Annotated in this window: 108 protein-coding genes and 1 tRNA gene (2 of these 109 running past the window's edge); 47 read left to right on the top strand and 62 right to left on the bottom strand. The window is 66.0% G+C overall.

The genetic code is table 11. From position 1 onward, the window contains the following. The 4 genes from Q0316_RS12575 to Q0316_RS12560 form a co-directional block, all read left to right on the top strand. A protein-coding gene (locus tag Q0316_RS12575) for a carboxymuconolactone decarboxylase family protein (protein ID WP_298672949.1) crosses the window boundary here: on the top strand, positions 1 to 330 show its 3' portion. Its footprint begins 141 nt before the window's first position; the window shows 330 of its 471 coding nt (coding positions 142–471); its start codon lies off the left edge, out of view; it ends in the stop codon at positions 328 to 330. After that, positions 330 to 1,187: a sigma-70 family RNA polymerase sigma factor gene (locus tag Q0316_RS12570; protein WP_298672947.1), complete on the top strand. Its 858-nt coding sequence runs from the start codon at positions 330 to 332 to the stop codon at positions 1,185 to 1,187. The genes Q0316_RS12575 and Q0316_RS12570 overlap by 1 nt, the downstream gene beginning before the upstream one ends. Positions 1,188 to 1,239: 52 nt before the next feature. Beyond that, positions 1,240 to 1,950, top strand: coding sequence for an NRDE family protein (locus Q0316_RS12565; protein ID WP_298672945.1), 711 nt, complete (start codon positions 1,240 to 1,242; stop codon positions 1,948 to 1,950). Between the two features lie 87 nt (positions 1,951 to 2,037). Then, a complete protein-coding gene (locus Q0316_RS12560; RefSeq protein ID WP_298672943.1) occupies positions 2,038 to 2,979 on the top strand; it encodes a rhodanese-related sulfurtransferase in 942 nt (313 codons plus the stop codon). Between the two features lie 142 nt (positions 2,980 to 3,121). Here Q0316_RS12560 and Q0316_RS12555 read toward each other — a convergent pair whose 3' ends face one another. The 3 genes from Q0316_RS12555 to Q0316_RS12545 form a co-directional block, all read right to left on the bottom strand. Then, positions 3,122 to 3,772, bottom strand: a complete 651-nt coding sequence (locus tag Q0316_RS12555) for a cell wall hydrolase (protein WP_298672941.1) — start codon at positions 3,770 to 3,772, stop codon at positions 3,122 to 3,124. Positions 3,773 to 3,823: 51 nt separating this feature from the next. Continuing rightward, complete coding sequence (locus tag Q0316_RS12550; protein WP_298672939.1) at positions 3,824 to 5,419, bottom strand: peptidase S10; 1,596 nt, start codon at positions 5,417 to 5,419, stop codon at positions 3,824 to 3,826. Between the two features lie 72 nt (positions 5,420 to 5,491). After that, the gene (locus tag Q0316_RS12545) at positions 5,492 to 7,012 is read right to left on the bottom strand and encodes an acetyl-CoA hydrolase/transferase family protein (RefSeq protein ID WP_298672935.1); all 1,521 of its coding nucleotides are present in this window, start codon (positions 7,010 to 7,012) and stop codon (positions 5,492 to 5,494) included. 275 nt (positions 7,013 to 7,287) lie between these two features. Between Q0316_RS12545 and Q0316_RS12540 the strand changes: the two genes are divergently transcribed. Next, positions 7,288 to 8,037, top strand: coding sequence for an isocitrate lyase/phosphoenolpyruvate mutase family protein (locus Q0316_RS12540; protein ID WP_298672932.1), 750 nt, complete (start codon positions 7,288 to 7,290; stop codon positions 8,035 to 8,037). 180 nt (positions 8,038 to 8,217) lie between these two features. Here the strand turns inward: Q0316_RS12540 and Q0316_RS12535 are convergent, their stop codons facing one another. The 4 genes from Q0316_RS12535 to Q0316_RS12520 form a co-directional block, all read right to left on the bottom strand. Continuing rightward, positions 8,218 to 8,484: a hypothetical protein gene (locus Q0316_RS12535; protein WP_298672929.1), complete on the bottom strand. Its 267-nt coding sequence runs from the start codon at positions 8,482 to 8,484 to the stop codon at positions 8,218 to 8,220. A gap of 72 nt (positions 8,485 to 8,556) precedes the next feature. Next, the gene (locus tag Q0316_RS12530) at positions 8,557 to 9,978 is read right to left on the bottom strand and encodes an efflux transporter outer membrane subunit (RefSeq protein WP_298672927.1); all 1,422 of its coding nucleotides are present in this window, start codon (positions 9,976 to 9,978) and stop codon (positions 8,557 to 8,559) included. Next, entirely contained in the window at positions 9,975 to 13,130 is a 3,156-nt protein-coding gene (locus tag Q0316_RS12525) for an efflux RND transporter permease subunit (protein WP_298672924.1), read from the bottom strand. Before Q0316_RS12525 ends, Q0316_RS12530 begins: the two co-directional genes overlap by 4 nt. Before the next feature lie 6 nt (positions 13,131 to 13,136). Beyond that, positions 13,137 to 14,300 (bottom strand): efflux RND transporter periplasmic adaptor subunit, encoded by a 1,164-nt coding sequence (locus Q0316_RS12520; protein ID WP_298672922.1) that lies wholly within the window; start codon positions 14,298 to 14,300, stop codon positions 13,137 to 13,139. 151 nt (positions 14,301 to 14,451) lie between these two features. Between Q0316_RS12520 and Q0316_RS12515 the strand changes: the two genes are divergently transcribed. Continuing rightward, entirely contained in the window at positions 14,452 to 15,111 is a 660-nt protein-coding gene (locus Q0316_RS12515; RefSeq protein WP_298672920.1) for a TetR/AcrR family transcriptional regulator, read from the top strand. 138 nt (positions 15,112 to 15,249) lie between these two features. On the opposite strand, the gene Q0316_RS12510 is transcribed toward Q0316_RS12515, so the two are convergent. The 4 genes from Q0316_RS12510 to Q0316_RS12495 form a co-directional block, all read right to left on the bottom strand. Next, a complete protein-coding gene (locus Q0316_RS12510) occupies positions 15,250 to 16,566 on the bottom strand; it encodes an amidohydrolase family protein (protein WP_298672919.1) in 1,317 nt (438 codons plus the stop codon). Further along, on the bottom strand, positions 16,563 to 17,876 hold the full coding sequence (locus Q0316_RS12505) for an amidohydrolase family protein (RefSeq protein ID WP_298672917.1): 1,314 nt from the start codon (positions 17,874 to 17,876) through the stop codon (positions 16,563 to 16,565). The genes Q0316_RS12510 and Q0316_RS12505 overlap by 4 nt, the downstream gene beginning before the upstream one ends. Positions 17,877 to 17,898: 22 nt before the next feature. Further along, positions 17,899 to 20,463, bottom strand: coding sequence for a TonB-dependent receptor (locus tag Q0316_RS12500; RefSeq protein WP_298672915.1), 2,565 nt, complete (start codon positions 20,461 to 20,463; stop codon positions 17,899 to 17,901). Positions 20,464 to 20,810: 347 nt separating this feature from the next. Further along, positions 20,811 to 21,497: a GNAT family N-acetyltransferase gene (locus tag Q0316_RS12495; RefSeq protein WP_298672913.1), complete on the bottom strand. Its 687-nt coding sequence runs from the start codon at positions 21,495 to 21,497 to the stop codon at positions 20,811 to 20,813. Between the two features lie 109 nt (positions 21,498 to 21,606). On the opposite strand from Q0316_RS12495, the gene Q0316_RS12490 reads away from it, so the two are divergent. Both Q0316_RS12490 and Q0316_RS12485 read left to right on the top strand, forming a co-directional pair. After that, entirely contained in the window at positions 21,607 to 21,990 is a 384-nt protein-coding gene (locus tag Q0316_RS12490) for a hypothetical protein (RefSeq protein WP_298672910.1), read from the top strand. An 82-nt stretch (positions 21,991 to 22,072) separates the two neighbouring features. Further along, positions 22,073 to 22,948: a DUF2520 domain-containing protein gene (locus Q0316_RS12485; protein WP_298672908.1), complete on the top strand. Its 876-nt coding sequence runs from the start codon at positions 22,073 to 22,075 to the stop codon at positions 22,946 to 22,948. A gap of 31 nt (positions 22,949 to 22,979) precedes the next feature. Here Q0316_RS12485 and pip read toward each other — a convergent pair whose 3' ends face one another. From pip to Q0316_RS12455, 6 genes are all read right to left on the bottom strand, one after another. Further along, positions 22,980 to 24,068, bottom strand: coding sequence for a prolyl aminopeptidase (gene pip, locus Q0316_RS12480; protein ID WP_298672906.1), 1,089 nt, complete (start codon positions 24,066 to 24,068; stop codon positions 22,980 to 22,982). Between the two features lie 71 nt (positions 24,069 to 24,139). Continuing rightward, a complete protein-coding gene (locus tag Q0316_RS12475; protein WP_298672904.1) occupies positions 24,140 to 25,042 on the bottom strand; it encodes an ROK family protein in 903 nt (300 codons plus the stop codon). 94 nt (positions 25,043 to 25,136) lie between these two features. Further along, on the bottom strand, positions 25,137 to 26,258 hold the full coding sequence (nagA, locus tag Q0316_RS12470; RefSeq protein WP_298672900.1) for an N-acetylglucosamine-6-phosphate deacetylase: 1,122 nt from the start codon (positions 26,256 to 26,258) through the stop codon (positions 25,137 to 25,139). Then, positions 26,255 to 27,310: an SIS domain-containing protein gene (locus Q0316_RS12465; RefSeq protein WP_298672897.1), complete on the bottom strand. Its 1,056-nt coding sequence runs from the start codon at positions 27,308 to 27,310 to the stop codon at positions 26,255 to 26,257. The genes nagA and Q0316_RS12465 overlap by 4 nt, the downstream gene beginning before the upstream one ends. 44 nt (positions 27,311 to 27,354) lie before the next feature. Beyond that, positions 27,355 to 28,074, bottom strand: a complete 720-nt coding sequence (locus tag Q0316_RS12460) for a copper homeostasis protein CutC (RefSeq protein WP_298672895.1) — start codon at positions 28,072 to 28,074, stop codon at positions 27,355 to 27,357. Continuing rightward, positions 28,071 to 29,360 (bottom strand): sugar MFS transporter, encoded by a 1,290-nt coding sequence (locus Q0316_RS12455; protein WP_298672893.1) that lies wholly within the window; start codon positions 29,358 to 29,360, stop codon positions 28,071 to 28,073. The genes Q0316_RS12460 and Q0316_RS12455 overlap by 4 nt, the downstream gene beginning before the upstream one ends. 198 nt (positions 29,361 to 29,558) lie before the next feature. Between Q0316_RS12455 and Q0316_RS12450 the strand changes: the two genes are divergently transcribed. From Q0316_RS12450 to Q0316_RS12440, 3 genes are all read left to right on the top strand, one after another. After that, positions 29,559 to 30,698 (top strand): ROK family transcriptional regulator, encoded by a 1,140-nt coding sequence (locus Q0316_RS12450; RefSeq protein WP_298673086.1) that lies wholly within the window; start codon positions 29,559 to 29,561, stop codon positions 30,696 to 30,698. Between the two features lie 98 nt (positions 30,699 to 30,796). Then, positions 30,797 to 33,175, top strand: coding sequence for a TonB-dependent receptor (locus Q0316_RS12445; RefSeq protein WP_298672890.1), 2,379 nt, complete (start codon positions 30,797 to 30,799; stop codon positions 33,173 to 33,175). Between the two features lie 114 nt (positions 33,176 to 33,289). After that, positions 33,290 to 34,846, top strand: coding sequence for a M81 family metallopeptidase (locus tag Q0316_RS12440; protein WP_298672888.1), 1,557 nt, complete (start codon positions 33,290 to 33,292; stop codon positions 34,844 to 34,846). A gap of 58 nt (positions 34,847 to 34,904) precedes the next feature. Here Q0316_RS12440 and Q0316_RS12435 read toward each other — a convergent pair whose 3' ends face one another. Next, positions 34,905 to 36,935, bottom strand: a complete 2,031-nt coding sequence (locus Q0316_RS12435) for an elongation factor G (protein WP_298672885.1) — start codon at positions 36,933 to 36,935, stop codon at positions 34,905 to 34,907. A gap of 270 nt (positions 36,936 to 37,205) precedes the next feature. Between Q0316_RS12435 and Q0316_RS12430 the strand changes: the two genes are divergently transcribed. Next, positions 37,206 to 38,030, top strand: coding sequence for a phosphate/phosphite/phosphonate ABC transporter substrate-binding protein (locus tag Q0316_RS12430; RefSeq protein WP_298672882.1), 825 nt, complete (start codon positions 37,206 to 37,208; stop codon positions 38,028 to 38,030). A 100-nt stretch (positions 38,031 to 38,130) separates the two neighbouring features. On the opposite strand, the gene Q0316_RS12425 is transcribed toward Q0316_RS12430, so the two are convergent. The 4 genes from Q0316_RS12425 to Q0316_RS12410 form a co-directional block, all read right to left on the bottom strand. Further along, positions 38,131 to 38,206: transfer RNA gene (locus Q0316_RS12425), tRNA-Glu, on the bottom strand. A gap of 45 nt (positions 38,207 to 38,251) precedes the next feature. Further along, on the bottom strand, positions 38,252 to 39,625 hold the full coding sequence (locus tag Q0316_RS12420) for a class II 3-deoxy-7-phosphoheptulonate synthase (RefSeq protein WP_298672879.1): 1,374 nt from the start codon (positions 39,623 to 39,625) through the stop codon (positions 38,252 to 38,254). A 96-nt stretch (positions 39,626 to 39,721) separates the two neighbouring features. Next, a complete protein-coding gene (locus Q0316_RS12415; protein WP_298672877.1) occupies positions 39,722 to 40,501 on the bottom strand; it encodes an SDR family oxidoreductase in 780 nt (259 codons plus the stop codon). A gap of 205 nt (positions 40,502 to 40,706) precedes the next feature. Further along, a complete protein-coding gene (locus Q0316_RS12410) occupies positions 40,707 to 42,146 on the bottom strand; it encodes a carotenoid oxygenase family protein (protein ID WP_298672874.1) in 1,440 nt (479 codons plus the stop codon). A 98-nt stretch (positions 42,147 to 42,244) separates the two neighbouring features. Between Q0316_RS12410 and Q0316_RS12405 the strand changes: the two genes are divergently transcribed. Next, a complete protein-coding gene (locus Q0316_RS12405) occupies positions 42,245 to 42,796 on the top strand; it encodes a TetR/AcrR family transcriptional regulator (RefSeq protein ID WP_298672871.1) in 552 nt (183 codons plus the stop codon). Here Q0316_RS12405 and rfbA read toward each other — a convergent pair. The 5 genes from rfbA to Q0316_RS12380 are packed head-to-tail and all read right to left on the bottom strand — an operon-like array spanning position 42,793 to position 47,173. Further along, on the bottom strand, positions 42,793 to 43,668 hold the full coding sequence (gene rfbA, locus Q0316_RS12400) for a glucose-1-phosphate thymidylyltransferase RfbA (RefSeq protein ID WP_298672869.1): 876 nt from the start codon (positions 43,666 to 43,668) through the stop codon (positions 42,793 to 42,795). The two genes, Q0316_RS12405 and rfbA, sit on opposite strands and share 4 nt — an antisense overlap. Continuing rightward, a complete protein-coding gene (rfbD, locus tag Q0316_RS12395; protein ID WP_298672867.1) occupies positions 43,665 to 44,552 on the bottom strand; it encodes a dTDP-4-dehydrorhamnose reductase in 888 nt (295 codons plus the stop codon). Before rfbD ends, rfbA begins: the two co-directional genes overlap by 4 nt. Next, the gene (gene rfbB, locus Q0316_RS12390) at positions 44,549 to 45,601 is read right to left on the bottom strand and encodes a dTDP-glucose 4,6-dehydratase (RefSeq protein ID WP_298672865.1); all 1,053 of its coding nucleotides are present in this window, start codon (positions 45,599 to 45,601) and stop codon (positions 44,549 to 44,551) included. Before rfbB ends, rfbD begins: the two co-directional genes overlap by 4 nt. A 9-nt stretch (positions 45,602 to 45,610) precedes the next feature. Next, entirely contained in the window at positions 45,611 to 46,177 is a 567-nt protein-coding gene (gene rfbC / locus Q0316_RS12385) for a dTDP-4-dehydrorhamnose 3,5-epimerase (protein ID WP_298672861.1), read from the bottom strand. 54 nt (positions 46,178 to 46,231) lie between these two features. Further along, positions 46,232 to 47,173 (bottom strand): D-2-hydroxyacid dehydrogenase, encoded by a 942-nt coding sequence (locus Q0316_RS12380; RefSeq protein WP_298672860.1) that lies wholly within the window; start codon positions 47,171 to 47,173, stop codon positions 46,232 to 46,234. Positions 47,174 to 47,220: 47 nt separating this feature from the next. Here Q0316_RS12380 and Q0316_RS12375 point away from each other — a divergent pair, with 47 nt between their 5' ends. Continuing rightward, positions 47,221 to 48,195 carry a M48 family metallopeptidase gene (locus tag Q0316_RS12375; RefSeq protein ID WP_298672858.1) on the top strand — a complete coding sequence of 325 codons (975 nt, stop codon included), beginning with the start codon at positions 47,221 to 47,223 and terminating at the stop codon, positions 48,193 to 48,195. Here Q0316_RS12375 and Q0316_RS12370 read toward each other — a convergent pair whose 3' ends face one another. The 4 genes from Q0316_RS12370 to Q0316_RS12355 form a co-directional block, all read right to left on the bottom strand. Then, on the bottom strand, positions 48,196 to 48,888 hold the full coding sequence (locus tag Q0316_RS12370; RefSeq protein WP_298672854.1) for a M24 family metallopeptidase: 693 nt from the start codon (positions 48,886 to 48,888) through the stop codon (positions 48,196 to 48,198). It lies immediately after the preceding gene. A 14-nt stretch (positions 48,889 to 48,902) separates the two neighbouring features. Then, a complete protein-coding gene (gene cysS / locus Q0316_RS12365; protein WP_298672852.1) occupies positions 48,903 to 50,333 on the bottom strand; it encodes a cysteine--tRNA ligase in 1,431 nt (476 codons plus the stop codon). 178 nt (positions 50,334 to 50,511) lie between these two features. Next, positions 50,512 to 51,804, bottom strand: coding sequence for an ATP-binding protein (locus Q0316_RS12360; RefSeq protein WP_298672850.1), 1,293 nt, complete (start codon positions 51,802 to 51,804; stop codon positions 50,512 to 50,514). Then, positions 51,788 to 52,501: a response regulator gene (locus tag Q0316_RS12355; protein ID WP_298672849.1), complete on the bottom strand. Its 714-nt coding sequence runs from the start codon at positions 52,499 to 52,501 to the stop codon at positions 51,788 to 51,790. Before Q0316_RS12355 ends, Q0316_RS12360 begins: the two co-directional genes overlap by 17 nt. Before the next feature lie 249 nt (positions 52,502 to 52,750). Here Q0316_RS12355 and rpsU point away from each other — a divergent pair, with 249 nt between their 5' ends. Both rpsU and Q0316_RS12345 read left to right on the top strand, forming a co-directional pair. Next, entirely contained in the window at positions 52,751 to 52,957 is a 207-nt protein-coding gene (gene rpsU / locus Q0316_RS12350; RefSeq protein ID WP_007404630.1) for a 30S ribosomal protein S21, read from the top strand. A gap of 99 nt (positions 52,958 to 53,056) precedes the next feature. Then, a complete protein-coding gene (locus tag Q0316_RS12345; protein WP_298672846.1) occupies positions 53,057 to 53,620 on the top strand; it encodes an FKBP-type peptidyl-prolyl cis-trans isomerase in 564 nt (187 codons plus the stop codon). A gap of 109 nt (positions 53,621 to 53,729) precedes the next feature. On the opposite strand, the gene Q0316_RS12340 is transcribed toward Q0316_RS12345, so the two are convergent. The 3 genes from Q0316_RS12340 to wecB form a co-directional block, all read right to left on the bottom strand. Next, positions 53,730 to 54,452, bottom strand: a complete 723-nt coding sequence (locus Q0316_RS12340; RefSeq protein WP_298672844.1) for a metallophosphoesterase family protein — start codon at positions 54,450 to 54,452, stop codon at positions 53,730 to 53,732. 170 nt (positions 54,453 to 54,622) lie between these two features. Then, complete coding sequence (gene wecC / locus Q0316_RS12335; protein WP_298672842.1) at positions 54,623 to 55,921, bottom strand: UDP-N-acetyl-D-mannosamine dehydrogenase; 1,299 nt, start codon at positions 55,919 to 55,921, stop codon at positions 54,623 to 54,625. Beyond that, positions 55,908 to 57,023, bottom strand: coding sequence for a non-hydrolyzing UDP-N-acetylglucosamine 2-epimerase (wecB, locus tag Q0316_RS12330; protein ID WP_298672839.1), 1,116 nt, complete (start codon positions 57,021 to 57,023; stop codon positions 55,908 to 55,910). The genes wecC and wecB overlap by 14 nt, the downstream gene beginning before the upstream one ends. 119 nt (positions 57,024 to 57,142) lie before the next feature. On the opposite strand from wecB, the gene galU reads away from it, so the two are divergent. Both galU and Q0316_RS12320 read left to right on the top strand, forming a co-directional pair. Continuing rightward, complete coding sequence (galU, locus tag Q0316_RS12325; protein ID WP_298672837.1) at positions 57,143 to 58,012, top strand: UTP--glucose-1-phosphate uridylyltransferase GalU; 870 nt, start codon at positions 57,143 to 57,145, stop codon at positions 58,010 to 58,012. Beyond that, on the top strand, positions 58,009 to 59,007 hold the full coding sequence (locus Q0316_RS12320) for an SDR family NAD(P)-dependent oxidoreductase (protein WP_298672834.1): 999 nt from the start codon (positions 58,009 to 58,011) through the stop codon (positions 59,005 to 59,007). Before galU ends, Q0316_RS12320 begins: the two co-directional genes overlap by 4 nt. A gap of 205 nt (positions 59,008 to 59,212) precedes the next feature. Here the strand turns inward: Q0316_RS12320 and Q0316_RS12315 are convergent, their stop codons facing one another. The 8 genes from Q0316_RS12315 to Q0316_RS12280 form a co-directional block, all read right to left on the bottom strand. Beyond that, entirely contained in the window at positions 59,213 to 59,455 is a 243-nt protein-coding gene (locus Q0316_RS12315) for a hypothetical protein (protein ID WP_298672832.1), read from the bottom strand. Between the two features lie 98 nt (positions 59,456 to 59,553). Further along, the gene (locus Q0316_RS12310) at positions 59,554 to 60,315 is read right to left on the bottom strand and encodes a molybdopterin-synthase adenylyltransferase MoeB (protein ID WP_298672829.1); all 762 of its coding nucleotides are present in this window, start codon (positions 60,313 to 60,315) and stop codon (positions 59,554 to 59,556) included. Then, entirely contained in the window at positions 60,312 to 60,716 is a 405-nt protein-coding gene (locus tag Q0316_RS12305; RefSeq protein WP_298672827.1) for a hypothetical protein, read from the bottom strand. Before Q0316_RS12305 ends, Q0316_RS12310 begins: the two co-directional genes overlap by 4 nt. After that, on the bottom strand, positions 60,713 to 61,159 hold the full coding sequence (gene dut, locus Q0316_RS12300) for a dUTP diphosphatase (RefSeq protein ID WP_298672825.1): 447 nt from the start codon (positions 61,157 to 61,159) through the stop codon (positions 60,713 to 60,715). The genes Q0316_RS12305 and dut overlap by 4 nt, the downstream gene beginning before the upstream one ends. A gap of 58 nt (positions 61,160 to 61,217) precedes the next feature. Continuing rightward, positions 61,218 to 62,408: a bifunctional phosphopantothenoylcysteine decarboxylase/phosphopantothenate--cysteine ligase CoaBC gene (gene coaBC / locus Q0316_RS12295; RefSeq protein ID WP_298672823.1), complete on the bottom strand. Its 1,191-nt coding sequence runs from the start codon at positions 62,406 to 62,408 to the stop codon at positions 61,218 to 61,220. Positions 62,409 to 62,417: 9 nt separating this feature from the next. Then, positions 62,418 to 63,542 (bottom strand): hypothetical protein, encoded by a 1,125-nt coding sequence (locus tag Q0316_RS12290; protein WP_298672822.1) that lies wholly within the window; start codon positions 63,540 to 63,542, stop codon positions 62,418 to 62,420. Continuing rightward, positions 63,539 to 65,077 (bottom strand): 2-polyprenylphenol 6-hydroxylase, encoded by a 1,539-nt coding sequence (gene ubiB / locus Q0316_RS12285; protein WP_298672821.1) that lies wholly within the window; start codon positions 65,075 to 65,077, stop codon positions 63,539 to 63,541. Before ubiB ends, Q0316_RS12290 begins: the two co-directional genes overlap by 4 nt. A 49-nt stretch (positions 65,078 to 65,126) precedes the next feature. After that, positions 65,127 to 65,858 carry a class I SAM-dependent methyltransferase gene (locus Q0316_RS12280; RefSeq protein WP_298672819.1) on the bottom strand — a complete coding sequence of 244 codons (732 nt, stop codon included), beginning with the start codon at positions 65,856 to 65,858 and terminating at the stop codon, positions 65,127 to 65,129. 50 nt (positions 65,859 to 65,908) lie between these two features. Here Q0316_RS12280 and mutM point away from each other — a divergent pair, with 50 nt between their 5' ends. The 3 genes from mutM to dnaA all read left to right on the top strand — a co-directional run bounded on the left by mutM (position 65,909) and on the right by dnaA (position 68,884). Continuing rightward, the gene (gene mutM / locus Q0316_RS12275) at positions 65,909 to 66,724 is read left to right on the top strand and encodes a bifunctional DNA-formamidopyrimidine glycosylase/DNA-(apurinic or apyrimidinic site) lyase (protein ID WP_298672818.1); all 816 of its coding nucleotides are present in this window, start codon (positions 65,909 to 65,911) and stop codon (positions 66,722 to 66,724) included. Positions 66,725 to 66,814: 90 nt separating this feature from the next. Beyond that, complete coding sequence (rpsT, locus tag Q0316_RS12270) at positions 66,815 to 67,078, top strand: 30S ribosomal protein S20 (RefSeq protein WP_298672817.1); 264 nt, start codon at positions 66,815 to 66,817, stop codon at positions 67,076 to 67,078. Between the two features lie 393 nt (positions 67,079 to 67,471). Next, positions 67,472 to 68,884 (top strand): chromosomal replication initiator protein DnaA, encoded by a 1,413-nt coding sequence (gene dnaA / locus Q0316_RS12265; protein WP_298673085.1) that lies wholly within the window; start codon positions 67,472 to 67,474, stop codon positions 68,882 to 68,884. 21 nt (positions 68,885 to 68,905) lie between these two features. Here the strand turns inward: dnaA and Q0316_RS12260 are convergent, their stop codons facing one another. The 4 genes from Q0316_RS12260 to secB form a co-directional block, all read right to left on the bottom strand. After that, positions 68,906 to 69,211 carry a PspC domain-containing protein gene (locus Q0316_RS12260; RefSeq protein WP_298672815.1) on the bottom strand — a complete coding sequence of 102 codons (306 nt, stop codon included), beginning with the start codon at positions 69,209 to 69,211 and terminating at the stop codon, positions 68,906 to 68,908. 222 nt (positions 69,212 to 69,433) lie between these two features. Beyond that, positions 69,434 to 70,441, bottom strand: a complete 1,008-nt coding sequence (trpS, locus tag Q0316_RS12255) for a tryptophan--tRNA ligase (protein ID WP_298672813.1) — start codon at positions 70,439 to 70,441, stop codon at positions 69,434 to 69,436. Between the two features lie 17 nt (positions 70,442 to 70,458). After that, positions 70,459 to 72,018 (bottom strand): murein biosynthesis integral membrane protein MurJ, encoded by a 1,560-nt coding sequence (gene murJ / locus Q0316_RS12250; protein ID WP_298672811.1) that lies wholly within the window; start codon positions 72,016 to 72,018, stop codon positions 70,459 to 70,461. Between the two features lie 25 nt (positions 72,019 to 72,043). Further along, positions 72,044 to 72,556: a protein-export chaperone SecB gene (gene secB, locus Q0316_RS12245; RefSeq protein ID WP_298672809.1), complete on the bottom strand. Its 513-nt coding sequence runs from the start codon at positions 72,554 to 72,556 to the stop codon at positions 72,044 to 72,046. 160 nt (positions 72,557 to 72,716) lie between these two features. Here secB and Q0316_RS12240 point away from each other — a divergent pair, with 160 nt between their 5' ends. From Q0316_RS12240 to Q0316_RS12225, 4 genes are all read left to right on the top strand, one after another. Next, entirely contained in the window at positions 72,717 to 73,361 is a 645-nt protein-coding gene (locus Q0316_RS12240; RefSeq protein ID WP_298672807.1) for a Tim44/TimA family putative adaptor protein, read from the top strand. 13 nt (positions 73,362 to 73,374) lie between these two features. Beyond that, a complete protein-coding gene (locus Q0316_RS12235; RefSeq protein ID WP_298672805.1) occupies positions 73,375 to 74,640 on the top strand; it encodes an MltA domain-containing protein in 1,266 nt (421 codons plus the stop codon). Then, positions 74,615 to 75,196 (top strand): Smr/MutS family protein, encoded by a 582-nt coding sequence (locus Q0316_RS12230; RefSeq protein ID WP_298672803.1) that lies wholly within the window; start codon positions 74,615 to 74,617, stop codon positions 75,194 to 75,196. Before Q0316_RS12235 ends, Q0316_RS12230 begins: the two co-directional genes overlap by 26 nt. A gap of 75 nt (positions 75,197 to 75,271) precedes the next feature. Next, a complete protein-coding gene (locus tag Q0316_RS12225) occupies positions 75,272 to 76,963 on the top strand; it encodes an EAL domain-containing protein (protein ID WP_298673083.1) in 1,692 nt (563 codons plus the stop codon). Here Q0316_RS12225 and dapE read toward each other — a convergent pair. The 9 genes from dapE to Q0316_RS12180 form a co-directional block, all read right to left on the bottom strand. After that, positions 76,938 to 78,065: a succinyl-diaminopimelate desuccinylase gene (gene dapE, locus Q0316_RS12220; RefSeq protein ID WP_298672801.1), complete on the bottom strand. Its 1,128-nt coding sequence runs from the start codon at positions 78,063 to 78,065 to the stop codon at positions 76,938 to 76,940. The two genes, Q0316_RS12225 and dapE, sit on opposite strands and share 26 nt — an antisense overlap. After that, positions 78,062 to 78,730 (bottom strand): glutathione S-transferase, encoded by a 669-nt coding sequence (locus tag Q0316_RS12215; protein WP_298672798.1) that lies wholly within the window; start codon positions 78,728 to 78,730, stop codon positions 78,062 to 78,064. Before Q0316_RS12215 ends, dapE begins: the two co-directional genes overlap by 4 nt. 123 nt (positions 78,731 to 78,853) lie before the next feature. Beyond that, entirely contained in the window at positions 78,854 to 79,297 is a 444-nt protein-coding gene (locus tag Q0316_RS12210) for a PaaI family thioesterase (RefSeq protein WP_298672796.1), read from the bottom strand. 38 nt (positions 79,298 to 79,335) lie between these two features. Beyond that, positions 79,336 to 79,971 (bottom strand): ribosome biogenesis GTP-binding protein YihA/YsxC, encoded by a 636-nt coding sequence (yihA, locus tag Q0316_RS12205; RefSeq protein ID WP_298672794.1) that lies wholly within the window; start codon positions 79,969 to 79,971, stop codon positions 79,336 to 79,338. Further along, on the bottom strand, positions 79,968 to 81,668 hold the full coding sequence (yidC, locus tag Q0316_RS12200; protein WP_298672792.1) for a membrane protein insertase YidC: 1,701 nt from the start codon (positions 81,666 to 81,668) through the stop codon (positions 79,968 to 79,970). The genes yihA and yidC overlap by 4 nt, the downstream gene beginning before the upstream one ends. Before the next feature lie 27 nt (positions 81,669 to 81,695). Next, positions 81,696 to 81,908: a membrane protein insertion efficiency factor YidD gene (yidD, locus tag Q0316_RS12195; RefSeq protein WP_298672790.1), complete on the bottom strand. Its 213-nt coding sequence runs from the start codon at positions 81,906 to 81,908 to the stop codon at positions 81,696 to 81,698. Continuing rightward, positions 81,905 to 82,225, bottom strand: coding sequence for a ribonuclease P protein component (rnpA, locus tag Q0316_RS12190; protein ID WP_298673081.1), 321 nt, complete (start codon positions 82,223 to 82,225; stop codon positions 81,905 to 81,907). Before rnpA ends, yidD begins: the two co-directional genes overlap by 4 nt. A 20-nt stretch (positions 82,226 to 82,245) precedes the next feature. After that, positions 82,246 to 82,380: a 50S ribosomal protein L34 gene (gene rpmH / locus Q0316_RS12185; RefSeq protein WP_017978410.1), complete on the bottom strand. Its 135-nt coding sequence runs from the start codon at positions 82,378 to 82,380 to the stop codon at positions 82,246 to 82,248. Positions 82,381 to 82,466: 86 nt separating this feature from the next. Continuing rightward, the gene (locus Q0316_RS12180) at positions 82,467 to 82,754 is read right to left on the bottom strand and encodes a hypothetical protein (RefSeq protein ID WP_298672787.1); all 288 of its coding nucleotides are present in this window, start codon (positions 82,752 to 82,754) and stop codon (positions 82,467 to 82,469) included. Positions 82,755 to 82,899: 145 nt separating this feature from the next. Between Q0316_RS12180 and Q0316_RS12175 the strand changes: the two genes are divergently transcribed. After that, on the top strand, positions 82,900 to 84,408 hold the full coding sequence (locus tag Q0316_RS12175) for a YifB family Mg chelatase-like AAA ATPase (protein WP_298672785.1): 1,509 nt from the start codon (positions 82,900 to 82,902) through the stop codon (positions 84,406 to 84,408). Between the two features lie 22 nt (positions 84,409 to 84,430). Here Q0316_RS12175 and Q0316_RS12170 read toward each other — a convergent pair whose 3' ends face one another. After that, on the bottom strand, positions 84,431 to 84,790 hold the full coding sequence (locus Q0316_RS12170; protein WP_298672783.1) for a RidA family protein: 360 nt from the start codon (positions 84,788 to 84,790) through the stop codon (positions 84,431 to 84,433). Positions 84,791 to 85,108: 318 nt separating this feature from the next. Here Q0316_RS12170 and Q0316_RS12165 point away from each other — a divergent pair, with 318 nt between their 5' ends. From Q0316_RS12165 to ggt, 6 genes are all read left to right on the top strand, one after another. Continuing rightward, positions 85,109 to 88,036, top strand: coding sequence for a TonB-dependent receptor (locus Q0316_RS12165; RefSeq protein ID WP_298672780.1), 2,928 nt, complete (start codon positions 85,109 to 85,111; stop codon positions 88,034 to 88,036). Positions 88,037 to 88,125: 89 nt separating this feature from the next. Beyond that, complete coding sequence (locus Q0316_RS12160; RefSeq protein WP_298672777.1) at positions 88,126 to 89,031, top strand: LysR family transcriptional regulator; 906 nt, start codon at positions 88,126 to 88,128, stop codon at positions 89,029 to 89,031. A 101-nt stretch (positions 89,032 to 89,132) separates the two neighbouring features. Beyond that, positions 89,133 to 90,401: an FAD-dependent oxidoreductase gene (locus tag Q0316_RS12155; protein WP_298672774.1), complete on the top strand. Its 1,269-nt coding sequence runs from the start codon at positions 89,133 to 89,135 to the stop codon at positions 90,399 to 90,401. After that, positions 90,398 to 92,023 carry an amidohydrolase family protein gene (locus Q0316_RS12150; protein ID WP_298672771.1) on the top strand — a complete coding sequence of 542 codons (1,626 nt, stop codon included), beginning with the start codon at positions 90,398 to 90,400 and terminating at the stop codon, positions 92,021 to 92,023. Before Q0316_RS12155 ends, Q0316_RS12150 begins: the two co-directional genes overlap by 4 nt. Positions 92,024 to 92,046: 23 nt before the next feature. Then, positions 92,047 to 93,303 (top strand): dicarboxylate/amino acid:cation symporter, encoded by a 1,257-nt coding sequence (locus tag Q0316_RS12145; RefSeq protein WP_298672769.1) that lies wholly within the window; start codon positions 92,047 to 92,049, stop codon positions 93,301 to 93,303. Next, complete coding sequence (gene ggt / locus Q0316_RS12140; protein WP_298672766.1) at positions 93,300 to 95,021, top strand: gamma-glutamyltransferase; 1,722 nt, start codon at positions 93,300 to 93,302, stop codon at positions 95,019 to 95,021. Before Q0316_RS12145 ends, ggt begins: the two co-directional genes overlap by 4 nt. A gap of 37 nt (positions 95,022 to 95,058) precedes the next feature. Here the strand turns inward: ggt and Q0316_RS12135 are convergent, their stop codons facing one another. From Q0316_RS12135 to Q0316_RS12120, 4 genes are read right to left on the bottom strand one after another with little or no spacing between them, the layout of a single operon-like run. Beyond that, a complete protein-coding gene (locus tag Q0316_RS12135; protein ID WP_298672764.1) occupies positions 95,059 to 95,688 on the bottom strand; it encodes a L,D-transpeptidase family protein in 630 nt (209 codons plus the stop codon). A 55-nt stretch (positions 95,689 to 95,743) separates the two neighbouring features. After that, a complete protein-coding gene (locus tag Q0316_RS12130) occupies positions 95,744 to 96,691 on the bottom strand; it encodes an aldo/keto reductase (protein ID WP_298672761.1) in 948 nt (315 codons plus the stop codon). Next, positions 96,688 to 96,870, bottom strand: a complete 183-nt coding sequence (locus Q0316_RS12125) for a hypothetical protein (RefSeq protein ID WP_298672759.1) — start codon at positions 96,868 to 96,870, stop codon at positions 96,688 to 96,690. The genes Q0316_RS12130 and Q0316_RS12125 overlap by 4 nt, the downstream gene beginning before the upstream one ends. Beyond that, positions 96,867 to 97,226, bottom strand: a complete 360-nt coding sequence (locus tag Q0316_RS12120; protein ID WP_298672757.1) for a hypothetical protein — start codon at positions 97,224 to 97,226, stop codon at positions 96,867 to 96,869. Before Q0316_RS12120 ends, Q0316_RS12125 begins: the two co-directional genes overlap by 4 nt. A 138-nt stretch (positions 97,227 to 97,364) precedes the next feature. Between Q0316_RS12120 and Q0316_RS12115 the strand changes: the two genes are divergently transcribed. From Q0316_RS12115 to metH, 4 genes are read left to right on the top strand one after another with little or no spacing between them, the layout of a single operon-like run. Beyond that, positions 97,365 to 98,324 (top strand): metalloregulator ArsR/SmtB family transcription factor, encoded by a 960-nt coding sequence (locus tag Q0316_RS12115; RefSeq protein ID WP_298672754.1) that lies wholly within the window; start codon positions 97,365 to 97,367, stop codon positions 98,322 to 98,324. Further along, on the top strand, positions 98,321 to 99,262 hold the full coding sequence (metF, locus tag Q0316_RS12110; protein ID WP_298672752.1) for a methylenetetrahydrofolate reductase [NAD(P)H]: 942 nt from the start codon (positions 98,321 to 98,323) through the stop codon (positions 99,260 to 99,262). Before Q0316_RS12115 ends, metF begins: the two co-directional genes overlap by 4 nt. A gap of 37 nt (positions 99,263 to 99,299) precedes the next feature. Further along, positions 99,300 to 100,346, top strand: a complete 1,047-nt coding sequence (locus Q0316_RS12105) for a homocysteine S-methyltransferase family protein (protein ID WP_298672750.1) — start codon at positions 99,300 to 99,302, stop codon at positions 100,344 to 100,346. Positions 100,347 to 100,384: 38 nt separating this feature from the next. After that, complete coding sequence (metH, locus tag Q0316_RS12100) at positions 100,385 to 103,039, top strand: methionine synthase (protein ID WP_298672747.1); 2,655 nt, start codon at positions 100,385 to 100,387, stop codon at positions 103,037 to 103,039. 4 nt (positions 103,040 to 103,043) lie between these two features. On the opposite strand, the gene radC is transcribed toward metH, so the two are convergent. Then, positions 103,044 to 103,739, bottom strand: a complete 696-nt coding sequence (radC, locus tag Q0316_RS12095) for a DNA repair protein RadC (protein ID WP_298673080.1) — start codon at positions 103,737 to 103,739, stop codon at positions 103,044 to 103,046. 61 nt (positions 103,740 to 103,800) lie between these two features. Between radC and Q0316_RS12090 the strand changes: the two genes are divergently transcribed. From Q0316_RS12090 to Q0316_RS12055, 8 genes are all read left to right on the top strand, one after another. Next, entirely contained in the window at positions 103,801 to 106,953 is a 3,153-nt protein-coding gene (locus Q0316_RS12090) for a YdbH domain-containing protein (protein ID WP_298672745.1), read from the top strand. Between the two features lie 47 nt (positions 106,954 to 107,000). Then, positions 107,001 to 107,174 (top strand): YnbE family lipoprotein, encoded by a 174-nt coding sequence (locus tag Q0316_RS12085; protein WP_298672743.1) that lies wholly within the window; start codon positions 107,001 to 107,003, stop codon positions 107,172 to 107,174. 5 nt (positions 107,175 to 107,179) lie between these two features. Next, positions 107,180 to 107,557, top strand: coding sequence for a YdbL family protein (locus tag Q0316_RS12080; protein ID WP_298673078.1), 378 nt, complete (start codon positions 107,180 to 107,182; stop codon positions 107,555 to 107,557). Between the two features lie 194 nt (positions 107,558 to 107,751). Continuing rightward, positions 107,752 to 108,066 carry an AtpZ/AtpI family protein gene (locus Q0316_RS12075; RefSeq protein WP_298672741.1) on the top strand — a complete coding sequence of 105 codons (315 nt, stop codon included), beginning with the start codon at positions 107,752 to 107,754 and terminating at the stop codon, positions 108,064 to 108,066. 58 nt (positions 108,067 to 108,124) lie between these two features. Next, the gene (locus Q0316_RS12070; RefSeq protein ID WP_298673077.1) at positions 108,125 to 108,883 is read left to right on the top strand and encodes a F0F1 ATP synthase subunit A; all 759 of its coding nucleotides are present in this window, start codon (positions 108,125 to 108,127) and stop codon (positions 108,881 to 108,883) included. A gap of 44 nt (positions 108,884 to 108,927) precedes the next feature. Further along, on the top strand, positions 108,928 to 109,155 hold the full coding sequence (locus Q0316_RS12065) for a F0F1 ATP synthase subunit C (RefSeq protein ID WP_137785819.1): 228 nt from the start codon (positions 108,928 to 108,930) through the stop codon (positions 109,153 to 109,155). Between the two features lie 71 nt (positions 109,156 to 109,226). Further along, positions 109,227 to 109,721: an ATPase gene (locus Q0316_RS12060; RefSeq protein ID WP_298672737.1), complete on the top strand. Its 495-nt coding sequence runs from the start codon at positions 109,227 to 109,229 to the stop codon at positions 109,719 to 109,721. Continuing rightward, the gene (locus tag Q0316_RS12055; RefSeq protein WP_298672735.1) at positions 109,714 to 110,268 is read left to right on the top strand and encodes a F0F1 ATP synthase subunit B; all 555 of its coding nucleotides are present in this window, start codon (positions 109,714 to 109,716) and stop codon (positions 110,266 to 110,268) included. Before Q0316_RS12060 ends, Q0316_RS12055 begins: the two co-directional genes overlap by 8 nt. Before the next feature lie 150 nt (positions 110,269 to 110,418). On the opposite strand, the gene Q0316_RS12050 is transcribed toward Q0316_RS12055, so the two are convergent. Next, positions 110,419 to 110,661: a hypothetical protein gene (locus Q0316_RS12050; protein WP_298672733.1), complete on the bottom strand. Its 243-nt coding sequence runs from the start codon at positions 110,659 to 110,661 to the stop codon at positions 110,419 to 110,421. A gap of 50 nt (positions 110,662 to 110,711) precedes the next feature. Here Q0316_RS12050 and hisI point away from each other — a divergent pair, with 50 nt between their 5' ends. The 3 genes in view from hisI to Q0316_RS12035 are tightly spaced (at most 46 nt apart) and all read left to right on the top strand, a layout consistent with a single transcriptional unit that may run on beyond the window. Beyond that, positions 110,712 to 111,074: a phosphoribosyl-AMP cyclohydrolase gene (hisI, locus tag Q0316_RS12045; protein ID WP_298672731.1), complete on the top strand. Its 363-nt coding sequence runs from the start codon at positions 110,712 to 110,714 to the stop codon at positions 111,072 to 111,074. Beyond that, positions 111,071 to 111,577, top strand: a complete 507-nt coding sequence (locus tag Q0316_RS12040; protein ID WP_298672728.1) for a hypothetical protein — start codon at positions 111,071 to 111,073, stop codon at positions 111,575 to 111,577. The genes hisI and Q0316_RS12040 overlap by 4 nt, the downstream gene beginning before the upstream one ends. 46 nt (positions 111,578 to 111,623) lie before the next feature. Then, a protein-coding gene (locus Q0316_RS12035) for a MerR family DNA-binding transcriptional regulator (protein ID WP_298672724.1) crosses the window boundary here: on the top strand, positions 111,624 to 111,893 show its 5' portion. 150 nt of this gene lie beyond the right edge of the window; 270 of the gene's 420 nt are visible here — the first part of the coding sequence; the start codon lies at positions 111,624 to 111,626; its stop codon lies beyond the right edge, outside the window.

Here is a 111,893-nt window from a genome sequence, read left to right as displayed (position 1 = left end):
GCCAATTGCCTCAACATGCACACGATCGAGGCGCGCGAGCAGGGCGAGAGCGAGCAGCGCATCTATCTTCTGTCCGCATGGCGCGAGGCGCCGTGCTACAGCGAGCGCGAACGCGCGGCGCTGGGCTGGACCGATGCGCTCACACGGCTTTCGGAAGGGCATATGCACGAGGCGGCACATGCGGCGCTCGACGCGCATTTCACCAAGGAGGAGCAGGTGAAGCTGACGCTGATGATAAATGTCATCAACGGCTGGAACCGGCTTGCGGTCGGCTTCGGGCTGTGGTTCGAGCCGAGCGCGGCCAAGCCGCTTCAGCAGGCGGCGGGCTGATGGAGCAGGGGCACGGCGATGACGCGGCGGCGAGCTTCGATCCGCTGCGTCCCCGGCTCGTCCGGGTCGCCTATCGTATGCTCGGCTCGGTCGCCGATGCCGAGGATGCGGTGCAGGATGCCTTCATCCGCTGGATGGCGGTCGATCGCGCCGAGGTGCGCGAGCCGGAGGCGTTCCTGCGCCGCACGGTGACGCGGCTGTGCCTCGATCAGCTCAAATCGGCGCGCCATCAGCGTGAAACCTATATCGGCCCATGGCTACCCGATCCGATCGTCGAGGAGGACGAGGATGCGGATGTCACGCTGCCGCTGATGCTCGCGCTGGAACGCCTCTCGCCGCTCGAACGCGCGGCGTTCCTGCTGCACGATGTGTTCGGGCTGGGGTTCGAGGAGGTCGCCGCGACGATCGGGCGCGATCCGGCGGCCTGTCGCCAGCTTGCGGCGCGCGCGCGCGGCCATGTTCGCGAGGCGCGCCCGCGCTTCGCGGTCGAGAAGCAATATGGCCTGGAAATCGCCGCCGCCTTCTTCGCGGCATCGCGCAACGGCGATCTCGCCGGGCTTGGCGCGATGCTGGCGGACGGCGTGAGCCTCCATGCCGATGGCGGCGGGAAGCGCCCGGCGGCGGCGCGGCTGATCGTCGGCGTCGCGGAGGTGATGCAGGTGCACAAGGCGCTGGCGGCGCTGTTCCGCCGGCACCGTTCCGATCTGGTGCGCCTCACGCTCATCAACGGGCTGCCGGGGTTCATCACGCGGGAAGCCGATGGCGAGCTACAAACCACCGCGCTGGAGATCGAGGACGGAAAGATCGCCGCGATCTATGTGATGCGCAACCCGGACAAGTTGAAGCACCTGCATTAAATGGCATCGTCTCGGGATTGCGGCCCGGCGAGCGAACTGGAACAAGCATGGCATGTGTGTGCTGGCGATCGCGTGGCGGTTTCATCCGCGCTGGAAACTGGTGGTGGCCGCGAACCGCGACGAATTTCACGATCGCCCCGCCGAGGCGCTGCATCGCTGGAAGGATGGGAATATCATCGCCGGGCGCGACATCAGGGCCGGGGGCACCTGGCTTGCGGTGTCGGATGGCGGGCGGTTCGCGGCTGTTACGAACCTTCGCGGGCATGGCGATCCCGATCCGGCGCTTGCCTCGCGCGGCGCACTCGTCACCGGGCTGGCGGCGGGCGACGTGCCGGCGGCGGACCAACTCGCCGGGTTCAATCCGTTCAACGCCGTGCTGATCGACAAAGATGATGCGCGTTTCCTGTCCAACCGGCCCGTGCCGGTCTCGCAGCCGCTGGCGCCGGGATTGCACGCAATGTCCAATGGGCCGCTCGACCCGCCGTGGCGCAAGACGATCCGGCTGAGCGACGCCATCGCGCGCTGGCTCGCCGATGCCGCGCATGATCGCGAGGCGTTGTTCGCGGGCCTGCGCGATACCAGCCCGCCGACGGGCGATCCGGACGATCCCGCGCCGATCTTCATCGACAATCCGGTTTATGGCACGCGGTGCAGCACGATCGTGCTGGTCGATGCGGAAAACGAGGGCGTGATCGTGGAACGCCGCTTCGATCGCCAGGGCCGGGCGATCGGCGATACCGCGATCGCGTTCAATTGGGGATAGGCCCGCCGCGCGCGCGACGATGGCGCAAGCGCATCGCGATCGCTATGGCGCCTCAACATAATGCGCGTACCAGACCGGGTTTCCCACATGGCCGATACCAACCTGCCGATATGCGTCGCGGCGCTATATCGCTTCACCTCGTTCGATGACTGCGCGGGCATTCGCGGCCCGCTGCACGACCTTTGCCGCTCTTTTGGGGTGAAGGGCACGCTGCTGCTCGCGCGTGAGGGGATCAACGGCACGATCGCGGGCAGCGATGAGGGAATCGCCGCGGTGCTCGGCCATATTCGCGCCTTGCCGGGGTGCGCCGGGCTGGAACCGAAATTCTCGCGCGCGGCGACGCTGCCGTTTCACCGCATGAAGGTGCGGATCAAGCGGGAGATCGTGACGATGGGGGAGCCGGACATTGATCCGCTTGCCGGGGTTGGCCATTATGTTCCGCCGGAGGAGTGGAATGCGCTGATCTCGGCGCCGGGCACGATCCTGATCGACACGCGCAATGATTATGAGGTGGCGGTCGGCACCTTCGCCGGCGCGATTGATCCGCGCACGGCGGCCTTCAGCGATTTCCCCGCATGGTTCCGCGCGCAACGCGAGACGCTGCTCGGCGATGCCGCGCCGCCCAAGGTCGCGATGTTCTGTACCGGCGGTATCCGCTGCGAAAAGGCCACGGCCTTCCTGAAGGCCGAAGGGGTGGAGGAGGTTTATCACCTCGACGGCGGAATCCTGAAATATCTCGAAACGGTGCCGCCGGCGGAAAGCCTGTGGGAAGGCGAATGCTTCGTCTTCGACGAGCGGGTGACGGTGGTTCACGGCCTGGCGAAGGGCGGCCATGAACTCTGCCGCGCGTGTCGCCGCCCGGTGAACGAGGCGGGTCGCGCGTCGCCACTCTATGTCGAGGGGGTAAGCTGCGCCGCCTGCCACGCCGAGCGCGACGATCGCCAGCGCGCCGGCTATGCGGAACGGATGCGGCAGACGCGCCTCGCCGATGCGCGCGGCGTGCCGCATGTCGGCGCGTCACACGGCTAGGACAGATCGGCATTCAATCCATGCCGGCCTGCAAATGGCGGTTTCCCGCGCTTCCGGTGCTCACGTACCTTTAGTACGCTGCGCTTGCGGGTCACGGGAAACCACCATTTTCGGCTCGACCTGACCTGAATGTCGATCGGCCCTAGCGACGCGGGCGATAGAAGATATGGCTTTCGACGCGGGCGATCTTGTCCAGCGATCCGATCCAATAGGGCACGATCCAGTCGGCATGATAATGCGTCGAGGTGCCCACCGCGCGGAACACATAGCCCGATAAGGCGCGCCGCGCGGCATGGCGCGCGACGGCCCAGCCCGCCCGCTCCGGCCGGCGGGTGCGCGAGCCGTCGCAGGTGAAGGAGAATTGGCAGCCGGTCGCCCGTGACGCGCCCTGATACACCACGCCGCACACCGTTTTCGGATAGCCCGCGCGACGCACGCGATTGAGCACCACCTGCATCACCGCTTTCTGCCCCGGCCTGTCGCCGCCCGCCTCGTAAAGCGCGGCGGTGGCGAGGCATTGGATCGCCTGTTCGCGCGCGGCGGGGCCGCCGGTGAAATGGAACGGGCGCGCCGGTGCCGGCTTGCCGGGCAGGAACGGGATTGCGGCATTCGCGGCGCGCGCCTGCGCCATCGTCAAGGTGCGCGGTGTGGGCTTTTCAGGCGCGACCGTCCCCAGATCGCGTATCGCCAGCCATGCGATGAAGCCGAGCGCGGCGAGGCTGCACAGGATCGCCAGGCGGGGAGGGGGACCGGCCTTCGCCTTTCCGCGCCTGTGGGTTTTCCGCCGTGCCATGCCGCGCCGATATCGCCCGAACGGCGGGGCGGCCAGCCCCGCGCGATTCTGTCAGCGGATATTATCGGTGCGGCGGATGAAATCGGCGACATCGGCATGAAACGTCTTGAGCGCGGCGCGATTGACGTAAACCATATGGCCGGATTCATAATGCCGATATTCGATATTGGCCTGGATATCCGCCGGCACCGGCAGGTGGCGCAATTCATACACGCCCGCGAAATAGGGCGTCGAAACATCGAAATAGCCGCCTGTCACCAGGAGCTTCATGCGCGGATTCTGCTTCATCGCCACGGCGAGATCGGGCAGCACATTGGGCAGCGCGGTCAACGCCCGCTCCGCGCCGGGCGGCTGATGCTTGTAATCCCAGCTTTCATAGATGCCGATGCCGGGCTTGAACTCGATCCCCTCGCCGTAGCGCAGGGTGCCGCGCGCATAATCGTTGAACGCGGCGACATAGGCAGCGCCAATCGCGGTGCTTTGCGGATCGTAGCCGGCGATCTTGCTCAAGGGATCGAGCGTCGCGCCGGTGAAGCGCGTATCCAGCGTGCCGGTGGTGAGCGCCTCACCGGCCAGCAATTCCTTCTGGAACGCCCCATATTCGATGCGCAGGTTGCTCTGGAGCAGATAGGCGACCGGCAGCCCGGTATAGCCCGAAAGCCGCGCGGCGATCGCCTGACGCTTCTCCGCCGGCAGCGCATTCCCCTGCATGAGCGCGAGGGCATAATCGCCGGTGGCGAATTGCTCTACCTCGGCCAGAAATGCGCTGAGATCGGCCGGGCGGTTTGCGAGCTTTCGGTGATACCAGGCGGTGGCGGCATAGGTTGGCAGGCTGACGATATAGGGCAGGTCAACCCCCGGATTGGTTTGCGGATCATCCGGGATCAGATCCCAGTTGAGGATATCCGACAGCAGGATCACGCCGTTGAGGTCGATGCTCTCTTTTTGCAGCGCCAGCGTCATCCCCGCCGCGCGCATCGTGCCATAGCTTTCGCCGAACAGATATTTGGGCGAATTCCAGCGTTGATATTTCGACAGGAACCGGACGATGAATTTCGAGAAAGCGTGGATATCCTGATCCACGCCATAGAAAGCCGCTTCCTTGTCAGGCCCCGCGATCCGGCTGAAGCCCGTGCCCGGCGCGTCGATGAAGACGAGATCGGAAACGTCGAGCAGGCTCTCGTCGTTGTTGACGGTGGCATAAGGCGCGCCGGGCGAATGGGCGCGATCGGGGGTTTCGACGCGAACCGGGCCGAAGGCGCCCATATGCAGCCAGATGCTGGACGAGCCGGGGCCGCCGTTGAACAGGAAGGTGATCGGGCGGTTCGCCGCGGGTGCGCCGCTCTTGAAATAAGCGGTGTAGAATATCGACGCTTCGGCCTTGGGCTTCTTCGCGCCCTTTTCGCCATTGTTCTCAAGAGAATCCGTGTCGCTCCATCCTTTCGGGTGGACGATCATCGTGCCGGCCACCGCGTGATAGGGAATGCGCGTGCCGGCAATCGTCACCGATCCGGTGGTGGCAATTTCGCCCGGCTGGAAAGTGGCGGGCGCCGGGGCGATAGCGTCCGCCTTGGCGGTAGTTTCGGCGCCATGCGCGCTTGTCGCCACGGCAAGCGCCGCGAGGATCGTGAGCAGAGCGGTTTTCATGGCGGGCTTTCGTCGATCGGAACGGATTGGAATCGAAGCAATCTGCCGACGCGGGTGCCCAGTGTAAACCGGCTAGAAGCGCATCGTGCCGGTTTCGATATAGCGCTGATGCCACGACAGCGCCTCACCCGGCAGCGACGGCGCGTGACGACCGAAAGCGGTTTGCGAGGCACGGGCGAAATAATCGCGCAGCGCATCGCGATAGGCCGGGTGCGCGCAATTCTCGATCACCAGCGCGGCGCGCTTCCGGGGGCTTAGCCCGCGCAGATCGGCGAGGCCCTGTTCGGTCACCAGCACCGCGACATCCTGCATGATATGATCGACGTGCGCCGCCTGCGGCACGATCGCGGAAATCGCGCCGCCCTTTGCGGTGGAGGGCGTCATGAACACCGAGACATAAGCGTTGCGCGCGAAATCGCCCGAGCCGCCGATCCCGTTCTGGATCCGCGATCCCATGACGCAGGTGGAATTCACGTTGCCGTATATATCGGCCTCGATCAGCCCGTTCATCGCGATGCAGCCCAGCCGCCGCACCAACTCGGGATGGTTGCTGATCTCCTGCGGGCGCAGGATCATGCGGTTGCGATAGCGATCCATATCCGCGTTGAGCCGCGCCGCCGCATCCGGGCTGAGCGAGAAGGAAGTGGCCGATGCCATGCGCAGCCGCCCGCAATCGAGCAGATCGAGCAGATCGAGCATCCCATCCTGAATCACTTCGGTATAGGCGGTGAGATCGTGGAACGGGCCGTCGACCAGCCCGGTCAGCACCGCATTGGCGATATTGCCGACGCCCGACTGGAGCGGCAGCAGCGCGGCGGGGAGGCGGCCCTTCGCCACTTCATGTCCAAGGAATTCGAGCAGATGCCCGGCGATCGCCCGCGCCGTCTCGTCCGGCGGGGAAAAGGGCAGGTTGCGATCGGGCGCATCGGTTTCGACGATCGCGACGATCTTGTCGGGATCGCAGCGCAGCACCGGCTCGCCGATCCGGTCATCGGGGCGAACGAGCGGGATCGGCACGCGATGCGGCGGCAGCGCGGTGCCGTAATAGATGTCGTGCATCCCCTCCAGCGCGGCATTTTGCCATGAATTCACCTCGAGGATCACCGCCCTGGCGCGATCGAGCCAGGTCTTGTTGTTGCCCACCGACGACGACGGGACCAGCGACCCATCGGCGCGGATCGCGGTCACCTCGATCACCGCGACATCGAGCGGGCCGAGGAAGCCCTGCCACGCCATCGGCGCGACCTGGCTCAAGTGCATATCCAGATAATCCATCTCGCCGCGATTGATCCGTTCGCGTGCGATCGGATCGGAATTGTAGGGCAGCCGCAATTCGATGCCGTCAGCCTTGGCCAACGCCCCGTCCAGTTCCGGCCCGGTCGATGCCCCGGTCCACACCTTTACCCGCATCGGGCGCCCGGCGGCATGTTCCGCCTCGATCCGCCGCGCGAGCGCCATCGGCACCGCCTTGGGATAGCCCGAGCCGGTAAAGCCGCTCATGCCGATGGTTTGCCCGTTGTCGATCAGCGCGGCGGCGGCTTCGGCGGACATGACGCGACCGAGAAGGCGTGGATCGGCAATACGATTGGGCATGAGGCTTTTTCAGCTATGTGGCATCGAACTGGCCTGCCCAATGGAACGCGATCGCCGGGCGATCAAATTCAAAGCGGCAAACCGAGCCGATTACTTCAGAAATGTCCTGCCTTCGCGCTGGCCCGTGGCATCTTTTTCGCGACCATTCGCGGACGGATAACGAGCGGTGGCCAAGCGCGTTCCTGGCGCGTTCCTGATATTCCGCCCCTCTCGGTCACGGGAATTTTGCGCTAAGCTCGCGCGAGCAATTTTTCCGGCACGAGGAGAGACAAGATATGCCGACGGTCGCCGAGAAGCGCGCCACGTTTCGCGGATTGCACGAAAGCGGCTTTTTCATCATCCCCAATGCGTGGGACGCGGGCAGCGCGATCCGGCTGGCCGCGCTTGGCTTCAGGGCGATCGCGTCGACCAGCGCGGGGGCGGCATGGGCGGCGGGCAAGAGCGATGGCGAGCTGGGCCGCGATGCCGTGCTCGCGCACCTGCGGATGCTCGTCGATGCCACCGATCTGCCGGTCAACGCCGATTTCGAAAATGGCTTCGCGGATGGCCCGGCGGATGTCGCGGCCAATGTCGGCATGGCGGTGGCGACGGGCGTTGCGGGCATTTCGATCGAGGACTGGTCGGGCCAGGCGATGTATGACCTGCCGCTCGCGGTGGAGCGGATCGCGGCGGCGCGCGCGGCGATAGATGCGGCTGATCCCGGCGTGATGCTGATCGGGCGCAATGAAAATTTCCGCGTGCCCGGCATGTCCGCGGCGCAGAGCATCGCGCGCGCGGTCGCTTATGCCGATGCCGGGGCCGATTGCCTGTTCGTGCCGTTCATCCTCGATCCGGGCGTGGTGGCGGAACTGGTCGCGGCGGTGGCGCCGAAGCCGGTGAGCGTTGTCGTCACCCAATATGACGAGGGCATTCGCGCATTCGCGGCACTTGGCGTCCGGCGATGCAGCGTCGGCGGCAGCCTCGCGCATCGCGCCTGGGCGGCGTTCGACGATGCCGCAAGAACGCTGAAGGATTGCGAGCCGTAAACGCGCGGGGAAGGGGCGCCACCCATGGATGGCGCGCGCATTCCGTTCAACGCGGTGTTTTGCGCCGAATGCGCACGACAATCGCAGTCGCATCCGCTGCCGATATGATGAGGCGGGGCATCACCACCGTGCCCGGTCGATGCCCGTAGCCGCATTCATCCCGGACCGTCATGCCCGCATTCAGATGCGGCGATGTTTCCCGCCGTAGCGATTGCCGATATATTTGCCGAGCCGCTCCATCTCGCTGGCGGCGGCGGCGGCGCCCTCCACGCAGCACGGCAGCGGATCCTGCGCATGTGCGCTCGCGCGGGTTTGCACCTTGTCGCACAAATCTTCGATATCTGCCCGTGTCAGCAGGTTTTTTTCACGCAACAGGCAAAGCAGGCTTTGTAAAATAACCATAGTCTTATCGCTGGATTCGTTCGCGATAAGTTCAATCCTCTCCATTTCTGCCTCTCCTTTCTATTGAGAGACAGGATATGCCTGTTGCGCGAAAAGGCAAGCGACCGAACTAATCTTTCAATCCAGCCCGCCGCCGAGCGCGCGATATAGTTCCACAAGATTGCTCGCGCGCGCCAGCCGCGTGGTCTGAAGCTGCTGCTGCGCGGCATAAGCGGTGCGTTGCGCATCGAGCGTGGTGAGGAAGGAATCGACCCCCGCGCGATAACGCGCGTCAGACAGCCGCGCCGCGACCTGTGCCGCCGTGACGCGGGCATCCTGCGCCGCGATCTGCTCCCCGATCGTGCCGCGTGTCGCCAGCGCGTCGGCCACCTCGCGGAACGCGGTCTGGATTGATTTCTCATAGGTGGCGACGGCGGCCTGTTGCGATGCCTTGGCGTAAGCGAGGTTCCCCGCGTTGCGCCCGCCGTCGAACAACGGGAGCGCCGCCGCTGGCGCGCCGGTGTAGGTGAAGCTGCCGCCAGCGAACAGGCCGGATAGCGCGGTGGAGATCGTTCCGATCGTCGCGGTGAGCGAGATGCGCGGGAAGAAGGCCGCGCGCGCGGCGCCGATATTGGCGTTCTGCGCGATCAACTGATGCTCCGCCTGCAACACATCGGGGCGGCGCAGCAGCACTTGCGACGAAACGCCGGCGGGCAGGGCATCGAGCGTGACCTGCCCTTGATTGAGCCCGGCGGGCAATTGCGCGGCGGGCACCGTAGTGCCGACGAGCAGATTGAGCGCATTTTCGTCCTGCGCGATCCGGGTGCGCAGCACCGCGATATCGTTGCGCGCGCTCTCATAGCTCGTCTCCGCCTGACGCGCGGCGAGTTCGGAGGCGACGCCGATGCGGAATTGCGCGCGCGTCAGTTCCAGCGTCTGCGCGAATGTCTTGAGCGTTTCCTCGGCCAGCGCGAGTTGATCGCGATCCGAGCCGAGCGTCAGCCAGGCGGTGGCGATTTCCGCGATCAGGCTGATGCGCGTCGAACGCTGCGCCTCCTCGCTCGCGAAAAAGCGTTCCTGCGCCGCGCGATTGAGGTTGCGGACGCGGCCGAACAGATCAAGCTCGAACGAGGAGAAGCCGGCCGACATCGTATAAGCCGAAATATCGGGCGATACGCCCGCCGCTGCGCCGCCGCCGAAGCTGCCGATATTGTTGGTATAGGTCGCCCCGGTGTTCAGCCCGGTCGAAGGAACCAGATCGGCGCGCTGCACATGATATTGCGCGCGGGCCTGTAGCACATTGGCCGCCGCGACGCGCAGATCGCGGTTGTTCGTCAGCCCCGTCTCGATCACCTGCCGCAACCGCGCGTCGGTGAAGAAATCGCGCCAGCCGACCCTGGTGATATCCGGCGCGTCGCTGGCCGCCGGTGGATAGGGGCCGCCCTGCGGCAGTTCCGCCGGCACCGCGCCCACGGGCCGCACATATTTCGGCGCGAAGTTGCACGCCGACAGCGCGGTCGCGCAGGCGAGGATGGCGATGGTATTATAGCGGCGGTTCACGCGGAAACTCCCTGCGGCGCGGTGCCGGTATCCGGCTCGGCGGAATCGTCGCGGTGGCCGAACAGCCGCAGGACGACGACGAAGAACATCGGCACGAAGAAGATCGCCAGCACGGTTGCGGAGAGCATCCCGCCGACCACGGACCGGCCGATCGCATTCTGCCCGCCCGCGCCCGCGCCGGTGGTGATCGCCAGCGGCAACACGCCGAACACGAAGGCGAAACTGGTCATCAGGATCGGGCGCAGCCGCAGCTTCGCCGCTTCTACCGCGGCATCGAACGGACGCATCCCCTCCGCGATCCGCTCCTCGGCGAATTCGACGATCAGGATCGCGTTCTTCGCCGACACGCCGATCGTGGTGATCAGGCCGACCTGCAGGTAGATATCGTTGTTCAGCCCGGTCAGCGTCGCGGCAAGCAATGCCCCGACGACGCCTAGCGGCACCACCAGAATGACCGAGACCGGCACCGACCAGCTTTCGTAAAGCGCCGCGAGGCACAAGAACACGATCAACAGCGAGAGCGCGTAAAGCGCCGGGGCCTGCCCGCTCGACAGGCGTTCCTCATAGGAAAGTCCGGTCCATTCGAGCGACGTGCCGGGCGGCAATTTCGCCTGCATCTCCTCCATCGCCTGCATCGCCGTGCCGGTGCTCAGCCCCGGCCCCGCATCGCCCTGTATCTCCATGGCGGACTGGCCGTTGTAGCGCGTGAGCTGGACCGGCCCCTTGCTCCATTCGAGCGTCGAGAAGGCGCTGAACGGCACCATCTGCCCCGCCGCGCCGCGGACATAGAAACTGGCGAGATCCTCAGGCCTCAGGCGATAGGGTTCGTCGGCCTGGATATAGACGCGCTTCACCCGCCCGCGATCAATGAAATCGTTGATGTAGCTGCCGCCCCAGGCGGTCGAGATCGTCGAGTTGATCGACGCGAGATCGAGTCCGAGCGCGCGCGCCTTGTCCTGATCCACGTTGACGTTGAGCTGCGGCGCATCCTCCAGGCTGACCGGGCGGACCTGCGCGACGCGCTTGTCCTGCGCCGCCATGCCGAGCAGCATGTTGCGCGCCTGCGTCAGTCTTTCATGGCCGATATTGCCGGTGTCGACCAGTTCCATGTCGAAGCCGGTGGCATTGCCGAGTTCAGACACCGCCGGGGGGACGACCGCGAAGATCATGCCGTCCTTATATTGCGAGAATGCCTGCATCGCGCGGGCGGCAACCGCCTGCACCCTGTTTTCCGCGCCGGGGCGCTCGTCCCACGGCTTCATGTTGATGAAGGCGAGGCCGGCATTCTGCCCTTGCCCTGCGAAACTGAAGCCGTTGATGGTGAACACCGCCTCGACCGATTTCTCGCTCAGGAAATGATTGCGGACCAGTTCCAGCCCCTTTTCGGTGCGCGCGCTGGTCGCTCCCGACGGCCCCTGCACCAGCGCGATCAGCGCGCCCTGATCCTCCTCGGGCAGAAAGGCGCTAGGCAGGCGCACGAACAGCAACGCCATGCCGAGGACGATCAGCAGATAGACCAGGATCGAGCGCTTCCAGTTGCGCGTCGCGCCGCGCACGCTCTTTTCATAGCGAGCGCGCCCGTTGTCGAACGTGCGGTTGAACCAGCGGAAGAAGCGCGCCAGCGGCCCGTTGCCCTCATGCTTGGTCGGATCATGCGGCCTGAGCAGCGTGGAGCACAACGCGGGCGTGAGGATCAGCGCCACCATCACGGAGAGCACCATCGCCGAGACGATGGTGATCGAGAACTGGCGATAGATCACGCCCGTGGAGCCGCCGAAGAACGCCATCGGCAAGAACACTGCCGACAGCACCAGCCCGATCCCGATCAGCGCGCCGCTGATCTCGTCCATCGACTTGCGCGCGGCGTCTTTCGGGGCCAGCCCCTCGGTGACGATCAGGCGCTCGACATTCTCCACCACCACGATCGCGTCATCCACCAGCAGGCCGATCGCCAGCACCATGCCGAACAAGGTGAGCGTGTTGATGGTGAACCCCGCCACCGCCATCACCGCGAAGGTGCCGAGCAGCACCACCGGCACCGCGATCGTCGGGATCAGCGTCGCGCGCCAGTTCTGCAGGAACAGGAACATGACGAGGAAGACGAGGATCACCGCCTCGAACAGCGTGTGGACGACCTGCTTCACCGAAAGCCGCACGAACGGCGTGGTATCGTAAGGATAGACGACCTGAACATCCGCCGGCAGCCCCTTCGCGATCTCCGCGACGCGCGCTTTCACCGCGTCCACCGTGGCAAGCGCGTTGGCGCCGGACGCGAGTTTCACGCCGAAGCCCGATGCCGGCTGGCCGTTATAGCGCGTGTCGAAGCCGTAGTTTTCCGCGCCCAATTCGGTGCGCGCCACGTCGGACAGGCGCACGACCGAACCATCCGCGCCGTTCTTCAGGCGGATCGCGCCGAACTGCTCTGGCGTCTGGAGCCGCGATTGCACCGACACCGTGGCGTTGAGCATCTGCTCCTTGGGGGCTGGCTGCGCGCCGATCTGCCCGGCGGAAACCTGGGCGTTCTGCGCGCGCACCGCCGCCACCACATCGGCGATGGTAAGCTGATAGGCGTTGAGCTTGAGCGGATCGACCCAGATGCGCATCGCATATTGCGCGCCGAACACCTGGATTTCGCCGACCCCGCTGACCCGGCTGACCGGATCCTGCAGCTTCGACGCCACCATATCGGCCAGGTCGGTCGCGCTGTGCGAGCCGTCCTTTGAATACAGGCCGACGATGACGAGGAAGCTCGCCGAAGATTTCTGCACCTGCAAGCCCTGCTGCTGCACCTCCTGCGGCAGGAGCGGGGTGGCGGCCTGCAATTTGTTCTGAACCTGCACCTGCGCGATATCGGGATCGGTGCCCTGTTCGAACGTCAGCGTGATCGTCACCCTCCCCGCCGACGAGGACGAGGACGAGAAGTAGCGCAGGTGGTCGATGCCCTTGAGCTGCTGCTCGATGACCTGTGTGGTTGTTCGTTCCAGCGTCTCGGCATCGGCGCCGGGATACATGGCGGAGATTGACACCGTCGGCGGCGCGATCTCCGGAAACTGCGCGACCGGCAGCGATCGGATCGCCATCGCGCCGGCGAGCATCAGGATGATCGCGATGACCCATGCGAAAATGGGCCGGTCGATAAAATAGCGGGCCATCTGGGCTTACTTCGCCTGTGCCGCGGCGGCGGGCTTCGCGGGGGCCGCGTCGTCTTTCGGCGAATAGGCCACGGCCTTCACGGGCATTCCGGGTCGCAACATCATGCCGCCTTCGACCACGATTTTCTCGCCATCCTTCAGGCCGCCCGTAACCAGCCATGAATCGCCGATCGTCCGCGTCGTCTGGATCACGCGCTGTTCGACCTTGCCGTCCTTGCCGACGAGCATGACGGTGGGATGACCGCGCTCATCGCGGCTGACGGTACGTTGCGGCACGAGCATCCCGCGCGCCTGCGTTCCCTCGACCAGTTCAGCGCGGACATACATGCCCGGCAGCAACAAGCCGTTGGGATTGGCGAAGCGGATGCGGATCGCCTGGCTGCCCGTGGCGGGATCGACCGAAACATCGGTGAACTTCAATTCGCCCTCGATCGGATAGGTCGTGCCGTCCTCCAGCTTCAGCCGGACGCGGGCGGCGCCGCCTTCGCGGGACAGGTGGCCGGCCATGATCTGCTGGCGCAGCTTGAGCACGTCGGCGCTCGATTGCTGCACGTCGACATAGATCGGATCGAGCCGCTGGATCGTGGTGAGCGCGTTCGCCTGCGACGCGGTGACCAGCGCGCCGGTGGTGAAATCAGAACGCCCGATCCGCCCCGAAATCGGTGCGCGGATGATCGTGCGGCCAAGGTCTATCCGCGCCGAGTTCAGCGCCGCTTCCTGCGCGGACACATCGGCGCGCGCCTGCGCCGCCTGCGTCACCGCATTGTCGTAATCCTGCCGCGCGACCGCGTTGATCTTGACCAGTTCGTCATAACGCCGCGCGAGCGCGCTGGTGGACGCGATCGCCGCCTTGGCCCGCGCGAGCGCCGCTGCCGCGCTCGCCTCGCTCGCTTTATACGGCTGCGGGTCGATCCGGTAGAGCGGCTGCCCCTGGCGAACGGAATCCCCCTCCTCGAACAGGCGCGCGAGGATCAGGCCGTTGACCTGTGGGCGGACCTCGGAGGTTTCATAAGCCACGGTGCGGCCCGGCAACTCGGTCGTCAGGGTGACCGGCTGCGATCGCACGGTCACCACGCTGACCTGCGCCGGCCCCTGCTGCGCGGGGGGAGAGCCCGCGCCACAGGCCGACAGCAGCAGAGCGACCGCGATTGCCGACGCAAACTTTGTCATGAAAGTCCCCAGATTTTGTGCTACTACGTGAGTGAGCGTTCACTCACGGTTTTACGCGACCTACGCCTGCTCAAAACCATGAGCAAGCCAGAAAGGTTCTTGTCGGAGAGTTTTTTTGCAGTGCAGCATCTCGGATCGTGCCGCCAAAGCGATGAAACGGCGGGATCATATCCTTGAAATATCGCGTGATTTGTTCGTCAAACATGGCTTTCACGGCACTGGCGTCGCGCAGATCGCGGCTGCGACGGGCGTGAAGGTGGGCCAGATCTATCGCGATTTCTCGTGCAAGGAAGACATTATCGCCGCGCTTGCACGACGTGATTTTTCGCAATTTCTCGATGAGGTGAACCTGAACGAAGCGATTGCCGCCGGTGATCGGGCGGCGATACGCGAGTGGATATTATCCTTCACCCGTTATGATGAGGACGTGGACGGCTATCGCCTGATGCCTGAAATCATGGCGGAATCGGCGCGCAACCCCAGGATCGCGCTGTTGCAGGAGGAAATGCGCGCGCAGGTGCGCGGCGCACTGATCGCGGCGCTTGCCGCCTGCGCGCCCGACGACAGGCTTGCGCCGCTTTTGGGCGATCTGGCGGATCTCATCGCCACATTGGGCAGCGGCCTGTGCCAATGGATCGTGATGGCCGAAAGGAACGGGCGAGGGCACCAGATATTGTGCGCGCAATTGCGCTCGATCGTGGAGCGGGAACTGGATGCGCTGGAGGGACGCTGCGCGCCCGTCGCGCTATCGCGGAGCCTGCGACCGATCGAGCCGGTTGCGGAGCCGGCTGGCTTCGTCATCCATCAATAAGCGTGGGTTTTGGCCGGCGGGCGTGGAGTGGGCACCCGCTCCAGGCCAGTGCGCGGTTCGGCGGGAGGAGGCCGTGAGCGGCAGCGCGATCAGATGACTGCGCCTACTCACGACCTCAATCTCCCATTCCGGTCAGCCTCAATCCGGCAGTTTTACCTTGCCGTCCTTCTTCAGCACATCGCCGCCCTTCATCACGAAGGCGACATGCTGCAGCCGGGTGATATCGGCGAGTGGATCGCCGTCCACCGCGACGATATCGGCATAACGCCCCGCTTGGACCGAGCCGATATCCTGCGGCGCCCCGATCAGTTCGGCGGCGTTGCGCGTGCCGGCGAGGATCGCGTCCATCGGGGTCAGCCCCGCTTTCACCAGCAGCGCGAACTCCTCGGCCTTGTTGCGATCGCCAAGCCCGGTGAAATCGGTGCCAAGCGCGATCTTTACCCCGGCCTTATAGGCGCGGCCCGCGTTGCCGATCATCGTCGGCGTCACCGCGATCGCCTTTTCGGCCACCGTCGGCGGCAGATTCTGCGGCGTTTTCACCGCCGTCTGGTAGATCCAGTCGGCGACGAGCAGGGTGGGGACGAGGAACGTGCCACGCTCCTTCATCAGCTTGTAGCTGGTGGCATCCGCATAGGTGCCGTGCTCGATCGAATCGACCCCGGCCTGGACGGCATGGTTGATCGCCTTGTTGCCGTGAACGTGCGCGGCGACCTTGATGCCCAGCGCATGTGCCGTTTCGGTGACCGCGCGCATTTCCTCATCGGTCATCGTCATATGGTTGGGATCGTCGCCGATCGAGCCGACCCCGCCCGACGGCATGATCTTGATGAGATTGGCGCCGTCGCGGCGGTGCTGGCGCACCTTGACGCGGGCATCCTCCGCCCCGTCGACGATCGACAGATCACGGCCATCGAAATGCACGCCGGGCTGCATCCCGTTCTGCGGATCGGAATGGCCGCCGGTGGCGGACAGCGGCTGCATCGCGGTCCAGATGCGTGGGCCGATCACCTGCTTGGCGGCGATCGCGCGCTGGAGCGCCGGCCCTTCGATACGGCCCGAGCCGCAATCGCGCACCGCGGTGAAGCCCTGGTCGATATCGCGTTCGGCGTTGCGCATCGCGGTGATGACGCCATCCGCCTCGTTGCGCGTGAAGCGCCCGAGCACGGACCAGTCGGCATCCATCGAGATATGATCGTGGGTGTCGATGAAGCCGGGCAGCACCGTCTTGGTCGAAAGATCAATCACTTCGGCACCCGCCGGCGTCACGAAGCCGCTCTGCACGCCGGTGATGCGATCATCGCGGATGATGATCGACACCTGGCGCTTGGGTGTGGCCGATACGCCGTCGATCAGCGTGCCGGCGTGAACCACCACGTCTTTCGCGAGAGCCGGAGAAACCGCCAGCAGCGAGCACGCGCCGAGCAGGATGCCGAGCGTTTTCCTTGCGCCGCTCATCGTACCATTTTCCCGCCGGTTTTCAGCACTTCGCCGCCCTTCATGACGAAATCGACGCGCTGGAGCGTGGCGATATCGGCGAGCGGATCGCCATCGACCGCGACGATATCGGCATAACGCCCGGCCTGAACCGAGCCGATATCCTGCGGCGTGCCGATCAGTTCGGCGGCGTTGCGCGTGGCGGTGAAGATCGCGTCCATCGGCGTCAGCCCGGCCTTGACCAGCAGCGCGAATTCCTCGGCCTTGTTGCGATCGGACGTGGCGCCCTGATCGGTGCCGAAGGCGATCTTGACCCCCGCCTTATAGGCGCGGCCGGCGTTGCCGATCATCACCGGCGTCACCGCGATCGCCTTGTCCGCCACGGTTGGCGGCAGCGTTTCGGGATGCTTCACCGCATTTTGGTAGATCGCATCGGCGACGAGCAGCGTCGGCACTAGGAAGGTGCCATGCTCCTTCATCAGCTTGTAGCTTTCCGCGTCCGAATAAGTGCCGTGCTCGATCGAATCGACGCCGGCGCGGATCGCGTGATCTATCGCCTGCTTGCCATGCGCGTGCGCGGCGACCTTCATCCCGAGTTCGTGCGCGGTATCGACCACCGCCTTCATCTCGGCATCCGTCATCGTCATATGGTTGGGATCGTCACCGATCGAGCCAACCCCGCCCGAAGGCATGATCTTGATGACCGTCGCGCCATCGCGGCGATGCTGACGCACCTTGGCCACGGCGTCTTCCGCGCCGTCGATGATCGCCGCGTCACGGCCCTCGATCGAAACGGCGGGGCTGAGCCCGTTCTGGCGATCGGAATGGCCGCCGGTCGGGCCGAGCGCCTGAAGCGCCGTCCAGTAACGGGGGCCGACGATCTCCTTCGCGTTGATCGCGCGGATCACCGCCGGGGCGGAAATCCCGTCGGAGCCGAGATCGCGCACCGTGGTGAACCCCTCCTCGATCAGCCGCCGCGCGTTGGCGACGGCGGCGATCGTGGCGTCGCCGGTCGTCAGCGTGAAGCGGTTGAGCGGGCGGCGATCGCCGTTCGACGAGATATGATCGTGGCTTTCGATGAAGCCGGGCAACACCGTCTTCGTCGAAAGGTCGATCACCTCGGCCCCGGCGGGCGTGACGAAGCCGCTTTGCACGCCCGTGACGCGATCATCACGGATGAGGATCGAAACCTGCGTCCTGGGCGTTGCCGAAACGCCGTCGATCAGCTTGCCGGCATGGATAACGACATCCTTGGCGGAGGCTGTGCCCCCGACAAAGACGCCGCCGATCAGCGCGGCCACTGCACAGCCGCGCAAGATACGAGACTTCATGGTGGATTACTCCCCGTGCGAATTAGCGGAACTTGGCCATGAACTGCACGCCGACGACGCGCGGCGCGGTGGTGACGGCGAAATTCGGCTTCACGATCGTGCCGTTATACCGCCACGGCAATTGCGTGGCGCTGCCCTGGCCGTTCGTCAGGCCGGTCAACCCGATCGAGTTGAACAGGTTGTTGGCGAACAGATAGATGCCCCAGCGGCCCTGATCCTTCTCCAGCCCCAGCCGCGCGCCGACCGTGGCGAAGCCCGGCAGCGTATAGAGCGCCTCACCACCCGGCGTTCCGGCCGGGCCGGTCGGGTATTTGCCGGCATAGAGCGGCAGGTTGTAGGTGGTCAGCGCGCTGCTGCGATAGCTGAGATCGGCGTGGTAGATCACCTCCAGATCGTCGCCCACCGGCGTGCTGTAATCCGCGCTGCCCTGCAGGGTCCATTTCGGCGAATAGGGGATCGGATCGCCCGCCTTGCCCGCGCTGATCGTCGCGCAGCCCGTGGTGCCCGGAACGAACGGGACAGGGCATTGCGTGATGCCGTTCGGCAGCGCCTGATCGCCGCGCAGCTTGGCGTCGATATAGCTGCCCGATAGCTTCAGCGAGAGGCGATCGACCGGATAGAAAGCGGTATCGAATTCGATACCCTGAATCCGCGCCGGGCTGGAACTGTTGGTGATGAAGCCGAAGGCGTTGTTGTAGCTCGCCGAAATCTGCATGTTCGTCCAGTCCATGCGGAACGCATCGACGTTCAGAACCACCTTGCGATCGAACCACGCCGTTTTCAGGCCGGCTTCATAGTTCCACACCGAATCCGAGCTGTAGATCGCGGCATAGCTCGGCAGCCCGAGCGTCTGGTTCACGCCGCCGGGGCGATAGCCCTGCGTTGCCGAGGCATAGAACATCACGTCGCGGGTGAATTTGTAGTTGGCGCTGAATTTCCACAGCGTGCCATTCTCGTCGCCGCCGGTGGTCAGCGGCGCCTGGCGGACGTTGCCCGCGATATAGCTCGGGATGATAACGGTGGACGTGGTGTTCTTCTTGTATTTGAAATAGCGCCCGCCCACCGTCAGGCTCAGCTTGTTGGTAACGTCCCAGGTGCCTTCCGCGAAGCCCGCGAACTGCTCAAGCCGATCGTCGATCGTGCGATCGAGGCCCACGGTGTCAACGCCGACGGTATAGACGTTGCCCGCCGGGTAGCCGATCGGGAAAAGCTGGATGCCGGTCACCGGATCGGCCGGGCTCAGGATCGAGCGCGTGAAGTTCTTGCGATAGCTGTGATAGAAGCCGACCGTCCATTTGAAGGCGTTGCGATCGTCGGCAAGGCGGATTTCCTCGGTCGACGTCTTGTTCGACTGCGGCTGATAGGTCGTGCTGTTGCCGTAACCGTTGACGAGTTGCTGGTAGCCGGCCCCGTCGCAGGTCGTGCCGCGGATGGCGCCCGCGAGACAATCGTTCACAAAGTTGTTGTAACCGGGGATGTTCGCGCCGGATTTCGTGTTGCCGACAAGCCCGCCGGTCAGGTTAGGCGTCTGATATTGCGCGAAATATGGCGTGTAATCAAACTTGTACTGCAAAAGACGGTCGGTATAGGACGCGGCCACCGTCAGCGTGGCGAAATCCATATCCCAGTTCATCGTGCCGGAGAACAGCTTCATCCGGTCTTCCTGCGGCTGCTGCATCAGCAACGGCTGGTCGTAACGCTTCCCGGTCAACTGATATTCGGTATAGTTCCAGCTCGTGCCGGCGCCCTTGCGGTTCTGATAGACCGCCATCAGATCGATGGTGATATTGTCCGCCGGCTTGACGCGCACGGTCGCGCGACCGCCATAGCTCTTATTGGAATTGATATTGCGCAGGCCGAGCAGGCTGTTGTCGATATAGCCCGCGGTGCGATCGTAATAGCCGGTCGCGCGGACGCCCAGCACCCCGTCGATGATCGGCACGTTCACCATGCCGTTCACCTGCCGACCGAGCGCGCCATGGCTGTCGGCGGAGGTGTTCAACTGGCCGTCGATCGCGCCTTCGTAGCGGTCGAGCTTGGGCTTGTTGAAGATGATGCGCATCGTGCCGCCCATCGAGCTTGCGCCATAGAGCGTGCCCTGCGGGCCGCGCAGCACTTCGGCGCGCTCCACGTCGAACAGGCGCAGGCTCGGCTGCGTGCCGCCCGCGTCGTTCGAAACGCCGCCGGTGCCGCTCAGCGGAACATCGTCGTAATAGATGCCGACCAGCGCTTCGCCGGTTGCATAAAGGTTACGGATGATGACGCGGCTGCCGCCATTGGCGTTTTCGTTGATCTGAAGGCCGGGCGAAACGCGGCTCAGCGCCAGCGAATCGGTGATGTTCTGCTTGGTAAGCGTTTCCGCGCTCACCGCCGAAATCGCCAGCGGCGTCTGCTGGATGCTGGTTGCGCGCTTCAGCGCGGTGACAACGATTTCGGTATCGTTTCCGGGAGCGGAAGCCGGGGCCGATTGCGCCGAAGCTTCCTGAATGTCGGTCGTCTGGGCGTGCAGCGCCGTGGAGGTGGCGAGCGACGAAGCGCCTACCAGAATCCCGGCCACCAACGCGCGCCGCGTTCCGCGAATAGTCATGCTTTATCCCCCCTTTGCGTGCGGGCGACCATGTCCCCGCGTCTCAATTCACCGCCCGAGCAAGGTTTGCACCCACTCGGGAATTCCCTTTGCGTCCGCACGATCTTCGTCGCGCGGATCGCGTAAATTTGAAACCGAAACGCCCGTCAACGCAATTTTAAATTACCGCACTGATATTGAAATAATTGGTCTTTTTTTCATTAGATTGTGAAACTAATGATGCAAATGGACGGTGCCGATCCGGCGCGGCTCCCCGGCGGGGGCGGACTCGCGGCTTGAGCAGGGCTGCCGGATCGGGCCGGGCGGATCATTGCGATCTGGCGGGCGGGAGCGCCGGCGGATTTTCGCTATCCCCGCGTAAGCCTCGTCATCAGCACCTCACGCCGCACCGCGAAGCCAAGCGTTTCATACAGCGCGATTGCGCCGCGATTGCTGGCATAAGCGTGCAGAAACGGCATTTCGCCGCGATCCAGAATGCGTTTCGCCACCAGCCGCATCAGTGCGGCGGCAAACCCGCGACCGCGATAATCCGGATGCGTGCAGACTCCGCTCACCTCGGTGAAGCCATCGGGTTTCATGCGCTCGCCCGCCATGGCGACGAGGCGCCCGTCCGCCTTTATGCCGAAAAAATCGCCCAGTTGATGCGTGCGGCCAAAGAACGGGCCGGGTTCGGTGAGCGTCGCGAGCGCCAGCATCTCCGCCGCGTCGCTTTCACCAAGGGGCACAAGCTGGACGGGCGGGGTTGGGCCAGGCGTGAGGCGGCTCGTCGTCATCTGAACGCCGAGATCCTGTGATGCGACGATCACGCCCGGCGCCTCGCCGGGCGGATCGGCCTCGAGCAACGCCACGTCGCCATGTTCGGCCACGAGCGCGGCGAGATTGGCGAGGCTGGCGTCGGAACGGTCTTCAACGGCGGCGAAGACTCCATAAGCCGGATCGTACCGCCGCGCGCCACCCCGCACGAGCGCGAACCGCGCGTGACGACCGTTGAGTGCCAGCCAGATCGGGCGGTCGAGCGGGTGGGGAAGGGGCATGGGCGCCCCATAGCGTGGTTCCCGGCGCGGGGTCGAGATCGGTTGTGGACGCGGGCGGCCAGCGCATTGTTCACTTTGTGGTCAGGCTTGCCGGGTCCATAAGAAGCGCATGACCAGCCCGATGTCGCCGAACGCCCGCGCCCTGTCGATCGCATTCGCTCTTGCGCTGGGATGGTCGTGCGGGGCGACAGCGGCGGTCGCGCAATCGGCAACGTCGCAGCCCGCGCCCGCCACCGATGGCGATATCCGGCGGCTGACGGACGAGCAGCGCGATGCCATTCTGAACGCCAATACCGTAGAGAGCGCGGCGCGCGCGCGCGGCGAACAACCGGGGCCGACAGGGCCGGATCGCCGGGTTCACGGTGAAGTCGGCTTCATGATCGGGACGAATGGCGCGCGAGGCGCTTACGGGGCGGCGGAGATTCCGCTTGGTGACAGGGGCGCCGCCGCGGTGTCGTTCGAAAGCAGCCGCTTCGGTGGCCCGCGTCGCTAATCTACGGTTCCTCCACGTGACGGGGGTGCGGAGTTGATCGCCGTCTATGGCTGGATTCGGCCAGCCACGTTAAACGCGCGGTATGACGGACGGGATGGCATATCGGCAGATCGGGGTGGTCGGCTCGGGGCGGGTCGCGCGCGCGCTCGCGCTCGGCCTTGGCGCGCATTCGGCGGCACCACCGTTGCTATACGGTCGCTCACCCGCCGGGCGGGATGCCGCAGTGGCGCAGGTGGCGCGCGCGACAGCCGTGGCGCGCTACGACATTCTTGCCGAGGCGTGTGACCTGATCGTCATCGCGGTGTCCGACGATGCGATCGAACCCGTCGTTGCGGAACTCTGTCGCGCGCTGCCCGAGGGGCGGTCGCCGTTCATTTTCCACGTGAGCGGGCGCAGCGGCGTGGCGATCCTGGAACCGCTCAGGGCGCGGGGCGCGATAACCGCCGCGATCCATCCGGTGATGACCTTCACCGGCGATCCATCGAACGAAGTGTCGCGCATGGCGGGCGCGCGCTTCGCGGTTACGGGATCGAGCGCGGAGGCCGATGCGCGCGCGGGGCAGGTGGTGCGGCTGCTGGGTGGCGTCGCGATCGCGATATCGGAAGGTCATCGCTCGCTCTATCACGCTGCTTTGTGCCACGCCGCGAACCATCTGGTGACGTTGCTGAGCGGATCATCCCGCGCGCTGGCGGTGGCGGGCGTGGAGGAGCCGCGGGCGTTGCTCGCGCCGCTGGTTCGCGCGGCGCTGGAGAACAGCCTGGCACACGGGTTCGCGGCCTTGTCCGGCCCGCTGCTGCGTGGCGATAGCGAAACGATCCGCAACCATCTGGACGCGCTGGATGATTACTGCCCCGAAACCCTGCCGGCATATCGCGCGATGGCGATCGCCACGCTTGATGAACTGGAGCGCATGGGCGAGCGCGAACCCGTGGCCGGGCTGCGCGAAAGCCTGGCGTGATCGCGCATTGTTCGCCGCGCTTCGGGTGTGTTCAGGCGAGCGCGGGCAGGCCATCCATGATCGCGGTCAGCGCGAGGGCGTTCTCACGCTCCATCGCGCTGTGCCCGGCGTTGGTCACGACGAAGGTTGCGGGCGTCGCACCGGCATCGGCAAGGGCCGCGACAAGGCGCGACGCCTGGGTCAACGGGCAGACGAGATCGAACCGCCCGTGGACGATATGGATCGGGATGCGCGCCAGCGTGGCGGCGCTGCGGATGATGTGATCCGGCGCCATGAACAGCGCATTGGCGAAGAAATGCGCCTCGATCTGCGCGAAGCACAAGGCGAATGTCTCGTCGCCGAACTTTCCGCTGTCGCCGGTATCGGGGATCGCATTGGAAATTGTCCCCTCCCACACCGACCAGGCGAGCGCCGCCGCGAGCTGGCGCTCGCGCTCGTCTTGCGTCACCGGGACCATGTCGAAGATCGCTTTATAGGCGCGCATCACGTCCCCGCGATCGGCGGGGGCGATCGGCGTCAGAAACGCGCGCCACGCCTCGGGATAGCTGACATAGGCGCCCGGCGCGGTGAGCGCGAACGGGGCAGCAGCGAACGTCGCAGCATTGCCCTGATACATGAAATGGAGGTCTTCCGCCGCGCCGAGGAAGATGCCGCGCAGGATCAGGCTCGCGCAATGCTCGGGGTGCGCGATCGCATAGGCCATCGCCAGCGTGCTGCCCCAGCTTCCCCCGAATACGTGCATCCGCCCGGTGATGCCGAGCGCGTCACGCAGCCGGTTGATATCCGCGACGAGATGCGGCGTGGTGTTGTTGGTGAGCGCGATCGCGGCGCCCGCCGATGCCACCGTCGGCTCGCTTTTGCCGCAGCCGCGCTGATCGAACAGGATCACGCGATAGCGCGCGGGATCGAAATAGCGCGCCATCGCCGGGGAACACGCCCCGCCGGGGCCGCCGTGCAGCACCATGACCGGCTCGCCCGCCGGATTGCCATATTCTTCCCAGTAGAGGCGATGGTCGGGATCGGAATCGACGTGCAGCAACCCATTGCGTCGCGCTTCCGCTTCGGGATAGCGCCATGCGTCGCCGATCTTGCTGGTCTGTTGCAGCGCCGAGAAATCCATATCCGCCCGCCTGTGTCTGGGATGCCGTTCCGCAATAGCCGGTGGCTGCCGCCGGGGACAGCCCGGCCCGATCACTCCGCCGCGAAATAGGCGCCCAGCAAGCCCGCGTTTCCGCCGAGAATCGTCGTCGCCAGAATGGGTTGGGCAGGCGCGGACAGCATGTTTGCACGAACCTTGCGGTCGATATGGGCGATCAACTCGCCGGAATTGGAAAGCCCGCCGCCCACCGGCACGATGCTCGCCGGAAAAGTATTGAGGATGGCCGACAGGGCGCCCGCCAACAGGTCGGTGAAATATTCAACCGTGGTGATGGTTTTCGGATCGCCCGCGCTGAAGCCGTGCGTGATCTCCTTGCTGGTCAGCGTCTCGCCGCTCAGGAAAAGATGAAGCCGTTCGATGCCGCGCGCGCTGCCCAGCGTATCGAGGCACCCCGTCCGCCCGCAGCCGCATTTGAACACCGGGATCGCGCCCGGCATATTGGGGGCGGGGATCATCATCTGGCCGTGGCCCCATTCGCCGCCAACGCCAAGCGCGCTGGTGACGACGCGGCCATTCTCGATGATGCCGCCGCCGACGCCAGTGCCCAGGATCAGGCCGAAAACCCGATCGTGCCCGACGGCCACGCCCAGCCGGGCCTCCCCCAGCACGAAGGCGTCGGCATCGTTGATGACGAAAACGGGGCGACCGAGCGCCGATGCGAGATCATGCGCGAGCGGGCGACCGTGCGTGCAACTCACATTGGCGGAAATGATCCTGCCGCCATCACGCGCGACAAGCCCGGCGATCGCGATCGAGATCGCATCATCCGGCGCCATGCTGCCGGCATGGGCGGCCTGAAACTGGCGGAAGATATCGACAAAGGCATCCCAGTCATCAACCGGGGTCGGAAATTTGGCGCGATGATGGATCGACGCGTTCTCGTCGACCAGCGCCATATCCACGAAAGAGCCGCCAACGTCGGCGCAGATCCTCACTTCTTGCCTCCTATCGACCTTGTGCAGAGGTCTCGCGCGGTCGCGGCTCGATGCCGGCAACCGCCGTAATCATGAATTTCGCAAAGCAACAGATTCAGGCGGCGGGCGGGACGCGTTCGCCCGCCTGCCAGACGGCGCGCAGGCGAAGCTCCGCGTCCAGCCAGACCAGATCGGCGCGCTGGCCGGGGATAAGCGACCCGCGATCGCGCAGCCCGAGGAACGCCGCCGGCGCGCCGGATGCCATGAACGATGCTTCATCCACCGACAGGCCGATCATCGCCACCGCGTTGCGCAGCGCGGTTTCCATATCGAGATCGGAGCCGGCGAGCGTGCCGTTCTCCTCCATGCACACGCCGTTATTCGCGCGGATCGTCTTGCCTTGCAGGCTGAACGTCTTGGTCGCGCTGCCGACCGTTGGCATGGCATCGGTCACCAGCATGAAGCGATCGCGCGGGCGTGAGCGGATCGCGATCCGCAGCGCGGCGGGTGACACGTGATGGCCGTCCACGATGATACCGGCATAAGCCTGCTCATCCTCCAGCGTCGCGCCGACGACGCCAGGCGCGCGATGGCTGAGCGGGGACATGGCGTTGAACAGGTGCGTCACACCAGACACGCCCGCCGCGAAGGCCGATTTCATCCGCTCATACGAGGCGTCGGTATGCCCGGCCGCAACGACCACGCTGGCCGAAGCCAGCCGGCGGATGTCGTCATCGGTGCAGGTTTCGGGCGCGAGCGTAACCAGTGTGCGGCCAGCCTTCAGGCTGGAGAGCAACGCGATCGCATCATCATCGAGCGTGCGGAATTTCGCAGGGTCATGCGTTCCCTTGCGCGCGGCGTTCAGAAACGGCCCTTCCAGGTGGATGCCGATTACGCCGGGGACGCCCGCGTCGATCGCCTGCTCCACCGCGCGCATCGCGGCATCCACCTTGTCGAGATCGTCGGAGATCAGCGTGGGCAGAAAGCTCGTCGTGCCATAGCGGCGGTGCGCGGCGCCGATCCGCGCGATCGCTTCCACCGTGGGGCTGTCGTTCAGCAGCACATCGCCGCCGCCGTTCACCTGCGTGTCGATGAAGCCCGGCAGCAGATAGCCGCCGGCAAGGTCGACCGTCGCATCGGTGGGCGACGCGGGGCGGCTGGCGATCGCCGCGCCTTCGATGACGAGGCTGTCGAGGCCGCCGGCGATCGCGCCGTTGATGAAGCGGGTGCCGCTCATAGCGTCTGCGTCACCTTGCGCAGATGCGGTGGCGCATCGGGATCGAGCCCGCGTGCCGCCGCGAGCAGGTTCACGAAGCGATAGAAGCTCTGGATCATCAGGATCGGCTCGACGATGGGGTTCGCCGCGATCGTGGGCAGGTGCGCCGCCGGATCGCTCGCATCGGCGATCGCCACCGTCGCCCCGCGCGCCTCGAACTCGCCCGCGGCGGTGCGGACATCGTCACCCACCTTGTCCGAAGTGGCGAAGGCGAGGATCGGGAAGCCTTCGCCAACGATCGCCATCGGCCCGTGGCGCACCTCGGCGGAGGAGAATGCCTCGGCATGGAGCGCGCAGGTCTCCTTCAGTTTCAGCGCGGCTTCCTGCGCCACGGCAAGGCTGTATCCACGGCCCATCACGAACAGGTTGGTCGCGCCCGACAGCGCGGTCAATGCCGCGCCCCAGTCGAGATCGAACGCATGGGCCAGATCGCCCGGCAGCCGCGCGAGCGCGTCGAGCAATGCCCGGTCGTCCGCCCAATGCGCGGCGAGCGCGGCAAGGGCGACGAGCGAGGTAATATAGGATTTGGTTGCCGCCACCGATCGTTCCGGGCCGGCGTGCAGCAGCAGCGTCTCGTCGGTCAGCGAGGCGAGGGGGGAGGCTGCATCGTTGACCACCGCGACGGTGAACGCGCCGGCAGTCTTATAGGCCTCCACCGTCCGCAACAGATCGGGGCTGCGCCCGGATTGCGAAATCGCGATGCACAATGCGCCGCGCGCGCGGAGCGGCGCGGTGAAGATCGAGGCGACCGATGGCGCGGCGGACGCGGTTGGGATGCCGATCAGCGTTTCGAACAGATATTTCCCGTAGGTCGCCGCATGGTCGGATGATCCGCGCGCGCAGGTGGCGACGAACGCCGGCGGCGTGGCGCGCAGGCGCGCGGCGATCCGCGCCAGCGTTTCCGCATTGCCGGTGAGGAAGCGCGCGGCGGCGTTTGCGGCGTCGCCCGCTTCCGCGTGCATCAGAGTCTGTTCGGGGTGCGTGGCGCGGCCTTCCGCGAGGGTGCTGGGCATAAGGTTCGGTGTTGCTCTGGTCATCTGTTGGCGGTGCCGGGGATTTACGCTCCGCGCATCGCATGGCGGAGCGCGGCGACGAGCGCGCCATCGGTTTCGAAGCGGCCGGGAGTCTCGAACCCCAGATCGAGCAGGCGCGCGTCCGTGGCGGTGACGGGGCGGCTGCACGAGGCATGAAGCGCGCTGATGCCCGTCGCGGCAAGGATCGCCTGCGCATTGCCCGCGTTGACGCCGCTGCCGGCGAGTATCTCGATGCCGCCGTGCGCGCGCTCGTGCATCGCGGCGATCACCTCCACGCCGTCCACCGCCTTGCGGGCGCCGCCCGAGGTGAGGATCGTGGACATGCCGAGCGCGATCGCCGGATCGACCGCCTCGACCGGATCGGCCAGCAGATCGACCGCGCGATGCAGCGTGATCTTCAGGCCCTGTGCGTGGCGCATCAGCCGTTCGAGCAACGCGTGATCGAGCAGGCCGTCGCGGGTCATCGCGCCGATCACGATGCCCTCAAGCCCGGCGGCGCGCGCCGCGTCGATATCACGAAGCATCACATCGCATTCGGCGGCATCGAAAACGAACGAGCCGCCGCGCGGGCGGATCATCGCGCGCGTCGGGATCGAAAGCGCGGCGGCGAGCGCCATCAGACCGGCGGTGGGGGTGAGCCCGCCCGTCGCCAGCGCCGAACACAGCTCGATCCGATCCGCGCCGTTCTCCGCCGCCGCCAGCAGCCCGGCGGGCGTGTCGACGCAGACTTCGAGCAGGGTCATTCGGCGGCCTCAGCCTGATTCACGCGGCTGCCCCAGATGCCGAAGAAGAAGATGTAGCAATATGCCGGCACCATGATGAGCAGGAAGACGAGCTGGAAGTCGAAATAATCTTTCATATGGGCGAAAATCTGCGGCAGGATCGCGCCGCCGCAAATCGCCATGATGAGGATCGCCGAGCCGGTTTCGGTGAACCGGCCAAGATCGCGGATCGCGAGCGGGAAGATCGCCGGCCACATCATCGCATTGGCAAAGCCGAGCGCCGCGACGCACGCGACCGAGATATAGCCGGTGGTCATGTAAGCGCCGATCACCAGCACCACGCCCATGACAGCGGAGATCGCCAGATAGCGTTCCTGCGAGATGAACCGCGGAATGAGGACGAGGCCGGCGAGATAGCCGAGCAACATCGCGGCGAGCGTGAACGAGGTGTAGAAGGCGGTTTCCTCAAGCGGCAGGCCGAAGCTGTGGCCGTATGATCCGATCGCGTCGCCGGCCATCACCTCCACGCCGACATAGAGGAACAGGCACAATGCGCCGAGCCAGAGATGCGGGAAGGCGAGCAGCCCGCGATCGCCGCCCGATTGCGCGCGGGGTGATGGTTCGGGCCTGATATCTGGCAGGGGGGAGCGCAGCACGACAAGGCCGAGCAACGCCAGCAGCCCGGCCATTATCATATAGGGCGTGTGGATATTGGCGGCGAAGGCATCGAGCAGCGCCTCGCGCTCGGCATGGTTCGCGGCGGCCTTCACCTGCACGTCCAGCGCGCCCACGCCATGCAGCACGAGCGTGCCGATCACCACCGGCGCGAGGATGCCGGCCAGCTTGTTGAATATCCCCATCACCGCGATGCGCTGCGCGGCGCTTTCGATCGGGCCGAGAATCGAAACATAGGGGTTGGCCGCCGTCTGCAGGATGGCGAGGCCGCCGCCGATGATGAACAGGCCGGAAAGCGCGCCGGAGAAGATGCGGGTCGTAGCCATCTGGCCGAAGACGATCGCGCCGAGCGCCATGATGAACAGGCCGAGCGTCATGCCCTTTTTCATCCCCGTCCGCCGCAGGATCATCGCGGAGGGCAGCGCGAGGAAGAAATAGGACATGTAGAACACCATCGGCACCATGAAGGCCGATACGTCATCGAGCGTGAAGGCGAGCTTCACGAACGTAATCAGCGGGCCGTTGAGCCACGTCACGAATCCGAAGATGAAGAACATCACCCCGACGATCGCGGCGGTTCCCAGCGAGCCGGTGCCCGCGCCTTGGGTTTGTGTCGCGCTCCGCGCCGTCATTGCATTTCCTCCCGCGCGTTGTCGCGCGCACCGATTCCGCGCGGCGCTACGCCACTGTCCGGGCTGAAAATCACGCCTGTGTTGGCGCCAAATCTGGCGGGATATGCGGCGATTGTCAAACTATCGCGGGCATCTTAATTCATAATGTGAAATAAATATTGCACTTAGGTTCGATTTTGATTTTAATGCGCGCCAGTGATGAGGAGCAACGCGCCCGTGCTGACGGAAATGCACGCCCATGTCCTGCGTTTGATTAACCAGTCGGGGCCGCTCAGCCGGACCGAGCTGGGGCGGGAGCTTGGCGTCAGCAAAGGCTCCATATCGGCGCTGGCGGCCGATCTCATCGAAAGCGGAATGCTGGCGGAGGGTGAGATCGTTTACGGCGCCGGTCGTCCGTCGATCAGGCTCGAGCTTGCCGCTTCCTCTACCTTCTTCGTCGGCGTCTCGCTGGCATCGGTGCCGTTCGTCATGCGGCTGACCGATCTGCACGGTCGCGTGGTCGGCGAGGCGACGGTCGCGAGCGGCGGCCAGCCGCAGGACGTGGCCGCCGCCGTGGCGCAGGCGCTCGATCAGGTGCTGGCGGATCATGGCGGCGCGCGGGAGCGGCTGGCCGGCATCGGCGTCGCGATCCCCGGCCTTGTCGATCCGTCGAGCGGCGCCTGCGTCCGATCCACGCTGCTTGGATGGCGCGACGTTCCGATCGGCCCGATGATCGCCGAGGCCACCGGCTTCGCCACCTTCGTGGAGAATGATGCCAATGCGCTGGCGCTCGGGCAGCATCTGTTCGGCAGCCTGCGCGGTGCCAATGCCTGCGCGGTCGTCTCGGTCGGCGATGGCATCGGCTGCGGCCTGATCCTCGGCGGCGAATTGCATCGCGGCGCGCGCGGCGGCGCGGGCGAGATCGCCCATGCGACGATCGAGCTGAACGGTTTGCCGTGCAAATGCGGCAAGCGCGGTTGCCTGGACACGCTGGCGTCCGCCAGAAGCATCGCCAATGCGGCGCGCAATGCCGGCCTGCCCGAAGGCCTCGCGGCGCTTGGCGATGCCGCCGATCACGGCGATCAGGCGGCGGTGGCGATCCTGCACAAGGCGGGCGAGGCGCTTGGCCTTGCCGTGTCGCAGCTTATTCAGGCGCTCGATCCGGATCATATCCTGATCGCGCTATCCGATGGGCCGCTCGACGGCTCTTACGCCCATGTCATTCGCCAGACGATCAACGCGAATGTGATGGGCAGCGAGGCGCATCCGATCGACATCGCCATGATGCACCTCGGCCCCGAAGCCTGGGCGATCGGCGCGGCCAGCGTCGCGGCGGGGCGAGGTCTGTTCCGGATCTGACCGCATTTCGAACCCGCGAGCATCGCTCGCACGTGGAGGAGGCCCGGCGAGCCTGATTGGCCGCCGCGGCTCATACAATAATCATCGAAGGGGAAATCATGACGTTGAAATACCAGGTTGGCCGACTTTTTCTCACGACGGCACTGATCGCGATCGTCGGCGGCAACGCCGCTTATGCGCAGGAAAGCGCGAAGGAAGATGCCCGGCCGCAAGCCGAACGCTTCAACGGCACGTCGGATCAGAACACGCAGGACATCGTCGTCACGGGCCGCGCGTCTTCCGCGAACGGCGTGACCAATACGACGCCGGGCGGCGGCCTGATGGCGGTGCAGACCGGCACGAAGCTGCGCAGCACCATCACGCGCGATTATATCGACAAGCTCGCCGGCACCACCACCGCCTTCGCCGCGATCAAGAGCCTGCCGGGCGTGGTGGTAGGCTCGGGTGACCCGTTCGGCACCAGCACGAACCTGTCGATCCGTGGCCTCAGCCAGACGTCGCTCGGCTTCAACTTCGAAGGTATGCCGATCGGCGACCAGCTTTCGTACAGCGCGTTTCCGAGCGAATGGGCGGATTCGGAGAACATCGGCCTCATCAACCTGACGCGCGGCTCGACCGACATCACCGCGCCGGTTTACAATTCGGTCGGCGCGTTGATGCAGGAAGAACTGCGCGCGCCATCGCGGCAGGCCGGCGGCTATGCCTCGGTCGCGTTCGGCAACTACAATCTCAACCGCCAGTTCCTGCGCCTCGAAACCGGCGAAATCGGTTCGAGCGGCATTCGCGGCTTCGTTTCCGGTTCGCGCACCTACAATTCAAGCTGGCGTGGGCCGGGCCGCACCGAGCGCCACCACATCGACAGCAAGTTCGTGAAGGATTGGGGGCAGGACAGCTATGTCTCGCTCGTCGCGACCTATAACGAGGAAAAGTCGGATCGCTCGCGCAATCCCACGATGGCGCAGTGGAAGTCCGATGGCCGGAATTTCAACTTCGACGCGACCTACACGCCCGGCAACGCGAACTACTATCGCCTCCGCGTGGCTGACCGGCAGAGTCTCTATGTCAGCGCGCCGTCGAACATCCGCCTGACCGACAACCTCGAACTGGCGGTGACGCCTTATTACCTCTACACCCACGGCATCATCAACGGCGCGAGCAACCTCGGCCTGGTGACCGCCTATCAGGGCAGCGTGCCGGCGGGTCCGTTGCAGGCGCCGGGCGCCGCGCCGGGCGCGACCACCGCGACGGTGATGAACGTCGATCGCTATGACCAGAAGACGATCGGCCAGAACAGCTATCTGAAGTGGGATTTCGGATCGAGCCAGGTCCGTGCCGGTTACTGGTATTCGCACTTCGTCCATGACGAACGCTCGGCCTATCAGGTGGCGGATGCCAAGGGCAACGTCACCGATCCTTATGGCAATCGCGGCTCGGTGCTGACCAACAAGGGCGAAATCCTGCGCGGCTTCGCCTCGCACATCACCCAGAACGTCCACGGCGTCTATGCCGACATCACCTCCAAGGCGATGGACGACAAGCTGCTCATCAACGCCGGGTTCAAATATGTGTGGGTCGATCGCGTCGGGACCAGCCCGCTCGTCGGCACCGCGATGCACGTCACCAGCGTCAGCCGCAAGCCGCTGCCGCAGGCGTCGATCCGCTACAGCTTCGACGATCAGAACCAGGTGTTCGCCGACGTGACGACCGCGTTCCGCGCGCCGTCCGCCGTGTCGTCCTATGCCAACATCTATTCGGTGGCGACCGGCAAGCCTTCGAGCACGCCGTCGGGCAACTTCAAGCCGGAATATTCGATCGGCGAGGAAATCGGCTTCCGCCATCATGGCGATGTCGTCCACTTCACGATCGCGGCGTTCAACTATGATCTGCGTGACCGGCTGGTGCAGGGCAGCCAGATCGTCGACGGGACGAGCGTTGGCTTCGCCGTCAACGTCGGCAAGCAGAACGCGCGCGGCGTCGAGTTCGAAATCGGCCTGGTGCCCTATCATGGCTTCAGCCCGTATTTCTCGGCGCAGTATCTCGATGCGAGCACCAAGGACGATTATCCGGTGCGCGGCGAATATCTGCCGACCGCGGGCAAGAAGGCCGTGCTCAGCCCCGAGTTCATCGCATCGGGCGGCATCAGCTATGATAACGGCAGCTTCTTCGCCTCGATCGACGGCAATTATGTCGGCAAGCAATTCTCGACGTTCATGAATGACGAGATCCTGCCGGCTTTCCTGACGGGCAACATCAGCGCGGGCTACCGCTTCTCCAATGTCGCCTTCCTCAAGAAGCCGCAGATGCAGTTCAACCTCACCAACTTCACCGACAAGAAATATCTGTCGGGGATGCAGGGGGTGACATCGAACGCGCTGCCGACGATCAGCCGTGGCGGCACGACCATCGCCGGCTCGGCGCCGACCTATCTGATCGGGGGCGGCATCGGCGCCACCTTCTCGATCAGCTCGGCGTTCTGATGAAAGGCCGCTGCCGGTGATATGCCGGCAGCGGCTTTTTTCGGACCCGGACAAAGGCGCGCTCCGCTGGCGCACGCATCCTGAATTTCGCGTAAGTCGAAGGGACAATTTGCCATGCAACGTCGTTCTTTTCTGAAATCGGCATCCGCCATCGCGCTGACTTCGTTCGCGGCCAGTGCCGCGGGCGCGAAGGGGCTGATCCCCGTGTTCAAGCGTTCGCCGCGCATCGCCGTCGGCGGGATCGCATCGGAATGCAGCACCTATAGCCGCATCCGCGCGAAGATGGCCGATATCAATGTCCTTCGCGGCGATGAGATCACCGAGAATGATCGGTTCGCGTTCCTCAAACGCTATGACGTGGATTTCCTGCCGACGCTGGTGGCGAATGCCGGATCGGGCGGCCCGATGGACCATCAGGCCTATCAGGCGCTGAAGGCCGAATATCTCCAGCGCCTCACCGCGCTGCTGCCGCTCGATGGCGTCTATTGCGCGATGCACGGCGCGCTGTTCGTCGAAGGGCTGCAGGATGCCGAGGGCGACTGGTATGAGGCCACCCGCAAGGTCGTCGGCCCGGATTGCCTGATTTCCGCGAGCTACGATCTGCACGGCAATGTCAGCCAGCGCATCGTCGACAATCTCGATTGCATCACCGCCTATCGCACCGCGCCGCACGTCGATCGCGTGGAAAACACGATGCGTGCGACAGATATGCTCACGCATTGCCTGCGCTACGGCATCCGCCCCTATATCACCTGGGCGACGATCCCGGTTCTGCTGGCGGGCGAGCAGAGCAGCACCGAATGGCAGCCGGGCCGCCGGCTGTGGTCCGATCTCAGCGAGTATAACCGGCAACCGGGCATCCTCGATGTGTCCCAGCTTGTCGGCTATGTCTGGGCGGATGAGCCGCGCTCGGCGGCGTCGGTGGTGGTGACCGGCACCGCACCCGCCATGCAGGCGCAGATCGCGACCGAACTGGCGCAGCGTTACTGGGATGCGCGCCGCGAATTCACGTTCGGCAGCCCCACAGGCACCGTCGAGGAAACGATCGCGCAGGCGATGGCGTCCAAAACCCACCCGGTGGTGATTTCGGATTCCGGCGACAATCCCGGCGGCGGCGGCAATGCCGATCAGAGCAACTTCCTCCAGGCGCTGCTGAAGGCCGGCGCGACCAGCGTGCTGCTGGGCGGGATGACCGATCGCCCGGCGACCGACGCCTGCTACAAGGCCGGGGTAGGGGCGACGATCCCGCTGTCGATCGGCGGCTCGCTCGATCCGATCCAGAGCCAGCCGGTGAAGGTGAATGCCACCGTCAAATCGCTGACCAAGGTGAGCAAGCCGGAGGATGGCGAGGCCGTGGTTGAGTTCAACGGTATCACCGTCACGCTTTCCGCGCGCCGCCGGGCGTATCATGCGGCGGAAGCGTTCCGCGACATCGGGTTGGAGCCGACCGCGTTCAAGATCGTCGTGCTCAAGTGCGGCTATCTCAACCCGACGATGAAGCCGCTGGCGAACCCGCATCTGATGGCCTTGTCGCCGGGCGCGATCGACCAGGATATCCCGAACATCGCGAACAAGCACCGCGTGCCGAGCTTCCCGTGGGTGCAGAACCTGACCTACACGCCGAAGCCCTATCTTTCGAAGCGCGCGGCGCTGGCGAAAAAGACGGCGTGATAATCGGCGCGGGCTCGCGCCGCCGCGATGGCGGCGCGAGCCTTGCATCACATGCTTATCAGGCCGGCTCGGGCGCTCGCTGGATTATCGTGCTGGCGAGCTTTTCGTTCAGTTCCGCGAGATGATCGAAGCGCGCCTCGTAATGCGCCATGCCCTGGCTCAGCGAGCGGAGTTCGGGCTCCAGCCCGGAAAGCTCGGCCTCGGGCAGCAGCAGCTCGATCACGTCCCAGCGGGACCAGCCTTCGAGCGGCGCTATCCCTAGCATCTGGCCGCGCCGGCTGGTCGCGGCGGAGGTGATCCGCGAAACCGCGCTGCCCGGCGCCCGGATCGTCACATGCGAGACCGGCTCCAGCAGATAGGGCGTGGCCGCCGCCAGCGCCTCGGCCATCGCGATCCGGCCGGCGGTGCGAAAGGCGAGTTCAGAACTGTCGACGCTGTGATAGGAACCATCGACCAGCGCGACCGCGACATCGACGACCGGAAAGCCGCACGGCCCGCGCGTCATCGCATCGAGCACGCCACGCTCGACCGCCGGAATCCACTGGCGGGGAACCGCGCCCCCGGTGATCCTTTCCTCGAAACGAAAGCCTTCGCCGCGCTCCAGCGGGCGTAATTCGATGATAACGTCGCCGAACTGGCCATGCCCGCCGGATTGCTTCTTGTGCCTGCCGTGCTTCGTCACCGCCTTGCGGATCGTTTCCTTATAGGCGATCGCGGGCGGGCGCACCTTTATGGCAACGCCGTAGCGCCGGCTCAGCCGCGCCTGGACGACAGCCAGATGCTCGTCGTTCAGCCCGTGGAGCAGCGTTTCCTGCGTCGCCTCGTCGAGGCCCCAGCGCAGGCCGGGGTCTTCCTCGGCCAGCCGGTTGAGCGCGGTGGATAGCCGCACTTCGTCCTTATGATCGGTAACGGTGATCGCAAGCGCGCAATTGCCTGCCGGGCGTGGCGGCGCATGGGCGGTGCCCTGTGGCTGCCGCACCGCGCCGAGCCGGTCACCGGCCTGGATCGTATCCACCTTGGCGATGCCTACAATGTCGCCCGGCTGGGCGCGATCAATCTTCGTCGTCGCCGCGCCCTGCACCGCGAACAGCGATCCGATGCGCATCGCGCTTCCATCGGGGGCGAACAGTTCGGCCCCCTCGGCGAGCGGCGCGCCGAAGACGCGCGCCAGCGCCAGCCGGCCGACCGCGCTGCCGTGGGTTATCTTGAACACCTGTGCCCCGGCGCCGGCGATATCGAGCCGGTCCGCCGCCAGCGCGGCGGCGGGCGTATCGTGGCGCAGCATCTTGAGCAGGCGGCGGATGCCGAAACCGCCCAGCGCTGAGCCGAACAGGATCGGCACGATCAGGCCCGCCGCGGTTTCACGCGCGAGATCGCCGAAGATGGTGTCCGCATCCGGCGTTTCGTCGTTCAGCAATTGTTCGAGCAGCGCGTCGTCATGGTCGGCCAGTTGTTCGAGCATGTGGAAGCGGGCTTCGCTCTCGTCGCTTCGCAGATGCGCGGCGAGCGGCACCTGTTCCGAACGGCGGCCCGGCTGATAATGATATGCGCGCTCCAGCGCGAGATCGACAAAGCCCGCCACGCGTTCGCCGGCCCGGATCGGTATTTGCCGCGCGACGAGCGCCGCGGCGCTCAGCGGCTGGAGCGCGGCAAGCAGATCCTCGATGCTGCCGCGCGCCTGATCTATCTTGTTGACGAAAAGCGCGTGCGGCAGGCGCAGCGCTTCGAGGCGGCGCAACGTCGGCTCGACCAGTGGCGCGCGCGCCGGATCGGGATCAATCACCACCAGAGCGAGATCGGCCACCGCCAGCGCGGTCTCCGCATCCGCCGCGAAGCCCGCCGAGCCGGGGGCGTCGATCAGCGCATAGCCGTCCTTCATCCATTCGAAGCGCATCAGGTTAAGCTCGGTGGAGCCGCATCGCGCGCGGGCTTCCGGGCTGGCGTCGCCCACGCTGCTGCCGCTATCGACCGCGCCCAGCCGCGCGCTGGCGCCGGCTGCGAACAATATCGCTTCGGCGAGGCTCGTCTTGCCTGTGCCGGCTGGTCCGACGATCGCGATGGCTCTGGTGCCGTGGACGGTCGCATCCATATCGCTCTCCTGCTGCCTGCCTATTTCCCGTGCCGGAAATCGCCCGCTGGAAATGCGAGGATCGGCTTCCCGGCGCGCGAACGCAAGATCGTTCGAAGGTCCAAATGCTTTGCGGCGCGGGTTGGCTCCCAAAACGGGATTCGTGCTGCTTCTACGTGTCAGATGGCGGGCTTCTCCGCACAATGCGCGCGCGGGCGGATGAGGAAAGCGCTGGACATGTGCCCCGTCGCCGCGCTTGTTCGGCAGGTTTAATGAGGGGAGCATGAAGATTTGATCGCCCTGTCAGCATTACTGGCGGCTGCCGCGCCGCTGCATGTCGCGACCTATGCCTATCCCGCTTATGACCGGACGCAGGCGCTCGCCCCGCTCGCGCAACTGGTCGAGCGCGTCACGGGGCAGGCGGCTGACATCACCTTATATCCCTCGCCCGAGGCATTGGCCGCCGCCGTGCGCGAAGGCCATGTGGATGTGGCGGTGACCAACCTCGCCGCCTTCATCGAGGCTTCGCGCACGCGCGCTGTCCGGGCGATCGCTGTCCCCGACGTGCCTGCCGCCACGCTCGATCGTTATCGGGGTGTCCTGCTCGCACGGCGGGAAACCGGGGCCAGAACCCCCGCCGATCTGCGCGATCGCGTGACGACGCTGCGCTATGCCGAGGTTCTGCCCGGCTCCACCTCGGGCGCGCTGGTGCAGGCGGCGGCATTGCGCCACGCCGGGATTGACCGCGCGGCCTTCCGCTCGATCGAACAGGCGGGCACGCATGATGCGGCGCTCGCGCGCCTGTTGACCGGGGAAAGCGATGTCGCGGCGCTCGCGGAAACGCCCTGGCGAACGCTGCGGGCTGAAAAGGCGGATCAGGCGGCGCGGGTGGTGGAACTATGGCGTTCCGAGCCGTTGCCGCCCGGCCCGGTGCTATGTGTCCGCTCTCCCCGCATCAGCTGCAACCGGGTCGCAGCCGCGCTGGTCCGATATAATGCCGAGAGCCGCGATGTTGCGATCGCCCTTTCGAAAGGCTGGTCGGAAACGGCAGGTACCACGCGCTTCCTGCCCGTGAACCAGCGCACCTACGCGCCGTTCATATCCCCACCGCGCTGAGGGGCGGCAATGGCGGCGACGGAGCTGGGAAAGGTGGGAGGCAGCCTGCCGAACCGCGATACGTTGAAAGGGCTTGAGGGTTCCCGCGCCTGCAATCCCATGGTGACCCCTACGGGACTCGAACCCGTGTTTTCGCCGTGAGAGGGCGACGTCCTAGACCGCTAGACGAAGGGGCCATCTTGCAGGTGGAGGCGGGCGCTTAAGGCCCGCCGCCGCCCGCGTCAAGCTGCTGCTTTGCGTCGCTCCGCCATTTCCTCGTTCAGCATCTCCGCCAGCAGGAACGCGAGTTCGAGGCTCTGGCCGGCGTTCAGGCGCGGATCGCAATGCGTGTGATAGCGATCGGCCAGCGTCTGCTCCGTCACGTCGATCGCGCCGCCGGTGCATTCGGTGACATTCTGCCCGGTCATTTCCGCATGGATGCCGCCGGCGTGCGTGCCCTCTGCGCGGTGGACGGCGAAGAAGCCGCGCACTTCGGCGAGGATGCGCTCGAACGGGCGCGTCTTGTAGCCGTTGGCGGCCTTCACGACGTTGCCGTGCATCGGATCGCAGCTCCACACCACCGGATGCCCCTCACGCGTGACTGCGCGGAGCAGACGGGGGAAGGCGGCTTCGATCTTGTCATGGCCATAGCGGGTGATGAGCGTGATCCGCCCCGCCGTCCGCGCGGGATTGAGCAGATCAAGCAGCCGCAGCAGCTCATCCGGCTCAAGGCTCGGGCCGCATTTCACGCCGATCGGATTGCCCACGCCGCGCAGGAATTCGACATGCGCCGATCCCTCGAAACGCGTCCGATCGCCGATCCACAGCATGTGCGCGCTGGTGTCATACCAGTCGCCGGTCAGCGAATCCTGCCGCGTCAGCGCCTGCTCATAAGGGAGCAGCAGCGCCTCATGGCTGGTGTAGAATTGCGTCTGGGCGAGCTGCGGCACGGTTTCCGGGTCGATCCCGCACGCCGCCATGAACTCCAGCGCCTCGCCGATGCGATCCGCCGTCTCGGCATATTTCGCGGCCCAGGGCGAACGGCCCATGAAATCATGCGTCCAGCGATGCACCTGGTGCAGATTGGCATAGCCGCCGCTGGCGAAGGCGCGCAGCAGATTGAGCGTCGCGGCGGACTGATTGTAGCCGCGCACCATGCGCGCCGGATCGGGAATGCGCGCTTCGGGGGTGAAGGCGATATCGTTGACGTTGTCGCCGCGGTAGCTCGGCAGTTCCACGCCGCCGATCGTCTCGGTCGCCGCCGAGCGCGGCTTGGCGAACTGGCCGGCCATGCGCCCGACCTTCACCACCGGCAGCTTGGAGGCGAAGGTGAGCACCACCGCCATCTGCAGGATCACGCGGAACGTGTCGCGGATGTTGTTCGGGTGAAACTCCGCGAAGCTTTCGGCGCAATCGCCGCCTTGCAGCAAAAAGGCCTTGCCCGCCGCGACATGCGCCAGATCGGCGGTGAGATTGCGCGCCTCGCCCGCAAACACCAGCGGCGGATAGCTGCCGAGCTGGTCGGTCGCCGCGTTCAGCGCGGCGGCGTCCGGATAGTCGGGAAGCTGGCGCGCCTCATGCGCGGTCCAGCTATCGGGGGCCCAATTGGCGGCCATGGCACACTTTCCGTCGATACTAGGAGCAATCAAGCTGGGGGCGATAGCGCCGCGATGCAACGAAGGAAAGCTTTGGGTGCGCCAGCGCCGCCCGGTTTACATGATGCCGGCGTAGCTGCCGCCGTCGATCAACAGGCTTTGCCCGGTGATATATCCCGCCTGTTGCGAGCAGAGGAAGGCGCAGGCCGCGCCGAATTCCGCCGGATCGCCAAAGCGGCGTGCGGGAATGCGCTCGCGGTTGCGGCGCTCGGCTTCGTCCGTCTCGATCCCGGCGGCCTGCGCGGCGAAGCGGTGGACGCCTTCCAGCCGGCGTGTCGCGAACAGGCCGGGGAGCAGGAAGTTGATCGTCACGCCCGAGGCGGCGACCTGCCTCGCCACCCCGGCGAGGAAGCCCGTGAGCCCGATCCGCGCGCCGCTCGACAGATCGAGGCCGGGGGTGGGGGCCTTCACCGAGGCGGAGGTGATGCACACGATCCGCCCGAACCCGCGCTCGACCATGCCGTCGATCACCTGCTGCACCATGCGGATCGGGGTGACCATATTGGCATCCAGCCCGGCGTGGATCGCTTCGCCGTCCAACTGGCGGAAATCGCGCAGCGGCGGGCCGCCGTTGTTGTTGATGAGGATGTCGACGGTCGGCGCGGCGGAGATCAGCGCGCGCTGCACCCCGGCGTCCGCGATATCGCCCGCGATCGCCGCTACCTGAGCGCCGGTTTCATCGCGGATCGCCTGCGCGGCAGCCTCCAGCGCTGCCGCCTCGCGCCCGTTGAGCACCAGCCCACACCCGGCGCGCGCCAGTTCTGTCGCACAGGCGCGGCCAAGGCCGTGGCTGGAGGCGCAGACGATCGCCGTCCTGCCGTTGAGTCCGAGATCCATGCGCGTTCCTCCTCGTGCGAGGAAACGCGCATGGACCGGATCAACCGCGCTGTGAAGCTCATGAGTGGGGGATGCTTCCTTCGCGATCCCATTCCTCCGTCATTCCCGCGCAGGCGGGAATCCATTCGCACCGGCCATTTCGATAGCGTCGGAACGGTAGCGCATCTGGATTCCCGCCTGCGCGGGAATGACGGGGTCTTTGGATTTAGCCCCGCTGCTCGGGTAGCCAGTTGCCGTGGAAGCCCGGTGGGATGCGGTGTGGCACGCGCACGCTGGCGATCGGCGCGCCCGCGAAATCGCGCGCGTCGATGATCGCAAGATCGGTCGTCTCATTGGGCAGATCAATCACCAGCCCGATCAGCCAGCCCTCGTCCTCCGCCGCATCGGCATGGGCGGGAACGAAGACGAACTCGCCAGGATAGCGCCCGGCACCGAACTCATGCGTCTCGCGCGCGCCGGTTGCGAGATCATGCTTGTATAGCCGCGTCGCGCCGAGGAACTGCTCACCATCACTTTCGGGCAGCGCGATCGTATAGGCATAGCGATAGGGCTGGCCGAACCGGCGCTCGTCCGGGCGGGGGAATTCCTGCGGGCTGGCGTCGATCGTGCGGCGCCTCACCGTTCCGGCGATCGGGTCGATAGTCCAGCGTTCCAGGCCCATATTGCGCCCGTTCGGCCCGCCCGTCCCCTCCGCGAACATCGTCTGATAGGCGCAGACATCCATCACCACGCTGCCGTCCGGCGCGTCATACGCATTGGCGACGTGGAAAACATATGCCGGGTCCACAGCACACCAGATGACATCTTCCGCCGCGCCATTTCGCGGCAACAGGCCGACGCGGGCGTGATGCTCCGGGTTCCAGGCGTAGGGGAAACGGTGCCCGCCGATCAGCGCCTTCATCGAGAAGGTGACGGGCAGATCGAGGATCACGGCATAACGCGCGGTGATCGCGCAATCATGGATCGACGGGCCGTGTTTCACCGCGATCGGCAGTTCGCGGATCACCTTGCCCTCAGGCGAGAGCACGATGTGGCGGATCGTGTTCGGATCGGTCGCTTCATAGGCGATGGCGTGATGCTCGCCGGTCAGTGGATCGCGATGCGGGTGGGCGGTGAACGATCCCTCCAGCGTGCCGTCGAAGGGGTTATAGGTCTGTTCGTCCAGCGTTTCGTTCAGTTCCACCGGATAGCTGCCGGCTTCGACCAGCGCCCAGGTGCGGCCCGCGATGTCGATGACATTGGTGTTCACCGTGTCGAAGCCGCCGTTGCGCGGGCCGGGGGCGGGGGTTTCACCCAGCGCCTCGGCCACCGCGCGGGAGCGTATCCAGCGATTGCGATACCATAGCGCCTTGCCGTCGCCCAGCGCGATGCCGTGAACCATGCCGTCACCCGTGAACCAGTGATAGCCCGCCGGATCGGGCGCCACCGGGTTAGGCCCGATGCGCAGATAGCGCCCGTCCAGCGCGGTGGGGATCGTGCCGGTCACCGGCAGATCAACCAACGTCATTTCGCCGGTCAGCGGCTGGTGGATGCCGGTCAGGAATGGGTGATCGGTTTGCGGCAGATGCTTGCGATTGAAGTCCGCAACGATCCCGACGCCTTTGGCGACGACCGAGCGGATCGCGGTTTCGACGGTTCCGGCCATGACGAGTCTCCAATGTGTTCGGCGTAAACATAACCTTTATGTGATCGCTGTCAACATGGGTCTTGCGGGCGGCGGATCGGGCGGGCTATCTGCCGGAGGTGGCAAGGACATATCATCACGGGGATTTGCGCGCGGCGCTGATAACCGCCGGGCTGGGGCTGATCGAGGAACAGGGCGCAGACGATCTTTCGTTGCGCGAACTCGCGCGCCGAGTGGGGGTGAGCGCAACGGCGGTCTATCGCCATTTTCCGGACAAGGCGGCGTTGATGGCCGCGCTGGCGCGCGAGGCGTTGGAGCGGCTGGCGGCGGCGCAGCGCGCGGCCTCCGAACGGGCTGGCGGCGGCGCGGCGGGGTTCGGGGCGACGGGCGCCGCCTATGTCCGTTTCGCGCGCGATAATCCGGGGTTGTTCCGGCTCGTCTTCGCGCATCCCGCATCGCAGGGGATGGACGAGAAGGAGGATGACGCGATGGCGATGCTTCGTGCCGCCGCCGTCGCGTTGGCGCCCGAGGGAACCGACCCGACGGCCTTCGCGCTGCGCGCCTGGTCGCTGGCGCATGGCCTCGCGATGCTGATGCTCGATGGTCAGGTGGAGGTGGACGACGCCATGATCGACCGGGTGATCGACGTTGGCGGGTGGGTCAGCCGTTAGGTGGCGCGTTCCCGCACGGCATTGATGATCGCGCGACCGTAGTTGGTTTTGGCGAGGGCTTCGCCGCGTGCGAGCGCCTGATCGGCGGAGATGAAGCCTTGGGTGAACGCGATTTCCTCCAGGCAGGCGATCTGGATGCCCTGGCGGTGCTGGATGGTGCGAACGAACTCGGATGCTTCGAGCAGGCTGTCGTGGGTGCCGGTGTCGAGCCAGGCATAGCCGCGGCCCATCTGTTCGACGTAAAGGTCGCCCGCCTCCATATAGAGCCGGTTGAGATCGGTGATCTCCAGTTCGCCGCGCGCCGATGGTTTCAGATCACGCGCGAGATCGAGCACGCGATTGTCGTAGAAGTATAGCCCGGTGACCGCGCAGTTCGATTTCGGCGCGGCGGGCTTTTCCTCCAGGCTGATCGCGCGGCCATCGCCGTCCAGCTCGACCACGCCATAGCGTTCGGGGTCTTCGACGCGATAGCTGAACACCGTCGCGCCCTCGGTGCGCGCCACCGCGCTCGCCAGCAGGTTGGTGAGGTGCGCGCCGAAGAAGATATTGTCGCCCAGCACCAGCGCGACCCGATCATCGCCGACGAACTCGCGCCCGATCGTGAATGCCTGTGCGAGCCCCTCGGGGCGCGGCTGCTCGGCATAGGAGATGGCGATCCCCCATTCGTCGCCGGTGCCGAACATGCGGCGATAATTGTCGATGAACTCGGGGCTGGAGATGATGAGGATATCGCGGATGCCGGCCATCATCAGCACCGACAGCGGATAATAGATCATCGGCTTGTCATAAACCGGCAGCAACTGCTTGTTGATCGCCAGCGTCGCCGGATGCAGCCGCGTGCCGGAACCGCCGGCGAGGATGATGCCCTTCACTTCTGCGTTCCCATCAGTTCGTCGATAATGTCGTCGAGCGCGTCCTGCCATGGGCGCGGTTCGATGCCGTAAGCCGTGCGGATCGCGGCGTGGTCGAGCCGCGAGTTGGCCGGGCGGCGCGCGGGCGTGGGGTAATCGCTGGTCGCGATCGCCTCGACCAGGGGCGAGGGGCCGCCGCGCTGTGCGGCGCGCGCGAAGATCGCGCGGGCGAAGCCGCACCACGTCGTCTCGCCGGCGTTGCTGAAGTGGAACGTGCCGGTGGGCGCTGAACGGTCATCGGCCATGGCGAGCGCGATCTTCGCGACCACGGCGGCGAGATCGGCGGCGGCGGTCGGCGCGCCATGCTGGTCGTCCACCACGCGCAACGTGTCGCGCTCGGCGCCGACGCGCAGCATCGTCTTGACGAAGTTGTTGCCATGCGCGCTCACCACCCATGAGGTGCGGACGATCGCATGGCGCGGACAGCCGCTCGCCACCGCGAGATCGCCGCCGAGCTTCGATGCGCCATAGACGCCGAGCGGCCCGGTCGGGTCGCCGGGCGCCCAGCGGCCCTCTTTCGATCCGTCGAACACATAATCGGTCGAGACATGGATAAGCGGGATATCCGCCGTGCGGCAGGCTTGCGCGAACGCCGCCGGCGCGAGCGCGTTGACCGCCCAGGCGGTGACCGCATCCTCCTCCGCCTTGTCGACCGCGGTATAGGCCCCGCCCGAGATCACCGCCGCCCATGGCCGCGACGCGACCATCGCGGCGATCGCGGCGGTATCGGTGAGATCGAGTTCGTCGATATCGACCGCGACGACGCGCCAGCCCGCCGGCCACGGATAACGCTTCAGCTCGGTGCCGAGCTGGCCGTTGCCGCCGGTGACGAGGATTTCCCTCATGCCGCCAGGCCCCGCCGCTCGGCGGCCTTCGCCTCCACCAGCGCGCGCCACCACGGCTCATTGGCGAGATACCAGCGCACCGTTTTCGCGATCCCGCTCTCGAACGTCTCGGCGGGTTCCCAGCCGAGTTCGTCGCGGATGCGGCGCGCGTCGATCGCATAGCGCGCGTCATGCCCCGGCCGGTCGGCGACGAAGCCGATCTGCGCGGCATAGGATTTGCCGTCGGCGCGCGGGCGCTCGGCATCGAGGATCGCGCACACCGTCTCGACCACCGCGAGGTTGGTCTTCTCGTTATTGCCGCCGACATTATAGGTCCGCCCCGGCGCCCCGCGCTCGAACACCGCCTGCAACGCGCGGACGTGATCCTCGACATAGAGCCAGTCGCGCACGTTGGTGCCCGTGCCGTAGATCGGCAGCGTTTCGCCCGCCAGCGCCTTCACGATCATCAGCGGGATCAGCTTTTCCGGGAAGTGATACGGCCCGTAATTGTTGGAGCAATTGGTGACGAGCACCGGCAGCCCGAACGTATGCCCCCAGGCGCTGACGAGATGGTCGCTCCCCGCCTTCGACGCGGAATAGGGCGAGCGCGGATCGTAGGAGGTGTCCTCGGTGAACAGCCCGCTCGGCCCAAGCGAGCCATAAACCTCGTCGGTGGAGATATGGTGGAAGCGGAACGCTGCCTTCGCCTTGTCGTCCAGCCCCTGCCAATAGCCGCGCGCCTCGGCGAGCATCACATAGGTGCCGACAAGGTTGGTCTGGATGAAGGCATCGGGCGCGTCGATCGAGCGATCGACATGGCTCTCGGCAGCGAGATGGGTGATGACATCGGGGCGGAAATCCGCGATCGCCGCGCGCACCGCATCGGCATCGCAGATATCGCCGCGCACGAAGCGATAGCGGCTGCTCGTCGCCACCTCCTCAACGGTGGAGAGCGTGCCGGCATAGGTCAGCTTGTCGAAGTTCAACACCTCATGCGCGGTGTTGGCGATCAGATGGCGGACCAGCGCCGAGCCGATGAACCCGGCCCCGCCGGTAACGAAGATGCGCATCAAACTACCTCAGGCAAGCGGCGCCAGCGGGCGACCATCGTAAGGAAAGGGGCTGTCGAACCCGGCGAGCGTCGGCAGCACAGCGTCCTTGGCCGAAAGCTCGGGCAGCGCGCCCGCCGGCAGCGGCCAGGCGATGCCCGCGCTGTCCCAGCGGATACCGCCATCGCATTCCGGCGCGTAATAACCGGAAACCTTGTAGGTCACCTCGCAATCGTCGGTCAGCGTCAGGAAGCCGTGCGCGAAGCCGATTGGCACGAATAGCTGCCGTCCGTTCTCCGCCGACAATTCCACCGCGACATGCTCGCCATAGGTCGGCGAGCCGCGCCGCACGTCCACCGCGACATCGAGGATGCGCCCGCGGATGCAGCGCACCAATTTGTCCTGCCCGTGCGGCGGCGTCTGGAAATGCAGCCCCCGCAAGGTGAGCGCGGGCACCGACAGCGAATGATTGTCCTGCACGAACCGGCAGGCGATCCCGCGCTCGGCAAAGCGGCGCTCGGTATAATATTCGGTGAACCAGCCACGCGCATCGCCATGCCGCACCGGCTCGATCAACTGGACAGGATTATCGTTCATCAACCGGGGCATAGCCACGCGATGGTTTACGGACAATCAAGACGCGGCGGGCGATCAATATCCGGCGTCCAGATCCGCGACATTTTCCATCGCGGTTCCGGCTGCGAAGGCGGAAAGGTTGCGCAGGAACAGCGCGGCGGCGCGCTGGAACATTTTCGCGCGCCCGCTCCGCCCCGAAAGGTGCATCGTAATCATGCAGTTCGGCGCGGACCATAATGGGTGGCCGGGGGGCAGCGGCTCCGGGTTGGTCGGATCGAGGAAGGCGCCGCCGATCGTGCCGCCGTGGAGTGCGGCGAGCAGCGCATCGTCGTCGATCATGTCGCCGCGCGCGATGTTGATGATCCAGGCATTGTTCTTCATCGCGGCCAATTCGCTCGTGCCGATCAATGCCTTGGTATCCGGGGTGGAGGGAGCGGCGAGCACCACCCAGTCGAACTCGCCCAGCCGATCGCGCCATTGATCCGGCGTCAGCGTGCCGTCGCGCCCCGATCGCGTCACGCCCGTCACCTCGATGCCGAGCGCCGTCAGCCGTTCGCCGATCAGCCGCCCGATCGCGCCGAGGCCGACGATCAGCGCTTTCGTCCCGAACAATTCGGTCATCCCTGGCGCTTCGAGCAGCCACTTTTGGGCGTCGGCGGCGCGGACGATCTGATCGTAGCGTTTGGCCGCGACCAGCACGCCCATCACCGCATATTCGGCCACCGCCAGCGCGTTGATCCCGACGCCGTTGGTTACGATCGCACCCCGCGCGCGCAGCACGTCGAGCGGAAAGGCATCAAGCCCGGCGTAGATGGTCGACACCCATTTGAGGTTCGATCCCGATGCGCGGATCGTCTCCGCGACGTTCGCGGGCTTCTCCATATCCACCCAGGCGATATCGGCATCGGCGATCATCGCCTTGGCCTCGTCAACGCTTTTCCACCATGAAGCGGAGATGCCCGCCGGCAAATGCGGTTCGAGAAGCGGGCGGGCCAGCGCGGGCAAAACTGCTTTCATGGCATGGACGATAGCGTCTCGATCTGTCTGCGCCTATCGTTGAAATCGTGAGCAAGTTTCGTGTCGCCGCCGCCTTCCTGCCCATCGCGCTGACCGCCGCCGCCCCGGCGGGCCTGTCGGTCGACAGCCTTGAGGCGTTGCGCGCGATCGACCTGAGGCTCGGCACGATCGGCTATCGGCTGGCTACGGCCAATGCCGCATTGTGCGATCGGCAGGCCCCGATAACCGGCGCGCTGTTCCACGCGATCGCGCAATATGATCGGGCGAGCGAAGCGGCGGCGCGGCAGGCGTTCGGCTTCGCCACGCCGGTGGCGGTGGAGGCGGTGGTGGCCGGGTCGCCCGCCGCGCGCGCCGGTCTCCAGCCGAACGACGGGATTGTCGCGGTGGATGGCACGAACGTCGCTTCGGTGGGCGCGCCGTCATCGGTCGCGGATCGCGATGCCGTGCTGGCGGCGATCGCGCGGGGCGGGATGCGGGTGCGGCTCGATGTGGTTCGCGGCGGTGCCGGGCGGACGGTGGATGTCGCCGGCGTGGCGGGGTGCGCGGCGACGTTCGAGGTGGTGCTCGGCCCGGCGATGACCGCCCAGTCGGATGGCAAGGTGGTGCAATTGGGGGTGCGCTTCTTCGAACGCTATCGTGATGATGAGGTGGCGGTGATCGCGGCGCACGAACTGGCGCATATCGTCCTGAAGCATCGCGCGCGGCTGGAGGCGGCGGGGGTGAAGGGGGGGCTGTTCGGCGAACTCGGTCGCAACGCGCGTCTGTCGCAACGCGCCGAGGATGAGGCGGATCGGCTGAGCGTCCATCTGCTCTATAACGCCGGCTATGATCCGGCATCGGCGGCGCGCTTCTGGCGCGCGCACGGCGGCGATATCGACGGTGGCCTGTTCCGCAGCCGCACCCACCCGGCAACCAAGACGCGGGCGGCGGCGATGGAGGCGGAAGCCGCGACGCTGGCGGGGGAACCGGCGCGACCGTCGATTCCCGCGCTGGTGGTGGAGCGCGATCGGCCGATACGATAATCAGGGATTGTCGAGCAGCAGCCGCTCGTAAAAACCCCCGAACTGATTGGCGTGGTCGATGAGGTGGATTTCCAGAATCCAGTAGCGCCGCCGCCCTTCCAGATCGGGCGCGCGCAGCGGCTCGGGATTGCCGGGCGCGATACGATTGCGCTCCTTCGGCCCCGGCATCCGCACGTGCGGAAATTCGCCGACGACATGCCCGGCGATGCGCCCGCCAAACCGCCACCCCGCTTCCTCGGCGGATCGGCAGGCATAATCATAAAGCGCCGTGCCGCTGATATCCGGATCGCGCAGGAAGCGTTCGCGCACCTTCTTGAATTGTATCGGCAATTCGCGGCACAGCGCATGTTTTCGGGGATCGGCGCCGATCGCGTAGCTGCGCCCGACATCCGCCTCCCATTCTTCGAACACCGGGCCGAGATCGAGATAGACGATATCGTCCGGCGCGATCGTGCGGACCGGCGGATTATCCCCGGCGACGCACAGCGTGTTGATGCCGGCGCGCGCGATCCGCTTGTGCCAATGCTTCTCGACGCCGAATTCGCGTTGTGCCAGCGCGTAGATATCCTGCTCGACCGCGCGCTCGGTTCGTCCGGCGGCGACGATGCCCGATGTTTCGATGAGCCCGAGCAACGCGAACGCCTTGTGCTCGGCATCCAGAAGCCGTTCTAGCCTGACCCGCTCGGAATCCACGATTGCGCCCCGCGTCAGACGGTCACCCGCCAGTCCCATGCCAGCGCGTCGCCATCCATCACTTCCACCCCGGCTGCGATCAGTTCGTCGCGGATCGCGTCGGAGCGCGCGAAATCCTTTGCCGCGCGCGCCTCACGCCGCTCGGCGAGGCGGGCGGCGATGGCGGGTTCGTCGATCGTCGCGCTCGCCGGGCGAACGCGCAGATCCTCGCGGCGCAGGCGGGAGAGGTCGAGCCCGAGCAGCGCATCGAAATCGGCCAGCGCCAGCAGCCGTTCTTGCGGGGCGATCCTGCGATCGGCGAGCATCGCATCGAGCACCGGCAGCGCCTTGGGCGTATTGAGATCGTCCGACAAGGCCGCGTCGAGCTGCTCGCGATAGCCGTCCGCCGTTTGCGCGGATGGCGCCGCCGGGCGCGCGCGCAGCCCCTCCACCGCCTGCACCAGCCGCTTCAAGCGCACCTGCGCGGCGGCCAGATTCTCCCACGAAAATTCCAGTTCGCTGCGATAATGCGCCTGAAGGCACAGCATCCGATAGGCCAGCGGATGGAATCCGCGATCGACGAGCGCGGCGAGCGTCAGGAACTCGCCCGACGATTTGCTCATCTTGCCCGCGCGCTCGACGAGGAAATTGTTGTGCATCCACATGTTCGCGCCGGTGTCCGCGCAATCGCAATGCGCCTGATTCTGCGCGATCTCGTTGGGATGATGAATCTCGCGATGGTCGATCCCGCCGGTATGGATATCGAACTGGCCCCCGAGATATTTCTTGCTCATCACCGAGCATTCGAGATGCCAGCCCGGCGCGCCGCGCCCCCAGGGCGAATCCCATTCCATCTGGCGGTTCTCGCCCGGCGGGGAGGTGCGCCAGATCGCGAAATCCTGCGGGTGGCGCTTGCCGGAGACGGGATCAATCCGCCCTTCGCCCTCGTCATCGCGCGCGCGCGCGAGACGGCCATATTCCGGCACGGTGGAAACGTCGAAATAAAGCCCGCTCTCAAGTAGATAACAATGCTTCGCCTCGATCGCCTTCGCGAAGTCGATCATCTCGGCGATATGATCGGTGGCGAGCGGAAAGCGCGTCGGATCGCCGATATTGAGATCACGCAGATTCTGCTTGAACGCCTGCGTATAATGCGCGGCGATCGCCCAGATATCCTGCCCGGATTTCTTCGCCGCCGCCTCCATCTTGTCATCGCCGGCGTCCGCGTCCGATGTCAGGTGGCCGACATCGGTGATGTTGATGATATGGGTGAGGGCATAGCCTTTCCAGCGCAGCGCGCGCGCCAGCGTGTCGGTGAAGACATAGGCGCGCAGATTGCCGACATGGGCGTAATTGTAAACGGTCGGCCCGCACGAATAGACGCCCACCTGCGGCGCGGCGATCGGCGCGAACGCCTCAAGATTGCGGGTGAGGCTGTTGTACAGGGAGAGGGGGGCGCCATGCATGGCGGCACTCCTAGCGGGCAATCAAAGCCCCCGCCAGCCGGGAGTCTGGCGGGGGCGGGCGTGGCGCGAGCGCCATGCCGTTCGTGGTGGCGGAAACCGCCGGAAGCTGTCGCCGGCTTATTCGGGCGGCGATATCACCGGCATATTTCAGTGGACCGTCGAAATGTTTCAGCGCGTTTCAGCGCGCGAGCGGCAGCGTTACGGTCGCGATCGCGCCGCCGCATTCGCGATTGGCGAGCGAGACATGGCCCTCGTGCCGGATGACGATCGCGCGGGCGATCGCCAGCCCCAATCCGGTGCCGCCGGTCGCCCGGTTGCGGGATGGATCGCCGCGCACGAACGGATCGAACAGTCGCTCGGCCTGCGCGGGATCTATGCCGGGGCCGTCATCCTCGATGTGGATGGTCGCCGCCGCATCCGCCACCGCCCAGTTCAGCCGCGCGGTGCCGCCATAGCGAATCGCGTTGCCGATCAGGTTCGCGAACACCCGGCGCAGCGCGCGCGGATCGCCGCGCACCACCGCGCGCGGCCCCGGCGAAAGCGAGACTGCCGCGCCGCCGATGCTCATATCCTCCACCACGCTGTCCAGCAGGCTGCCCAGTTCGACGAGGGTTGCGTCGCGCTCCCCGGCTTCATCGCGCGCGAAGCCCAATGTATCGGAGATCATCGCGCGCATTTCGTCGATATCGGCGGATGCGCGATCGCGCGCAGTGTCCGGCAGTTGCTCTATCCAGAAGGCGAGGCGCGACAGCGGCGTGCCCATGTCATGCGCGATCGCCGCCAGCATCGCGGTGCGCTGTTCGGCGTGGTGCGCGAGGCGATCGTGCATGTCGGCGACGGCGGTGGTCAACGCGCGTACCTCCGCCGGGCCGCCCGCGGGAAACACTGGCGGCGCGGCGCCCGCGCGGGCCTGATCGGCGGCATTGGCGAGGCGGCGGAGCGGCCCGGAGATGACGCGCGCGATCCACCATGCCGGAATCGACAGCAACAGCACCGTGATCGACATCGCCACCAATGTGCGGCTGTGCCAGTTGCTGAAGCGCGGGCCGGGCCGCCCTTCCACGATCCGCCAGCCGCCAGGCGTGCGCCAGCCAAAGGCGAAGCCGCCGACGAACGCGCTGGGGATGCCGCGCGGCGTGCGCACGATCAGCGCCACGACATCCTCCTGCGGCACGTGCAGCGCGTGGGAGAGGCGCCGGGCGGCATCCGCGTCCAGATGCTGCGGCCCCATCGGGATCGGCGCGCGATCGGCGGTGTAGATGCGCAGCGGCAGGCCGGGATCACCCGGCTGGCGCCCGGTACGCAGGGCGAAAGCGATGCTGGCGATGCCGCGCGGCGGATCCTTCGGCGGCGGCCCGTTGAAGGTGACCGCGAACAGCACCACCGCCGTCAGCATCACCGCGCCGAGCACCAGGACGACGATGGGCGCGGCGATCGAGCGCACCCGGCGGCGCTCAGCGAGGCTCGACATCGACCGTGAACATATAGCCTTCGTTGCGCACGGTGCGGATCAGTTCGTCGTCGTCATCGCGCGAGAGCTTGCGCCGCAGCCGGCTGATCTGCACGTCGATCGCGCGATCGAAATGTTCCGCGTTCACCCCGCGCGAGAGATCGAGCAATTGATCCCGCGTCAGCACGCGCCGGGGATGTTCGACGAAGGCGAGCAACAGGCGGAATTCGCCATCCGAAAGGTTTATGACGACATCTTCCGGGTCGATCAATTGCCGCCCTACCGGATCGAGTCGCCAGCCGGCGAAGCGCAGGTGCGCGCGCTCGCCGGGCACCGTCCGCGCGCCGCCCTGATTGCGGCGCAGCACCGATCGGATGCGCGCGAGCAGTTCGCGCGGGTTGGCGGGCTTCGCGACATAATCGTCGGCGCCCATTTCCAGCCCGACGATCCGGTCGATCTCCTCGCCGATCACCGACAGGATGATTACCGCCGGCGAGTCGTTGCGATCGAGCGAGCGCAGGATGGAAAGGCCGTCCTCGCCCGGCATCATCACGTCGAGCACGATCAACGCATAGCCTTTGGCGGCGAGCAGCCGGCGCATTTCCGTGCCGTCCGCGGCGGTGTCGACGACATAGCCATGCGAAGTCAGAAACCCGGCGACAAGCTCGCGGATGCCGGGATCGTCGTCAACGATCAGCAGGCGGGTTTCCAGATCCATCTCGGCGGCGGCATTTAGCATGAGCTGACGATTAGGCGAGCCGTGTCTCGCCAAGGTTTCAGCATTGTAATATTCGGGCGATCGCGCGCCGCCGGTGGCGAAGGCGCAACAGGCGGCGGCAATATCCCGCCGTTCAACTTGCCTTCGTGGCGCCGCGCTGATAGTGGGCCACCGTTCACGGCGCGAACCATGTTCGACGCCGGCTTGGCTATTTGGCGTATGCCAACGAATTCGGAGAAGTGCGGGTTTATGCAAATCATCGTTCGCGACAATAACGTCGATCAGGCGCTGCGGGCGCTCAAGAAGAAGCTGCAGCGTGAGGGCGTCTATCGCGAGATGAAGCTGCGCCGGCATTATGAAAAGCCGTCGGAAAAGCGCGCGCGTGAGCGTGCCGCCGCCGTCCGTCGCGCGCGCAAGCTGGAGCGCAAGCGCGCTGAGCGCGACGGCGCACGGTAAGTTGATTTCGGCGCCGTCCGTTATCGGCTCGGCGCTGATTTTTCCGAATCGCGACGGGGGCGTGCCCGGCACGGCCCCGCTTCATGCCTGAGGGTTTTCATGTCGACCGTCACCGCCGTCCCGATTCCGCCCGTCAAGCGCAGCTATGTGGTGTGGCTGGTGCTCGGCATCGTCGCCGCGCTGGTCGCGGCGACCGCGCTTGCTTTCCAGGGGGATGACTTCCTGGCACGCAATGCACGCCAGAAGGGCGTCGAGACCACCGCGTCGGGCCTGCAATATCAGGTGCTGACGCCGGGCACCGGCGCCAAGCCGACCGACACGGATGTCGTGCTGGTGAATTACGAGGGGAAGCTGCTCAACGGCACCACCTTCGACAAGTCACAGCAGCCGACGCCGTTTCCGGTGACGGGCGTTGTGCCGGGCTTCAGCGAAGGGCTGAAGCTGATGTCGAAGGGCGCCAAATATCGCTTCTGGATCAAGCCGTCGCTCGGTTATGGCGACAAGGCGACCGGCCCGATCCCCGCCAATTCGGTGCTGGTGTTCGATGTCGACCTGATTGATTTCCTGCCCGAGGCGGTGCTGCGCCAGATGCAGATGCAGCAGCAGATGGGCGGCGCGCCGGGCGCTCCTCCGCCTCCGCAGGGCGGTGAAGCGCATCAGTAAGCGCCAGTCCTGATTGTTTTCGCCAAGGGGAGGTTCGCGTAGCGCGGGCCTCCCCTTCGTCATTTGGTGAACCGTGCGATCCGATGCGACTCGCGAGTGCCTTGCGAAATCAATGTGCGGCGATGGCCACGCGCGATTCGAGTGTCCGTTGCTCCTGCCCTTCGAGCACCAGCGCGGTGAGCCTGCCGCTGGCAAAAGCGCCGGTATCTATTCCGATCCGGTTGTGGCGGAATTCCGGCGCCTCGCTGATCGTGTGGCCGTGGACCACCATGCCGTCGAAGCTGCCGTCGTGGGACAGGAATTCGCGGCGGATCCAGCGCAGATCCGAATCCTTCTGCTCCTCGAACGGCACGCCAGGACGCATTCCCGCATGGACGAAGCGATAATCGCCCAGCGCCACGCCCCGGCTGAACGAATCGAGGAAGGCGAGATGCTCGGCGGGCACGAGCCGCGCGATCAATTCGGCGAGTTGCGCGAAATCGCACGCATCATATTCGTCCGGGTCGGCGCCGTAGCTTAGCATGGTTTCGCGGCCGCCCGCGCGGTGGAACACCGATAGCGCACTGCGATCGCCCTTGGCGGCGTGGAGCAGCAATTCCTCGTGATTGCCCTTGATGAAATCGCATCGCCGGCTCGATGCGGCAAGCGCGATGGCGCGATCCACCACGCCGCGCGATTCCGGGCCGCGATCAATCAGATCGCCCAGGAAGATCAACCGCGCCTCGCCGGCAAAATCCGTGCTGTCCCGCTCGATCGCGTCGAGCAGTTCGTTCAGGCAATCGAGCCGCCCATGGATATCCCCGATCGCATAGACACGAACCCCGGCCGGCAAGCGTGGCGGCTCCGGGGCGGGGGAGGGACTGGCTTTACGAAAAAGGCGAAGAACCATGGGGATACTGCGATAGGGATGATCGCCGCTATACGCCGCTCGCGCCAAGGCTCAAGCCGATCCGGCAGGCGCCAACGTCGTTCGATCGCGTTTATGCGGCGCGGCGTGCCCCGTCAGGCGGCGCGGCGTTGCTGGCCCGGCGCGAATTGCGCGAGGTTCATGTCGCCCCAGATGCCGCGCGTATCCAGCACATGCTTGCCCGCGCGCTCCTCGATCGGCACCGAGCGGAAGATGTCATGATCGACCAGCACGATCATGATCGGGCAATCCGCGATCGCGCTGTCGATATCCACCAGCCGCGCGCCCGCCTTCGCGAGCGGGGCGGGCAGGCTGTTCGCATAAGGCTCCACCACCGCGATGCGCGATCCGAAGCGCGCGGCGAGCGCCTCTGTCACCTTCAGCGCCGGGCTCTCGCGGAAATCGTCGATATTGGGTTTGAAGGCGAGGCCAAGGCAGGCGACCGGCATCCCCGGCACCGCGTCCAGCAATTCGGTGGCGCGGGCGATCACCCAATCGGTCTTGCCGTCATTCACTTCGCGCGCGGTGCGGATCAGCGGCGTGTTCTCAGGGTCGGCATGGACGAGAAACCACGGATCGACCGCGATACAATGCCCGCCAACGCCGGGGCCGGGCTGGAGGATATTGACGCGCGGATGCCGGTTCGCGAGGCGGATCACCTCCCACACGTCCACACCCATCTTCTCCGCGACGATGCTCAGTTCGTTGGCGAAGGCGATATTCACGTCGCGGAAGGCGTTTTCGGTGAGTTTGGTCATCTCCGCCGCGCGCGCGTTGGTGGTGACGCAGGCGCCGCGCACGAAGCGGCGGTAAAAGGCCAGCGCCTTGCGCGCGCAACGCGGGGTTATCCCGCCGATCACGCGATCATTGTCGATCAGTTCGACCAGTATGCGGCCGGGCAGCACGCGTTCCGGGCAATAAGCGATGGCGATATCGGCTGCCTCCGCCGACATGCCGGGCACTTTCAGATCGGGGCGGAGCCGGGCCAGCAGATCGCGGACCTGCTCCGTCGTTCCGACCGGCGAGGTCGATTCGAGAATCACCGTGTCGCCCGCCTTCAACACGCCGGCGATATTGGTCGCCGCTTTCAGCACATAGGCGATATCGGGCGCGTGATTGGCCGCGAACGGGGTGGGGACGGCGATGACGAACACGTCGGCAGGCTCGATTTTCAGTGAAGCACGCAGGTTTCCGCGCGCCACCACGCCGGAAACCAGCCCGTCGAGATCGACCTCCTCGATATGTACATGGCCGGAATTGACCGTCTCGACGACAGAGCGATCCACGTCGATCCCGATCACCTTGGCGCCAGTCCGCGCGATCACCGCCGCTGTCGGCAGGCCGATATAGCCAAGCCCGAGAACGGCGACCTTCAGCTCGTTATCCGGCACCATCTGCAATCACCCCTGCAATCCGCATTGCCGCATGGCCGTCGCCGAACGGATTGTGGGCGCGCGCCATCGCGGAATAGGCGGCGTTGTCGTTGATAAGGGTGAAAACTTCGGAAACGATGCGATCGCGATCGGTTCCCACCAGCCGCGCGGTGCCGGCGGCCACGCCTTCGGGCCGTTCGGTGGTATCGCGCATCACCAGCACCGGCTTGCCGAGTGCCGGCGCTTCCTCCTGCACCCCGCCCGAATCGCTGAGCGCGATGTGGCACAGCCCCAGCGCGCGGATGAAATGCGGATAATCGAGCGGCTCGATCCGCGCGATATTGGGGCGCTCCCCAAGGATCGTGTTCATCACCGCGCCGACATTGGGGTTCGGATGCATCGGAAACAGCACCGCCACATCCTCACGCGCGGTGATATCGGCGATGGCATGGGCGATATTCTCCATGCCCCCGCCGAAATTCTCGCGGCGATGTGTGGTGACCAGGACGATCTTCTTCCCCGCGAAACGCGCGGCGATATCGTCCAGCCCGCCCGCAAGCGCGGGATCATCCGCGATTCGCGCGCTCGTCCAGTGCAGCGCGTCGATCACGGTGTTGCCGGTGACGTGAACCCCGGTGCGGATGTTCTCGCGCGCCAGTGCCTCGGCGGCGATTTCAGTCGGCGCGAAATGCAGATCGGCGATCGGCGCGACGATACGGCGATTCACTTCTTCCGGCCATGGCTGGTAGATATCGCCCGAGCGCAGCCCCGCCTCGACATGCGCCACCGGAATCTTGCGGTAATAAGCCGCGAGCGCGCCGGCCATCGCGGTTGCGGTGTCCCCCTGCACGATCACGCGGTCGGGCTGCTCGCGGTCCATCGCCTCGCCAAGCCCGGTCAGCAGCCGCGCGGTCAGCCGGTCGAGCGTTTGCCCCGGCTCCATCAGGTTCAGGTCGATATCGGGTGCCAGGCCGGCGATCGCCATCACCTGATCGAGCAGGCCGCGATGTTGCGCGGTGACGCATATGCGCGGGACGACGCCGGGTATCTTCGCCAGCGCACGGACAACCGGAAACAGTTTGATCGCTTCGGGGCGCGTGCCGAATATGAGCAGAATCTTCATGGGCATCTGTTAATGCGCGATGCCTTAAGGACGGGCTAAGCATCGCCCGATCATCGAAGCGAATTGTTTCGCCGCCGATCGGCGGATAAGGGCCGCGGTGCCGCAACAGGGACGAGTGAATGACGATCAAGCCACTCCGCAAGGCTGTTTTTCCAGTTGCCGGGCTCGGCACGCGCTTCCTTCCGGCGACCAAGGCGATGCCGAAGGAGATGCTCACGGTCGTCGACAAGCCGCTGATCCAATATGCCGTGGAAGAAGCGATCGAGGCGGGGATCGAGCAGATCATCTTCGTCACCGGGCGCGGCAAATCCGCGCTCGAGGATCATTTCGACATTTCCTATGAGCTGGAGGCGACGCTCAAGGATCGCGGCAAATCGCTCGCCGCGATCGAGGGCATCCGTCAGAAACCCGGCTCGCCGGTCTATATCCGCCAGCAGGAGCCGCTGGGGCTGGGCCATGCCGTGTGGTGCGCGCGCGAGATCGTCGGCGATGAGCCGTTCGCGGTGCTGCTGCCCGACGAACTGATGGTGGGAAAGCCCGGCCTGCTCGCGCAGATGGTGGAGGTTTATCAGCGGACCGGCGGCAATGTGGTCGGCGCGCTCGATATCCCGCCTGAACAGACGGACAAATATGGCATCATCTCCCCCGGCGCGCGCGACGGACGCATCGTGGAGGTGACGGCGCTTGTGGAAAAGCCGGCGATCGGCACCGCGCCTTCCAATCTGATGATTCCCGGCCGTTATATCCTCCAACCGGAGGTGATGCGGATTCTGGATAATCCGGTGAAAGGGGCAGGGGGCGAAATCCAGCTTACCGATGCGATGGCCCAGTTGATCGGCAAGCAGCCGTTCAACAGCGTGATGTTCGATGGCCAGCGTTATGATTGCGGCGACAAGGCCGGATATATCCAGGCCAATCTGGCGCTGGCGCTGGCGCGCGCGGATATCGGGCCGCTCGTCCGCGATTTCGCCAGGAAGCTCGTCGCGTGACGATTCTGGTTACGGGAATCGCCGGATTCATCGGCCACGCCGTTGCCGCGGCGCTGGCAACGCGCGGTGAGCGGGTGGTGGGGATCGACAATCTCAACGATTATTACGATCCGGCGCTGAAGCGTGCGCGGCTCGCCGATCTCGCCGGGCGTTTCGGCGGGGCGATCGAATTCGTCGAAGGCGATATCGCCGATGCGGACGCGCTCGATGCAGCCGTGGCGGCACGCGGCGTCGATCGTATCGTCCATCTCGCGGCGCAGGCTGGCGTGCGTTACTCGCTCGAAAACCCGCGTGCCTATGTCCGCTCAAATCTGGCCGGGCATGTCAATGTGCTGGAACTCGCGCGCGGGCTTCGCGTCCGGCATCTCGTCTATGCCTCGTCCTCGTCCGTTTATGGCGGGAACCGCGATCTGCCGTTCAGTGTCGAGGATCGGGTCGATCACCCGGTATCGCTTTATGCCGCGACGAAAAGATCGAATGAACTGTTGAGCGAAAGCTACGCGCACCTGTTTCGCATTCCGCAGACTGGGTTGCGCTTCTTCACGGTTTACGGGCCGTGGGGCCGCCCGGATATGGCGCCATGGTTGTTCACCTCTGCGATACTTGAAGGGCGACCGATCAAGGTTTTCAACAATGGCGCGATGCGGCGTGATTTCACCTATATCGACGATATCGTCGCGGGTGTTCTCGCCGCGCTGGATCGCCCGCCAGCCGACGATCGCGCGATCAAGCCGGGGGGAAGCAGCACACCCCATGCGCTCTACAATCTCGGCAACAGCGCGGCGGAGGAATTGTCGCGCTTCATCGCGGCGATAGAGGCGGCATGTGGGCGCGCGGCGATACGTGAGATGTATCCGATGCAGCCAGGGGACGTTTCGGCGACCTATGCCGATATCACCGCTTCGGCGCGCGATCTCGGCTTCAATCCGGCCACGCCGATGGAGCAGGGGATTCGTCGGTTCGTCGACTGGTATCGCGCGCAATACGGCGGGTAGCGCCGCGCGGCACATCCGGCCCACCTTCGTGGCGATGCTGAACGCGGTTGGTCGTTTCTGACGAAAGGCGCCCGGACTCAAAATGACCGGCCTCGCTGAGAAAGCGAGCGCCGGTCATTTTTGTTGTTCGTCGCCCGCATTCGTTTGCCGCGGGCAAAAAAATAGCGACCCGAAGGCCGCTATTTCTTTCGAATTCTCGAAGGAATTACTTGCTGCTCGAGTTGCTGCCCGAATCAGCGATCACGACGATGCCGGCGATGACGGCAGCAGCCGCGAGAACGGCGATCAGAACGCCGCCGCCAGCAGCCTTGTCCTTCGACGCGGTCGAGGTCGCAACGCGCGACTGGCCGACCGAGAGGCTCGACGCCGGGTTGGCCGAAGCCGCAACGGCCGGTGCAACGGCGAGCGAGGCAGCAGCAGCAGCAGCAATATACTTGGCAAGACGCATGGTAGACTCCCTTTACGATCCGACGGCTTGTTTGCATCAACCTCGGGCGTTTGCAAGCCCCTAACGCCCGTTCCTTAACAAAGTTCTGCTGCAACGCGTCACGAAGTTGCAATTGTGCAACGACAGGCCGGGTCTTTCTGAAGTCGAACCGTGCGGAAACGAAAGCAAAGCAGATCGGCGATCAGCAATTGTCCGGCAGAATCGGTGCCGAAGCCAGTGATCGCGCGAATCGCTTCGAGTGCGGCGAGGCTGCCGATCATGCCGACCATCGGGCCGAGCACCCCGTCTTCGGCGCAGGACACGCCCCCCTCGCGCGAGGGCGCGTCGCCGACTAGGCAGCGGTAGCAGGGCTTGTCGCCTTCCCAGCCGCGATAAACCGCCACTTGCCCATCAAACTGCCCCACGGCGGCTGAAACAAGCGGGATGCGCGCGGCAAAAGCGGTATCGGCGACCGTCAGGCGCGTCGCGAAGCTGTCGCTGCCGTCGATCACCACTTCGGCGTCCGCTAGCAATTCCGCCGCATTGCGATCGTCGAGTCGCATGGGGCGCTGGTCGATCACGACATGTGGGTTGATCGCGGCTGCGGCGCGGGCGGCGGCGGCTGTTTTCGGCATCCCGATGTCCGCGGTGCGAAAGATCGTCTGTCGTTGCAGATTCGATGCCTCGACGCGATCATCGTCGATCAGGATCAGCCGCCCGACGCCGGCGGCGGCGAGATACTGGATCGCAGGTGAGCCGATTCCGCCCGCGCCGACCAGCGCGACCGAGGCGCGTTTTAGCCGCAATTGCCCCGCGCCGCCGATCTCGTGCAGCACGATGTGGCGCGCGTATCGCGCCAGTTCGTCGCGATCGAGCGTCATTCCTTCCATGAGAAATCCAGGCCCGCGCGATACCAGGTCTCGCTTTCGGGCGGCGCGACGTTCGCACGCGCCATCCGCGAAACGATACCGGCTGAATATTGCTCCACCGTCGGGCAGCCGATCGCGTGCGGGATGATCCGCTTGATCTCGCCGGTGTGATCCACCAGCAACGCGAGATCGAGGTGGAGCCTGAAGCCCTCGGCGGCAGGTTGCGCGGCGTTGCAGCGGCCAGCCGCCACTTCGTCATGCACGAAACGGGAAATTTCCGGCGCCATCGCGCTGTGCCGGATCAGCGGCAGGTCGGGCAGCTTGCTCCATGGCATGGGCGGCGTATCGCCGGCTGGAGCTTGCGCCGGGGCCGCCGCCTGAAACGCGAGAAACAGGGCGGCCAGCGCGATCACCGCCCGGTCGATCCGAACCCGCCGCCGCCGCGCGCGGTGTCGTCAAGCGACGCGACCTCCGCCAGAGTGGCCCGCGTGACGGGGGCGGGAACCAGTTGCGCGATTCGCTGGCCGCGCGTCACGTCGAACGCGGTGTCGCCGAGATTGGCGAGAATCACCTTCACCTCGCCGCGATAGTCGCTGTCGATCGTGCCGGGGGTGTTGAGGCACGTAACGCCATGGTTGAGCGCGAGGCCGGAGCGCGGGCGCACCTGCACCTCATACCCTTCAGGGATGGCGATCGCGAAGCCGGTCGCCACCGCGTGGCGCGCGCCCGCTGCGATCGTCACGTCCTCCGCCGAAACCACGTCCATGCCCGCCGCGCCGGCGGTGGCATAGCCGGGGAGGGGAAGGCCGGCGCCGTGCGGCAGGCGTTTCAGCTCGATTGAGATCGGATTGGTCATCGGGCCTCCATATAATCTTTTGGCGGCGGCCCGCCATCGGCGCGCGTGCCCGGCCCGCTCAATCCAGCGCCTGTGCGATGCGTGTCGCCAGCCGATCCGCCACCTCGTCCTTGGGCAGTCGCTCCCAGCTTTCCACGCCGTTGCCGGTGACGATATGGATCGTATTCGCATCGCCGCCCATCACGTCGCCCGATACGTCGTTGGCGACAATCCAGTCGGCGCCCTTGCGCGCGCGCTTGGCGGTCGCGTGCTCGATCACCCGCTCGGTTTCCGCGGCGAAGCCGATGAGCAGGCGCGGGCGGCGCGAACCTTGCGCCAGCGTGGCGAGGATATCGGGGTTTTCGGCGAGGTGCAGGGTGGGCGTGCCGCCACCGGCCTTCTTGATCTTCTGCCCCGCGACGTCTTCCGCGCGCCAATCCGCCACCGCGGCCACCATCACGGCGGCATCGGCGGGCAAGGCGTGATCGACAGCCGCCGCCATCTCGCGCGCGGTTTCCACATCGACGCGCTCCACGCCACGCGGCGTGGGCAAGGCGACGGGGCCGGCGATCAGCGTCACGCGCGCGCCGAGCCGCGCGAGCGCGCCCGCGATGGCGAAGCCCTGTTTGCCCGAACTGCGATTGGCGATGTAGCGCACCGGATCAATCGGCTCATAGGTCGGCCCGGCAGTGACCAGAACATGTCGTCCGGCCAGCAGCGGGATTTGCCGTGCGGTGCCACCTAGCCGCGCCTCGATCTCCTGCGCGATCGCCGCCGGCTCGGGCAGGCGACCGGGGCCGAACTCGCCACACGCCATCGCGCCTTCGTCGGGCGCCATCACGGCCACGCCGTCGGCGCGAAGCTGGGCGACGTTGCGGCGGGTCGCGGCGTGCTGCCACATACGCACGTTCATCGCCGGGGCGACGAGCACGGGCTTGTCGGTCGCGAGCAACAAAGTGGTGGCGAGATCGTCGGCGATGCCCGCGGCCATGCGCGCCAGCAGATCGGCGGTGGCGGGCGCGACGACGATCAGATCGGCCTCGCGGCTGAGCTGGATATGGCCCATTTCCGCCTCGTTCTTCAGATCCCACAGCGTCGTATAGACCTTGTCCTCGGACAGGGCGGCCAGCGTCATCGGGGTGACGAAGTGGCTGCCGCCTTCGGTCAGCACGCAACGGACGCCATGGCCGGCCTTGCGCAAGAGGCGGACCAGTTCACACGCCTTGTAGGCCGCGATGCCGCCGCCGACGATCAGCAGGACGCGCTTCATCATCTTCCCCTATCGAACCACTCTCGTCACCGTGATGCGCCGCGCATCCAGCGCGCGCGCGAACAGATCGCGCAACCCGTCGGGTACGAAGGCGAGGCCAGGCAGGATCAGCGGCGCGACCAGCAGGCCCCAATAAAAGGTGTCCTCGCGCCCGAAGCAACCGATCAGCACCGCATAGCCGATAAGCGTCACGATGACGCGCAGCGCGAACGGATCACGACAGGCGGACCAGCCGAACAGCGCCAGCGCCACCAGCGGCGCGGCGATCACCAGCGGCGCCAGGCTGAGCGCGGTCGAAAGCGCCATCGTCTTCACGAAGAAGCCAAAGCCGAGCATTCCGGCCCAGCCCGGTGACACCGGATCGAACGGGCGCACCACCGCGGACACCGCGTGCGCATGAAATGCCACCGCCACCGCCAGCACGAGGGTGGCGACAAACCAGCCGAGCGCCTCGCGCTTCTCCCGTTCCAGCAACGCGAGCAGGAACATCAGCCCGACATAGAGCGCGGCGGTTTCGCGGATCAGCATCGCGGCCAGCGCGATCGCGACGGATTCGATCCAGCGCCCCGGTCGCCGCGCGGCGAGGCTGAGCGCGATCAGCAGCCCGGCCCAGACTTCATGAAAAGCGGCGAGATCGGCCTGCACGAACGCCGCCATGCTGCCGCCGAGCAGGATCATCGCGATTATTCGCGGCGGCTGCCGGGTGAAGACACCGCGCAGCCGAACATACCAGGCGGCGATCACCGTCGCGGCAAGAGCATAGAGCAGCAGTACGATGAGCCGGGGCGGGATATGCGCCTCGACCATCGCCAGTGTCGGCAGGCGGAAGGTGAAGAACGGGCGCAGCGGATAATTGCCGACGCGCAGCGCCTGTGCGGTCACCAGATAATAGTCGCCGCCATGCCGCACCGCGTCGATGATGGATTCATAGAGCAATATGTCGGCGCGATCGTCGCTGCTTGGCACCGCGCGATCCACAAGGGGTGGGCCGGCGGACGAGAGCGCGGTGAGGGACAGGCAGAGGAACAGTCCAAGCAGCGCCAGCGCGATCCAGGCGCGCCGTTGCGGCCAGCCGGCGAATCGTGACCCTTGCGCAAGCCACAGCGGCGCGCGCGTGCGGCCTGCGCCCGTCACCAGTGAAGCGCCGCCAGCGCCGCGCCCGCGCCAGCCAGTGCCGCCAGCGCCGCGACCACGGCATAGCGCCAGCCGCCGCCGATCCGCACCACCTCGATCTCGCGCAGCGGCGGCGCGGGGGGGGCGCCGCCGGGGGCGGGGAAGCGCTCCTCGATCCGGCGGACCAGCTCGGGCAGGCGGGCGAGGGTGCGGAAATCGGTAATCAGCCGATCGGCGATTGCCGCCTCCGGCCCCAATTCGGTGCGGATCCATTCCTCCACCACCGGGCCGGCGGTGTCCCACATGTTGATATCGGGATCGAGGCTGGTCGCCACGCCCTCCACCATCACCATCGTTTTTTGCAGCAGCAGCAGATGCGGCTGGGTGGCCATGTCGAAATCGCGGGTGATCGAGAACAGGCTGTCGAGCATCATCCCGATCGACATGTCCTTCACCGGCAGCCCGCGCATCGGCTCGCCCACGGCGCGCAGCGCGGTGGCGAATTCGTCGACATTGTGATGCGGCGGGACATAACCCGCCTCGAAATGGATTTCGGCGACGCGGCGGTAGTTGCCGGTAATCAGCCCGTAGAGGATTTCCGCGAGCCACACGCGCGCGCGCCGGTCGATCCGGCCCATGATGCCGAAATCAATCGCGACGATGCGGTTGCCGGGAATCGCGAACAGATTCCCCTGATGCATGTCGGCATGGAAAAAGCCCTCCGCGATCGCCTGCCGCAGGAACGCGTGGACCAGCGTGCGCGCCAGCGCGGGAAGGTCATAACCCTGTTCGATCAGCGCGGCGCGATCGGAAAGCTTGATGCCGTCGATCCACTCGATCGTCAGCACCTTGCCGGTGGTGCGCTGCCAGTCGACCACGGGGACGAGATAGTCCGGCTCGGCCGCCATCGCGTCGCCAAGCTCGGAGGCGGAGGCAGCTTCGCGCCGCAGATCTAGTTCGCGCGCCGTCCAGCGTTTGAATGTCTCGATGACGAGGCGCGGCTGGAGCCGGGCAAGCTCGCCGCCGATCGGCTCCACCTGCGCGGCGGCCCATTCATAGGTTTCGATCGCCCGCGCGAATTCGTCTTCCACGCCGGGGCGCAGCACCTTGATCGCGACGTGCCGGCCATCGGTGGTCACCGCGCGATGGACCTGCGCGATCGAGGCCGCGCCGACCGGCTCCTCGTCGATGCTGGCGAACAGATGCTCGATCGGCCGCCCGAAACTGGCGAGCAATTGCGGGCGAATCTCCGCGAACGGCACCGGGGGCAACGCGTCCTGAAGCCGCAGCAGATCGTGGGCCGCCGCCTCGCCGACCAGATCAGGGCGGGTGGCGAGCGTCTGGCCGAGCTTGATCGCCGCCGGGCCGATCGCCTGAAACGCATCGGCGTAACGCGGCACTTCCGGCGTGCGCGCGCCGAAGCGGGCGAGGCGCAGGATGCGGCGCAGGCGCGGCGGCGTGTTCGCGTCGCGCTCGATCCCGCGTAGCGCGCCGTGCCGCGCGAGGATACGGCCCCATTTGAGGAGCCGCCAGCTATGGACGACGGGATGGGTCATACGGAATGGAGCCCCGCCGGCGCGGGGGTGCGACCATGCTGGGGCATGTTCACGTCTTCCAGCCGCTGTGAATGGCGACCAGCCCGCCGAGCAGCGGCTCCACCTTCGTCTGGGTGAAGCCGGCGGCGCGGATCATCCCCTCGAACGCGGGCATATCCGGAAAGCGGCGGATCGATTCGATCAGGTAACGATAACTGTCGCGGTCGTGCGCCAGCAGTTCGCCGATGCGCGGCACCAGATGATGCGAATAGCTGTCGTAGATTTCCTTGAATCCCGGCCATTGCGTGGTGGAGAATTCAAGGCAGAAAAAGCGCCCGCCACGCCGCAGCACGCGATGCGCCTCGCGGAGCGCCGCCGGAATATCGGTGACGTTCCGGATGCCGAAGGCGATAGTGTATGCGTCGAAGAAGCGATCGGGGAAAGTCAGCGTTTCGGCGTTCGCCTCGGTCCAGACGAGGCCGTCGATGCCGCGCTCCTGCGCGCGCTTCATGCCGACTTCCAGCATCGCCGGATTGATATCGGCCACCGTCACGCTCGCACCCGATCGTTCCAGCCGGAAGGCGATGTCTCCGGTGCCGCCGGCCATGTCGAGAATCTGCTCGCCCGCGCGCGGCTTCACGCGGCGCACGAAGCGATCCTTCCACAGCCGGTGCATACCGGCGGACATGGCATCGTTCATTATATCGTAGCGGCTGGCGACGCTGGTGAAGACGCCGCCGACGCGGGCGGTCTTGTCCTCGCGGGCGACTTCCTCATAGCCGAAGGAGACGGTTTCGCTCATGGAATGCAGCCCTAGCGGGGGCGGTGGCGTCGGGCTAGAGGGAGCGACAAATGCCAGAGCTTCCCGAGGTAGAAACCACCGTGCGCGGCCTCGCGCCGGTGCTGGAGGGCGCGGTGATCGCCTCGATCGAGGCGCGCCGCCCCGATTTGCGCCGCCCGTTCCCGGAGGATCTGCGCCAGCGGATGACCGGCGCGCGCGTGATCGCGCTCGGGCGGCGGGCCAAATACGGGCTGATCGACACCGATCGCGGCGATACGATGATCTTCCATCTCGGCATGTCGGGGAAATGGCGGGTCGATCCGGGGGAGTTGCTCCCGCACGACCATCTGCTGATCGAAACGGATGGCGGACGCAGCATCGCGCTCAACGATCCGCGCCGATTCGGCTTGGTCGATTTGTGGCGCAGTGATGCGCTCACCGCGTTTCCCGCCTTCGCCGCGCTGGGGCCGGAGCCATTGGGGCCTGAATTGACCGGGGCGTATCTCTATCGCGCGCTCGCGGGGCGGCGCGCGTCGATCAAGCTGATGCTGCTCGATCAGCGGATCGTCGCCGGGCTGGGCAATATCTATGTGTGCGAAGCGCTGCACCTTGCGCATATCTCGCCGAAGCGAGCGGCGGGCGAATTATCGCGCGTGAAGCTCGATCGGCTGGTGGAGGCGATTCGCGCGGTGCTGCTCTCCGCGATCGAAGCGGGCGGATCGAGCCTGCGCGATTATGCGCGGCCCGATGGCGAACTGGGCTATTTCTCCAAGCAATTCGCGGTTTATGGCCGCGAGGGGCTGGCGTGCGCGTGCGGCGGCGTGGTGGAACGATATGCCGAAGGCGGGCGCTCCACCTTCTGGTGCCCGGCGTGCCAGCGTGGTTGACCAGGAGGGCGCCGCGCGTTAAGGGGCGCGCTTCCAGGGCGATGGGAAATCCGGCGCCCTTTTTTCATCGACTAGATTTCGAGGACGTCAATGGCGAACACGCCGCAAGCGAAGAAGCGCATCCGTCGCAACCAGCGCCGGGCCGAAGTCAACGGTAACCGCGTGGGCCGTATCCGCACCTTCGTGAAGCGCGTCGAAGCCGCGCTCGCAGCCGGCGACAAGGCAACCGCCGTTGTGGCGCTGGCCGAAGCGCAGCCGGAAATGGCGCGTGGCGTCGCGCGTGGCGTGCTTCACCGCAATACCGCCAGCCGCAAGTTCTCGCGCCTGACCAAGCGGGTCGCCGCGCTGGGCTGATCGCCTTAACGCCGCGTTAGACAAAAAAGCCCGCCGGGGTTGCCCGGCGGGCTTTTTGTCGTCCGCGGCGGTTGTAACCAAAGAGTCATGGATTCCCCGCGATTCGCGCGTTGGTCGACTCTCCGCGTTTTAGAATATGTTATATATTACAGTGCTTTGTAAGATTTTTGACGGATTTGCGCGCTCCGCGCCGAGTCAACCGTGTTTATTTCGGAATTGTATCGAGTAGCGCTCTTGATCGACTCACGCGCTTGTTCCTAAACCTTGCTCCGTCGCGATGACGATCGTTTCGCGCACGATGTAACAGCGTCGTATTCCGTACCGTAGTGGGGACCACTTCGGGGGGCTTTATACTGGTGGTAGGCAAACGGTTGCGACTCCCGTGTCGTGACCATGGGAGACTTGTGCGTGGTATCCAGCGGTCGATCTTTTGAGCAGGTGAGTGAGGTGGCGCGTGCCTGGGCACGTGTGCGCAACAACCTGCGCGAATCGGCTGGCGCGCGCCTGTTCGAACAATGGCTGAAGCCGATGGACCTGGTCGAAACCGGGGATGCCGAGGCGATCCGGCTCGCGCTGCCTTCGGCCTTCATGACCAATTGGGTCCGCAACCATTATGCGGATCGGCTGCTGCACGAATTCCGCGCTGTGCTGCCCGCCGTGCGCACCGTGGCGATCGAGACGGCGCGCGCAACCGCCGCGCCCGAAGTGATCGCGCTGGCGCCAGCCGTGGCGGTGGAGCAGGCGCCCGCCGCCACGCCCGCGCCGCTCCCGGTCGCCGCCGATCGGCCGACGCTCGATCCGCGCCTCACCTTCGATCGCTTCGTTGTCGATTCGTCGAACAAGGTCGCGTTCAATGCCGCGCGTGCGCTCGCCGCGCCGGGGCCGGTGCGCTTCAGCCCGTTGTTCCTTCATGCCGGCACGGGGCAGGGCAAGACCCATCTGATGCACGCCATCGCGCATGAATTCCTTGCCGCCGAACCCGGCGCACGCGTGATGTTCATGTCCGCCGAACGCTTCATGTTCGAGTTCGTCTCGGCGCTGCGTGCGCGCGACACCTTCGCGTTCAAGGCGCGGTTGCGTGGCTGCGATCTGCTGCTGATCGACGATCTTCAGTTCATCGCGGGCAAGGATTCGACGCAGGAGGAATTCTTCCACACCGTCAACGAGATCATGGCGGCGGGCAAGCGGCTGGTGATTTCCGCCGATCGCTGCCCGCAGGCGCTCGACGGGATCGAATCGCGCATCGTCGGCCGCATGGCGATCGGGCTGGTCGCCGACATCAAGGCGCCGTCGCTTGAGCTGCGTCGTGCGATCCTCGACCGCAAGCTGGCGGATCTGCCCGACGCGCGGGTGCCGCGCGAGGTGCTGGATATGCTCGCCGGGCGTATCCGCAGCAACATTCGCGAACTGGAAGGCGCGCTCAACCGTGTCGTCGCTTATGCGCAACTGACCGGGGACGCGATCGACCTCGATTTCGCGATCGGCGTGCTGGGCGAGGTGCTGCGCGGCGGCCAGCGCCGCGTGACGATCGACGAGATCCAGAAGGCGGTCTCGACGCATTTCGAGCTGAAGCCGATCGACCTGGTTTCCGCGCGCCGCGCGCGGGCGGTGGCGCGGCCACGCCAGATCGCGATGTATCTTGCCAAGCGCCTCACCACGCGTTCATTGCCGGAAATCGGCCGGAAATTCGGTGGGCGCGATCATTCGACGGTGATCCATGCGGTTCGGCGGATCGAGGAATTGCGCGATAGCGATCATGATATCGACGGCGCCGTCCGCGTCTTGATGCATCAACTCGAAAGCTGACGCACCGGGCGGGCGGGGGCCTCAGGCCGCCCGTGACAGCGGCGGGGCGGGCGCGTTATTCTGTTCAGTGGCGGGCGCGTAAGTCGTGGCGGAATTTACCTCAGAGACCGGCGCGCGGCCCGGCTCGGGCGCGAGCATCCGGCTGAGCAGCACGATCACACCCATCGCGGCGTAAGCGAAGGCGACGCCCTCGATGCTCCACACCAGCCCGATCGCCAGCGCGACGCGCAGGATATTCGGATGAAATCCGAAATCATCGCCAAGGCGACGGCAGACCCCGAAAATCTCGGCCTTCTGGGGGGCGGGGGCGGCATGATCGGCGGACATTTACTGGCTCCATCGGCTGGCGGAGCGAGGCTCCACACGATGCCGGTTGCTAAGCAGGAGCCGTGCCAATCCTTTATCATGCTGAAATATAGATAAATTATTCAGGCGCGGTCGGGGCGGGGCATATCCATTCGCTGATACGGCGCCAATAGTTGGTGATTTTCGCCATCATCGTGGGGTTCGCCGCCCGCGTGCGAGATCGGGCGGGCGGCGATCAACCGTTCAGGCGAGCAACCCCATCGCCTCCTGTGTGGCGCGCAACATCGGCTCGGCCAGCGCCCGCGCCTTCGCCGCCCCGCGCGCCAGGATCGCGTCGATCGCCGCGCGGTCGTCCAGCAGGCGCACCATTTCATCGCGGATCGGGCCAAGTTTGGCGACCGCAAGATCGGCGAGCGCGGGCTTGAACTGACCGAAGCCCTGGCCGGCGAATTCCGCGATCACATCGCCGGGCGTGCGATCCGCCAGCGCGGCGAAGATGGTGACGAGGTTGCGCGCCTCAGGCCGCCCGTCCAGCGCCTCCCACGAATCCGGCAGCGCGTCCGGATCGGTCTTGGCCTTGCGGAACTTGTCGGCGATCACGTCATCCGTGTCGATCAGCTTCACCACCGATTGCACCGACGGATTGGATTTGGACATTTTCGCGGAGGCATCGCGCAGGCTCATGATGCGCGGCGCTTCCTTGCTCACCAGCGGCTCGGGCAGGGTGAACAGATCGCGCTTGTAATCGAGGTTGAACTTGGTGGCGATGTCACGCGCCAGCTCCAGATGCTGCTTCTGATCCTCGCCGACCGGCACGTGCGTCGCGTTATAGAGCAGCACGTCCGCCGCCATCAGCACCGGATAATCATAGAGGCCGACGGAGGCACCCTCGCGGTTCTTTCCCGCCTTGTCCTTGAACTGGGTCATTCGGTTGAGCCAGCCGACCCGCGCGACATTGTTGAGCAGCCACGCCAACTCGCTATGCGCGGGCACCCGCGTCTGGTTGAATAGGATCGAGCGTTCCGGGTCGATCCCGGCGGCGACCAGCGTGGCGGTCATCTCGATCGTATTGGCGGTGAGGTCAGCCGGGGCGATCCACTCGGTCAGGCCGTGGAGATCGGCGATGAAATACATCGTCTCCCCGCCCTGGGCCTGAATCTCGTTCTGCATCACCACCCACTGCTTCACCGCGCCGAGATAATTGCCGAGGTGGAGATTGCCGGTGGGCTTGATGCCGGAAACGACGCGCATGATTTCCCTTGTCTGATTTATCGACGGACCAACCTTCGCGCATCGGCGAGCCGGAACGCGCCGAACAGGAAGGTCGCGGCGGCGTAAACCAAGCCGCCAACCGCTACCAGCACGAACATCGCGCCCCACCGCTCCAGGCTTGGCCCGGTGGTATAGGGGCGGAACAGATCGTTGGCGAAATACATCACCACGCCCATCAGCAGCGCCGCCGAGGCCAGCCGCCATGCGCGACGGCGCAATTGCGTGTCGGGGATGAAATGCCCGCGCCGCCGAAGCTCACGCCACAACATCCAGACGTTGACGGTGGAGGCGAGCGCGGTGGCGAGCGGCGGCCCCATATGCCCCAGCGGCAGGATGAAGGCGAGGTTGAGGACGAGGTTCACCGCGATCGAGATGGTCGCGAAACGCACCGGCGTTTTCGTATCCTGCCGCGCGTAATAGCCCGGCGTCAGCACCTTAACGAGGATGTAGCTCGGCAGCCCGATCGAAAAGGCCGCGAGCGATTGCGCGGTGGCGACGGTATCGGCGGGGGTGAACTTGCCGTGCTGGAACAATGCCGCGACGATCGGCTCGCCACAGATGATGAGCGCGATCGTGGCGGGAAGCGTGAAGAACAGCGCCAGCTCCATGCCGCGGTTCTGCGTCTCCATCGCCGCCGCCGCCTCGCCGCGCCCAAGCTGGGATGAGATGGTGGGGAGCAGCACGGTGCCCAGCCCGATGCCGATCAGGCCGAGCGGAAGCTGGTTCAGCCGGTCCGCGAAATAGATATAGCTCACCGATCCGGCGGATAGCAGGCTGGCGGCGAGCGCGGTGGAGATGACGAGGTTGATCTGCACCGCGCCGGCCCCAGCGGCGGCGGGCCAGATCAGCGAAAGCAGCTTCTTCACATCGGGGTTGAGCGTCGGGCGGCGGATGCGCAGGTGCACGCCCGCGCGCCGGCACGCCCAGATCAGCCACAGCAATTGCAACGCGCCCGATACCGTCACCGCGATCGCCTGATTGCGCGCGGTGAACAGCGGCTCGTGGCTGTGGAAGAACAGAAGCGCGACGATCAGCGTGAGGTTGAGCAGGATCGGCGCGGCGGCGGCCACCCAGAAGCGATGCAGCGAATTGAGGATGCCGCCGAGCAGCGAAACAAGGCTGATGAGCAACAGATAGGGAAAGGTGATCCGCGCAAGCTGCACCGCGAAGGTGAATTGCGCGTCATTCGCTTCATGGAATCCGCCCGAGAGCAGCCATGTCACCGGCCAGGCGGCAAGCTCCATCAGCACGGTCATGCCGATCAGCACCGGGAGCAACACCGACAGCGCGTTCTCCGCGAAGCTCACCCCGTCTTTCAGGCCGCCCCCGTCCGGGTCCGCGACCTTGCGGTTGAACATCGGGATGAACGCGGCGGAAAAGGCGCCTTCCGCGAACAATGCGCGGAACATGTTGGGCAGCCGGAACGCGATCAGGAAGGCATCGGAGGCGAAGCCCGCACCGACGAAGCGCGCGAACAGCGAATCGCGCACCAGGCCCAGCACACGGCTGGCCAGCGTGAGTCCGCCGACCGAGCCGAGCGCGCGGGTGAGATTCATGATCGCCGCCGACGCGGGGATTGCGTCAGGCGTTGCCGATGTTGCCGGCGGCTTCCTGCTGCGCGCGGGCTTCGGCCTGCTGGTGATAAAGGCCGTTGAAATCGACCGGCTCGAGCAGCAGCGGCGGGAAGCCGCCATCGCGGACGGCATCGGCCACCACACGGCGCGCGAACGGGAAAAGCAGGCGCGGGCCTTCGCCGAGCAGGAACGGCTGCACCGCTTCCACCGGCACATTGCGCAGCCCGAACAGGCCAGCATAGGAAAGCTCGACGATGAAGGCGACAGTGCCGGCGCTCTCGGCGCGAATCTCGACCTTCAGGACAACCTCATGGACTTCATCGGCGACCTGATTCGAGCCGATGTCGAACTGCACGTTGATATCCGGCGCCTGCGGATTCTGATAGATCGCCGGGGCGTTCGGGTTCTCGAACGACAGATCCTTCACATATTGCGAAAGCAGGCCCACTTGCGGCAGCGTATCGGCGCCATTGGGCAGCGGTTCGCCGCCGGTGGTCACGCCATTGTCCTGTTCGGCCATCTCGTATCGTTCCCCAGAAAAAAGCTGTTAAGGGCACGTCAGGCGCCCCGAAAACCGTGAACGCGCGCCTAGCAGCAGCATCTTGACGTTTCAACGCCGCGAAAAATTGAATCGCGGGAGCTTCACGCCTATGTTGTGCGTTCAGGGTATCGGAGGCCGAGTGTTCTATATAGTCCTTCTAGCGATGGTTGCCGGGTTCTTGGCATTGCGTCTCTATTCGGTGCTCGGAAAGCGTACCGGGCATGAGCAGCCGTTGCCCAAGCCGGCGGACGATCGCGTTCCCGCGGCCTCGCTCCCCCGTGCGATTGATGTGACGCCCGAAGTACGCGAGGCGACGGTTCGCCCGATCGAGGGCGCGGCGGAAAATGGCCTGCGCGCGATCGTCTCGGGCGAGCCGGGTTTCGATGTCGCGCGGTTCCTTGAAGGATCGCAGGCGGCGTATCGCATGATCCTCGAAGCGTTCTGGCGCGGTGATGAGCGGGCGCTGGGCGATCTGGTCGAGCCGGATGTCGCGCGGGCGTTCGTTGATTCGATCGCAGCGCGCAATGCGGCGGGCGAGGTGCTGGAGAACCGGCTGGTTTCGATCGAGCGGGCAACGATCGTCGGCGCCGCGCTCGATGGCCGCGAGGCGCGCATCACCGTGCGCTTCGATGCCGATATCGCCGCGGTAACCCGCGATGCCGAGGGGCATGTGATCGCCGGATCGACCAGCGACGCGGTAGAAACGCATGATGTGTGGACCTTCGCGCGGACGCTCAAGAGCAGCGATCCGAACTGGAAGCTCGCCGATACCGACGAAGCCTGAAGGGGAATAACGCATGATCCGTCGGGGGGGACTGGCGCTCGTCGGCGCTTTTGCCTTGTCCGCGTGCGTGGGCGGCGTCGCGCCGCCACCGCGACCGGGCGGCGCCCAGCCACCGCGCGGCGGCGAGGCGCCGGTTCGTCAGCCGACTCCCGCAACGCCATTGCCCCCCGTCGCACAGGCCACGCTTCCCGGTGCGAATAGCGCCGCGACAGCGGGGTTGGCGCGCGGGCCGGATATCGCCACCTTGCCGATCACGCGGGATGGCGCCGCGCGTGCGCTCTCCGCGTTCAAGCTCAGTTGCCCGTCGCTCGTCCGCCGTGCGGACTCATCCGGGCTGACCAGCGGCGCTGACTGGCAGCCGGCCTGTTCGGCCGCCGCCGCGACCGCGCCGGGCGATGCGCAGGCGTTCTTCACGCGCTGGTTCGAAACGGTGCAGGTCGGTGACGGGCGCGCCTTTGCCACGGGCTATTACATTCCCGAGATCGCCGGTTCGCCGAATTATCGCGACGGCTATGCCCCGATCTATGCGCGGCCGGACGATCTGGTCGATGTCGATCTTGGGCTGTTTTCCGCCGATCTGAAGGGCAAGTCGATCCGGGGCCGGGTCGATGGCACCAAATTCGTGCCTTATTACGATCGCGCCGCGATCGAGCAGGGCGCGCTGCGCGGCAAGGCGCGGGTGCTGGGCTATGCCGTCGATCCGGTCGAATTCTTCTTCCTGCAAGTGCAGGGTTCGGGGCTGGTGCGGATGCCGGATGGCGATGTGCTGCGCATTGGATATGATTCGCAGAACGGGCGCGATTACACCGGCATCGGATCGCTGATGCGGCAGCGCGGGTTGCTCGGGCCGAATCAGCTTTCGATGCAGGGCATGGTGACGTGGCTGCGCGCCAATCCGGAGCAGGGCCGCGCGATCATGCGCGAAAACAAGAGCTTCGTTTTCTTCCGTGTGCTCGATGGCCCCCCGGTCGGCGCGCTTGGGCTGGCGGTGACGGGTGGCGCGACGGTCGCCGCCGATCCGCGCTTTATCCCGCTCGGCGCGCCGGTCTTCCTGTCGATGGACCGCACCGACGCCACGGGGCTGTGGGTGGCGCAGGATACGGGCGGCGCGATCAAGGGCGCCAATCGGTTCGATACCTTCTGGGGCGCGGGCGATGAGGCGCGGGCGATCGCGGGCGGGATGAGCGCGCGCGGCACCGCCTTCCTGCTGCTGCCGGTCGGCACGCTCGATCGCGTGCGGGGAGGGGCGCCCAGTGGCAGGTCGGCGGCTAGACGCTGAGGAGGCGGCGCTGTGGGCGCGGCTGAAGGCCAGCGTCCGCCCGCTCCACCGGGGGACGCGCAAGCCAGTCGCGGTGCCGATCGCGCCGCCTGAACCGGCCAGGCGCGGCGCGACGCCACCACCACCACCGCCGTCGCCGCCGCCTCGTCCGGCGAAGCAGGCGCGCCAGCTTGTGACCGCCGCCGCGTTGCCGCCGGCAACCCCCGCAACACTCGACGGCAGTTGGGATCGCAAGATCGCGCGTGGCGCGCTTCAGCCGGATGCGACGCTCGATCTCCACGGCCATACGCTGCGTTCGGCGCACGCTATGCTCGATGCCGGGCTGGAACGCTCGCTGGCGCGCGGCGATCGCGTGTTGCTGCTGGTAACCGGCAAGCCGCCGCGCCCGGAAAGCGAGCGGCCCCACGCGCGCGGCGCGATCCGCGCCGCCATTGCGGACTGGATCGCCGCCTCCCGCCACGCGCCGTTTATCGCCGCGCTGCGCAATGCCCACCCGCGCCACGGCGGGAATGGCGCAATCTACGTGGTGTTCCGCCGAACCCGACCGAAACATTAACCTTTATGTGCGAGCAGTAATACTCTGCGGCACGATATGCGTGTCGCACCATTAAGGGGCCGAGTAACCATAATGGTGGAAAGGGTGACGCTTAAGAGCAGGGCCGTCACGTTCGCGCTTTGCGCGGGCGGCGTCGCGTTCTTCCTTGCGTTATTGGTCACCGGCAGGGACAATTTCGGCCTTGGCCTCTATGCGCGCGCGCTGGTTCCCGCGATCGTTTGCGCGGTGATGTGCTGGGCCTCCACGCAACGCGTCGTCGCGACGACGGCGGAGGCGATCGACAAGGCGGTGGACCGGCTGGCCGATGCCGCCGATGGCGTGATCGGCGCGCGCGTGCCCGACGAGATTCGCGCGACCGTGCCGCAACTCGGCATCGCGATGGATCGCCTGTTCGCGCAATTGACCGACAATATGGAGAATATCCAGCGGCTCGCGCTGTTCGATCCGGTGACGGGGCTCGCCAATCGCACCAATTTCCGCACCAGCGCGGAACGGCTGCTATCCGAAACCGCGCCCGAACGATGCGCGCTGTTCTTCATTGATCTCGATCGCTTCAAGGCGGTCAACGACACGCACGGGCACGCCTGTGGCGACATGTTGCTCGCGATGGTGGCTGATCGGCTGCACGGCGTGGCGGATCGCGCGATTGCGGAGGCGGATATCTATCCGCCGCTGATCGGGCGCCTCGCGGGTGATGAATTCACGATGCTGTTTCCGGTGCTTGGGGATCAGCGCGACGCCGGCTGGATCGCCACGCAGGTGCTGGAGGCGCTCGCCACGCCATTTCCGCTGACCGGGGGAGAGGTGCTGATCGGCGCCTCGATCGGCATCGCGGTGCGGCCCGATCACGGCATCACGCTGCACGATCTGATGCGCTGCGCCGATGCCGCGATGTATCGCGCCAAATCGCAGGGGCGTGGTCGGTTTGAAATATATAGCGACGAACTGGCCGAGCAGATGGCGAGCCGCGTGCGGCTTGACGGCGAATTGCGCGCCGCGCTCGATCGCGATGACTTCACGCTTGTTTTCCAGCCCGAGGTCTCGCTCGCCGGCGGCAATGTCGTGGCCGCAGAGGCGCTGCTCCGGTGGCAACATCCGACGGACGGCCTGCGCCTTCCGGGCACCTTCATCGGGCGCGCGGAGGAAAGCGGGCTGATGGTGGAGATCGGTGATTGGGTGCTGGCAAAGGTGGCGCGAACCATCGCGCATTGGGCGTCGATCGGTTTCGAGGGGCGGCTGGCGATCAACGTCAGCCCGCGCCAGATCGACCGCGCCGATTTCTTCACCCGGCTGCGCGCCGCGATGCGCGAGGCGCACGCGCCGGCACGCCTGCTGGAACTGGAACTCAACGAAACGGTTGCCGCGCACGCCCGCGCGGACGCGATCGCCGCGCTGGCGCAATTGCGCGATGATGGCGCCACAATCGCGATCGACGGGTTCGGCACGGGATTGTCTAGCGTCGCGCGGCTGCGGCAATTGCCGATTGATCGCGTCAAGCTCGATCGCAGCCTGATCGCGATGATTGTTGACGATCATGCCGCGCGGCTCATCGCCGGATCGCTTGTCGGGCTGATCCACGGCCTGGGTTGCGAGGCGGTGGCGGAGGGCGTGGAAACCCCCGCCCAGGCCGAGTTGCTGCGCGTTATCGGCTGTGATGCGATCCAGGGCTATGGCGTCGCGCGCCCGATGACGGAGGCGGATTTCCTCGCCTGGGCCGCCGCGCTCGACGATCTGGATCCGGTTACCCGGCCCGCATCGCTCGGCTGATGATATCGGCGTAGATGTCGGTCAGCGTGGCGAGATCGTCCACCGCAACCGCCTCGTCCAGCTTGTGCATCGTCGCGTTGACGAGGCCGAACTCCACCACTGGGCAGATTGCCGAGATGAAGCGCGCGTCGGACGTGCCGCCCGTTGTGGAAAGCGTGGGGGCGATGCCGGTGCGTGCGGTGATCGCATTGCTCACCATCGCGGAAAGAGCGCCTGGCTCGGTCAGGAAAGCCTCTCCGGAAATCCGCGCGTCCACCGTCGCCTGGCGGTCGTGGGCGTGGACGATCCGCTCGATCCTCCGCGCGAGATCGGCGCCCGTATGCTCGTCGTTGAAACGGATCGACAGCCGCGCGGCGGCGCGCGCCGGGATCACGTTGGTCGCGGGATTGCCGACGGTGATGTCGGTGATTTCGATGTTCGATGGCTGGAACCAGTCAGTCCCCTGATCGAGCGTGATCGCGTCGATCTCGGCGAGCATCGCCACCAGCCGGGGAATCGGATTGTCGGCCAGATGGGGATAGGCGACATGGCCCTGCCTGCCCGGCACGTCGATCCAGATGTTGACCGAGCCGCGCCGCCCGATCTTCACCATGTCCCCCAGCCGCGAGACCGAGGTGGGCTCGCCGACCAGGCACATGTCCGGCTTCAGCCCGCGCGCAGCCATGCGATCGAGTATCGCGCGGGTGCCGTGTATCGCCGGGCCTTCCTCGTCGCCGGTCAGCAACAGGCTGATCGTGCCGCTGGCGGGCGTGCGCGCGGCGGCGGCGATGAAGGCGGCGATGGCGCCCTTCATGTCCACCGCGCCGCGCCCGTGGAGCAGCCCGCCACGCACTTCCGGGGCGAAAGCGCCCGAAACCCAGCCCTCGCCGGGCGGTACGACATCGAGGTGCCCGGCGAATGCGAAATGCGGGCCACCCGATCCGCGCACCGCGATCATATTCTCGACCGGCCCGTCGGGCGCATCCCCCGTGACGAAGCGATTGACCGTGAAGCCGAGCGGCGTGAGCATTTCCTCCACCACGTCGAACACGCGGCCGATCGCCGGCGTCACGCTTTCGCAGGCGATCAGCGCCTCGGCGAGCGCCAGCGCGTCGCGGCTCACGCTTCAGTCGCCGGCTGTTCGAAGCGTTCGATCACCCATTCTTCCTCCTGCGCGGCGGCGATCCAGTCCTGCATGAAGGGATGGTTGAGCACCGCCTCGATATAGCCGGTCGCAAAGCGCGCCACGGGAAGCGAATAAGTGACGATCCGGGTGCAGACGGGCGCGAACATGATATCCGCCGCGCCGAACGCGCCGAACAGGAAATCCCCGCCGCCGCCGAAGCGCGCGCGCGCCTGCGCCCACAATTCCATGATCCGCGTGAGATCGGCGATCACCTCCGTGGACGGATTTCCGGGCGGATAGACCTGCCGGATGTTCATCCCGCATTCGCGGCGCAGCGCGGCGAAGCTCGAATGCATCTCCGCCGCCATCGAGCGCGCCATCGCGCGCGCGGCATTATCCGCCGGCCAGAATTTCTCGCGGCCCACCTTGTCGACAAGATATTCGATGATCGCGAGGCTATCCCACACCACCGCATCGTCATCCCACAGGATCGGCACCTTGCCGGATGAAGGGGCGAATTCGTCGCCCTCGCGGCGCTTGTCCCAATCCTGATCGTAGAGCGGTACGACCATTTCCTCGAACGGCAGGCCGGATTGGCGGCAGGCGAGCCAGCCGCGCAGCGACCACGACGAATAGGCCTTGTTGCCGATGATGAGCTTCATGCGCAGGTCGCTCGCGTTGGTTGAGACTGTTCGCCCGCGATAGCGCATTTTTCGCGCGCCGAAAGGGTTCCGCGCGGGACATGCGATTGATCGGCAATCCCACGCGATTCGATCCCGCCGCGCTCAGGGCAGCGCATATCCCACGGTCGATTGCGCGATCACGCGATCCTCATCACCCTGCCAGATGCGAACATCCACCGTCGCCAGCCGCCGCCCGAGCTTCAGGATCACGGCATCGGCGTGGATCGGCTCGAACCGGCAGGCGCGCAGAAACGAGATCGACAGCGCGTTCGTCACCGCCATCGCTTCCGGCCCGTGATGGGCGGCGATGATCGCATATGCCGCAAGGTCCACCAGCGTCATCAGCGTTGGCCCGGAGACGATGTTGCCGGGGCGCTTCATCGACGCGTCCGGATCGAGCCGGATGCGCAGGTGATTGAGTCGCAGCGCCTCGATCTCGCCCAGATTCGGGCGGGCGGGCGGCGGGAATGCTTCTTCGAGGAAGGCGCGAACCTGCGCGGCCGTCAGCCGCAATTGCAATGTTGGCGAGGCCGCCTGATGCACCATGCGTCTCCGTTATCGCGCGACCGTTTGCGGGGGCGGGCTTAGCTGATCGCCTCGATCACCGCGGCGCGCAGTTCGGGGATGCCCATCCCGCCTTCGGACGAGGTGGTGATGATGTCGGGATGCGCGGCGGGGCGCTTGCGTGCTTCCTCCGCGGTGCGTTCGGCGACGGCGGCGAGGTCCGTCGCCTTCACCTTGTCCGCCTTGGTGAGAACGAGGCGGTAGCTCACCGCCGCGCGATCGAGCATCTCAAGGATTTCGCGATCGACTTCCTTGATGCCGTGGCGGCTGTCGATCAGCACCAGTGCGCGCTTCAACTGCTGCCGCCCGCGCAGATAATCGTTCACGAGGAAGCGCCACTTCTTCACCATGTCCTTCGGCGCCTTGGCGAAGCCATAGCCGGGCATGTCCACCAGACGGAAGGCGAGCGGCGATCCGATATCGAAGAAGTTGAGTTCCTGCGTGCGCCCCGGCGTGACAGAGGTGCGGGCCAGCGCCTTGCGCCCGGTGAGCGCATTGATGAGCGATGATTTGCCCACGTTCGATCGCCCGGCGAACGCCACCTCCGGCACGATCGCATCGGGCAGGAAATTGAGCGCGGGCGCCGATTTCAGGAACTCGATCGGGCCGGCGAAAATCTTCCGCGCGGCCTCGATCTGATCTTCGTCGAACGTCACTTCGATGTGGCCTCAAGCAACGCCGGGTGGCGGGCATAGAGCACGCGCTGCTGGACGATCGTGATGATGTTGGTGGTGATCCAGTAGACCTGCAGGCCCACCGCGAACGGCGCCATCACGAACATCAGCACCCATGGCATCAGCGCGAAAACCTGCTTTTGCGTATCGTCCATCGGCGTCGGGTTCAGCTTGAACTGGAAGTACATGCTGATGCCCAGGATGATCGGAATCACGCCGATCGCCAGGAAATGCGGCGGGGTGAAGGGGAGCAGCCCGAACAGGTTGACCGGGGTGAGCGGATCGGGCGCGGACAGATCCTTGATCCACGCGACGAACGGCTGGTGCCGCATTTCGATCGTCAGCATCAGCACCTTGTACAGCGCGTAGAAGATCGGAATTTGGAGCAGCGTGGGCAGGCAGCCGGCCAGCGGATTGACCTTTTCCGCCTTGTACAGCGCCATGATCTCCTGCTGCTGGCGCTGCTTGTCGTCCTTGAAGCGTTCCTGGATCGCCTTCATCTTCGGCTGCACCGCGCGCATATGCGCCATCGAGGCATATTGCCGCTGCGCGATCGGGAAGACGAGCGCGCGGATCGTGAAGGTCAGCAGGATGATCGCCACGCCGAAATTGCCGACCATGCGGAACAGCCAGTCGAGATAATAGAAGATCGGCTTTTCGATCACGCGGAACCAGCCCCAGTCGATCGCGTAATCGAGCTTGGTGGCACCTTCCTTGTCGGTATAGCGATCGAGCAGCTTCACTTCCTTCGCGCCCGCGAAGAAACGCGAGGTCTGCGTCAGTTCGCGGCCCGGCGGCAACACTTGCGGGGCGGCGGTATAATCGGCCTGATAGCTGTGGTTGGCGCCCGCGCGGAACTGGCCGTCGAAGGTGCGCGCCTGATCGGGGAGCAGCGCGGTCAGCCAGTATTTGTCGGTGAAGCCGAGCCAGCCGCCGGTCGAGGTGAATTTCTGCGGCTCCTTGTCCACGTCCTTGAAATCAGGAGCGTAGTTGGCGGCGCCATTCGCGACGGACATCGGGCCGGTATGGATCGTCCAGCTCGCCGGGTCTTTCGACACGCCGACGCGATTGACGAGGCCATAGGTCGCGACAGGCACGGCGTTGCGCCCGCCGTTGGCGACCGTCTGGCGAACCGAGAACATATAGTCCTTGTCGACCGAAAGCTCGATCTGGAAACGCTGGCCATTGGCATTGGCCGCGCTCAGCGTGACCGGCTTGCCCGGCGCGAGGATGGTGGAGGATGCCGTCCACACCGTATCGGCGGCGGGCGGCGCAAGGCCGTCGTCGCGCCAGCCGAAGGCGGCGAAATTGGCGTCGGCGGTGCCGGCGGGGGAGAGGAGGCGGATCGGCGGCGAATTCTTCGCGATCGTCTCCTTGTAATTGGTGAGTACCAGATCGTCGATCCGCGCGCCCTTCAGGTTGATCGAGCCCTGCATGGTGGGCGTCTCGATCTTCACGCGCGGCGATTCGGCCAGCACCACCCGGCGATCGCGGATCGCGCCGGGGGCCTCGGCGGTCGCGGCGGCCTTGCCTTCGACGATCTCGGTCTTGCCGCCCTCGATCTTCGTCACCGGCGGATTGGCGGCGGGGAAAAAACGGTTCTGGATCACCGGCCAGCCGAACAGGATCAGCGCGGCGATCACCGCGAACAGCACGAAATTCTTGTTTTCTTGGCTCACGTCAGATCCTGTCTCTGGCGATTCTGGTTACGGCACGGGGTCATAGCCGTGGCCGCCCCACGGATGGCAGCGCGCGATGCGTTTGGCCGCGAGCCAGCTTCCGCGCACAGCCCCATAGCGGCGAAGTGCCTCGATTGCATAGGCGGAACACGATGGCTGATAGCGGCAGGTGGGCGGCAATACCGCCGATGGCCCGATCTGCCACGCGCGAACGAGCAGCATGAGCGCCTTCGCGATCACCGCCGCCGCGCCTTGGCCAGCGCCTTGGCGAGTTCGTCGCGTAGCAGGGAATAGGGGCGCTCGATGCCCGATTGCCGCCCGATCAGCACATGATCCGCGCCGCCGATGCCGTCCGACGGCATCAGTTCACGCGCGAGCGCACGCAGCCGGCGCTTCATGCGGTTGCGCACCACGGCATTGCCGATTTTCTTGGTAACGGTGAAGCCCACGCGGATCGTCTCGTCGCCGTCGCCGCGCGGGCGCACAAGCAAGACAAAGCCGGGCATCGGCACGCGACGCCCGGCGTTGGCGGCAAGAAATTCCGGTCGCCTGGTCAGCCGCGAAAGCGGCCGCGGGTTCAGGCCGACAGCTTCTTGCGGCCGCGCGCGCGGCGCGCCCGGATCACCGCACGACCGCCCACCGTCGCCATCCGCGAACGGAAGCCGTGACGGCGTGCTCGCACCAGATTGCTCGGTTGAAAGGTCCGCTTCATCGTTCATTCCCGAATCTAAAAAATCAAAGGCCGTCGCAACAGGACGGCCCGAACAGGGCGCCGCATAGGCCGATGGGGCGCGCAAGTCAACGCGATCGCGTCCGCTGATCCGCGCGATTGCGCGCGTGGCGGCGCAAGGCGCTCTGCCGCCGCATCGTACGATCGACGAGATGCCCGGTGCGCGGCCAGCGCCGCTTCAGCCGCGCCCAGCGCACCTGCGCCCAGCGCGAATTGCGCAGGATGAGAATCATGCCCCCCGCGAACAGGAATACGCCGCCCGGCCCAGGCAGCGGTCCCATCACAGCCGCGCCGATCAGCAGCAGCACGCCAAGCGTGAGCTGGATGATGCGGGACACGGGATGGCGCTGCGACATGGCGGGCATTTGGGGCAGGTCCGTGGTGAGCGCAAGACGGGCGAAGGGTGGTTTTCGTTCGTGGCGAAACCGTTATGAATGCTCGCTGTCCGGGCGGGTATTCGCGAAAACAGCGATGGCGCCGTTCGGATCGACCGGGGGGAAAATGGCAGCAATCGTCGCGACCGTCGCATATCTCGGGCTGGAGGCGCGCGGGGTTGAAGTGCAGGTGCAGCTCATTCCGGGCCTTCCCGCCTTCAATCTCGTCGGGCTGGCGGACAAGGCGGTGGGGGAAAGCCGCGAGCGGGTGAGGGGCGCGATCGCCGCGATGGGGCTGGCGCTGCCGCCGAAGCGGATCGCGGTGAATCTGTCGCCGGCCGATCTGCCGAAGGAAGGATCGCATTTCGATCTGCCGATCGCGCTCGGGCTGCTGGCCGCGATGGGCGTGGTCGATGCCGAGGCGCTGGCCGATTACGTCATCGTCGGCGAACTGACGCTCGACGGGCGGCTGGCGCCATCGCCCGGCGTGCTGCTCGCGGCACTTCATGCGGCGGAGGCGGGGAAGGGGCTGATCTGCCCCGCTGCGCAGGGGCCGGAAGCGGCGTGGAGCGGCTCGATCGAGGTGGTCGCCGCGCCCGATCTGATCTCGCTCATCAATCATCTGAAAGGGCATCAACTGCTCGCCGTACCCACGCCCGGTGACGTGGACGAGTCGCGGGCCGGCCCCGATCTCAGGCAGGTGAAGGGGCAGGAAGTCGCCAGGCGCGCGCTGGAGATAGCGGCGGCGGGCGGGCACAATCTGCTGTTCGTCGGGCCGCCGGGCGCGGGCAAGTCGCTGATGGCGGCGTGCCTGCCCGGCATCCTCCCCCCGCTCGACGCGGCGGAGGCGCTGGAGGTGAGCATGGTGCAGTCGGTCGCGGGCACGCTTTCCGGCGGGCAGTTGACCCGCGCACGCCCGTTCCGCAGCCCGCATCACAGCGCCTCGATGGCGGCGCTCACCGGCGGCGGGCTGCGCGTGAAGCCGGGGGAGGTGAGCCTCGCGCATCTCGGCGTATTGTTTCTCGATGAATTGCCGGAATTCCAGCGCGCGGTGCTCGATTCGCTGCGCCAGCCGCTCGAATCCGGCGTGGTGAGCGTGGCGCGTGCCAATGCGCACGTCACCTTCCCCGCGCGGGTGCAGCTTATCGCGGCGATGAACCCGTGTCGCTGCGGGCATCTCGGTGACGCCAGCCTCGCCTGCGCGCGCGCGCCGAAATGCGCGGCGGATTATCAGGCGAAGGTTTCGGGGCCGCTGCTCGATCGTATCGACCTGCATGTAGAGGTGCAGGCGCTGTCCGCCGCCGATCTGGTGATGCCGCCGCCCGCCGAAGGCTCCGTCGAAGTGGCCGCGCGGGTCGCGGCGGCGCGGTCGGTGCAGACCGGGCGCTATCGCGACACGGGCGCGCGCACCAATGCCGAGGCCGACGGCGCGGTGCTGGAGCAGGTGGCGACGCCCGACGACGCTGGCCGCGCGCTGCTGGCGCAAGCGGCGGCGACGTTGCGGCTTTCCGCGCGCGGCTATACCCGTGTGCTGCGCGTCGCGCGGACCATCGCCGATCTCGCGGGCGCGCAAACGGTCAGCCGGCTGCATGTCGCGGAGGCGCTGAGCTACCGGCGGCAGGCGCCGGTCAGTTGACCGATCCGCCCGCCGATCGGCCCTAGGCGCGCACCGCCACCGCTTCGATCTCCAGCAGCGCATCCGGCGCGACCAGCCCCGAAACGACGGTCGAGCGCGCCGGATAGGGCGCGCTGAAAAAGGTTTCGTAAATCGCATTGAATTGCGCCATCGCCGCCGGATCGGTGATCCACACGGTCGTCTTGACCACGTCGCTCAATGATGCGCCCGCGCTATCGAGCACGCCCGACAGATTCTCCAGTGCCCGACGGGCCTGCGCCTCGATTCCGCCGGGGACGATGCCGCCATCGGCGCCGCGGGGAAGTTGCCCGGAAACGAAGATCAACCCGGCGGCGGTTTCACGGAATGGGGCAAGGGGTGGTCGCGCGTTCGGCTTCGTCACATTCATCTCCATGGCGGAAGGCCCATTGTCGGCCCGGCGTTCGCGGCGGGCAAGCTCGCGAAATGGTTTGGCGTCATAGCATCAGGCTATGGCTTGTCCGGGCGTCGGAAAGGCTGGAGAGGTGGGGTGACCCATAACGATAGGCTATGGATCGGCGATGTCTTGATATCGCTGCTGTGTCTTGGCTTGCGTATCGCCACGCGGCTAACCTCGGGCAGCAAAATCGCAACCGGGGGGATTGCCATGACTTTTTCTGCGTCGGCGCGCGTGGCGCTATTTGCCAGCGTGTCCATTTTTGCCGCCGCCGCGAGCGCGGCGATGCCTGTTCAGCAAGCAACCCAGGCCGATGCCGGAAGCCCGGAAAGCGCCGGGCCGGATATCGTGGTCGTCGGCAGCCAGATCGAAGGCGCGCGGCAAAGCGAGGCGCTGCCCGTCACCGTTCTAGGTGAAGACCGGATCGCGGCGACCGGCGCGATTTCCGGGGATGATCTGTTCCGTTCGATCCCGCAGGCCGGCGACGTGAACTTCCAGGAGGCCCGCACCACCGGCAACCTGAACGACGCGCGCGGCGATAACGCCTCAATCAATTTGCGCAGCGTGGGCACCGGCAACACGCTCGTCCTCTTGAACGGCCGCCGCATGGTGCCGACGCCGGGGACGCAGACCGAGAATTTCGTTCCGGTCCAGACGGTGAACATCAATTCCTTCCCGGTCGGCGCGATCCGCCGGCTGGAGGTGCTGCGCGATGGCGCGGGCGCGATTTATGGCTCGGATGCGGTCGCCGGCGTGGTCAACGTGGTGCTCGACGACAAGTTCGACGGGGTTCGGCTCGATGCCCGCTATGGCTTTGCCGACGATACCGACGAAAAGACCATCGCGCTCAAGGCGGGCACCCGCACCAAGGGCGGCGGTCGTTTCATGATTTTCGGCAGCTACACCGATCGCGCGCCGCTGTTCGCCCGCGATCGCGCGATATCGGCGAGCGAGGATCACCGCGGGATGCTGGTGGGCACCCCGTATGAAGGGGATACCGCGTTCGACAATCGCTCCACCTCGTCGCCATGGGGCTCCTTCACGGTGATCCCGTCGTCCACCGTGGTGCGCCAGAACGGCACCGCGCTCACCTCATCGGGGGTGTTCCATGTCGAGCCGGTCTCGAACACCGGCGCCGGCTGTTCCAGCACCACCTATAACAACAATCTCTGCCTGCGCAGCGGCGGCATTACCGGCGCGGCGGACCGCCCGCTGCGCTATGACGAGAACCCGGATCGCACGATCCGCGGCCAGCTCAATCGCTATAACCTTTTCACGACCTTCCGACAGGACATCGGCGAGGCGGAGCTGTTCACCGAACTGGCATATTATCATGCGGTTCTGGATGGGCAGCGCGAACAGTCCGCGCCGGTATCGAGCGCGCCGATCAGCATCCCGGCGAGCAATTACTGGAACCCGTTCGGCGCGCTGACGATCAATGGCGCCGCCAATCCCAATCGCCTTCCGGGCCTGACCGGGGTGCCCGCCGGCGGCCTTGCGCTGCGCCTGACGAATTATCGCCCGGTGGATGCCGGGCCGCGCACCTATACCGTGACCGATGATATGGTACGCGGGTTGATGGGGCTGCGTGGCTCCTGGGGCGCGTTCCGCTGGGATTCGGCGGTGAGCTACGCCTTCGCGCGCACCGACGACAATACGCACAATGCCATCAGCAACACGCTGTTCCAGCAGGCGCTGGCGCGCGCCACGCCCGATGCCTACAATCCGTTCAACGGCGGCAGCCAGCCGAACTATTCGCTCGGCGATGCGACGCCGAACGATCCGGCAACGATCCGCTCATTCCAGGTCGAGGTTCGCCGGATCAGCAAAACCTCGCTGGCGACCTGGGATTTCAAGCTTTCGAACGCGCAACTGCTGGCGCTGCCGGGGGGCGATCTGGGCTTCGCCGCCGGGCTTGAGGTGCGGCGTGAAACCTATGAGGACAATCGCGATCCGCGCCTCGATGGAACCAACACCTATACCGATATGGTAACGGGCACGACGTATAATTCCGACGTTCTCGGGGCGAGCGCGTCGCCCGACGTGAAGGCGCATCGCGTTGTCGCTTCCGCGTTCGTCGAACTCGCGGTGCCGGTCGTCTCGGAGGAAATGAACGTGCCGCTGATGCGGTCGCTGGATTTCCAGCTTGCCGCGCGCGACGAGCGTTATTCGGATTTCGGCAATGTCTTCAAGCCGAAGGTGGCTGCCGGCTGGACGGTCGTGCCGGGTATCAAATTGCGCGGTTCCTGGTCGCAAAGCTTCCGCGCGCCGAACCTGCCGCAATTCTACAGCTCGGGCACGCAGGTTTCGAACACGCGCACAGATTATGCCTTCTGTCGCCTGAACGGGACGACGTGCAGCGGCGTCAGCACGCTGGAAATCCGATCGGGCAATCAGCGGCTCCAGCCGGAAAACGCGGAGAATTTCTCGGCGGGGATCGTGCTCCAGCCGCGGTTCGTGCCGGGCCTGACGATGACGGCGGATTACTGGTCGATCTACGAAAAGGGCGTGATCGGCATCCAGGGCGCGCAAAATCAGATCCTGTACGATTATCTGTTGCGGCAGAGCGGGGGCAGCAATCCGAATGTCGTTCGCCTGCCCGCGGCGGCGGGGCAGGCCGTGGGCGATCTATCCTATGTGCAGGATGATTATTTCAATCTCGGGCCGCGCCTCATCAAGGGGCTGGATTTCGAGATCAGCTATAATTCCGGTCGCACCGCGCTGGGCACGTTCAACATTGATCTGGCCGCGGCCAAGCTCCTGAAGCTCAATCAGGAAGCATCCGACATGCAGGCCAAGCTGATCGCCGCGAACCAGGCGGGGAAGCTCGGCCCGAATATCGCGATCACCGCCGCTGGCGATCAGATCATGCAGAACGGCAATCCCGAATGGCGCGGATCCGCGAACGTCACCTGGCGCCTGAACGGCATGAGCGCGGGGCTGCTGGTGAGCTATGTCGGCCCGGTGTTCGATACCGGCCCGGCGCTGATCGACGGCAAGTTCTACAAGGTGCCAAGCTGGACGACAGTGAACCTCTACGCCCAGTATCAGTTCGGGAAGGAAAGCCGGTTGAGCGGGCTTCGTTTCCGCGTCGGCGCACGTAATCTGTTCGACAAGGATCCGCCGCTTTATTCCTCGAACTACGGCTTCCTTGGATCGCTGCACAATGCGACGGGGCGCCTGATCTACACCGAGATCGCCAAGACGTTCTGATCGCGCAGCGGTTGTTCGGGCGCACCCCGGACAACCGCTGGCCGATCGGGCCTGCTTGTCGTTGGCGCTGGCCCGGCTAGTATCGCGCGATGCGCCTTCGCCAGATCGAGATTTTCCACGCCGTCTATTCCAATGGTTCGATCAGCGCGGCGGCGCGGGCGCTCAACGTCTCGCAGCCGTCGGTCAGCAAGGTGCTACGCCATACCGAGGATCAACTCGGTATCACGCTGTTCACGTTGGTGCGCGGCCGCCTAGTGCCGACCGACGAGGCGCACGCGCTGTTTCGCGAAGTCGACGAGGTTTTCCATCGCATCTCGTCATTGCGGCAGACCGCGCGCAATCTGCGCGGCTCCGGCGCCGGGCATCTTCGGCTGGGGGTGGTTCCGTCACTTGGGCTGGAGGTGGCGCCGCGCGCTGTATCGGCGTTTCGCGCGCTTCATCCCGAGGTGACGTTCGATATCCAGACGCTGCATCATCATGACATGATTCAGGCATTGTATGAGCGCGAGTGCGATCTTGCGATCGGATATGATCCGCCCGCGCACCCGCGAATGGCGACGCGCCGGCTCACCACCGCCGAATTGCTGCTGGTTTCGCCGCAGGGCACCTTCGATAGCGAGCGGGAGCGCGTGCCGCTGTCGGAGCTGGAACGGCACGATCTCGTCGGCGTCGCGGCAAGCGGCCCGGTCGGCGATATCGCGGCGGCGGCGTTCGATCGCGCCGGCATCTCGGTGCGCGAGGTCGTGTCCGTCGGCACCTATTATATCGCGGCGGCACTGGCGCGTTTTGGCTGCGGCGTCGCGCTGGTCGACGAATTCACCGCTAGCGCGATCCGATCGAGCGACGTTGATATCCACGGGCTGGAGCCGAGGCTGCGCTTCGGCGTTCAGGTCGCCTGGCTTGAGGATCGCCCGCTATCGGCGCTTGCGGAGCGTTTCGTCGCCACGGTCTCCAGCGAAATCGCGAAGAAGGATCATCGGCCCGAGGCGCAATAGCCTTTGGTTATGGAGTCGGTCCAAATTGCTTGGCTGCTCCGCCTTGCCCGGCCCACGGCCTTTTGTAGGATGCCGGCGATAAGGGGCCGGTAGAGGGGTATATGATCCTGACAGAAGCGGATCGCGCCGTGTCGGCGGGTCCAGCGCGAATGCGCGCACGTTCGATCATCGTGATCGGCGCAGGGGTCGTCGGGGTCGCCACCGCTTACGCTTTGGCGCGGCGCGGCGCGAAAGTCATATTGATCGACCGGGCGGAGACGGCGGGGCGCGGCACGTCTTACGCGAATGGCGCGCAGCTCAGCTATGTCTATACCGATGCGCTCGCCAATCCGGCGTTGCTGAAGCGCATTCCCGCGCTGTTGATCGGTCTTGATCCCGTATTCCGCTTGCGTCCCTCGGTCGATCCGGCGTTTTTCGGATGGCTGCTTGGCTTTCTGCGCAACGCTTCATCCACGCGGTTCAGGAGCAATACGATCGAAGGCCTGCGGCTCGGTCTGGAATCCCGCCGGGCGCTGCATTCGCTGCTCGAACGCCATCCGATCGCGTTCGACCATGCCGCGCCGGGAAAGTTGCATATCCACGAGCATCCGGCCTCCCTTGCCGCTGCTCGGGCGATGGCCGAGTTGAAGGGCGGTCACGGCGCGATCCAGCACTGCCTGACGCGCGCGGAGGTGGTTGCGATCGAGCCGGCGCTCGCGGCGCGGCGCGGGGCGTTCGCCGGCGCGATCTACACGCCGGATGAGGAGGTGGGAGACCCCTATCTGTTCTGCAACGCGATGCTGGCTGTGCTGCGACGCGATTACGCGGTGGACATCCGCCTTGAAACGAATGTTGCCGCGATCGACGGCACGGCTGACCGGGCGGTCGCGATCTGTGCGGAGGGCGAGCGGATCGAGGCGGATGAGATCGTGTTGTGCACCGGCATTGATACCATGCGTCTGCTGCGCGGCACCGGGATCAGCGCGCCGATCCTGCCGATGAAGGGATATTCCTTCACCGCGCCCGCCGGCGCCGCGATGCCGAAGGTGAGCATCACCGATGTCGTGCGAAAGATCGTCTTCTGCCGATTGGGGACGAAGCTGCGCGTCGCCGGGCTGGCGGAGCTTGGCGTGCATGATACGACGATTGATGCGCGAAGGCTCGATCAGCTTCGCGGGTCATCACGCGCTGTTTTGCCCGATGCCGCGAATTATGATGCGGCGCATGGCGGCTGGGCCGGCCTTCGTCCGGTGACGCCATCGTCGCTGCCGATCATACGGCGGGCGCGATCGCGGATCAGCCTGAACGTCGGGCATGGCATGTTGGGCTGGACATTCGCGATGGGCTCCGCCGAACGTGTCGCGCGAATGATATTGGGGGAGGATAGATGATCGGGATCGGATACGGCGCCGTCTTCTTGCGCCGCGGGACATTGATGTGCGCGATCGCCGCCGTCGCGATCCCGACGAATGCCGCCTCCGGGCGAGCACCCGCGCCATCGCCGGTTGATATCCTCATCGCGGGCGGCACGGTGATCGACGGCACGGGCGCGCCCGCACGCCGCGCGGACATCGGGGTGCGCGGCGACCGGATCGTCTTCATCGGCGATGGCGGCGCGCTGCGGCGGACCGCGCGGCGGGTGATCGACGCGACGGGGATGCTGGTCACCCCCGGTTTCATTGATCCGCACACCCACGAGGACGCCGATATCGCCTCTCCCGATCGCACGCGGCGCCTCGCGCTCAACCAGCTTGCGCAGGGCGTAACGACGATCATGGTCGGCAATGACGGCGATGGCGATCCCGCGATATCGGCGCGGTTCGCGCGGATGAGCGAAGCCGGGGCCGGGGTGAACATCGCGCGCTTCGTCGGCTTTGGCGCGGTGCGCTCGCAGGTGGTTGGGCGGGATGATCGCGCGCCGACGCCGGCTGAAACGGAACGGATGCGGGCACTGGTCGCGGGTGCGATGTGCGAGGGCGCGGTGGGGTTTTCGACCGGGCTTTATTATGCGCCGCAAAGCTTTGCCAAGACCGGAGAGGTGATCGCGCTCGCGCGTGAGGCGGCGGCGCGTGGCGGGGTTTATGATACCCATATGCGCGACGAAGGCTCCGAGACGATCGGGGTCGGCGCTGCGGTGGACGAGGCATTGCGCATCGGCCGCGAGGCGGGGATGCCGGTTCATATCGCGCACATCAAGGCGCTCGGCGTCGACGTGCAGGGAAAGGCGGGCGAAATCGTCGCCCAGGTGGAGCGCGCGCGCGCGGCGGGGCAAGCGGTGACGGCGGATCAATATCCGTGGTCCGCATCGGGCACGCGCCTTTCCGCCGCGCTGGTGCCGCGCTGGGCGCATGACGGCGGGATCGCCGCGATGCGCAAGCGCCTGGCGGATCCGGCGCTGACCCCGCGCCTGAAGCGCGAAATGGCCGACAATCTGCGCCGGCGCGGCGGGGCGGGCGCGTTGCTTCTGACCGGCGGCGCGCACGCCGGGAAGCGATTGGACGCGATCGCCGCCGATTGGAGAATTGATCCGGTCGATGCGGCGATCCGCATCCTCGTTTCGGGCGATCCCGCGCCGGTGGCCTCGTTCAACATGGCGGACAGGGATATCGACGTGTTCGCGCGCCAGCCCTGGGTGATGACCAGTTCCGATGGCAGCGCGGGGCATCCGCGCAAATACGGCAGCTTCGCCCTCGCCTGGACGCGCTTCGTCCGCGATGGGCATAGCCTGTCGCCGGAGCAGTTCGTGCGCCGTTCGAGCGGGCTGACCGCCGAGGCGTTCGGCCTCACCGATCGCGGGCTGTTGAAACCCGGTGCGTTCGCCGACGTGGCGGTGTTCGATGGCAGGCAATTTGCCGCGCGCGCCGATTACGAGCATCCCGAACGCCTCGCCGCCGGGGTCCGCGCGGTGATCGTCAACGGCGTCGTTGCGATCGAGAACGGCAATCCCACCGGCGTGCTGGCGGGGCGCGCCGTCCGCAAGGATACCACCGCGCTGAAGGATTGCCGCCGGTGACGGAGGGAAGCACTCCCGCCGAAATGCCGCGCGGCATTGCCGGGCGCTGGTTCGCCATCCCGCTGTGGAAGCGGATATTCGCGGCGATGCTGCTCGGCGCGCTCGTCGGCTTCTGGGCGGGCGAGTCGGCGGTCGCGGTCAAATGGATTGGCGATATCTTCGTCCGGCTGATCCGGATGCTCGTCGTGCCGCTGGTTTTCGTCACGATCGCCTCGGGCGTCGCGGCGCTCGGCGATCCGCGAAAGCTCGGGGCGATGGGGGCGCGCACGCTTGGCCTTTATGCGCTGCTGATGATGATCGCCGCTTGCGTCGGCGTGATGTTCGGCGCGCTGCTGGAGCCCGGAGCGGGCGTAAGCTTCGCGGCGGTCGCAGCGAAGACCGTGGCCGCCCCGAAAGAGCCGCTCGCCCTGCTGCTCGGCATCATCCCGGTAAATCCGGTGCAGGCGATGGCCGAGGGCGATACGCTGGCGGTGATATTCTTCGCGCTGTTGGTCGGCGCGGGCGTGATCGCCGCCGGGCCACGCGCGCGCGTCTTCAGCGAGATGCTGTCCGGCGCGTCGGAGGTGATGCTGCGGATCGTCGGCTTCGCGATGGAGGTCGCGCCGTTCGGCGTGTTCGCGCTGATCGCGGTGGTGGTCGGGGCGAACGGGGCGGCGGTGTTCGCGCCGGTGCTGAAGCTGGGGCTGTGCGTGATCGGTGGCTCGCTGGTGCAGACCGTGCTGGTTCACGGCGGGCTGGTGCGGTTGCTGGCGCGGCTGCCGGCGCTGCCGTTCTTCCGGGGGATCGCCGATGCGATGATGGTGGGGTTCTCCACTGCCTCCAGTTCCGCCGCGCTGCCGGTGGCGATGCGCGTGGCGGAGGACAATCTCGGCATCGGCAAGCCGGTTGCCTCCACGGTGCTGCCGCTCGGCGCGGTGATCGGCATGGATGGCGCGGCGCTATACGTCGGCGCGCTGGCGATGTTCTCTGCCCAGGCCTTCGGGATCGAGCTTGGCCTGGCCGCGCATGTCACCGTCGCGCTCAGCACCGCGCTGGTCGCGATGGGCGTGGGGCCGGTGCCTTCCGGCTCGTTGTTCGTGCTGGCGGCGGTGCTCGCCACGATCGGCATCACGCCGGAGCAGACCGCGCTGGTCGTCGGCTTCGTCCTGCCGTTCGATCGCCTGCTCGATATGACCCGCACCATTCCCAATGTCACCGCCGATCTGGCCGTCGCCACGGTTGTGGGGCGCAGCGAGCGGCAAATAGACCTCACCGTGTTTGCCTCAAGGAATGTCGAATGATGCCAGCCTTGCCCCGCATCCTGGCGGCCATTGGCGCCGGCGCGCTCGCGCTCACGCCGTTGGGCGCGCAGCAGAAGCAGTTGCTCGAATATCCCAGCATCCATTCCCCGGTGGTGGGAGAGCGCGGGATGGTCGTTTCGCAGAGCGCGCCTGCCTCGCAGGTCGGCACGGCGATCCTGCGTGGCGGTGGCAATGCGGTGGATGCGGCGGTCGCCACCGCCTTCGCGCTCGCGGTAACGCTGCCGCGCGCGGGCAATATCGGCGGCGACGGGTTCATGCTGATCCATGACGCGAAGACCGGCAGGGACGTGGTGGTCGATTTCCGCTCGGTCGCGCCACAGGGCGCGAAGCTTTCGATGTTCATCGACGATCGGGGGCGGGAGGCGCCCGCTGCGAGCCGGGGATATCTTGCGCCGTCGGTGCCGGGAACGGTAGCGGGGCTGTATCTCGCGCAGCGCAAATATGGCCGCCTCGCCTGGGCGGACGTGGTGAAGCCGGCGATCGCGCTCGCCGAGCAGGGCATCACGCTCACCCCGGATGAAGCATTCGTGTTCAGTTGGGGCAGGCAACGCCTGTCGACCAGCGCCGCCGCCCGTGCCGCATATTACCGCGCCGATGGCAGCCTGTATCGCGCGGGCGAGACGATGAAGCTGCCCGATCTCGCCTGGACGCTGCGCCAGATCGCGGCGCGCGGCGCGGATGGCTTCTACAAGGGTGAGGTCGCGCAACGCATCGCGAGCGATATGAAAGCGCATGGCGGGCTTATCACGCTGGATGACCTGAACGCCTATCGCCCGATCGAGCGCGCGCCGTTGCTGGGCGAGTATCGCGGGATCAGGGTGGTGACGACCCCGCCCGCGAGCGCCGGGGGCGCCACGCTTATCAACATGCTAAATATTCTGGAAAATTTCGATCTGAAATCGGCAGGGGCCGGCTCCGCGCGCTCGCTTCATGTGATGGCGGAGGCGATGAAGCTGGGTTACGCCGATCGCTATCGCTATCTTGGCGATCCGGCTTTCGCGCGTGCGCCGGTGGCCGGGTTCGTGTCGAAAGCTTATGGCCGGGAACGCGCGAAGCTCATTGATCCTGATCGCGCCCGGCCCGCGAAGATGCTGGGCGTCGGCGATCCGTGGCGGTTCGAAAGCCCGTCGACCACGCACTTCTCGGTCGCCGATGCTGAAGGGAATGCGGTCAGCACCACTTACACGCTCGGCGCGGATTTCGGTTCCGGCGTGATGATCGCCGGCACCGGGATATTGCTCAACAACCAGATGAACAATTTCGATCACGCCGGCGCCGCGCGGGCGCTGCGTGATGGCGCTCCGGCTCCGCTCAACGCAATGGCGCCCGGCAAGCGCATGTTGTCCACGATGATGCCGACGATGCTGTTCAAGGATGGCAAGCCGTGGGTCGTCACCGGCTCGCCGGGCGGCAGCACGATCATCGACACGGTGTTGCAGATCGTGGTGGATGTCGTCGATTTCGGTCTCAACATCGACGAGGCGACACATCAGCCGCGCATCTTCCAGGCGGCGAACGACAATCTGCGCGTCGAACCCAATTTCAATCCCGATACGCGCGCGCTTCTGGAGCGGATGGGGCATCCGGTCATATCGGATGAAACCATGGGCAGCGCCCAGTCGATCATGATTGATCGCGGCCTGTTCCTCGGCGCCGCCGACCCCCGCCGCCCCGGAGCCGCCGCCATCGCTTTTTGACGGTGACCGGAGCGGAACGGAACGTCGATCCGCCGCCTCAGGCCGCCGTCACCGGCTGGCCGACGCTCAGCTTCTCGCCATGGGTGACGATGACCGTGTCGCCGAGCTTCACCGCGTTGAACAGCTTCTTCGCGAAAGGCTCCGGCACGCCGATGCAGCCGTGCGTCATATAACCATCGCGCACTTCGCTCGCGTGGATCGAGATGCCGTCGTTGGTCAGCCGCAGCATATAGGGCATCGGCGCGTTATAGATGTTCGATACGTGATCGGCATCCTTCTGCGTGATCGGATAGACGCCGGTGGGGGTGGGTTTGGCGTCCGCGCCATAGAGGACGGCGGCCGTGCCGATTTCATAGCCGTCGCGGAAGATACTGATGACCTGCGCGGCGAGATCGACGGTGATGATGATCCGTCCGCTCTTGGGCGCGGCGCTTTCGTCCCAGTGGAAATCGCCCATCCGCATCGGGCCTTTGATCGGCAGAATATGCTTTACGGTATAAGCGGCGGGATCGCTGATCGGCGCGGGCTTCGACGCCGGGCGCGATACCGGCGGCACCTCACGAGAGACGAGGATCGGTTGCGCTGCCGAGCGCGATGCCGCCAGCGTCACCGAGGTGGCGGCGCAGACCGTCGCGATACCAAGCGCGATATAGGAGGGGTGGACCATGATGCGCGCTATAGCCGCGAAGGGGTTGCCATTCCGCTACCAGGCCGGGAGCCGCTCACGCCCCGGCATCGGTGAGGCGGGCGAGCTGCTCGGCTGACAGCGCCAGTTCGGTCGCGGGCATCAGTTCCGCGAGTTGCGCGGTGCTGGTGGCACTTGCGATCGGCGCGGTGACGCCGGGCTGCGCGATCAGCCACGCAAGCGCGATCTGCGCCAGCGAAGCGCCCGTTTCCGCTGCCACCGCATCGAGTGCATCGAGCATGGTGCGCCCCTTGCCCTCCAGCAAATCCCCCATCCGCCCGCCGCGCACGCTTTTGCCCAGATCGTCGCGCGAGCGATATTTGCCGGTGAGGAAGCCCGAGGCGAGGGCGTAATAGGGCACCACGCCGACGTTATGCTCGATGCAATAATCCTCAAGCTCGCCCTCGAACCTGTGGCGGCTGACGAGATTATATTCGGGCTGGAGGACATGATAGCGCGGAAACCCGGCCGCCGCGGCCGCATCGTTTGCTGATTTTAGCCGCGTGGCGTGGAAATTCGAGGCGCCCAGCACGCGCACCTTGCCGGCATCGACCAGCTTCGCGAACGCCTCCAGCGCTGCTTCCTGCGGCGTCGCATCATCATCCTGATGCGCGAAATAAAGGTCGATGCGATCGGTGCCGAGCCGCTTGAGAGACGCGTCGCACGCCGCCGCGATCCGCGCGGGCGCCAGCTTCTCGCCACCGTCACCGGGCAACATCCCGACCTTGGTGGCAAGCAGCACCCTATCGCGCTTGCCGGTGGCGCGCAGCCATTCGCCGATCATGCTTTCGGATTCGCCGCCCTTATGGCCGGGCGCCCAGGCCGAATAGACGTCCGCCGTGTCGATCATCGTGCCACCGGCGTCGACGAACGCATCGAGCACCGCGAAGCTCGCCGCGCGGTCCGCCGTCCAGCCGAACACGTTGCCGCCCAGCACCAGCGGCGTGATTTCGAGATCGGTCGCGCCGAGACGACATTTGGTCATTGCCCGTCCTCATCATTGTCGATCACCGCCGCCGCGCTGACGCTATTGGCATCGAGCATCGCGGCGGCCTCGTTCAACTGTCGTTCCTCGTCCGGCGTAACCGCGCCGGGTGCCGCCGGTTGCGAGGAGCAGGCGGCGAGAAGCGCCAGCGACACCCCCGCCGCGAGCCGCGCGATCAATGCTTGTCGATCGTGTTGCCGGCGTCTTTCAGCGCGTTGCCGGTGGCGTCGCGCGCGCGATCCGCACCGTTCCTGATCGCGTCGCCCGCCTTGTCGAGATGCTGGTCGAGCGACTTGTCGGCTTTCTCGCTGCCGGCTTTCAGCTTGTCGCCGGCATTGTCCATCGCGGAGCCGGCGCGATCCAGCGCCTGATCGGTTGCGGCCTGCACGTCGTCCACCGCGTTGCGCGTTGTCGCGCCCAGGTCCGCGCCGATCGCGTTGGCGGCCTCGGCGCTCTGATCCTGCGCGTTCTTGCTGCACGCGCCCAGGCTTGCCACGGCGGCGATCGCGAATGCGAAAGTGGCGATCTGCTTCATCTAATCACTCCCATTGTCGGATGCCGGCGCGCCGGCGACGAGGCGGATAACGTGGCCCAGCCGGTTTCGCTCCGCAAGTGATCGGTGGCCGGGTGAGGCGTTGACCTCATATAAAGATATCTTTATATCTTCATTTCCATGATCGACGCGCTCGAAATCTTCCGTGCTCTCGCCGATTCCTCGCGGCTGCGCATCCTGCGCCTGCTGCGCACGATGGAACTGTCCGTGGGCGAATTGGCGCAGGTGCTGGGGCAGAGCCAGCCGCGGGTTTCGCGGCATGTGAAAATCCTCTGCGATGCCGGCCTTGCCGAGCGGCGCAAGGAGGGGAGTTGGGTGTTCGTGGCGCTTGGCCCGATCGAGGCGGTGGCGCCGATCGCGGCGGCGCTCGATCGCTGGGAGGTGGCAAGCCCGGATCGTCAGGCGGCGGCGGACGTGGCGCGGCTGGCGGCGGTGCGTGCCGATCGCGCGGCATCGGCGGCTGCCTGGTTCGAGGCGAATGCCGGCGAATGGGATGCGATCCGCTCGATGCATGTCGCGGAAAGCGAAGTGGAGGCGTCGATGCTCGCCGCGCTCGGCGAGGCGCCGGTCGGGCGGCTGATCGACATCGGCACCGGAACCGGGCGGATGATCGAACTGTTCGCGCCGCGCGCGGACACGGCGTTGGGCATTGATCGCAGCTCCGAAATGCTGCGCCTCGCCCGCGCCAAGCTGGGCGAGCGAGGGCTTGCGAATGTCGAGCTGCGCCAGGCGGATCTCTATGCGCTGCCGATGGGCGATGGCGAAGCGGATGTGGCGATCATCCACCACGTCCTTCATTTCGCGCAGCAGCCGGGGGCCGCGATCGCGGAAGCGGCGCGCGTGCTGGCGCCGGGCGGGCGGCTGCTGATCGCGGATTTCGCGCCGCACGATCGTGAGGAATTACGCGCGCGCGATGCGCATACCCGGCTTGGCTTTTCCGATGCGCAGATCGAACGATGGTTCACCGCCGCCGGGTTGACGCTGGCGCAGGTAGAGACGCTGGCGGGCGGGGAGTTGACGGTGAAATTGTGGCTCGGCGTCCGTCAGGGCGCGGCCTTGCGTGAGGTGAAGGCGGCATGACGTTATCGCTCAATCAGCTTGAGGAGGCGCGCCGCGCGCTCGATGGGCCGCTCTATGCCGATGTGGCGGGCGATATCGACGTAAGTTTCGAATTCTTCCCGCCCAAGACGGAGAAGATGGAGGAGACGCTGTGGCGTTCGATCTCCACGCTCGCGCCGCTCGGCCCGCGTTTCGTCTCGGTCACTTATGGCGCGGGCGGCTCGACCCGCGAGCGGACCCATGCGACCGTCGCCCGCATCGCGCGCGAAACCGCGATTCCCGCCGCCGCGCATCTTACCTGCGTGGAGGCGACGCGCGAGGAGATCGACGCGGTGGCGCGCGAATATTGGGCGGCGGGCGTGCGGCACATCGTCGCGCTGCGCGGCGATCCGCCGGTGCAGGGCGCGCGTTATGCGGCGCACCCCGGCGGCTATGAGAATGCCGCCGCGCTGGTCGAAGGGCTGCGCAAGCTGCATCCGTTCGAGCTGTCGGTTGCCGCTTATCCGGAAAAACACCCGGATTCAGCCGATGCCGCCGCCGATCTCGACAATCTGAAGCGCAAGGTCGATGCCGGCGCCACACGCGGGATCACGCAATTTTTCTTCGAACCTGAAACCTTCTTCCGCTTTCGCGATCGCGCGGCGGCGGCGGGGATCGACGCGGAGATGGTGCCGGGCATCATGCCGGTATCCAATTTCGCCGCCGTCCAGCGGATGAGCGCGATGTGCGGCACCGCCGTGCCGCCATGGATGGGGCGGCTGTTCGAAGGGCTGGATGATCTGCCCGACGCGCGCCAGCTCGTCGCCGCGACGCTCACCGCCGAATTATGTCGCAAGCTCTATGCCGGCGGGGTGAAGCAATTCCACTTCTACACGCTGAACCGCGCCGAGCTTTCCTTCGCGATCTGCCACCTGCTCGGCGTGCGGGCGAAGGCCGGCGCGCGCGCCGTCGCGGCCTAACGATATCCCGGCACTGGCCGGGCGATGGAGTAGAACCATGACTGTACGCGATATCTTCAACGCGGAAGCGGCGAAGCGCATCCTGATTACCGATGGCGCGTTCGGCACGGAGATTCAGGGCTGGAAGCTGTCCGAGGCGGATTATGCCGGCAATCTCGGCCTGTCGCGCGATCAGAAGGGCAATAACGACATCCTCGCGCTGACAAAGCCGGAGGTGCCGGAGGCGATCCACCGCGCCTATTTCGAGGCGGGGGCGGATATCGCGGAAACCAATACCTTTTCGGCCAACAGCATCAGCCAGGCGGATTACGGCGCCGAGCATCTGGTGCGCGAGATCAACGTGGAAAGCGCGAAGATGGCGCGCCGCGTCGCCGACGAATTTCAGGCGAAGGATGGCCGCCCGCGTTTCGTTGCTGGGGCGATCGGGCCGACCAACAAGACGCTTTCGCTCAGCCCGGATGTGAACGACCCCGGCTATCGCGAGATCGACTTCGATTATCTGAAGCAGGTCTATCGCGAGCAGATTGACGCGCTGGTCGAAGGCGGCGTGGATTTCGTGCTGATCGAAACGGTGTTCGATACGCTGAACGCCAAGGCGGGCATCATGGCCGCGATCGAGGCGGGCGAGGCGCTGGGCCGCGATCTGCCGATCATGCTGTCGATGACGCTCACCGATCTTTCGGGGCGCAACCTGTCCGGCCATGCGGTGGAGGCGTTCTGGCACGCGATCCGCCATGCCAGGCCGCTGACCGTGGGGCTCAACTGCTCGTTCGGGGCGGAGCAATTGCGCCCGCATGTCAAATCGTTGAGCGAGATAGCTGACACGCTCATCATGGTTTATCCCAACGCCGGCCTGCCCAACGAGTTGGGCGCCTATGACGAGGCGCCGGCCACTACCGCCGGGCTTGTCGGCGAATGGGCTGGGGCAGGGCAGGTCAATGTGCTGGGCGGCTGCTGCGGCTCCACGCCCGCGCATATCAAGGCGATCGCCGATGCCGTGCGCGGGCTGCCCGCTCGCCCGGTCCCGATGTCGCAGGTGCGCACGCGCCTCGCCGGGCTGGAGCCTTTCACGATGGCCGCGTGACGGCCACCGCTCATCCTCATTTCAGGTCGGAAAAAACAGTGACCACCGCATCTTCCACCTCCTTCGTCAACGTCGGCGAGCGCACCAACGTCACCGGATCGGCGGCATTCAAGAAGCTCATCATGGCGGGTGATTATGCCCGCGCGGTGGAGGTCGCGCGCCAGCAGGTCGAGAATGGCGCGCAGGTGATCGACATCAACATGGACGAGGGGCTGCTCGACGCCGTGGAGGCGATGACCACCTTCCTCAAGCTGATCGCCGCGGAGCCCGATATCGCGCGCGTGCCGATCATGATCGACAGCTCGAAATGGGAAGTGATCGAGGCGGGGCTGAAGTGCGTTTCCGGCAAGCCGATCGTCAATTCGATCAGCATGAAGGAGGGGGAGGGGCCGTTCCTCGATGCCGCGCGCAAATGCATGGCCTATGGCGCGGCGGTGGTCGTCATGGCGTTCGACGAGACCGGGCAGGCGGATACGAAGGCGCGCAAGATCGAAATCTGCGAACGCGCTTATAAATTGCTGATCGGGATCGGCTTTCCGCCCGAGGATATCATCTTCGATCCAAACGTCTTCGCGATCGCGACGGGGATCGAGGAGCACAACAATTACGGCGTCGATTTCATCGAGGCGACGCGCGAGATCAAGGCGCGCTGCCCGCACGTCCATATCTCCGGCGGCCTTTCCAACCTGAGCTTCTCGTTCCGCGGCAACGAGCCGGTGCGCCGCGCGATGCATTCGGTGTTTCTCTATCACGCCATTCCGGCGGGCATGGACATGGCGATCGTCAACGCCGGGCAGCTCGATGTTTACGATACGATAGATCCCGAACTTCGCACGACCTGCGAAGACGTGATCCTCAATCGCGATCCGGAGGCGGGGGAGCGGCTGGTGGTACTGGCGGAGCGTTTCCGCGGCACCGATGTCGCAGCGGAAAAGGCGGCGGAGGAATGGCGCGGCTGGCCGGTCGCCAAGCGGCTGGAACACGCGCTCGTCAAGGGTATCGACGCGCATGTCGTTGACGATACCGAGGAAGCGCGGCTGCAATATGATCGGCCGATCGAAGTGATCGAAGGCCCGCTGATGGACGGCATGAACGTCGTCGGCGATCTGTTCGGCGCGGGCAAGATGTTCCTGCCCCAGGTGGTGAAATCGGCGCGTGTGATGAAGAAGGCGGTCGCCCACCTTCTGCCGTTCATCGAGGCGAGCAAGGAACCCGGCACCAAGGCCAAGGGCCGGATCATCATGGCGACGGTGAAAGGCGACGTTCATGATATCGGCAAGAACATCGTCGGCGTCGTGCTTCAATGCAACGGCTTCGAGGTGGTCGACCTTGGCGTGATGGTGCCATGGTCGACGATCCTCGCCGCGGCGAAAGACAATGACGCGGACATGATCGGCCTGTCCGGCCTTATCACGCCCAGCCTCGATGAGATGGTGACGGTGGGCGAGGAGATGCAGCGCGCGGGCATGGAAATGCCGCTGTTGATCGGCGGGGCCACCACCTCGAAAGTCCACACCGCGCTGCGCATCGCGCCCGCCTATTCCGGCCCGGTCGTCCATGTGCTTGACGCGAGCCGCGCGGTGGGGGTCGCGACCACATTGGTCAGCGATACGCAGCGCGACGATTATGTGGCGAAGGTGGCGGACGAATATGCCGCCGTCCGCCGCGCGCGCGAAGGCAAGGCGCAGAACGAATTGCTCCCGCTCGCCAAGGCGCGCGCCAACGGTTTCGTCGCGGATATGGCGCTGAAGCCGGGTGCGCCGGCCCAGCCGGGCGTGCATGTGTTCCGCGACTGGGATCTGAACGCATTGCGCGATTTCATCGACTGGACGCCGTTTTTCCGCGCATGGGAACTCGCGGGCAATTATCCGGCGATCCTTGATGATGAGGTGGTGGGGGAGAGCGCGCGCTCATTGTTCAATGACGCGCAGAATATGCTCGATCGCCTCATCGCGGAGAAATGGCTCACCGCGCGCGGCGTTGCCGGGCTGTGGCCGTGCGCGCGGCATGAGGATGACGTGATCGTTGATCTGAAGGGCGATTTCAACGCGGAGGAATTGCGCGGCCTCGATCTGCTCGATCTGGTCAAGGGCACCGATGTCGTCCGCCTGCCGTTCCTGCGCCAGCAGATCGCGAAGCGCGAGGGGCGACCGAACATGTGCCTTGCCGATTTCGTCGATCCCAAGGGCGACTGGATCGGTGGTTTCGCGGTGTCGATCCACGGCATCGAGCCGCATCTTGCGCGCTTCAAGGCGGCGATCGACGATTATTCCGATATCCTGCTGAAGGCATTGGCGGATCGTCTGGCCGAGGCGATGGCGGAGGCGCTGCACCACCATGTCCGCACCATTCTATGGGGTTATGCGCCCGACGAGCAACTCGATAACGAGGCGCTGATCCGCGAGAAATATCGCGGCATCCGCCCCGCGCCTGGCTATCCGGCGTGCCCCGAGCACAGCCTGAAAACGCAGTTGTTCGAGATGCTCGATGCGCATCACGCGACGGGCATCAGCCTGACCGAGGGCTTCGCGATGCTGCCGACAGCGGCGGTTTCCGGCTTCTATTTCGGGCATCCGCAGGCCGAATATTTCGGCGTCGCGAGGATCGGCGAGGATCAGGTGGCGGATTATGCCGTGCGTCGCGGGGTTGATCTGGAACGGGCGAAGCGCCTGTTGCGACCGAATCTTGATTAAGGCTTTATATCAGCCCCTTGGCGCGTAAACTTGCGTGGCCGTTCGCGCCGATCACGATGTGATCGTGAACGGTGATGCCAAGGCCGCGCCCGGCCTCGACGATCGCGCGGGTGATGTCGATATCCGCGCGGCTGGGGGAGGGATCGCCTGAGGGGTGGTTGTGGACGAGGATGATCGCGGCTGATCCGAGATCAATCGCGCGGCGGATCACCTCGCGCACATGAACGGGCGCCTGGTCGATCGAGCCTTCGCTCATCACCTCATCACGGATCAGCATGTTGCGCGTGTTGAGATGGAGCACGCGGAAACGCTCGATCACATGGTGTGCCATGTCCGCGTGGAGATAATCGAGCACGGCCTGCCAGTTCGCCAGCACGGGGCGCGCCGAAACCTCGCCATGGAGCAGGCGGAGTGCTGCGGCATGGGCGATCTTGATCGCGGCGGTGGAGGTGTCGCCCATGCCGGACACGCGGGTGAGCGCCTCCGCGTCGGCGGTCAGCAGCCCGCCGATCCCGCCGAATTCGCGCAACAGCGCCTTGGCGAGCGGCTTGGTGTCGCGGCGCGGGATGGCGAGCGCGAGGAGATATTCGATCAGTTCGTGATCGAGCAGCGCATCGCCACCGCCCCGCGCGAGCAGCCGTTCGCGCAATCTGGCGCGGTGGCCTGCGGTGTCGGAAGAAAGGGCGTCGCCATCGGCCATCGGCCCGAGCGTAGGGCGCGTCATGGCTCCATGCAATTGCGCGTGCGTTGTGTCGGTGGCTATGGATCGGTCAGCGGGCGTTGAGAAAGGGTTGCGGGCGACGGTGGAGGAAGGCGAAGTATCACGCCCCCGTCGCAGCCGCAGGCGGCGCGCGGGTGCCGCGCTCGGCGCGATCGCGGTGGCGACGCTGGGCGCGCTGTGGCTGGAGCGCGTGCCGATCGCGACCGGCTTTATCGACCGCGAGCTGGGGCGACGCAATGTCGCCGCGCGATATGAGCTAACGGGTCTCGGGGTCGGGCGACAGCGGCTGAACAATGTGGTGATCGGCGATCCGCGCGATCCCGATCTCGTTGCGGACTGGGTGGAAACGCGCGTCGGCCTTGGCGTTAGCGGGCCGTATCTTGCGAGCGTGCGCGCCGGGCACGTCCGCCTGCGCGCGCGATTGGTCGACGGGAAGCTTTCGCTTGGCGCGATCGACCGGCTGTTGCCGGCTTCGGCCAATGGCGCGAAATTCACGCTGCCGGCGCTGAACCTCGATATAGCGGATGCGCGCCTTCGGCTGGAGACACCCTATGGCGTGGTCGCGGCGAAGGTCAGCGGAAATGGCCCGCTGGACAATGGCTTCCGCGGAACGATTGCCGCGCTGGGCGAGGAAATTTCAGCCGGCGGATGTGTCGCCGCGCGACCAAGCGCCTTCCTGAAAATCGCGATGGGCCGCGAGGGGCCACGCCTTGCCGGCCCCGTGCGGATCGCCAGTGCGCGCTGCGGCGGCATCGGCGCGCGGGCGGCGCGGGCCAATCTCGATGTGCAGCTTGGGCCTGCGCTCGATCACTGGTCGGGCCGGGCCGCACTGGCCGTTGCCACGATGGGAGGAGGAAGCGCGCGCGCGTCGTCGTCGGGCGGCACGATCGACTTCGCGGGCAATGCGCACCGGACGGAGGGCAGCGCGGATCTGGCGAGCGGCGTGTTCGCTCTGCCCGGCGCGGTCGGCGAGCAACTCGCGCTTCGTGGCAGATGGCGGGTGGCCGATGGTCAACCGACTTTCGCCGGAACGGTTCGCGCGCACGGTGTCGCGCTAGCGCAGGGGATACGCGAGCGGATTGCGAGCGCGCCCGCCGCCGCCACCGGAACGCCGCTCGCCCCGATCGCGCGCGAACTGGCGCGCGCGGCAGGCGGCGCGGCGCGGCGTTTCGATGTGGGCGCCGAAGTGGGAAGCGGCGCCGGCAACGTCCTTACGGTCGCGGGCCTCACCGCCAGCGCGGCGAGCGGCGCGCGGCTCGTTTTCGGCGGTGGCGCGGGCATATCGCTTGGCGGCGCGGCGGGGTTGCGGGTCGATGGCGTGACGAAGCTTTCGGGTGGCGGCTTTCCGGCGATCCGGATCGCGGTGGCGCAGCGCAGCGCGAACGCGCCACTCACCGGCACCGCCACGGTCGCGCCCTATGCGGCAGGCGGTGCGCGGCTGAGGTTATCGCCGATCGTGTTCGACCAGGCCGGCGGGCGGGGGACGCTGCGCACGCAAATCGCCCTGTCCGGCCCGCTCGCGGATGGCCGCGTGGAGAAGCTGCGTGCCCCGCTGGTTGCCGTGATCGGTGCTGGCGGCGTGTCGCTCAATCCATCCTGCACGCCGCTTGCGTTCGATCGGCTCCAGATGAGCGGGCTTGTTCTGCGCCCGGCGCGGCTGACGCTTTGTCCGACCGGGCCGGCGCTGTTCCATGCCGGCGGCGGGCGCAGCGGCTATGGCGCGCGCGTAACGGCGCCACGGCTGGCGGGGACGCTCGGTTCGAGCCCGCTGACCCTTGCCGCCGACACACTGACGGCCCGCGCGGACGGCATCACCGCGATCGGGCTGAAGGCGCGGCTGGGGCCGGCGGATCGCCAGACCGCGCTCGATTTCTCGACCATCACAGGCACGTTCGGCGCGCATGGGCTGGCGGGCGATTTCGCCGGAGGGGCCGGGCATGTCGGCAACGTGCCGCTGTTGCTGAGCGAGGCGGCGGGCCGGTGGAGCTTCGCAAAGGCGGCGCTGGACGTGACGGGCGATCTGATGGTGAGCGACGCCGCGCCGGAGCCGCGCTTTCGCTCGCTCGCGGCGCGTGGCGTGGCGCTGCGGCTCGCCGATGGCGCGATCACCACCACCGGCGTGCTGCAAGAGCCGAAAAAGGCGGTGAAGGTCGCCGATGTCACGATCAGGCACGTGCTCGGCAGCGGCGCGGGAAGCGCGCGGATCGTCGTACCAGGCCTCACTTTCGGAAAGCAATTCCAGCCGGAGGAGCTGACGCGCCTTACCTTCGGGGTGATCGCCGACGTGAACGGCACGGTGACGGGCGAGGGCGATATCGCGTGGAATGCCGATGGCATCACCTCCAGCGGCACGTTTCGCACCGCGGGCACCAATCTCGCCGCCGCGTTCGGGCCGGTCACCGGGCTGAAGGGCGCGATCCATTTCACCGATCTGCTCGCACTCGAAAGCGCGCCGGGGCAGGTGGCGACGGTGGCGTCGATCAACCCCGGCGTGCCGGTCAACGATGGGCGTATCACCTATCAGACGCTCCCCAACACCCGGATCAAAATAGAGGGCGCGCGCTGGCCCTTTGCCGGCGGGGAACTGACGCTCGATCCCTCGCTGCTCGATTTTTCGGTGCCGGAGGCGCACCGGCTCACTTTCCGGGTGAAGGGCGCGGAGGCGGCGCAATTCCTCCAGCAGTTCGATTTCAAGAATCTCGACGCCACCGGCACGTTCGACGGCGAATTGCCGATCGCCTTCGATCAATCGGGCGGGCGGATCGAGAGCGGCAAGCTCGCAGTGCGCGCGGGCGGCGGCGGCATCGCCTATGTCGGGGAACTGACCGAGAAGGATCTCGGCACATGGGGCAATATCGCGTTTCAGGCGCTGAAATCGCTGCGCTATCGCAGCCTGGAGATCGTGATGAACGGCCCGCTCGCCGGCGAGATGGTGACGGAGGTGCGCTTCGCCGGCGTTTCGCAAGGGGAGGGCGCCAAATCGAACTTCCTCATCCGCCGGCTGCAAAAGCTGCCGTTTGTCTTCAATGTCCGCATCAAGGCCCCGTTCCGCGGGCTGCTCGATTCGGTATCATCCTTTTATGATCCCAGGCGGCTGATCGAACGCAATCTTCCGACGCTCCTTGAGGAGCAGGAAAAGCGCGCACGACCGCCCGCGCCCGTTCAGCCATCCGCAAGCGAGAAAATGCCATGACCATTATGGAATTGACGATGCACGAAAGGCGCATGACCTGTGGCGCGATGAAAAGAGCGATGATGATCCTGCTGGCGGGCGGCACGGCGGCGTGCGTCAATGTTTCCGCGCCCGACAAGCCGATCGTCATCAATCTCAACATCAATGTGACGCAGGAAGTGGTATATCGCCTCGATGGTGAGGCAAAATCGCTGATAAAGCAGAATCCGGGGATATTCTGACCATGATGAAAAAGGCTTTGCTGATGGTTGCCGGCGCGGTGGCTCTCGCCGGCCTTTCCGCCACCGCCTTCGCGCAGCGCGACCCGGCCTATGCCGCCGCCCGCGCGCAGGGCAAGGTGGGCGAGCAGCCGGACGGCTATCTGGGCGTCGTCGGCGCCGGCACGCCAGAGCTGCGCGCGCTGGTCAACTCGATCAATATCCAGCGCAAGGCGGCCTATACGCAAAAGGCGCAAGCCTCAGGCGCGACCGTTGAGCAGATGGCCTTCACATCGGGGTGCAACCTGATTCTGCAAACGGCCGCGGGCGAGAAATACAAGACGCCGGGCGGCGCATGGGAAACGCGTGGCGCCGGCGCCCCCGAACGCGATTCGCGCTGCATCTGAACTGGCGGGCGGGCGCGTGCCGGGCGTGCCCTGAACGGCGTCTGTGCCGGTTTCGAACCGACCTACGCAGGGTGGACCGTTACCGGAGGGTGACGAAGTGTTGACACCCCCGGACCCCCCGGCTAACCGGACCCGGCCTTGGCGGGCTCGCCCTTTCGGCTTGAAATCGCCTGCCCGTCACACGGGGAGCGCGAATGGCTGAAAACGAGCCCGGACCGGAAAATCTCGGCGAAGATGTCCGCCTGAAATCGCTCGACGAGCGGCTGAAGGCGGCGCGGAACGGCGAGGCGCTTCGGAAGGGCGCGGGTAAAGCGGCGGACGATGCGGGTTACCGTCTCGGCAATCGCGTGCTCGCTGAGCTTGTAGGGGGAATGGCGGGTGGCGCCCTGATCGGTTGGGTGATCGATCGGTTCGCCGGCACATCTCCTTGGGCCCTGTTGGTGATGCTCGCCCTTGGGACGGTCGTTGCTTTCAGGAACATCATTCGGATTTCCCAGCGCCCGAAGTGACTTCGGGCGCTTTGTTCAAGGATCGAGCGAAGTGGCAGCCGGCGGCAAGATCGACCCGATGCATCAGTTCCTGGTGGAGCCGTTGTTCGGAACCCAAAACTGGTCGATCGCGGGCTACAATGTGGCCTTCACCAATTCCGCGGCGTGGATGTGCCTCGCCGTCGTCGCGCTGATCGCGTTCATGTCGATGGGCACGCGCGGCGCGCTGATCCCCGGTCGCGGCCAGGTGATGGTGGAAGGCTTCGTCCGGTTCGTCGACAATATGCTGTCGGCGAACGTCGGGCCGGAAGGGAAGCGTTACGTTCCCTACATCTTCTCCTTGTTCATGTTCATCCTGTTCGCCAACGTGCTCGGGCTGTTGCCGCTGGGCATGGTCGGCATCCATCCGTTCACCTTCACTAGCCATTTCACGATCACCGGCGTGCTGGCGATCATGAGCTTCTCGATCGTGCTGATCGTGGGGTTCTGGCGGCATGGCCTGCATTTCTTCAGCCTGTTCGTGCCGCATGGCACGCCGATCTGGCTGCTGCCGCTCATCCCGCTGATCGAGTTCGTCTCGTTCATGGTGCGCCCGTTCAGCCTCGGCCTGCGACTGTTTGTCGCGATGACGGCGGGCCACGTGCTGCTGAAGGTGCTGGCGGGCTTCATCATCAATTCCGGCACGGCGGGGCTTTTTCCCGGCCTGTTCGTCGGCGTCCCCTCTTTCGTCCTGATGGTCGGCATTTCCGCGCTTGAGCTGCTGGTGGCCGGTATTCAGGCTTATGTCTTTGCACTGCTGACCTCGCTCTATCTCAACGACGCGGTCAACCTGCACTGAGTTTTTCGTAACAGTTTCAACCTTTTCAACACTGGAGTTAAATCATGGATCCCGCAGCAGCTAAGCTCATCGGTGCTGGTCTCGCCGCGATCGGCGCCGGCATGGCCGCCATCGGCGTCGGCAACGTCTTCGGCTCGTTCCTTGAAGGCGCGCTGCGCAATCCGGGTGCTGCCGACGGCCAGCAGGGCCGCCTGTTCATCGGCTTCGCCGCAGCCGAGCTTCTCGGTCTGCTGTCGTTCGTCGTCGCGATGATCCTGATCTTCGTCGCGTAACGAACCTCAGGTTTCCCTTGGGCGGCCCGGTGCGCGGTTGAAGCGCGCCGGCCCGCCGAGGCAGGACGAACATGCCACAGATATCCCAGCTCGCCGAAACCTATGCCTCCCAGATTTTCTGGCTGCTGCTGACCTTCGGCATCATCTTCTTCGTCGTCGGTCGCGGTATGCTGCCGAAGGTGCAGAAGACGATAGATTCCCGCGACCGCTCGATCGCCGACGATCTCGCCGCCGCTAGCCGTGCGCGCGATGCGGCGGACACGGCTGAAGAAGCCTGGCGGCAGCGCGATCACGCCAATCGTGAAAAGGCGCAGGCGCTCGTCGCCGAGGCGCGTGGCCGGGCCGCCAAGGCGACCGAGGCCACGCTTCACGCCGCCAATAGCGAACAGGCGGCGAAGGTTGCGGCTGGCGAGGCGGAAGTTCGTGCGGCGGCGGCCCGTGCACTGGGCGAGATCGAGGCCGTGGCCGTCGAGGCCGCGCAGGAAATCGTCGCCCGCGTTTCCGGCGCGAGCGTGACGGCGGACGAGGCGAAGGGGGCCGTGAAGACGGCGATGGCGAATGGTTGATCTGGTCCTTCTCTCCGAAGCGGCGGTCGAGGGCGCTGAACATGCCGCCGATCCGGCGCTGTTCGGCGTGCTGAACGGCACCGCCTGGGTCTCGATCGCGATGGCGGTGTTCATCGCGATCGTCATCTGGAAGGGCGGCATCAGCGCCATCACGGCGATGCTCGATCGCCAGATCGCGGACATCCGCTCGCAGCTCGACGACGCGAAGAAGCTGCGCGCCGAGGCCGAAGTGCTGCGCGACGAATATGCGCGCAAGATCGCCGACGCCGAAAAGAACGCCGGCGAAATGGCGACGCAGGCCGAACACGAAGCCGAAGCGATCGTCGCGCAGGCCCGGACGGACGCGGCCGAACTGGTCCAGCGTCGCGCGAAGATGGCGGAGGACAAGATCGCCGCCGCGGAGCGCGCCGCGATCGCCGAGGTTCGCGCGAAAACCGCTGACGCGGCGGCGAAGGCGGCGGCTGCGCTGATCGCGCAACGCCACGGCGCGGATGCCGATAAGGCGATGGTCGATCGCACGATCGCCGGGCTCGGTCGCCCGCACTGAGCGGACGCCTGAACGATCGACGCAAACGGGGCGGCCTGCGGGTCGCCCCGTTTCGTTTCGGGGGTTGCGAGGCGCGCGAACGTGCGCTGCTTGGCTGCGTGTCAGGCAAGTGAAACCGGGTATCGCTATCGGTGCGCGCAACGGGCCGCATCAGCGCGGTTTTGAAGCAGATGGAAGCATCTGCGGATCGGGAAAGCGTGGCGAAGCAAAAACCTTGAGCCGATCATCATTCGGGCCAGATCGAGTCGAAAATGGCGAATTCCCGTGACCGGGAGCGCTGCGTGCCAACGGTAAGGTGGGCGCGGGAAGCGTGGGAAAGCGCGGTTTGCCGGCAGGCATGAACGGAATGTCGATCGGCCCCGACTGACACGATGACGCCTGGCGCTCGCTCATCGCCATCGCCCCGTTGGCGCGATCGCCATCACCCCGCTAGACCCGGTTGCATGAGTGATCCGCGCGAATCAGGCTTTGCCCTCGATCCCAAATATGATGCTAACGGCCTTGTCACGGCGGTGGTCACCGACCGCGTTGGCGGGGCGGTGCTGATGGTCGCGCATATGAACGCCGAGGCGCTTGCCGCCACACTGGCGAGCGGCGAGGCGACCTTCTGGTCGCGCAGTCGCGGTCGGCTGTGGAAGAAGGGCGAGACCTCGGGCAACGTGCTGCGCGTGGCGGAAATCAGGGTCGATTGCGATCAGGATGCCGTGTGGCTGGTGGTCGATCCGGCAGGCCCCGCGTGCCACACCGGCGCGACGAGTTGCTTCTATCGCCGCGTCGTCGATGGCGCGCTGGAGCGTGTCGATTGACGCGAGCCGCTGTTGCCGTGTCGCTCGCGTTGATCGCGGCGCTGGCGGGATGTGGCCGCGCCTCGCATGAGCCGGGCGCGCAATCGACCGGCGCGGGTGCGCAACTGGAACGTGCCGCAATAGCGGCGGGTGTAGTGGCCGATCCGGGGCGGCTCGATCCCGCCGGTGCCTATAGTTCGGCAAGCGATCGCGTCTGCATTCTGCGCGCGGGCGGCGGATACCGGATCGGCGCGAGCGTGGATTATGGCGAGGGTCACGGCTGTGTGGCGCGCGGCACGGCGCGCGGGCTGGGCAAGCTCGCGATCAGCTTTGGCGGCACCTGCCGGTTCGAGGCGCGGTTTGACGGGGCCAGACTGGTCTTTCCACCGGTGTTGCCGGAAGGCTGCGACAGCCTGTGCACTGGCCGCGCGTCGCTGAGCGCGCTTGTCGCCGGGCGGCTGAGCGAGGCGGAATCCGAAGCGGCCACGCTGCGCGGGCCGGACGGAAAGCCTTTGTGCGGGTAAGATCACGCAGTTGACGTTAACGTAAGGTGGCGATAGGTTTTCCATCATGTCGAGCGTCGCCGCCTACGCCCCGATACCGTCGCTTCCCGATCGCACCAGCTTCACGATCACCGATCTGGCTGCCGAATTCGGCGTCACCGCGCGCGCGTTGCGCTTTTATGAGGACGAGGGGCTGATCGCGCCCGAGCGGCGCGGCACCGCCCGCATCTATACGCAGCGCGATCGCGCGCGGCTGGCGTGGATATTGCGTGGCAAGCGCGTGGGGTTCAGTCTCGCTGAGATACGCGAGATGATCGACCTTTACGATATCGGCGAT

Origin of the sequence: uncultured Sphingomonas sp. (genome assembly GCF_937871615.1) — a bacterium.
Taxonomy (GTDB): domain Bacteria; phylum Pseudomonadota; class Alphaproteobacteria; order Sphingomonadales; family Sphingomonadaceae; genus Sphingomonas.
The sequence above is the reverse complement of the archived record's forward strand: the minus strand, read 5'-3'. Positions and strand labels throughout refer to the sequence as shown.

What these genes read in the sequence shown, in the direction of transcription:
- Q0316_RS12570 (WP_298672947.1), top strand. Translation starts at nt 330, where the DNA reads ATGGAGCAGGGGCACGGCGATGACGCGGCGGCGAGCTTCGATCCGCTG.
- Q0316_RS12565 (WP_298672945.1), top strand. Translation starts at nt 1,240, where the DNA reads ATGTGTGTGCTGGCGATCGCGTGGCGGTTTCATCCGCGCTGGAAACTG.
- Q0316_RS12560 (WP_298672943.1), top strand. Translation starts at nt 2,038, where the DNA reads ATGGCCGATACCAACCTGCCGATATGCGTCGCGGCGCTATATCGCTTC.
- Q0316_RS12555 (WP_298672941.1), bottom strand. Translation starts at nt 3,772, where the DNA reads ATGGCACGGCGGAAAACCCACAGGCGCGGAAAGGCGAAGGCCGGTCCC.
- Q0316_RS12550 (WP_298672939.1), bottom strand. Translation starts at nt 5,419, where the DNA reads ATGAAAACCGCTCTGCTCACGATCCTCGCGGCGCTTGCCGTGGCGACA.
- Q0316_RS12545 (WP_298672935.1), bottom strand. Translation starts at nt 7,012, where the DNA reads ATGCCCAATCGTATTGCCGATCCACGCCTTCTCGGTCGCGTCATGTCC.
- Q0316_RS12540 (WP_298672932.1), top strand. Translation starts at nt 7,288, where the DNA reads ATGCCGACGGTCGCCGAGAAGCGCGCCACGTTTCGCGGATTGCACGAA.
- Q0316_RS12535 (WP_298672929.1), bottom strand. Translation starts at nt 8,484, where the DNA reads ATGGAGAGGATTGAACTTATCGCGAACGAATCCAGCGATAAGACTATG.
- Q0316_RS12525 (WP_298672924.1), bottom strand. Translation starts at nt 13,130, where the DNA reads ATGGCCCGCTATTTTATCGACCGGCCCATTTTCGCATGGGTCATCGCG.
- Q0316_RS12520 (WP_298672922.1), bottom strand. Translation starts at nt 14,300, where the DNA reads ATGACAAAGTTTGCGTCGGCAATCGCGGTCGCTCTGCTGCTGTCGGCC.
- Q0316_RS12515 (WP_298672920.1), top strand. Translation starts at nt 14,452, where the DNA reads ATGAAACGGCGGGATCATATCCTTGAAATATCGCGTGATTTGTTCGTC.
- Q0316_RS12510 (WP_298672919.1), bottom strand. Translation starts at nt 16,566, where the DNA reads ATGAGCGGCGCAAGGAAAACGCTCGGCATCCTGCTCGGCGCGTGCTCG.
- Q0316_RS12505 (WP_298672917.1), bottom strand. Translation starts at nt 17,876, where the DNA reads ATGAAGTCTCGTATCTTGCGCGGCTGTGCAGTGGCCGCGCTGATCGGC.
- Q0316_RS12500 (WP_298672915.1), bottom strand. Translation starts at nt 20,463, where the DNA reads ATGACTATTCGCGGAACGCGGCGCGCGTTGGTGGCCGGGATTCTGGTA.
- Q0316_RS12495 (WP_298672913.1), bottom strand. Translation starts at nt 21,497, where the DNA reads ATGCCCCTTCCCCACCCGCTCGACCGCCCGATCTGGCTGGCACTCAAC.
- Q0316_RS12490 (WP_298672910.1), top strand. Translation starts at nt 21,607, where the DNA reads ATGACCAGCCCGATGTCGCCGAACGCCCGCGCCCTGTCGATCGCATTC.
- Q0316_RS12485 (WP_298672908.1), top strand. Translation starts at nt 22,073, where the DNA reads ATGACGGACGGGATGGCATATCGGCAGATCGGGGTGGTCGGCTCGGGG.
- pip (WP_298672906.1), bottom strand. Translation starts at nt 24,068, where the DNA reads ATGGATTTCTCGGCGCTGCAACAGACCAGCAAGATCGGCGACGCATGG.
- nagA (WP_298672900.1), bottom strand. Translation starts at nt 26,258, where the DNA reads ATGAGCGGCACCCGCTTCATCAACGGCGCGATCGCCGGCGGCCTCGAC.
- Q0316_RS12465 (WP_298672897.1), bottom strand. Translation starts at nt 27,310, where the DNA reads ATGCCCAGCACCCTCGCGGAAGGCCGCGCCACGCACCCCGAACAGACT.
- Q0316_RS12460 (WP_298672895.1), bottom strand. Translation starts at nt 28,074, where the DNA reads ATGACCCTGCTCGAAGTCTGCGTCGACACGCCCGCCGGGCTGCTGGCG.
- Q0316_RS12455 (WP_298672893.1), bottom strand. Translation starts at nt 29,360, where the DNA reads ATGACGGCGCGGAGCGCGACACAAACCCAAGGCGCGGGCACCGGCTCG.
- Q0316_RS12450 (WP_298673086.1), top strand. Translation starts at nt 29,559, where the DNA reads ATGAGGAGCAACGCGCCCGTGCTGACGGAAATGCACGCCCATGTCCTG.
- Q0316_RS12445 (WP_298672890.1), top strand. Translation starts at nt 30,797, where the DNA reads ATGACGTTGAAATACCAGGTTGGCCGACTTTTTCTCACGACGGCACTG.
- Q0316_RS12440 (WP_298672888.1), top strand. Translation starts at nt 33,290, where the DNA reads ATGCAACGTCGTTCTTTTCTGAAATCGGCATCCGCCATCGCGCTGACT.
- Q0316_RS12435 (WP_298672885.1), bottom strand. Translation starts at nt 36,935, where the DNA reads ATGGATGCGACCGTCCACGGCACCAGAGCCATCGCGATCGTCGGACCA.
- Q0316_RS12420 (WP_298672879.1), bottom strand. Translation starts at nt 39,625, where the DNA reads ATGGCCGCCAATTGGGCCCCCGATAGCTGGACCGCGCATGAGGCGCGC.
- Q0316_RS12415 (WP_298672877.1), bottom strand. Translation starts at nt 40,501, where the DNA reads ATGGATCTCGGACTCAACGGCAGGACGGCGATCGTCTGCGCCTCCAGC.
- Q0316_RS12410 (WP_298672874.1), bottom strand. Translation starts at nt 42,146, where the DNA reads ATGGCCGGAACCGTCGAAACCGCGATCCGCTCGGTCGTCGCCAAAGGC.
- rfbD (WP_298672867.1), bottom strand. Translation starts at nt 44,552, where the DNA reads ATGAGGGAAATCCTCGTCACCGGCGGCAACGGCCAGCTCGGCACCGAG.
- rfbB (WP_298672865.1), bottom strand. Translation starts at nt 45,601, where the DNA reads ATGCGCATCTTCGTTACCGGCGGGGCCGGGTTCATCGGCTCGGCGCTG.
- rfbC (WP_298672861.1), bottom strand. Translation starts at nt 46,177, where the DNA reads ATGAACGATAATCCTGTCCAGTTGATCGAGCCGGTGCGGCATGGCGAT.
- Q0316_RS12380 (WP_298672860.1), bottom strand. Translation starts at nt 47,173, where the DNA reads ATGAAAGCAGTTTTGCCCGCGCTGGCCCGCCCGCTTCTCGAACCGCAT.
- cysS (WP_298672852.1), bottom strand. Translation starts at nt 50,333, where the DNA reads ATGCATGGCGCCCCCCTCTCCCTGTACAACAGCCTCACCCGCAATCTT.
- Q0316_RS12360 (WP_298672850.1), bottom strand. Translation starts at nt 51,804, where the DNA reads ATGTCGAGCCTCGCTGAGCGCCGCCGGGTGCGCTCGATCGCCGCGCCC.
- Q0316_RS12355 (WP_298672849.1), bottom strand. Translation starts at nt 52,501, where the DNA reads ATGGATCTGGAAACCCGCCTGCTGATCGTTGACGACGATCCCGGCATC.
- rpsU (WP_007404630.1), top strand. Translation starts at nt 52,751, where the DNA reads ATGCAAATCATCGTTCGCGACAATAACGTCGATCAGGCGCTGCGGGCG.
- Q0316_RS12345 (WP_298672846.1), top strand. Translation starts at nt 53,057, where the DNA reads ATGTCGACCGTCACCGCCGTCCCGATTCCGCCCGTCAAGCGCAGCTAT.
- wecC (WP_298672842.1), bottom strand. Translation starts at nt 55,921, where the DNA reads ATGGTGCCGGATAACGAGCTGAAGGTCGCCGTTCTCGGGCTTGGCTAT.
- wecB (WP_298672839.1), bottom strand. Translation starts at nt 57,023, where the DNA reads ATGAAGATTCTGCTCATATTCGGCACGCGCCCCGAAGCGATCAAACTG.
- galU (WP_298672837.1), top strand. Translation starts at nt 57,143, where the DNA reads ATGACGATCAAGCCACTCCGCAAGGCTGTTTTTCCAGTTGCCGGGCTC.
- Q0316_RS12315 (WP_298672832.1), bottom strand. Translation starts at nt 59,455, where the DNA reads ATGCGTCTTGCCAAGTATATTGCTGCTGCTGCTGCTGCCTCGCTCGCC.
- Q0316_RS12310 (WP_298672829.1), bottom strand. Translation starts at nt 60,315, where the DNA reads ATGACGCTCGATCGCGACGAACTGGCGCGATACGCGCGCCACATCGTG.
- dut (WP_298672825.1), bottom strand. Translation starts at nt 61,159, where the DNA reads ATGACCAATCCGATCTCAATCGAGCTGAAACGCCTGCCGCACGGCGCC.
- coaBC (WP_298672823.1), bottom strand. Translation starts at nt 62,408, where the DNA reads ATGAAGCGCGTCCTGCTGATCGTCGGCGGCGGCATCGCGGCCTACAAG.
- ubiB (WP_298672821.1), bottom strand. Translation starts at nt 65,077, where the DNA reads ATGACCCATCCCGTCGTCCATAGCTGGCGGCTCCTCAAATGGGGCCGT.
- Q0316_RS12280 (WP_298672819.1), bottom strand. Translation starts at nt 65,858, where the DNA reads ATGAGCGAAACCGTCTCCTTCGGCTATGAGGAAGTCGCCCGCGAGGAC.
- mutM (WP_298672818.1), top strand. Translation starts at nt 65,909, where the DNA reads ATGCCAGAGCTTCCCGAGGTAGAAACCACCGTGCGCGGCCTCGCGCCG.
- rpsT (WP_298672817.1), top strand. Translation starts at nt 66,815, where the DNA reads ATGGCGAACACGCCGCAAGCGAAGAAGCGCATCCGTCGCAACCAGCGC.
- dnaA (WP_298673085.1), top strand. Translation starts at nt 67,472, where the DNA reads ATGGGAGACTTGTGCGTGGTATCCAGCGGTCGATCTTTTGAGCAGGTG.
- Q0316_RS12260 (WP_298672815.1), bottom strand. Translation starts at nt 69,211, where the DNA reads ATGTCCGCCGATCATGCCGCCCCCGCCCCCCAGAAGGCCGAGATTTTC.
- trpS (WP_298672813.1), bottom strand. Translation starts at nt 70,441, where the DNA reads ATGCGCGTCGTTTCCGGCATCAAGCCCACCGGCAATCTCCACCTCGGC.
- murJ (WP_298672811.1), bottom strand. Translation starts at nt 72,018, where the DNA reads ATGAATCTCACCCGCGCGCTCGGCTCGGTCGGCGGACTCACGCTGGCC.
- secB (WP_298672809.1), bottom strand. Translation starts at nt 72,556, where the DNA reads ATGGCCGAACAGGACAATGGCGTGACCACCGGCGGCGAACCGCTGCCC.
- Q0316_RS12235 (WP_298672805.1), top strand. Translation starts at nt 73,375, where the DNA reads ATGATCCGTCGGGGGGGACTGGCGCTCGTCGGCGCTTTTGCCTTGTCC.
- Q0316_RS12215 (WP_298672798.1), bottom strand. Translation starts at nt 78,730, where the DNA reads ATGAAGCTCATCATCGGCAACAAGGCCTATTCGTCGTGGTCGCTGCGC.
- Q0316_RS12210 (WP_298672796.1), bottom strand. Translation starts at nt 79,297, where the DNA reads ATGGTGCATCAGGCGGCCTCGCCAACATTGCAATTGCGGCTGACGGCC.
- rpmH (WP_017978410.1), bottom strand. Translation starts at nt 82,380, where the DNA reads ATGAAGCGGACCTTTCAACCGAGCAATCTGGTGCGAGCACGCCGTCAC.
- Q0316_RS12180 (WP_298672787.1), bottom strand. Translation starts at nt 82,754, where the DNA reads ATGTCGCAGCGCCATCCCGTGTCCCGCATCATCCAGCTCACGCTTGGC.
- Q0316_RS12175 (WP_298672785.1), top strand. Translation starts at nt 82,900, where the DNA reads ATGGCAGCAATCGTCGCGACCGTCGCATATCTCGGGCTGGAGGCGCGC.
- Q0316_RS12165 (WP_298672780.1), top strand. Translation starts at nt 85,109, where the DNA reads ATGCCTGTTCAGCAAGCAACCCAGGCCGATGCCGGAAGCCCGGAAAGC.
- Q0316_RS12160 (WP_298672777.1), top strand. Translation starts at nt 88,126, where the DNA reads ATGCGCCTTCGCCAGATCGAGATTTTCCACGCCGTCTATTCCAATGGT.
- Q0316_RS12155 (WP_298672774.1), top strand. Translation starts at nt 89,133, where the DNA reads ATGATCCTGACAGAAGCGGATCGCGCCGTGTCGGCGGGTCCAGCGCGA.
- Q0316_RS12150 (WP_298672771.1), top strand. Translation starts at nt 90,398, where the DNA reads ATGATCGGGATCGGATACGGCGCCGTCTTCTTGCGCCGCGGGACATTG.
- Q0316_RS12145 (WP_298672769.1), top strand. Translation starts at nt 92,047, where the DNA reads ATGCCGCGCGGCATTGCCGGGCGCTGGTTCGCCATCCCGCTGTGGAAG.
- ggt (WP_298672766.1), top strand. Translation starts at nt 93,300, where the DNA reads ATGATGCCAGCCTTGCCCCGCATCCTGGCGGCCATTGGCGCCGGCGCG.
- Q0316_RS12135 (WP_298672764.1), bottom strand. Translation starts at nt 95,688, where the DNA reads ATGGTCCACCCCTCCTATATCGCGCTTGGTATCGCGACGGTCTGCGCC.
- Q0316_RS12130 (WP_298672761.1), bottom strand. Translation starts at nt 96,691, where the DNA reads ATGACCAAATGTCGTCTCGGCGCGACCGATCTCGAAATCACGCCGCTG.
- Q0316_RS12120 (WP_298672757.1), bottom strand. Translation starts at nt 97,226, where the DNA reads ATGAAGCAGATCGCCACTTTCGCATTCGCGATCGCCGCCGTGGCAAGC.
- Q0316_RS12115 (WP_298672754.1), top strand. Translation starts at nt 97,365, where the DNA reads ATGATCGACGCGCTCGAAATCTTCCGTGCTCTCGCCGATTCCTCGCGG.
- metF (WP_298672752.1), top strand. Translation starts at nt 98,321, where the DNA reads ATGACGTTATCGCTCAATCAGCTTGAGGAGGCGCGCCGCGCGCTCGAT.
- Q0316_RS12105 (WP_298672750.1), top strand. Translation starts at nt 99,300, where the DNA reads ATGACTGTACGCGATATCTTCAACGCGGAAGCGGCGAAGCGCATCCTG.
- radC (WP_298673080.1), bottom strand. Translation starts at nt 103,739, where the DNA reads ATGGCCGATGGCGACGCCCTTTCTTCCGACACCGCAGGCCACCGCGCC.
- Q0316_RS12090 (WP_298672745.1), top strand. Translation starts at nt 103,801, where the DNA reads ATGGATCGGTCAGCGGGCGTTGAGAAAGGGTTGCGGGCGACGGTGGAG.
- Q0316_RS12085 (WP_298672743.1), top strand. Translation starts at nt 107,001, where the DNA reads ATGAAAAGAGCGATGATGATCCTGCTGGCGGGCGGCACGGCGGCGTGC.
- Q0316_RS12080 (WP_298673078.1), top strand. Translation starts at nt 107,180, where the DNA reads ATGAAAAAGGCTTTGCTGATGGTTGCCGGCGCGGTGGCTCTCGCCGGC.
- Q0316_RS12075 (WP_298672741.1), top strand. Translation starts at nt 107,752, where the DNA reads ATGGCTGAAAACGAGCCCGGACCGGAAAATCTCGGCGAAGATGTCCGC.
- Q0316_RS12070 (WP_298673077.1), top strand. Translation starts at nt 108,125, where the DNA reads ATGCATCAGTTCCTGGTGGAGCCGTTGTTCGGAACCCAAAACTGGTCG.
- Q0316_RS12065 (WP_137785819.1), top strand. Translation starts at nt 108,928, where the DNA reads ATGGATCCCGCAGCAGCTAAGCTCATCGGTGCTGGTCTCGCCGCGATC.
- Q0316_RS12060 (WP_298672737.1), top strand. Translation starts at nt 109,227, where the DNA reads ATGCCACAGATATCCCAGCTCGCCGAAACCTATGCCTCCCAGATTTTC.
- Q0316_RS12055 (WP_298672735.1), top strand. Translation starts at nt 109,714, where the DNA reads ATGGTTGATCTGGTCCTTCTCTCCGAAGCGGCGGTCGAGGGCGCTGAA.
- Q0316_RS12050 (WP_298672733.1), bottom strand. Translation starts at nt 110,661, where the DNA reads ATGAGCGAGCGCCAGGCGTCATCGTGTCAGTCGGGGCCGATCGACATT.
- hisI (WP_298672731.1), top strand. Translation starts at nt 110,712, where the DNA reads ATGAGTGATCCGCGCGAATCAGGCTTTGCCCTCGATCCCAAATATGAT.